Annotated in this window: 115 protein-coding genes and 1 tRNA gene (2 of these 116 cut by a window edge); 42 read left to right on the top strand and 74 right to left on the bottom strand. The window is 61.0% G+C overall.

What is annotated here, in order from left to right; translation table 11 throughout:
* Positions 1 to 249: the 5' end (the start) of a DNA-packaging protein gene (locus ACR1XV_RS02760; protein ID WP_480529286.1), read on the bottom strand. The gene continues 1,122 nt to the left of window position 1, outside the view; 249 of the gene's 1,371 nt are visible here — the first part of the coding sequence; the start codon lies at positions 247 to 249; its stop codon lies off the left edge, out of view.
* Positions 250 to 682: 433 nt separating this feature from the next.
* The gene (locus tag ACR1XV_RS02755; protein ID WP_480528758.1) at positions 683 to 1,057 is read right to left on the bottom strand and encodes a VOC family protein; all 375 of its coding nucleotides are present in this window, start codon (positions 1,055 to 1,057) and stop codon (positions 683 to 685) included.
* A 51-nt stretch (positions 1,058 to 1,108) separates the two neighbouring features.
* Here ACR1XV_RS02755 and ACR1XV_RS02750 point away from each other — a divergent pair, with 51 nt between their 5' ends.
* Both ACR1XV_RS02750 and ACR1XV_RS02745 read left to right on the top strand, forming a co-directional pair.
* On the top strand, positions 1,109 to 1,630 hold the full coding sequence (locus ACR1XV_RS02750; RefSeq protein WP_480528757.1) for a winged helix-turn-helix transcriptional regulator: 522 nt from the start codon (positions 1,109 to 1,111) through the stop codon (positions 1,628 to 1,630).
* A 297-nt stretch (positions 1,631 to 1,927) separates the two neighbouring features.
* Positions 1,928 to 3,187, top strand: coding sequence for a DEAD/DEAH box helicase (locus tag ACR1XV_RS02745; RefSeq protein WP_480528756.1), 1,260 nt, complete (start codon positions 1,928 to 1,930; stop codon positions 3,185 to 3,187).
* A 32-nt stretch (positions 3,188 to 3,219) separates the two neighbouring features.
* Here the strand turns inward: ACR1XV_RS02745 and ACR1XV_RS02740 are convergent, their stop codons facing one another.
* The 10 genes from ACR1XV_RS02740 to fabD form a co-directional block, all read right to left on the bottom strand.
* Complete coding sequence (locus ACR1XV_RS02740; RefSeq protein ID WP_480528755.1) at positions 3,220 to 4,071, bottom strand: CopD family protein; 852 nt, start codon at positions 4,069 to 4,071, stop codon at positions 3,220 to 3,222.
* 3 nt (positions 4,072 to 4,074) lie between these two features.
* On the bottom strand, positions 4,075 to 4,419 hold the full coding sequence (locus ACR1XV_RS02735) for a copper resistance CopC family protein (RefSeq protein ID WP_480528754.1): 345 nt from the start codon (positions 4,417 to 4,419) through the stop codon (positions 4,075 to 4,077).
* A 19-nt stretch (positions 4,420 to 4,438) separates the two neighbouring features.
* Entirely contained in the window at positions 4,439 to 4,864 is a 426-nt protein-coding gene (locus tag ACR1XV_RS02730; RefSeq protein ID WP_480528753.1) for a c-type cytochrome, read from the bottom strand.
* 216 nt (positions 4,865 to 5,080) lie between these two features.
* Positions 5,081 to 6,235 carry an endolytic transglycosylase MltG gene (gene mltG / locus ACR1XV_RS02725; RefSeq protein WP_480528751.1) on the bottom strand — a complete coding sequence of 385 codons (1,155 nt, stop codon included), beginning with the start codon at positions 6,233 to 6,235 and terminating at the stop codon, positions 5,081 to 5,083.
* Positions 6,236 to 7,501, bottom strand: coding sequence for a beta-ketoacyl-ACP synthase II (gene fabF, locus ACR1XV_RS02720; protein ID WP_480528750.1), 1,266 nt, complete (start codon positions 7,499 to 7,501; stop codon positions 6,236 to 6,238).
* A gap of 209 nt (positions 7,502 to 7,710) precedes the next feature.
* Positions 7,711 to 8,454, bottom strand: coding sequence for a 1-(5-phosphoribosyl)-5-[(5-phosphoribosylamino)methylideneamino]imidazole-4-carboxamide isomerase (locus ACR1XV_RS02715; RefSeq protein ID WP_480528749.1), 744 nt, complete (start codon positions 8,452 to 8,454; stop codon positions 7,711 to 7,713).
* A 123-nt stretch (positions 8,455 to 8,577) separates the two neighbouring features.
* On the bottom strand, positions 8,578 to 9,117 hold the full coding sequence (locus tag ACR1XV_RS02710) for a GNAT family N-acetyltransferase (RefSeq protein WP_480528748.1): 540 nt from the start codon (positions 9,115 to 9,117) through the stop codon (positions 8,578 to 8,580).
* Positions 9,118 to 9,259: 142 nt separating this feature from the next.
* On the bottom strand, positions 9,260 to 9,493 hold the full coding sequence (locus ACR1XV_RS02705) for an acyl carrier protein (protein ID WP_008756330.1): 234 nt from the start codon (positions 9,491 to 9,493) through the stop codon (positions 9,260 to 9,262).
* A gap of 208 nt (positions 9,494 to 9,701) precedes the next feature.
* Positions 9,702 to 10,439: a 3-oxoacyl-[acyl-carrier-protein] reductase gene (fabG, locus tag ACR1XV_RS02700; RefSeq protein WP_480528747.1), complete on the bottom strand. Its 738-nt coding sequence runs from the start codon at positions 10,437 to 10,439 to the stop codon at positions 9,702 to 9,704.
* A gap of 41 nt (positions 10,440 to 10,480) precedes the next feature.
* Positions 10,481 to 11,419 (bottom strand): ACP S-malonyltransferase, encoded by a 939-nt coding sequence (fabD, locus tag ACR1XV_RS02695; RefSeq protein WP_480528745.1) that lies wholly within the window; start codon positions 11,417 to 11,419, stop codon positions 10,481 to 10,483.
* 173 nt (positions 11,420 to 11,592) lie between these two features.
* On the opposite strand from fabD, the gene ACR1XV_RS02690 reads away from it, so the two are divergent.
* Entirely contained in the window at positions 11,593 to 12,819 is a 1,227-nt protein-coding gene (locus tag ACR1XV_RS02690; RefSeq protein ID WP_480528744.1) for a cytochrome b/b6 domain-containing protein, read from the top strand.
* Between the two features lie 53 nt (positions 12,820 to 12,872).
* On the opposite strand, the gene ACR1XV_RS02685 is transcribed toward ACR1XV_RS02690, so the two are convergent.
* Positions 12,873 to 13,445, bottom strand: coding sequence for a YceI family protein (locus ACR1XV_RS02685; protein ID WP_480528743.1), 573 nt, complete (start codon positions 13,443 to 13,445; stop codon positions 12,873 to 12,875).
* A 126-nt stretch (positions 13,446 to 13,571) separates the two neighbouring features.
* Positions 13,572 to 14,081 carry a hypothetical protein gene (locus ACR1XV_RS02680; RefSeq protein ID WP_480528742.1) on the bottom strand — a complete coding sequence of 170 codons (510 nt, stop codon included), beginning with the start codon at positions 14,079 to 14,081 and terminating at the stop codon, positions 13,572 to 13,574.
* Positions 14,082 to 14,360: 279 nt separating this feature from the next.
* Between ACR1XV_RS02680 and rpsF the strand changes: the two genes are divergently transcribed.
* The 6 genes from rpsF to ACR1XV_RS02650 all read left to right on the top strand — a co-directional run bounded on the left by rpsF (position 14,361) and on the right by ACR1XV_RS02650 (position 18,131).
* Positions 14,361 to 14,714 (top strand): 30S ribosomal protein S6, encoded by a 354-nt coding sequence (rpsF, locus tag ACR1XV_RS02675; RefSeq protein ID WP_039529890.1) that lies wholly within the window; start codon positions 14,361 to 14,363, stop codon positions 14,712 to 14,714.
* A gap of 27 nt (positions 14,715 to 14,741) precedes the next feature.
* Complete coding sequence (gene rpsR / locus ACR1XV_RS02670) at positions 14,742 to 14,969, top strand: 30S ribosomal protein S18 (RefSeq protein ID WP_005608650.1); 228 nt, start codon at positions 14,742 to 14,744, stop codon at positions 14,967 to 14,969.
* Positions 14,970 to 14,981: 12 nt separating this feature from the next.
* A complete protein-coding gene (gene rplI / locus ACR1XV_RS02665) occupies positions 14,982 to 15,602 on the top strand; it encodes a 50S ribosomal protein L9 (protein ID WP_480528741.1) in 621 nt (206 codons plus the stop codon).
* A gap of 151 nt (positions 15,603 to 15,753) precedes the next feature.
* Positions 15,754 to 16,236 carry a transglycosylase SLT domain-containing protein gene (locus ACR1XV_RS02660; RefSeq protein ID WP_480528740.1) on the top strand — a complete coding sequence of 161 codons (483 nt, stop codon included), beginning with the start codon at positions 15,754 to 15,756 and terminating at the stop codon, positions 16,234 to 16,236.
* A gap of 232 nt (positions 16,237 to 16,468) precedes the next feature.
* Positions 16,469 to 17,170 carry an autoinducer binding domain-containing protein gene (locus ACR1XV_RS02655; protein WP_480528739.1) on the top strand — a complete coding sequence of 234 codons (702 nt, stop codon included), beginning with the start codon at positions 16,469 to 16,471 and terminating at the stop codon, positions 17,168 to 17,170.
* A 106-nt stretch (positions 17,171 to 17,276) separates the two neighbouring features.
* Complete coding sequence (locus tag ACR1XV_RS02650) at positions 17,277 to 18,131, top strand: acyl-homoserine-lactone synthase (RefSeq protein ID WP_480528738.1); 855 nt, start codon at positions 17,277 to 17,279, stop codon at positions 18,129 to 18,131.
* A 93-nt stretch (positions 18,132 to 18,224) separates the two neighbouring features.
* Here the strand turns inward: ACR1XV_RS02650 and tig are convergent, their stop codons facing one another.
* The 3 genes from tig to ACR1XV_RS02635 form a co-directional block, all read right to left on the bottom strand.
* Positions 18,225 to 19,556, bottom strand: a complete 1,332-nt coding sequence (tig, locus tag ACR1XV_RS02645) for a trigger factor (RefSeq protein WP_480528737.1) — start codon at positions 19,554 to 19,556, stop codon at positions 18,225 to 18,227.
* A gap of 185 nt (positions 19,557 to 19,741) precedes the next feature.
* Complete coding sequence (locus ACR1XV_RS02640; RefSeq protein WP_480528736.1) at positions 19,742 to 20,866, bottom strand: porin; 1,125 nt, start codon at positions 20,864 to 20,866, stop codon at positions 19,742 to 19,744.
* 307 nt (positions 20,867 to 21,173) lie between these two features.
* The gene (locus ACR1XV_RS02635; RefSeq protein WP_480528735.1) at positions 21,174 to 22,760 is read right to left on the bottom strand and encodes an NAD(P)H-hydrate dehydratase; all 1,587 of its coding nucleotides are present in this window, start codon (positions 22,758 to 22,760) and stop codon (positions 21,174 to 21,176) included.
* 168 nt (positions 22,761 to 22,928) lie between these two features.
* Here ACR1XV_RS02635 and ACR1XV_RS02630 point away from each other — a divergent pair, with 168 nt between their 5' ends.
* The 5 genes from ACR1XV_RS02630 (at position 22,929) to ACR1XV_RS02610 (ending at position 27,394) form a co-directional block, all read left to right on the top strand.
* Positions 22,929 to 23,267 (top strand): P-II family nitrogen regulator, encoded by a 339-nt coding sequence (locus tag ACR1XV_RS02630; RefSeq protein WP_074734010.1) that lies wholly within the window; start codon positions 22,929 to 22,931, stop codon positions 23,265 to 23,267.
* 34 nt (positions 23,268 to 23,301) lie between these two features.
* On the top strand, positions 23,302 to 24,708 hold the full coding sequence (gene glnA / locus ACR1XV_RS02625; protein ID WP_170325302.1) for a type I glutamate--ammonia ligase: 1,407 nt from the start codon (positions 23,302 to 23,304) through the stop codon (positions 24,706 to 24,708).
* A 105-nt stretch (positions 24,709 to 24,813) separates the two neighbouring features.
* Positions 24,814 to 25,458: an MSMEG_1061 family FMN-dependent PPOX-type flavoprotein gene (locus ACR1XV_RS02620; RefSeq protein ID WP_480528733.1), complete on the top strand. Its 645-nt coding sequence runs from the start codon at positions 24,814 to 24,816 to the stop codon at positions 25,456 to 25,458.
* 38 nt (positions 25,459 to 25,496) lie between these two features.
* A complete protein-coding gene (locus tag ACR1XV_RS02615) occupies positions 25,497 to 26,288 on the top strand; it encodes a lytic murein transglycosylase (RefSeq protein ID WP_480528732.1) in 792 nt (263 codons plus the stop codon).
* Positions 26,289 to 26,485: 197 nt separating this feature from the next.
* Positions 26,486 to 27,394, top strand: a complete 909-nt coding sequence (locus ACR1XV_RS02610; protein ID WP_480528731.1) for a hypothetical protein — start codon at positions 26,486 to 26,488, stop codon at positions 27,392 to 27,394.
* 36 nt (positions 27,395 to 27,430) lie between these two features.
* On the opposite strand, the gene ACR1XV_RS02605 is transcribed toward ACR1XV_RS02610, so the two are convergent.
* Positions 27,431 to 28,174, bottom strand: coding sequence for a heme-dependent oxidative N-demethylase family protein (locus ACR1XV_RS02605; protein ID WP_480528730.1), 744 nt, complete (start codon positions 28,172 to 28,174; stop codon positions 27,431 to 27,433).
* Between the two features lie 124 nt (positions 28,175 to 28,298).
* Between ACR1XV_RS02605 and dddP the strand changes: the two genes are divergently transcribed.
* A complete protein-coding gene (gene dddP, locus ACR1XV_RS02600; RefSeq protein ID WP_480529284.1) occupies positions 28,299 to 29,642 on the top strand; it encodes a dimethylsulfonioproprionate lyase DddP in 1,344 nt (447 codons plus the stop codon).
* A gap of 187 nt (positions 29,643 to 29,829) precedes the next feature.
* Positions 29,830 to 31,044: a bifunctional alpha/beta hydrolase/OsmC family protein gene (locus ACR1XV_RS02595; RefSeq protein WP_480528728.1), complete on the top strand. Its 1,215-nt coding sequence runs from the start codon at positions 29,830 to 29,832 to the stop codon at positions 31,042 to 31,044.
* A gap of 9 nt (positions 31,045 to 31,053) precedes the next feature.
* Here ACR1XV_RS02595 and ACR1XV_RS02590 read toward each other — a convergent pair whose 3' ends face one another.
* From ACR1XV_RS02590 to ACR1XV_RS02565, 6 genes are all read right to left on the bottom strand, one after another.
* Entirely contained in the window at positions 31,054 to 31,389 is a 336-nt protein-coding gene (locus tag ACR1XV_RS02590; protein WP_480528727.1) for a hypothetical protein, read from the bottom strand.
* A 177-nt stretch (positions 31,390 to 31,566) separates the two neighbouring features.
* The gene (locus ACR1XV_RS02585) at positions 31,567 to 31,908 is read right to left on the bottom strand and encodes a hypothetical protein (protein ID WP_480528726.1); all 342 of its coding nucleotides are present in this window, start codon (positions 31,906 to 31,908) and stop codon (positions 31,567 to 31,569) included.
* Between the two features lie 11 nt (positions 31,909 to 31,919).
* Entirely contained in the window at positions 31,920 to 32,474 is a 555-nt protein-coding gene (locus ACR1XV_RS02580; RefSeq protein ID WP_480528725.1) for a hypothetical protein, read from the bottom strand.
* A 142-nt stretch (positions 32,475 to 32,616) separates the two neighbouring features.
* Complete coding sequence (locus tag ACR1XV_RS02575) at positions 32,617 to 33,204, bottom strand: biotin transporter BioY (RefSeq protein WP_480528724.1); 588 nt, start codon at positions 33,202 to 33,204, stop codon at positions 32,617 to 32,619.
* 76 nt (positions 33,205 to 33,280) lie between these two features.
* Positions 33,281 to 33,703, bottom strand: a complete 423-nt coding sequence (locus ACR1XV_RS02570; protein ID WP_480528723.1) for a DUF6314 family protein — start codon at positions 33,701 to 33,703, stop codon at positions 33,281 to 33,283.
* Positions 33,700 to 34,032, bottom strand: coding sequence for a hypothetical protein (locus ACR1XV_RS02565; RefSeq protein ID WP_480528722.1), 333 nt, complete (start codon positions 34,030 to 34,032; stop codon positions 33,700 to 33,702). Before ACR1XV_RS02565 ends, ACR1XV_RS02570 begins: the two co-directional genes overlap by 4 nt.
* 88 nt (positions 34,033 to 34,120) lie before the next feature.
* On the opposite strand from ACR1XV_RS02565, the gene purB reads away from it, so the two are divergent.
* The 4 genes from purB to ACR1XV_RS02545 all read left to right on the top strand — a co-directional run bounded on the left by purB (position 34,121) and on the right by ACR1XV_RS02545 (position 38,304).
* Positions 34,121 to 35,425 carry an adenylosuccinate lyase gene (gene purB, locus ACR1XV_RS02560; RefSeq protein WP_480528721.1) on the top strand — a complete coding sequence of 435 codons (1,305 nt, stop codon included), beginning with the start codon at positions 34,121 to 34,123 and terminating at the stop codon, positions 35,423 to 35,425.
* Between the two features lie 183 nt (positions 35,426 to 35,608).
* Positions 35,609 to 36,151, top strand: coding sequence for a tetratricopeptide repeat protein (locus tag ACR1XV_RS02555; RefSeq protein WP_480528720.1), 543 nt, complete (start codon positions 35,609 to 35,611; stop codon positions 36,149 to 36,151).
* Between the two features lie 65 nt (positions 36,152 to 36,216).
* On the top strand, positions 36,217 to 37,308 hold the full coding sequence (locus ACR1XV_RS02550; protein WP_480528719.1) for a flagellar motor switch protein FliG: 1,092 nt from the start codon (positions 36,217 to 36,219) through the stop codon (positions 37,306 to 37,308).
* A gap of 72 nt (positions 37,309 to 37,380) precedes the next feature.
* Complete coding sequence (locus ACR1XV_RS02545; protein WP_480528718.1) at positions 37,381 to 38,304, top strand: lysophospholipid acyltransferase family protein; 924 nt, start codon at positions 37,381 to 37,383, stop codon at positions 38,302 to 38,304.
* Here the strand turns inward: ACR1XV_RS02545 and ACR1XV_RS02540 are convergent, their stop codons facing one another.
* The gene (locus tag ACR1XV_RS02540) at positions 38,305 to 39,006 is read right to left on the bottom strand and encodes a DUF1223 domain-containing protein (protein ID WP_480528717.1); all 702 of its coding nucleotides are present in this window, start codon (positions 39,004 to 39,006) and stop codon (positions 38,305 to 38,307) included. It abuts the gene before it with no gap.
* Positions 39,007 to 39,231: 225 nt separating this feature from the next.
* Here ACR1XV_RS02540 and acnA point away from each other — a divergent pair, with 225 nt between their 5' ends.
* On the top strand, positions 39,232 to 41,922 hold the full coding sequence (gene acnA / locus ACR1XV_RS02535) for an aconitate hydratase AcnA (RefSeq protein WP_480528716.1): 2,691 nt from the start codon (positions 39,232 to 39,234) through the stop codon (positions 41,920 to 41,922).
* Positions 41,923 to 42,067: 145 nt separating this feature from the next.
* The gene (locus tag ACR1XV_RS02530) at positions 42,068 to 42,769 is read left to right on the top strand and encodes an SDR family NAD(P)-dependent oxidoreductase (RefSeq protein WP_480528714.1); all 702 of its coding nucleotides are present in this window, start codon (positions 42,068 to 42,070) and stop codon (positions 42,767 to 42,769) included.
* Here ACR1XV_RS02530 and ACR1XV_RS02525 read toward each other — a convergent pair.
* The 10 genes from ACR1XV_RS02525 to yajC form a co-directional block, all read right to left on the bottom strand.
* Positions 42,764 to 43,306, bottom strand: coding sequence for a DsbE family thiol:disulfide interchange protein (locus ACR1XV_RS02525; RefSeq protein WP_480528713.1), 543 nt, complete (start codon positions 43,304 to 43,306; stop codon positions 42,764 to 42,766). The genes ACR1XV_RS02530 and ACR1XV_RS02525 overlap by 6 nt on opposite strands.
* Positions 43,299 to 43,457 carry a heme exporter protein CcmD gene (ccmD, locus tag ACR1XV_RS02520; RefSeq protein ID WP_480528712.1) on the bottom strand — a complete coding sequence of 53 codons (159 nt, stop codon included), beginning with the start codon at positions 43,455 to 43,457 and terminating at the stop codon, positions 43,299 to 43,301. The genes ACR1XV_RS02525 and ccmD overlap by 8 nt, the downstream gene beginning before the upstream one ends.
* Positions 43,454 to 44,227 carry a heme ABC transporter permease gene (locus tag ACR1XV_RS02515; RefSeq protein WP_480528711.1) on the bottom strand — a complete coding sequence of 258 codons (774 nt, stop codon included), beginning with the start codon at positions 44,225 to 44,227 and terminating at the stop codon, positions 43,454 to 43,456. Before ACR1XV_RS02515 ends, ccmD begins: the two co-directional genes overlap by 4 nt.
* A gap of 62 nt (positions 44,228 to 44,289) precedes the next feature.
* The gene (gene ccmB, locus ACR1XV_RS02510; protein ID WP_480528710.1) at positions 44,290 to 44,946 is read right to left on the bottom strand and encodes a heme exporter protein CcmB; all 657 of its coding nucleotides are present in this window, start codon (positions 44,944 to 44,946) and stop codon (positions 44,290 to 44,292) included.
* Entirely contained in the window at positions 44,943 to 45,557 is a 615-nt protein-coding gene (ccmA, locus tag ACR1XV_RS02505) for a heme ABC exporter ATP-binding protein CcmA (protein ID WP_480528709.1), read from the bottom strand. The genes ccmB and ccmA overlap by 4 nt, the downstream gene beginning before the upstream one ends.
* Positions 45,558 to 45,701: 144 nt before the next feature.
* Complete coding sequence (locus tag ACR1XV_RS02500; RefSeq protein WP_480528708.1) at positions 45,702 to 46,055, bottom strand: Mth938-like domain-containing protein; 354 nt, start codon at positions 46,053 to 46,055, stop codon at positions 45,702 to 45,704.
* Positions 46,056 to 46,064: 9 nt separating this feature from the next.
* Entirely contained in the window at positions 46,065 to 46,811 is a 747-nt protein-coding gene (locus tag ACR1XV_RS02495) for a sulfite exporter TauE/SafE family protein (protein WP_480528707.1), read from the bottom strand.
* Positions 46,804 to 47,772 carry a protein translocase subunit SecF gene (secF, locus tag ACR1XV_RS02490; protein ID WP_480528706.1) on the bottom strand — a complete coding sequence of 323 codons (969 nt, stop codon included), beginning with the start codon at positions 47,770 to 47,772 and terminating at the stop codon, positions 46,804 to 46,806. The genes ACR1XV_RS02495 and secF overlap by 8 nt, the downstream gene beginning before the upstream one ends.
* A gap of 1 nt (position 47,773) precedes the next feature.
* Complete coding sequence (secD, locus tag ACR1XV_RS02485) at positions 47,774 to 49,435, bottom strand: protein translocase subunit SecD (protein WP_480528705.1); 1,662 nt, start codon at positions 49,433 to 49,435, stop codon at positions 47,774 to 47,776.
* A gap of 33 nt (positions 49,436 to 49,468) precedes the next feature.
* Positions 49,469 to 49,753 (bottom strand): preprotein translocase subunit YajC, encoded by a 285-nt coding sequence (gene yajC / locus ACR1XV_RS02480; RefSeq protein WP_480528704.1) that lies wholly within the window; start codon positions 49,751 to 49,753, stop codon positions 49,469 to 49,471.
* A 202-nt stretch (positions 49,754 to 49,955) separates the two neighbouring features.
* Between yajC and ACR1XV_RS02475 the strand changes: the two genes are divergently transcribed.
* The gene (locus tag ACR1XV_RS02475) at positions 49,956 to 51,620 is read left to right on the top strand and encodes a mechanosensitive ion channel family protein (protein WP_480528703.1); all 1,665 of its coding nucleotides are present in this window, start codon (positions 49,956 to 49,958) and stop codon (positions 51,618 to 51,620) included.
* Between the two features lie 72 nt (positions 51,621 to 51,692).
* Complete coding sequence (gene serS, locus ACR1XV_RS02470; RefSeq protein ID WP_480528702.1) at positions 51,693 to 52,985, top strand: serine--tRNA ligase; 1,293 nt, start codon at positions 51,693 to 51,695, stop codon at positions 52,983 to 52,985.
* 51 nt (positions 52,986 to 53,036) lie between these two features.
* On the opposite strand, the gene ACR1XV_RS02465 is transcribed toward serS, so the two are convergent.
* The 5 genes from ACR1XV_RS02465 to ACR1XV_RS02445 all read right to left on the bottom strand — a co-directional run bounded on the left by ACR1XV_RS02465 (position 53,037) and on the right by ACR1XV_RS02445 (position 58,397).
* Entirely contained in the window at positions 53,037 to 53,615 is a 579-nt protein-coding gene (locus tag ACR1XV_RS02465; RefSeq protein WP_480528701.1) for a helix-hairpin-helix domain-containing protein, read from the bottom strand.
* Between the two features lie 82 nt (positions 53,616 to 53,697).
* Positions 53,698 to 54,684 (bottom strand): fatty acid desaturase, encoded by a 987-nt coding sequence (locus tag ACR1XV_RS02460; protein WP_480528700.1) that lies wholly within the window; start codon positions 54,682 to 54,684, stop codon positions 53,698 to 53,700.
* 163 nt (positions 54,685 to 54,847) lie between these two features.
* Complete coding sequence (gene der / locus ACR1XV_RS02455) at positions 54,848 to 56,311, bottom strand: ribosome biogenesis GTPase Der (protein WP_480528699.1); 1,464 nt, start codon at positions 56,309 to 56,311, stop codon at positions 54,848 to 54,850.
* 49 nt (positions 56,312 to 56,360) lie between these two features.
* Positions 56,361 to 57,683: a PQQ-like beta-propeller repeat protein gene (locus ACR1XV_RS02450; RefSeq protein ID WP_480528698.1), complete on the bottom strand. Its 1,323-nt coding sequence runs from the start codon at positions 57,681 to 57,683 to the stop codon at positions 56,361 to 56,363.
* Between the two features lie 42 nt (positions 57,684 to 57,725).
* Positions 57,726 to 58,397 carry a hypothetical protein gene (locus ACR1XV_RS02445; protein ID WP_480528697.1) on the bottom strand — a complete coding sequence of 224 codons (672 nt, stop codon included), beginning with the start codon at positions 58,395 to 58,397 and terminating at the stop codon, positions 57,726 to 57,728.
* A 225-nt stretch (positions 58,398 to 58,622) separates the two neighbouring features.
* On the opposite strand from ACR1XV_RS02445, the gene ACR1XV_RS02440 reads away from it, so the two are divergent.
* Positions 58,623 to 59,852: an efflux RND transporter periplasmic adaptor subunit gene (locus ACR1XV_RS02440; protein ID WP_480528696.1), complete on the top strand. Its 1,230-nt coding sequence runs from the start codon at positions 58,623 to 58,625 to the stop codon at positions 59,850 to 59,852.
* Positions 59,849 to 63,613, top strand: coding sequence for an efflux RND transporter permease subunit (locus tag ACR1XV_RS02435; protein WP_480528695.1), 3,765 nt, complete (start codon positions 59,849 to 59,851; stop codon positions 63,611 to 63,613). The genes ACR1XV_RS02440 and ACR1XV_RS02435 overlap by 4 nt, the downstream gene beginning before the upstream one ends.
* A 33-nt stretch (positions 63,614 to 63,646) precedes the next feature.
* Here ACR1XV_RS02435 and ACR1XV_RS02430 read toward each other — a convergent pair whose 3' ends face one another.
* The 3 genes from ACR1XV_RS02430 to ACR1XV_RS02420 are packed head-to-tail and all read right to left on the bottom strand — an operon-like array spanning position 63,647 to position 67,334.
* Complete coding sequence (locus tag ACR1XV_RS02430; RefSeq protein ID WP_480528694.1) at positions 63,647 to 64,039, bottom strand: DUF2147 domain-containing protein; 393 nt, start codon at positions 64,037 to 64,039, stop codon at positions 63,647 to 63,649.
* A gap of 52 nt (positions 64,040 to 64,091) precedes the next feature.
* Positions 64,092 to 65,903, bottom strand: coding sequence for an ABCB family ABC transporter ATP-binding protein/permease (locus ACR1XV_RS02425; protein ID WP_480528693.1), 1,812 nt, complete (start codon positions 65,901 to 65,903; stop codon positions 64,092 to 64,094).
* Positions 65,904 to 65,960: 57 nt separating this feature from the next.
* Positions 65,961 to 67,334: a LysM peptidoglycan-binding domain-containing protein gene (locus tag ACR1XV_RS02420; RefSeq protein WP_480528692.1), complete on the bottom strand. Its 1,374-nt coding sequence runs from the start codon at positions 67,332 to 67,334 to the stop codon at positions 65,961 to 65,963.
* A gap of 126 nt (positions 67,335 to 67,460) precedes the next feature.
* On the opposite strand from ACR1XV_RS02420, the gene ACR1XV_RS02415 reads away from it, so the two are divergent.
* A complete protein-coding gene (locus ACR1XV_RS02415) occupies positions 67,461 to 68,012 on the top strand; it encodes an LOG family protein (protein WP_480528691.1) in 552 nt (183 codons plus the stop codon).
* Positions 68,013 to 68,029: 17 nt separating this feature from the next.
* On the opposite strand, the gene ACR1XV_RS02410 is transcribed toward ACR1XV_RS02415, so the two are convergent.
* The gene (locus ACR1XV_RS02410; protein ID WP_480528690.1) at positions 68,030 to 68,515 is read right to left on the bottom strand and encodes a hypothetical protein; all 486 of its coding nucleotides are present in this window, start codon (positions 68,513 to 68,515) and stop codon (positions 68,030 to 68,032) included.
* Between the two features lie 159 nt (positions 68,516 to 68,674).
* Positions 68,675 to 69,127 carry a host attachment family protein gene (locus ACR1XV_RS02405; protein ID WP_480528689.1) on the bottom strand — a complete coding sequence of 151 codons (453 nt, stop codon included), beginning with the start codon at positions 69,125 to 69,127 and terminating at the stop codon, positions 68,675 to 68,677.
* A gap of 332 nt (positions 69,128 to 69,459) precedes the next feature.
* Between ACR1XV_RS02405 and ACR1XV_RS02400 the strand changes: the two genes are divergently transcribed.
* Positions 69,460 to 70,107 (top strand): glutathione S-transferase family protein, encoded by a 648-nt coding sequence (locus ACR1XV_RS02400; protein WP_480528687.1) that lies wholly within the window; start codon positions 69,460 to 69,462, stop codon positions 70,105 to 70,107.
* A 179-nt stretch (positions 70,108 to 70,286) separates the two neighbouring features.
* On the opposite strand, the gene ACR1XV_RS02395 is transcribed toward ACR1XV_RS02400, so the two are convergent.
* Positions 70,287 to 70,886 carry a superoxide dismutase gene (locus ACR1XV_RS02395; protein ID WP_480528686.1) on the bottom strand — a complete coding sequence of 200 codons (600 nt, stop codon included), beginning with the start codon at positions 70,884 to 70,886 and terminating at the stop codon, positions 70,287 to 70,289.
* 101 nt (positions 70,887 to 70,987) lie between these two features.
* On the opposite strand from ACR1XV_RS02395, the gene ACR1XV_RS02390 reads away from it, so the two are divergent.
* Positions 70,988 to 71,755 carry an FkbM family methyltransferase gene (locus ACR1XV_RS02390; protein ID WP_480528684.1) on the top strand — a complete coding sequence of 256 codons (768 nt, stop codon included), beginning with the start codon at positions 70,988 to 70,990 and terminating at the stop codon, positions 71,753 to 71,755.
* Between the two features lie 107 nt (positions 71,756 to 71,862).
* Here ACR1XV_RS02390 and ACR1XV_RS02385 read toward each other — a convergent pair whose 3' ends face one another.
* The 4 genes from ACR1XV_RS02385 to ACR1XV_RS02370 form a co-directional block, all read right to left on the bottom strand.
* On the bottom strand, positions 71,863 to 72,429 hold the full coding sequence (locus tag ACR1XV_RS02385) for a sarcosine oxidase subunit gamma (RefSeq protein ID WP_480528683.1): 567 nt from the start codon (positions 72,427 to 72,429) through the stop codon (positions 71,863 to 71,865).
* Positions 72,422 to 75,451, bottom strand: coding sequence for a sarcosine oxidase subunit alpha family protein (locus ACR1XV_RS02380; protein WP_480528682.1), 3,030 nt, complete (start codon positions 75,449 to 75,451; stop codon positions 72,422 to 72,424). Before ACR1XV_RS02380 ends, ACR1XV_RS02385 begins: the two co-directional genes overlap by 8 nt.
* A 67-nt stretch (positions 75,452 to 75,518) precedes the next feature.
* A complete protein-coding gene (locus ACR1XV_RS02375; protein ID WP_480528681.1) occupies positions 75,519 to 75,848 on the bottom strand; it encodes a sarcosine oxidase subunit delta in 330 nt (109 codons plus the stop codon).
* Positions 75,849 to 75,932: 84 nt separating this feature from the next.
* Complete coding sequence (locus ACR1XV_RS02370) at positions 75,933 to 77,177, bottom strand: sarcosine oxidase subunit beta family protein (protein ID WP_480528680.1); 1,245 nt, start codon at positions 77,175 to 77,177, stop codon at positions 75,933 to 75,935.
* Positions 77,178 to 77,353: 176 nt separating this feature from the next.
* Between ACR1XV_RS02370 and ccmI the strand changes: the two genes are divergently transcribed.
* Genes ccmI through ACR1XV_RS02355 form a run of 3 tightly spaced genes read left to right on the top strand, consistent with a single transcriptional unit; the run spans position 77,354 to position 79,304 of the window.
* A complete protein-coding gene (gene ccmI / locus ACR1XV_RS02365; RefSeq protein WP_480528678.1) occupies positions 77,354 to 78,592 on the top strand; it encodes a c-type cytochrome biogenesis protein CcmI in 1,239 nt (412 codons plus the stop codon).
* Complete coding sequence (ruvX, locus tag ACR1XV_RS02360; protein ID WP_480528677.1) at positions 78,589 to 79,053, top strand: Holliday junction resolvase RuvX; 465 nt, start codon at positions 78,589 to 78,591, stop codon at positions 79,051 to 79,053. The genes ccmI and ruvX overlap by 4 nt, the downstream gene beginning before the upstream one ends.
* Before the next feature lie 17 nt (positions 79,054 to 79,070).
* Entirely contained in the window at positions 79,071 to 79,304 is a 234-nt protein-coding gene (locus ACR1XV_RS02355; protein ID WP_480528676.1) for a DUF1289 domain-containing protein, read from the top strand.
* On the opposite strand, the gene ACR1XV_RS02350 is transcribed toward ACR1XV_RS02355, so the two are convergent.
* The 6 genes from ACR1XV_RS02350 to ACR1XV_RS02325 all read right to left on the bottom strand — a co-directional run bounded on the left by ACR1XV_RS02350 (position 79,301) and on the right by ACR1XV_RS02325 (position 82,971).
* A complete protein-coding gene (locus ACR1XV_RS02350) occupies positions 79,301 to 79,648 on the bottom strand; it encodes a YybH family protein (RefSeq protein WP_480528675.1) in 348 nt (115 codons plus the stop codon). The genes ACR1XV_RS02355 and ACR1XV_RS02350 overlap by 4 nt on opposite strands.
* Positions 79,649 to 79,655: 7 nt before the next feature.
* Positions 79,656 to 80,384: a SpoIIAA family protein gene (locus ACR1XV_RS02345; protein ID WP_480528674.1), complete on the bottom strand. Its 729-nt coding sequence runs from the start codon at positions 80,382 to 80,384 to the stop codon at positions 79,656 to 79,658.
* 36 nt (positions 80,385 to 80,420) lie between these two features.
* On the bottom strand, positions 80,421 to 81,206 hold the full coding sequence (locus tag ACR1XV_RS02340) for a hypothetical protein (RefSeq protein WP_480528673.1): 786 nt from the start codon (positions 81,204 to 81,206) through the stop codon (positions 80,421 to 80,423).
* Positions 81,207 to 81,252: 46 nt separating this feature from the next.
* Complete coding sequence (dusA, locus tag ACR1XV_RS02335) at positions 81,253 to 82,272, bottom strand: tRNA dihydrouridine(20/20a) synthase DusA (RefSeq protein WP_480528672.1); 1,020 nt, start codon at positions 82,270 to 82,272, stop codon at positions 81,253 to 81,255.
* A 92-nt stretch (positions 82,273 to 82,364) separates the two neighbouring features.
* Positions 82,365 to 82,441, bottom strand: a tRNA-His gene (locus ACR1XV_RS02330).
* Positions 82,442 to 82,488: 47 nt separating this feature from the next.
* Positions 82,489 to 82,971 (bottom strand): N-acetyltransferase family protein, encoded by a 483-nt coding sequence (locus tag ACR1XV_RS02325; RefSeq protein ID WP_480528671.1) that lies wholly within the window; start codon positions 82,969 to 82,971, stop codon positions 82,489 to 82,491.
* A gap of 78 nt (positions 82,972 to 83,049) precedes the next feature.
* Between ACR1XV_RS02325 and ACR1XV_RS02320 the strand changes: the two genes are divergently transcribed.
* Positions 83,050 to 83,238 carry a DUF6324 family protein gene (locus tag ACR1XV_RS02320; RefSeq protein ID WP_480528670.1) on the top strand — a complete coding sequence of 63 codons (189 nt, stop codon included), beginning with the start codon at positions 83,050 to 83,052 and terminating at the stop codon, positions 83,236 to 83,238.
* Here ACR1XV_RS02320 and ACR1XV_RS02315 read toward each other — a convergent pair.
* Entirely contained in the window at positions 83,235 to 83,666 is a 432-nt protein-coding gene (locus ACR1XV_RS02315; protein WP_480528669.1) for an MmcB family DNA repair protein, read from the bottom strand. The two genes, ACR1XV_RS02320 and ACR1XV_RS02315, sit on opposite strands and share 4 nt — an antisense overlap.
* 105 nt (positions 83,667 to 83,771) lie before the next feature.
* On the opposite strand from ACR1XV_RS02315, the gene ACR1XV_RS02310 reads away from it, so the two are divergent.
* Together ACR1XV_RS02310 and ACR1XV_RS02305 are read left to right on the top strand one after the other, a co-directional pair.
* Positions 83,772 to 84,092 (top strand): ArsR/SmtB family transcription factor, encoded by a 321-nt coding sequence (locus ACR1XV_RS02310; protein ID WP_480528668.1) that lies wholly within the window; start codon positions 83,772 to 83,774, stop codon positions 84,090 to 84,092.
* The gene (locus tag ACR1XV_RS02305; protein ID WP_480528667.1) at positions 84,089 to 84,514 is read left to right on the top strand and encodes an SRPBCC family protein; all 426 of its coding nucleotides are present in this window, start codon (positions 84,089 to 84,091) and stop codon (positions 84,512 to 84,514) included. Before ACR1XV_RS02310 ends, ACR1XV_RS02305 begins: the two co-directional genes overlap by 4 nt.
* 214 nt (positions 84,515 to 84,728) lie before the next feature.
* Here the strand turns inward: ACR1XV_RS02305 and ACR1XV_RS02300 are convergent, their stop codons facing one another.
* From ACR1XV_RS02300 to ACR1XV_RS02280, 5 genes are all read right to left on the bottom strand, one after another.
* Entirely contained in the window at positions 84,729 to 85,034 is a 306-nt protein-coding gene (locus ACR1XV_RS02300) for a hypothetical protein (protein WP_480528666.1), read from the bottom strand.
* Positions 85,035 to 85,092: 58 nt separating this feature from the next.
* Positions 85,093 to 85,575, bottom strand: a complete 483-nt coding sequence (gene nusB / locus ACR1XV_RS02295) for a transcription antitermination factor NusB (protein ID WP_480528665.1) — start codon at positions 85,573 to 85,575, stop codon at positions 85,093 to 85,095.
* The gene (locus ACR1XV_RS02290) at positions 85,572 to 86,123 is read right to left on the bottom strand and encodes a 6,7-dimethyl-8-ribityllumazine synthase (RefSeq protein ID WP_480528664.1); all 552 of its coding nucleotides are present in this window, start codon (positions 86,121 to 86,123) and stop codon (positions 85,572 to 85,574) included. Before ACR1XV_RS02290 ends, nusB begins: the two co-directional genes overlap by 4 nt.
* A 2-nt stretch (positions 86,124 to 86,125) precedes the next feature.
* Positions 86,126 to 87,247, bottom strand: a complete 1,122-nt coding sequence (gene ribB, locus ACR1XV_RS02285) for a 3,4-dihydroxy-2-butanone-4-phosphate synthase (protein WP_480528663.1) — start codon at positions 87,245 to 87,247, stop codon at positions 86,126 to 86,128.
* Between the two features lie 73 nt (positions 87,248 to 87,320).
* The gene (locus ACR1XV_RS02280; protein WP_480528662.1) at positions 87,321 to 87,908 is read right to left on the bottom strand and encodes a riboflavin synthase; all 588 of its coding nucleotides are present in this window, start codon (positions 87,906 to 87,908) and stop codon (positions 87,321 to 87,323) included.
* 132 nt (positions 87,909 to 88,040) lie between these two features.
* On the opposite strand from ACR1XV_RS02280, the gene ACR1XV_RS02275 reads away from it, so the two are divergent.
* The 3 genes from ACR1XV_RS02275 to ACR1XV_RS02265 all read left to right on the top strand — a co-directional run bounded on the left by ACR1XV_RS02275 (position 88,041) and on the right by ACR1XV_RS02265 (position 92,562).
* On the top strand, positions 88,041 to 89,339 hold the full coding sequence (locus tag ACR1XV_RS02275; RefSeq protein WP_480528661.1) for a capsule biosynthesis protein: 1,299 nt from the start codon (positions 88,041 to 88,043) through the stop codon (positions 89,337 to 89,339).
* An 82-nt stretch (positions 89,340 to 89,421) separates the two neighbouring features.
* Positions 89,422 to 90,555 carry a polysaccharide biosynthesis/export family protein gene (locus tag ACR1XV_RS02270; RefSeq protein WP_480528660.1) on the top strand — a complete coding sequence of 378 codons (1,134 nt, stop codon included), beginning with the start codon at positions 89,422 to 89,424 and terminating at the stop codon, positions 90,553 to 90,555.
* A gap of 3 nt (positions 90,556 to 90,558) precedes the next feature.
* Positions 90,559 to 92,562 (top strand): capsular polysaccharide biosynthesis protein, encoded by a 2,004-nt coding sequence (locus ACR1XV_RS02265; protein WP_480528659.1) that lies wholly within the window; start codon positions 90,559 to 90,561, stop codon positions 92,560 to 92,562.
* A gap of 3 nt (positions 92,563 to 92,565) precedes the next feature.
* Here the strand turns inward: ACR1XV_RS02265 and ribD are convergent, their stop codons facing one another.
* The 4 genes from ribD to ACR1XV_RS02245 form a co-directional block, all read right to left on the bottom strand.
* Complete coding sequence (gene ribD, locus ACR1XV_RS02260; protein ID WP_480528658.1) at positions 92,566 to 93,666, bottom strand: bifunctional diaminohydroxyphosphoribosylaminopyrimidine deaminase/5-amino-6-(5-phosphoribosylamino)uracil reductase RibD; 1,101 nt, start codon at positions 93,664 to 93,666, stop codon at positions 92,566 to 92,568.
* Positions 93,663 to 94,133: a transcriptional regulator NrdR gene (gene nrdR / locus ACR1XV_RS02255; protein ID WP_480469369.1), complete on the bottom strand. Its 471-nt coding sequence runs from the start codon at positions 94,131 to 94,133 to the stop codon at positions 93,663 to 93,665. Before nrdR ends, ribD begins: the two co-directional genes overlap by 4 nt.
* 120 nt (positions 94,134 to 94,253) lie before the next feature.
* Entirely contained in the window at positions 94,254 to 94,667 is a 414-nt protein-coding gene (locus ACR1XV_RS02250) for a secondary thiamine-phosphate synthase enzyme YjbQ (RefSeq protein ID WP_480528657.1), read from the bottom strand.
* A 3-nt stretch (positions 94,668 to 94,670) separates the two neighbouring features.
* Positions 94,671 to 95,066: a hypothetical protein gene (locus ACR1XV_RS02245; protein ID WP_480528656.1), complete on the bottom strand. Its 396-nt coding sequence runs from the start codon at positions 95,064 to 95,066 to the stop codon at positions 94,671 to 94,673.
* 396 nt (positions 95,067 to 95,462) lie between these two features.
* Between ACR1XV_RS02245 and ACR1XV_RS02240 the strand changes: the two genes are divergently transcribed.
* Positions 95,463 to 96,482, top strand: coding sequence for a helix-turn-helix domain-containing protein (locus ACR1XV_RS02240; protein ID WP_480528655.1), 1,020 nt, complete (start codon positions 95,463 to 95,465; stop codon positions 96,480 to 96,482).
* Positions 96,483 to 96,669: 187 nt separating this feature from the next.
* Here the strand turns inward: ACR1XV_RS02240 and rpoD are convergent, their stop codons facing one another.
* The 8 genes from rpoD to ACR1XV_RS02200 all read right to left on the bottom strand — a co-directional run bounded on the left by rpoD (position 96,670) and on the right by ACR1XV_RS02200 (position 107,782).
* Positions 96,670 to 98,658 carry an RNA polymerase sigma factor RpoD gene (gene rpoD, locus ACR1XV_RS02235; protein WP_480528654.1) on the bottom strand — a complete coding sequence of 663 codons (1,989 nt, stop codon included), beginning with the start codon at positions 98,656 to 98,658 and terminating at the stop codon, positions 96,670 to 96,672.
* A 114-nt stretch (positions 98,659 to 98,772) separates the two neighbouring features.
* Complete coding sequence (gene dnaG / locus ACR1XV_RS02230) at positions 98,773 to 100,725, bottom strand: DNA primase (protein ID WP_480528653.1); 1,953 nt, start codon at positions 100,723 to 100,725, stop codon at positions 98,773 to 98,775.
* Between the two features lie 80 nt (positions 100,726 to 100,805).
* A complete protein-coding gene (locus ACR1XV_RS02225; protein ID WP_480528652.1) occupies positions 100,806 to 101,102 on the bottom strand; it encodes a hypothetical protein in 297 nt (98 codons plus the stop codon).
* Between the two features lie 35 nt (positions 101,103 to 101,137).
* Positions 101,138 to 101,683: a sarcosine oxidase subunit gamma gene (locus tag ACR1XV_RS02220; RefSeq protein ID WP_480528651.1), complete on the bottom strand. Its 546-nt coding sequence runs from the start codon at positions 101,681 to 101,683 to the stop codon at positions 101,138 to 101,140.
* Positions 101,676 to 104,609, bottom strand: coding sequence for a sarcosine oxidase subunit alpha family protein (locus tag ACR1XV_RS02215; RefSeq protein ID WP_480528650.1), 2,934 nt, complete (start codon positions 104,607 to 104,609; stop codon positions 101,676 to 101,678). The genes ACR1XV_RS02220 and ACR1XV_RS02215 overlap by 8 nt, the downstream gene beginning before the upstream one ends.
* On the bottom strand, positions 104,606 to 104,869 hold the full coding sequence (locus ACR1XV_RS02210; protein WP_480528649.1) for a sarcosine oxidase subunit delta: 264 nt from the start codon (positions 104,867 to 104,869) through the stop codon (positions 104,606 to 104,608). Before ACR1XV_RS02210 ends, ACR1XV_RS02215 begins: the two co-directional genes overlap by 4 nt.
* Before the next feature lie 55 nt (positions 104,870 to 104,924).
* Positions 104,925 to 106,178, bottom strand: a complete 1,254-nt coding sequence (locus ACR1XV_RS02205) for a sarcosine oxidase subunit beta family protein (RefSeq protein WP_480528648.1) — start codon at positions 106,176 to 106,178, stop codon at positions 104,925 to 104,927.
* 173 nt (positions 106,179 to 106,351) lie between these two features.
* Positions 106,352 to 107,782, bottom strand: a complete 1,431-nt coding sequence (locus tag ACR1XV_RS02200) for a Glu/Leu/Phe/Val family dehydrogenase (protein WP_480528647.1) — start codon at positions 107,780 to 107,782, stop codon at positions 106,352 to 106,354.
* A gap of 330 nt (positions 107,783 to 108,112) precedes the next feature.
* Between ACR1XV_RS02200 and ACR1XV_RS02195 the strand changes: the two genes are divergently transcribed.
* The 3 genes in view from ACR1XV_RS02195 to ACR1XV_RS02185 are tightly spaced (at most 3 nt apart) and all read left to right on the top strand, a layout consistent with a single transcriptional unit that may run on beyond the window.
* Positions 108,113 to 109,813 (top strand): TadE/TadG family type IV pilus assembly protein, encoded by a 1,701-nt coding sequence (locus tag ACR1XV_RS02195; protein ID WP_480528645.1) that lies wholly within the window; start codon positions 108,113 to 108,115, stop codon positions 109,811 to 109,813.
* Entirely contained in the window at positions 109,810 to 110,343 is a 534-nt protein-coding gene (locus ACR1XV_RS02190) for a TadE/TadG family type IV pilus assembly protein (protein WP_480528644.1), read from the top strand. The genes ACR1XV_RS02195 and ACR1XV_RS02190 overlap by 4 nt, the downstream gene beginning before the upstream one ends.
* 3 nt (positions 110,344 to 110,346) lie before the next feature.
* Positions 110,347 to 110,485, top strand: partial view of a TadE/TadG family type IV pilus assembly protein gene (locus ACR1XV_RS02185; protein WP_480528643.1) — the 5' portion only. 488 nt of this gene lie beyond the right edge of the window; only the first 139 of its 627 coding nucleotides appear in the window; the start codon lies at positions 110,347 to 110,349; its stop codon lies off the right edge, out of view.

Genomic DNA, 110,485 nt, shown 5'->3' with positions numbered 1-110,485 from the left:
CATCGACCGCACCCACTCGGCCCCGGCGCGCGTCTTGCCAGCCCCACGGCCCCCCATGATCACCCATGAACGCCAGTCGCCTTCGGGCGGCAACTGATGCGGCAGCGCCCAGAACTCGAACAGAAAAGGGAGGGCGCACAGCCCTCCCTCCCCGATCTCACTCAGAAACCTGTCCTGCACCGCAGCAGGCGCGGAGGCGAGCCAGCCTGCACCCGATCTCAGATCGTGCCCGATCAAGGTCGAGCGCATAACCCCCTTGGGCAATTCCGGCTTGTCTGTGATGTTGTTCGACAAAGCTTGTCTCCACTTTCTGGCAACTGCGGATCAGCCCCTCTAGCTGACCCAGTTGCTTGCCTGTTCCGGCAAGGTCTGCATCCTCCCCGGCACCGATCTGTTTTCGCAGTTCTTCCGCTGCCTGGCGCAGATCGCGAATGGACCGTTCAAGCGACTGCAACAAATCAGCCGTCTGAGAAATCCGCTCTTCCGGGGTAATCAAAGTCATGTTTGGCTATTGACCTCATGCGTGAGTTTTTCCGCACGAGAGAAACGAAAAACGGCCACCGGGTCGCCCCGGGGCCGTTGCCCACTTCTTCTAGCATGACATAAGGGATACGTGATTAAGTCCGCAAAGTCAATGTGTTACGCAACAGGTGCGCAACAGGCACAGTACGGTATGTTAATATCAACCGCCGGTCAAATCCTGCGCCAGCATCATCGCGTTCTTGTCGGGGTCATAGAAGGTGGCGGTGCTGACCATACCTTCGACCGTCGCCGTCGGGCCATCAAACGCCACCCCTGCGGCCTCCAACGCGCCCCGCGCCGTGGCGATATCTCCAACCTCGTAAACCGGAACGCAGTTGCCCGGCGTCGGTTCTGCCTGCTCTCCCAAACCCAAGGTCACGCCGTCGACATTGGTGCGCATCTCGCTCCACCCCGCTTCGTCGATGTGGTGGACAAGCTCGAACCCGAGCATGTCGCGATACCAATCCGCGCTGGCGTGACGGTCCCGAACCGAAATCGCGAATGTGATCGTGTTTTTCAATGAAACGAGCGGCATCGATCTTCCCTTCATATTAAAATATAGTTACTATACTTTATGGACATTAACTTGCTTGTCAAGCTGACTGCACGCGCATGGTCACTGAACATCCTGGCCCTGATGCACGCGGGCGTTCCCGGCCGTCAGGCGCCCTTGCTCGCCCGGACCAGCGCCAGCCGAACGGCCTTCGCGGCAAGCCTCGACCATCTCGTCCAACTCGGCCTGATCGAAAGAAACCCCGGACATGGCCACCCCCTGCGCCCCGAATTCCGCCTCACCGCCACCGGGACCCAAGCCGCACGGATCGCCCACGCGGTCGTCAAAGTCGCGCCCGCAGACGCCAACAAGCTTCTCCGCAAATCCTGGACCGTACCTATCCTGGCCCTGACCGGCACCCCGCACCGCTTTTCAGCCATCAAATCGGATCTGACCACCATCACTGACCGCGCCCTGTCCTCGTCCCTGCATCAGCTCGAGGATCACAACTGGATCAGGCGCGATATCGAGACCTCGGGGCGGATGCCCTTCCCCACTTATTGCGCAGTGAACACCGGGCTTGCGGTCCATCAGGCGGTCGGACTGAGGCACTAGGCGCTGCAGCGTCCTGAAGACAGCACTCAGAAAACACCACCCGACAGCTTGACAAATCCCCGCCCAACCCGCATGTGCCCTGTCAAGCAGCGCTGCCGCGTGAGCATTCGGGCCGTCGATATGGCCCCACAGCGCCCGATTCACCCACAGTTCCCCATCACGCAGGGTTCTTGACGCGACGACCGGATGCAGCAGGAGCCGCCTGCCCGTCCCGAGGTCTCGCACAACCCCTGCCGGTCGCGGATGCGGTCGTTTTGCCCCCTGCGCCGACGCAAGGGGGCCACAAAGGATAGTTATTTGTTCGACTTCGACATGCTGGGCCTCGCGCCCGCACTCAACGACGCGCTGAAACGCGCCAATTTCACCCAACCCACCCCGATCCAGAACCAGGCGATCCCGCTGGCGCTGAACGGGCATGACATCATGGGCCTCGCCCAGACGGGCACCGGCAAGACGCTGGCCTTTGGGCTGCCGCTGATCGACCACCTGCTGGCACAGCCCGGCAAGCCCGATCCCAAAACCGCCAAGGCGCTGATCCTTGCGCCGACCCGAGAACTGGTCAACCAGATCGCCGACAGCCTGCGCAACCTGACCAAGGGCACCAAACTGCGCGTCGCGACCGTGGTCGGTGGCCAGTCGATCAACAAGCAGATCATGTTCCTGTCGCGCGGCACCGACATTCTGGTCGCCACGCCGGGCCGTCTGATCGACCTTATGGATCGCAAGGCCGTCGACCTCAGCGCGGTCCGCCATCTGGTGCTGGATGAGGCTGACCAGATGCTCGACATGGGCTTCATCCACGCCCTGCGCCGCATCGCGCCGGAACTGGGCACGCCGCGCCAGACCATGCTGTTCTCGGCCACCATGCCCAAGCAGATGGAAGAACTCAGCCGCGCCTATCTGACCAACCCGCAGCGGGTTCAGGTCTCGCCTCCCGGCAAGGCCGCCGACAAGATCACCCAATCGATCCACTTTGTCGAAAAGCCCGCGAAACCCGCCAAACTGCGCGAGATCCTCTCGGCTGATCCCGACGCCCTGACACTGGTCTTTTCGCGCACCAAACACGGGGCGGAAAAGCTGATGAAGGGCCTTGTCGCAGATGGCTTCAACGCGGCCTCGATCCACGGCAACAAAAGCCAGGGCCAGCGCGATCGCGCGATCAAGGCCTTCCGCGCGGGTGAGGTCACCATCCTCGTCGCAACCGATGTCGCCGCGCGTGGCATCGACATTCCCGGCGTGGCTTATGTGATCAACTATGACCTGCCCGAGGTGCCCGATAACTATGTCCACCGCATCGGCCGCACCGCCCGCGCCGGGCGCGAGGGCGAGGCCATCGCCTTCTGCTCGGCGGAAGAAGTCGATCTGCTGATTCAGATTCAGAAGCTGATGAAGATCGAAATCCCCGTGGCCAGCGGTACCCAGCCCGAGGCGATCACGCCCAAGAAAACCGCCCGCCGTCCGCAAAACCGCCGCCGTGGCCCCAAGCCCCAGAACGGCGGCGCAGCCAAACCCGCGGGCCAGAAACGCCGCCGTCCCCGTCGCCCCAAAGCGGCCTGACGGATTGGATCAGAGGGGGGCGCCCCCTCTGATCAATGCACATTCGGCAGCGTCAGAGCGGTGGTCAGCATCGCCGTCGCCAGCAAAATCAAAGCGATCATGGCTCCCTCGGCCCTGATCACCCGCGCCAGATCCCGCGCCGCCGTGCGGTTCCCCGCGCGCAATCCGGGCACAAAGATCAGCTTGTTCAGCGCCGCCAGCGCCAGCAGAACAGCGACCAAAGCCACCTTGAGCAACAACATCTGCCCATAGCCCGTCGTCAACAGCGCCGTCAGCGATCCGGTCAGAGCATAAGCCATATAGCCGCCAACCAGCAGCAGCAGCGGTACAAACACCATGGCAACCCTTCCAAACCGCTCACCCAGATCCGCCGCCTGCGCCACGTCAGGACCAGCCGCCCGCTGATGCAAAGGCACCAGAATGCCAAACCATAGCGCCGCGCAGATCAGATGCAGAAGAAGGCCATAGAACAGCGTGGAACTGCCCCGGTCATATACATGACCGATAACCGCCAGACCGGTGATGGCGCAGACCCCGCCCACGATCTGCAGCCCCCGGGCAAGACGCGCTTGCAACAGCCCAAGCATCAGCAGCACCAGCCCGCCGACCTGCCATCGCAGCGCAGCACCGCTTTGCGTTTGCCACAAAAGACCCAGCATCTCAGGGTCGGTCATGCCGGACACATCCCCCGTCAGCACGCTGCCCTTCAGCGCAAACGACATCACCGCGCCCAGCATCCCCAATCCCGTCAGCCCAGCGGCCCACCGACGCGGAACCTCAAACCGGAACAGCGCCGCGCAGAATACCAGCCCGGCGCCGCCCAGCACCCCGGCATACAGCCCCCATTTGGCCAGAACCGAGGCTATGCTGATCGGATCATCCACCCGTCACTCGACCACAAAACCAAAACTGCCCGTCTGAGGGTGCCCATCATCCCCCAGTCCGCGCCATTCGATCCGGTACTCCCCCGAACCCGCCCCGTCGAAGGGCAGCGTGAACTCGGTCGCAAAGCCGCTTGTCGCGCTCAGGTCAATTGACCCGGACTGATCGTCATCCAACGTCCACTCCACACGGGTCAAACGAATATCCCGCGCAAAAACCAGCGCGACCTCGGCTGGAACGTCCGCAAGGCCCGTACCATCAGCAGGCACCGTCCGCTCCAGCGGCGAATGGGCCAGGGCCATGTTGGCGGTCAACAGAAATGCCAGCGCCGCTGTGATTTTACCCATCATACCAGACCCTTCTGTCCTGCTAGTTAATACCATTGGCTTGCTGAACCTCCCGAATATAGCGGACAATCATCGTCACATCGCCTCGGGTCAGACCTTCGACCGGGGGCATGTCGCCAAACGGCCAATGGTGCGCCTGTACGCCATGAGCGACCGCACGCTGAAAGCTCTCATCGCCGTGATGGCCCGGCTCATAGATCTTGTGAATCAGCGGCGGCGCGATCCCGTTCTGGCCCACCGCATCTGCACCATGACACACGGCGCACACGGCATCGTAAGCCTTCTTTCCCAACACGGCCTGTTCAGACAGGTCCCCAGGCACCGTAATCTCAACAAGCGCCTCCCCCGCAGCCAGGTCGCCCGGCCCGTCAAGGTCCGTCCCCGTCATCATCCAATATCCGACACCCAAAGCGGCAGCGACAGCAACCGTGATCACAACTATCTTCATGCGAACCTCATTCATCTTGCCAACCCCCGATAGGGTTTCCAGCAGATGGAAGGTCAAGACGATCCGACAACCCGTCCGCAGATTTCTGAGATGCCGCGCATTGAGCAGGCGCAGAGCTGCTGTTCAAGCGTCGTCAGGACAGCAGATACAGGTTGTACGAACCGAACAAATCACCGTCCGGCGCATGTACAAAACGAAAGAAACGGGCCGCGCGGTTCAGTTGCCTGAATTCCGCTCGGCCTCGATCTCGCGCCACTTGGCGACGTTGCGATTATGCTCTTGCAGCGTCTCGGCGAAAGCATGACCTCCGGTGCCATCGGCGACGAAGAACACGAAATTCGTATCGTCCGGTGCCACAGCAGCCTCAAGGCTGGCCAGCCCCGGATTCGCAATCGGGGTCGGCGGCAGACCGTCGATCACATAAGTGTTCCAAGGCGTTACACGGCGAAGCTCACTCCGCCGCAAGCCGCGACCCAGCGTGCCTTGACCCTTGGTGACACCGTAGATCACGGTCGGGTCCGTCTGCAATTTCATGCCTTGATTCAAGCGGTTAACGAAAACGCTGGCCACCTGACCGCGCTCTCCGGGTACGCCTGTCTCTTTTTCGATGATCGAAGCCAGGATCAGCATCTCTTCGGGGCTGTTCAGAGGCAGCCCTTCCCGACGCCCCTCCCATGCAGCATTGATCCTAAGCTGCTGTTTTTGCTGCATATCCGTTAGAATTTCGTTCCGATCCTCACCGGGCGTGACCTCATAACTGTCCGGTGCCAACATCCCTTCGGCGGGCAGTTCAGCAACCTCTCCGGTCAGCAGGTCCATCGCCTTCAGCGCCTCAACAACCTGCCAGCTGGTCACACCCTCGGCCAGAGAAATACGATAACGGGTATCCGCCGCACCGCGTTTTTCTCCATATATTTCAGGCGCTTCTTCGCTGACATCGAAAGACGCAACTTCGATGAAATCCAGCGTCGCCGGGTCCAGCTCGCGCACGCGGGTCTGCATCCGGGTCACACCGATGCGGTATTCGATCTCGGTTCCGCAGGTGCTGGCGCCGCTGTGGGTAATCTCGTCGATGATCTGCTCCATCGACGAGCCCTCGCGCACCAGAAAGCTGCCCGCTTTCAACTGCTGAGATTTATCAGTGTAATCAGAGGCTAAGCGGAAAATCAGACCGCTGCTGATCGCGCCCTGATCCTCGAGATCGCGGCTGACCCGGGTCATGTTCGAGCCCGGTTTCACCTGCAGACAGATCGCAGTTTCTAGCGGGCCGTCAGACTTGTATTGCGACTGCCCCCACAGGACGACACCGCCCAACAGGAAAAGGCCGACCACCAGAATGGTCAGCGCATTCGACGCCAGGGCCCGCCACATTTAGTTGACCTTTCCGAAGATCACACTAGCGTTAGTGCCGCCGAACCCGAATGAATTCGACAGGGCCACGTTGATCTCACGCTCGCGCTTGGCATTCGGGGCCAGATCAATCGGTGTTTCAACCGCCGGATTGTCCAGGTTGATCGTCGGCGGTGCCACCTGATCGCGGATCGCAAGGATCGAGAAAATCGCCTCAATCGCGCCAGCAGCCCCCAGCAGGTGACCGGTGGCCGACTTGGTCGAGGTCATGGTCGCGTTGCTGGCATGATCGCCCAGCAGACGCTCAACCGCGCCCAGTTCAATCGTGTCCGCCATGGTCGAGGTGCCATGCGCGTTGATATAATCCAGATCCTTCGGCTCAAGCCCTGCGCTGCGCAGCGCGGCTTTCATCGACCGCTCGGCCCCGTCGCCATCCTCGGACGGCGCAGTAATGTGGTAAGCATCGCCCGACATGCCATAGCCCAGCACCTCGGCGTAAATCTTCGCACCGCGCGCCTTGGCGTGTTCGTAATCCTCAAGCACCACGATGCCCGAGCCCTCGCCCATGACAAAGCCGTCACGGTCAATGTCATAAGGGCGACTGGCCTTTTTCGGGTCGTCAGCATATTTCGTAGACAGCGCCTTGCACGAGTTGAAACCGGCAATGCCGATCTCGCAGATGCAGCCCTCGCCGCCGCCCGCGATCATGACATCCGCATCGCCCGAACGGATGATCCGGCTGGCATCGCCAATCGCATGGGCGCCGGTCGAACAGGCCGTCACGACCGAATGGTTCGGCCCCTTGAAGCCAAACCGGATCGAGACCTGGCCCGAGGCCAGGTTGATCAGCGCGCCGGGAATAAAGAACGGCGATACGCGGCGCGGGCCCTTGTCGCGGATCAGGTTCGCAGTCTCGGCAATCGAACCCAGACCACCGATTCCCGAACCGATCAGTACGCCCGTGCGCAGACGGTCTTCTTCGTCCTCAGGCAGCCAGTTCGCGTCCTTGCAGGCCATCTCGGCCGCCGCGATAGAATAAAGAATGAAATCCTCGATCTTGCGCTGCTCTTTCGGCGGCATCCAGTCATCGGGGTTGAAGGTCCCGTTGGTGCCATCGCCGCGCGGGACTTCGCAGGCATAGGTCGTGGTGACGCCGCTTGCTTCGGCATCAAACAGCGTGATGGGGCCTGCGCCGGACTCACCGTCCAACAGACGCGACCATGTTTCCTCGACCCCGCTGGCCAAAGGAGTGACCAATCCCAGACCGGTTACAACGACTCTGCGCATGAAAATGCCTCTTGCCTGCTTCCTGTTATGAGAACCGCTCATACCCCGGCCCGGGGTCCGGGGGCAAGAGCTACGGCGGATTCTGACCGGGCATCATATCGCTCATGAGGCACTGTCGGCCCTGTGGGTTTGTTCGCATCCACTCACTGAGCTCAAAAAAAGCCCCTGCTGCAAAGCGGCAGGGGCGGATCTTCTTTGCTTTCGCAGGCTTACTGAAATTCGGCAATCGGCTCGTGAGCGGATTTTGCAACCTCCAGCGCCTCGCTCAGGTCCACGGTCTTGCGGAACAGCGCACGGCCAACGATTGCACCCGAGATGTTCGAGACATAAGCCAGACGCGAGATATCGTCGGTTGTCCGCACGACACCGCTGGCTATGATCGGCGTGCGTGATTTCTCGGCCAGACCCGAGATCAGACCCAGCTGCGCCTCGACATCCTCCATGTCGCTGTCGATATCGGTGACCAGAATGGCGGCGAACGGCGTATCTGCAAACGCTTCGATGAACGCGTCCGGCGTAAAGGCACTCTGGCTGCGCCAGCCTTCGGTCATCACCTGCCCCTGCCATACATCCACGGCCAGCACGATCTGGTCGGGATACAGTTTGGCCAGTTCCTTGACCAGCTGAGGATCCCAGGCCGCCAGCGTCCCGATCACGATTCGGCCCGCGCCCTTGTTGATCCAGTATTCGACATGTTCGCGGGTGCGCATACCGCCGGCCAGTTGTACCGGCATTTCGGCTGACCGAATGATCTCTTCAACCAGTTCGGAGTTGGTATCGCGCCCTTCGATGGCGTCAAAATCTGTCAGATGCATCCACTCGGCACCCGCCGCGGACCAGCTGCGCGCGGTTTCCACCGGGTTCACATGCCAGATCATCGCCTCGTCCAGACGGCCTTTGTCCAGCGTCACGCACCGGCCGTTCTGCAACTCCATCGTGGGGTAAATCCTCATGAGCCAACTCCTCCGCTCAATCCTTTGGCAATTCCACGATAGCATATCGCCGCCCCATACCCCATCCTTTCACAGGATCGGCACAGTAAATGCTGTTTGCGGCATTGCAGCGCTGGATGCGTTTCACGCCCGTGCCGGAGGGCCATCCCGGCGAAACAGATGAACCGCTGTGTCGTGGTATTCCGCCTCGCGCAACAGCTTGTATCCAAGCTTTTCGGCCAATCGGCGCGAGGCAGCGTGATCGACATCGATCAGCGCAACCAGCGGACCGGGAATAACTCTGTCGAACCAGTCATGTGCGGCCTGCGCGGCCTCGTGCCCATAACCTTGCCCCTGCATTTCCGGGGCCAGAACCCACCCGGCCTCGGGGAAGCCGTCGAAATCCTCGCCCAGCGACCGGTTGCCGTAAAAGAACCCGGCCTGCCCGATCAAAGAGCGATTCGACTGCAGCATCACGCCCCATTGCCCGAATCCGGTCATCTGCCAGTGCCCAGCATTGCGCAGAAACGAATCCCATGCCTCGCCGCGTGTTTTTGGGGTGCCGCCGATATGGCGCACAACATCCGGGTCGCGCCAGATCTCGGCGAACCGGTTGAAATCTTCGGGTCGCATCGCACACAGGGTCAGACGCGCCGTGTTGATCATCGGGGTGGATCTTATCATGCCCTTGCCCGCTCAGAATTTTTGCCTCGGGGCTCAGAGTGCGGAGCGTAACCCCCTTGGGGCAAGTGCGAATTGCGGCAAGGCACAAAAAAACGGCGCCTCCGTTGCCCGGAAGCGCCGCTTTTGTCTCAGAACGATAAGCTTAGGAAGCTTCGCTGATGAATTTGACGGCGTCGCCAAAGGTCTGGATGGTCTCGGCTGCGTCATCAGGGATTTCGATGCCGAACTCTTCTTCGAACGCCATTACCAGCTCAACGGTGTCCAGGCTGTCTGCGCCCAGATCGTCGATGAACGAGGCGTTTTCAGCAACCTTGTCCTCTTCCACACCCAGATGCTCAACAACGATCTTCTTAACGCGATCTGCGACGTCGCTCATGTCTATTCCTCATTTCAATTTCAGGGCGATCCGCCCGGTTCTGCCCTTGCCCGATGGGGTTGGCCTTGATGTGCCCGTTCGGGCGGTTTGCGTCCCGGGACCCGGGAAAGTAGAAGGCCGACCTAAACGACCGGCCTTGGATTCATGCGCCGCCTATAACACAGACAACGCGCAAGGCAAACGCTTTCGCATCTGCCCTGACTCGCGCTCACAACATGGCCATGCCGCCGTTCACATGCAAGGTGGCTCCGGTAACATAACCGGCCTCGGGGCTTGCAAGATACAGAACGGCTGCGGCAATTTCCAACGGATCGCCCATGCGCCCTGCCGGCACCTGCGTCAGGAGGCCCGACTTCTGATCGTCGGTCAGCTTGTCGGTCATGGCCGTGGTGATAAAGCCCGGTGCGACGGCATTTGCCGTAATCCCGCGGCTTGCCACCTCACAGGCTATCGATTTGGTCATCCCGACCATACCCGCCTTTGAGGCCGCATAGTTCACCTGCCCCGGATTGCCCGTCGCGCCCACGATGGAAGAGATATTGATGATCCGCCCCCAGCGCGCCTTCATCATGCCCCGCAGCACACCCCTGCACAGCATGGCGGTGGCGGTCAGGTTCACGTCGATCACGCTCTGCCATTCCTCGTCCGACATGCGCATGAACAGGTTGTCGCGCGTGATGCCGGCGTTGTTGACCAGAATATCAACCGATCCCATCGCCTCGGTCGCCTGTTTTGGCAGCTCTGCAACGGCCTCCATATCGCCGAGATTGCACGGCAGAACATGCGCACGTTCGCCCAGTTCCGCCGCCAGCGCCTGCAGCGGCTCGACCCGTGTGCCCGACAAACCGACCGTAGCCCCAGCACCATGCAGCGCCCGCGCAATGTCGCCACCGATACCACCAGAGGCCCCGGTGATCAGGGCATTCTTTCCCGTCAAATCAAACATTTCCAGTCCTTCCCTCGCCCCAGAGCTGGGCGGTTTATCCGTTATGCGCCGTCACCGGTCACTTTTTTCACGTCGTCCGGCGAGCCGACCGCCTGGCATGCAAGGGCGCGATCAATCTTGCGGATCATGCCGGACAAAGCCTTGCCCGCACCAATCTCCCACGCCTCGGTCACGCCTTGTGCGACCATGTACTGAACGCTTTCGCGCCACCGCACCGAGCCCGTGACCTGCTCGACCAGCAACTGACGGATCACATCCGGGTCGGTCACCGCCTCGGCGCGCACATTCGCGACCAGCGGCACGGCAGGAGCCTTGATTTCAACAGCAGACAAAGCCTCTGCCATTACATCTGCAGCAGGTTGCATCAGCGCACAGTGAAATGGAGCACTTACCGGCAACATAACCGCGCGTTTGGCGCCTTTTTCTTTCGCGATCTCAGCCGCACGCTCGACGGCGGCCTTCGCTCCCGACACCACGACCTGCGTCGGGTCGTTATCATTGGCGGCCTGACAGACCTCGCCCTGCGCGGCTTCTTCGGCAACGGCGCGCACCGCTTCGAGGTCCAGCCCCAGAATCGCAGCCATCGCGCCCTGGCCTACCGGCACGGCGCTTTGCATCGCCTGCCCACGGGTGCGCAGCAGGCGCGCGGTATCGGCCAAGGACAGTGCCCCGGCCGCGGCCAGTGCGGAATATTCACCCAGCGAGTGCCCCGCCACAAAAGACGCCATCGAGATCGAGGCCCCCTCGGCCTCGAGCGCGCGCATCGCCGCCATCGAGGTCGCCATCAGCGCGGGCTGCGCATTCTGCGTCAGGGTCAGATCGGCAATATCACCGTCCCAGATCAGATCGCTCAGCTTTTCGCCCAGGGCTTCGTCGACCTCATCAAATACGGCGCGGGCAGCGGGATATGCCTCGGCCAAGGCCTTGCCCATGCCGATGGTCTGGGCGCCCTGCCCGGGGAAAACAAACGCGCGTGTCATTGGTGCCTCTTGCGTGATGTCAGGTTGCGGCGGGGTGTAAACCGACTGACGTCGCGGCACAAGCATTGCCTGCGTTCTGCGCTAGGACACCTTTGCTGTGCATTTCTCTGCCTTGTGTCCGCAGGCCATCCCTTTAACCTGTCGCCAGCGCAGCAAAAACAGAGAGCCCGCCCATGCCCCTGACGAACACCCCTGCCAGCTATGGCGGCGTCACCAAGACGTTTCACTGGCTGACCGCCCTGCTTATCCTGACCGCGCTGCCGCTGGGCTGGTTCGCCAACGATCTGGCCCACGCGATCTATGATCCGAACATCGCTACGACCGAGGATGACATCGCCCGCGCCGCCCGCCTGTTTTCGCTGCACAAAACCGTCGGGGTTACCGTGTTCTTCGTAGCCCTTGCCCGAATCCTCTGGGCGCTGACGCAGACCAAGCCCGGCCTGCTGAACGCCGACAACAAGCCCGAGGCTTTTGCCGCCGAGACCGTGCACTGGCTGCTTTACGGCTCGCTGGTTCTGGTGCCGCTTACGGGTTGGATACACCACGCCGCAGCCGAAGGCTTTGCCCCGATCCTGTGGCCCTTTGGTCAGAACCTGCCTCTGGTGCCGAAATCCGCAGCCGTTGCCGAGTTCACCGCCAGCCTGCATTGGCTGTTCGTCTGGATACTGGGCGGGTCGCTGGTGCTGCATATCATGGGCGCGCTGAAACACCATGTCGTCGACAAAGACAGCACCCTGCGCCGGATGCTGCCCGGAGACGCACATGCCCCCGAGCCCCCCGCGCAGCATCACTCGGCCGCCCCCGCACTCGCGGCGCTGGCAGTCTGGATGGCGGTATTGGGCGGCGGCTGGTCTATCGGCATCTTCTCGCACCATTCGGACGCGGCCACCGACACCGCCGAACTGACCGAGGTGCAATCAGACTGGCAGGTTCAGGACGGATCGCTGTCGATCACCATCACCCAGCTGGGCAGCCCCGTCACCGGCAGCTTTGCCGACTGGACCGCCGCGATTGCGTTTGACGAACCCGCAGAGCCCGGGCTGGCGGGGTCGGCGGATGTGACCATCGCTATCGGCTCGCTCAGCCTCGGCACCGTTGCGGAACAGGCGATGGGGGCGGATTTCTTCGACAACACCCAGTTTCCAACCGCGCAGTTCAAAGCGGATCTCTTCAAGACTGAAACCGGGTACGAGGCGCGTGGGCCGCTGACCATCAAGGGTACAGCGCTGGACATCGTGCTGCCGTTTACGCTTGAGGTCGAAGGCAACACCGCCCGCGCGGCGGGGTCGGTCGACCTGAACCGGCTGGATTTCAACGTCGGCACATCCCAACCCAAAGAGGATTCGCTGGGTTTTGCCGTCACGGTCGCCATCGACCTCACCGCGACCCGCGGCGAATAAAAAACCGCCGGAGGGGATGCCTCCGGCGGTCTGACTCACCTGTCGGCGATGCCTTAGTCGGCTTTCTGCGCCTCGACCGAGATACGCACTTCGACCTCATCGCCGACGAACGGTGCGAACTGGCCCAGATCGAAATCGCTGCGCACCAGCGTGGTGGTGGCGTCAAAACCGGCCCAGGGCTTGCCCGCCATCGGGTGCTCGCCCACCTGGTTCAGCTTGGCGTCCAGAACCACCGACTTGGTGACGCCGTTCATGGTCAGATCACCAGTGATGTTGGCCGTGTTCTCGCCCGTCACCTCGATACCGGTCGAGGTGAAGGTGACCAGATCGCCCTCGGCTGCGCCAAAGAAATCCTCGGTCATGAAGTGATCTTCGCGCGGCTTCCAGCCTGTGATCATTTCGATCACCGGCATCGACACATTCACGCTTGAGGCGGCGGGATCTTCCTGATCGAACAGAATTTCGCCCTCAAAACCCGAGAACATGCCGGTGGTGGTCGAAAAACCAAGGTGGTTATAGCTGAAGATGACCTGGCTGTGGCTGGGGTCCAGAACGTATTTTTCGGCGCTCGCAAAGGCTGTGGTCGCCGAAACGGCCAGTGCAGCAGCAAGAAGGGTGGATTTCATGACAATCTCCGCAATGTTGGTGTTGCAAACCGTGTGGGTTGCTCACCAACAAAAATGTGCCGCCCAAGGGCGGCACACAAGTTTTTTTGATTCACAAACTCTGTTCCTTTTTGAACAGAATAGAATTCAGGCGAAAATTGTTACGTTTTGGCTAAGTTGGCCTTTCAGCGCTGAGCCGACATCCGCCGATTCCAGCGGCAGCTTCATCAGCAGGCTGCCGTCGACGTCAAACAGTTCGACCTGATCATCGGCAAACCGTGCGCCACCCAGCGACTCGTAGCTGCGGCGCAGAACCGTTTGCGGGCGACCGTTTTCGTTCTTTTGCAGAATGCGAACCTCGCGGCGGATGGGGTCGAAATAGGCATCGGGGCGGGCATCCATCACATCGATGGTCAGCAGGCTGACACCAACGATCAGGAACATCAGCGACGCCACCAGCTTGATCGGCCAGACCTCGGCCCCCATGACCGAACCGGGCATCAGCCACATCGAGAAGGCGGACAGGATGACAAAGGCTCCGACGACACGCAAAAGCACCATGCGGGCACGCCAGTTCGGGGCGAAAGTAATCAGAACCGGAACGGATTTTTCAAAGACCGCGGCGGGCGCTGCTTTTTCAAAGGTATTTGTGTTCATGACGGCCATTGTCCTGCCCTGTCTGTGGTTTTCCAAATGCCCGGGTGTCGCCGGGGTTGAGAACAACCTCGGCTTGAAAAGCGTCAGGAATTGGGCGCGCCAGTGGAAATTGGGCGACTTCACAGGGGCATATGTGGCAGGGCTTGCCCCGCCGTCATAAACGTGTATACGGGGCCATCCTTCGCAAGAGTTATGAATCGCGCAGCCTCTCGTGGCAGGGTCGCGAAGGACCATATGGCCCCGCCTTTGAAATGCGCCTTGATATAAACAGGAGTGCACATGCCACTGTATGAGCATGTAATGATCGCGCGTCAGGATCTGTCCAACGCGCAGGCAGAAAGCCTTGTCGAACATTTCGGCACCGTTCTAGCTGACAACGGCGGCAACGTCGTCGACAGCGAGTACTGGGGCGTCAAGACGATGGCTTACAAAATCAACAAAAACCGCAAAGGTCACTATTCCTTCCTGAAGACCGACGCCCCCGCTGGCGCCGTTCAGGAAATGGAGCGCCTGATGCGCCTGCATGAAGACGTCATGCGCGTTCTGACCATCAAGGTCGACGAGCATGCCGAGGGCCCCTCGGTCCAGATGCAGAAGCGCGATGAGCGCGAAGGCCGCCGCGAGCGCCGTTGATCAACGCCTGACGAAAGGACTTAAACCATGGCCGCAAAACCATTTTTCCGCCGCCGCAAGGTCTGCCCGTTCTCGGGTGAGAACGCGCCGAAAATCGACTACAAAGACACCCGTCTGCTGCAGCGCTACATCTCTGAGCGTGGCAAGATCGTACCTTCGCGCATCACCGCCGTTTCGGCGAAAAAGCAGCGTGAACTGGCCCGTGCTATCAAGCGCGCCCGCTTCCTCGCCCTGCTGCCCTACGCCGTGAAGTAAGGAGAGACTGACATGCAAGTTATCCTGCTGGAACGCGTTGCGAAACTGGGTCAGATGGGCGACGTCGTTGACGTCAAGCCCGGCTATGCCCGCAACTTCCTGCTGCCTCAGGGCAAAGCGCTGAGCGCGTCCGAGTCGAACATCGCCTCGTTCGAAGCCCAGAAAGCGCAGCTTGAGGCCCGCAACCTGGAAACCAAGAAAGAAGCTGAAGCCCTGGCTGAAAAGCTGGACGGTCAGCAGTTCATCGTGATTCGCTCAGCATCGGATGCCGGCGCGCTGTATGGTTCGGTCACCCCGCGTGACGCCGCAGACGCCGCAACCGAGGCTGGTTTCACCGTCGACAAGAAACAGATTGCCCTGATCGCACCAATCAAGGAACTGGGTCTGCACTCGCTGGCAGTCAAACTGCACCCCGAAGTCGAAGTCGAGATCAAGATGAACGTCGCCCGTTCGGAAGAAGAAGCCGAACTGCAGGCATCGGGCAAATCGATTCAGGAACTGGCTGCTGAAGAAGAAGCCGCTGCTGAATTCGAAATCGCCGAACTGTTCGACGATATCGGTTCGGCCGCGTCGGAAGACGAAGATCTGGTTGTCGAGGACGCTCCGGCTGAGGAAGACGAAGCCAAAGCCTGATCGGCGACGCCTTGAACGTATAGGGGGCCGCGCGGTTGCGTGGCCCTTTTTCTTTCGCGATGAAACCGGCAGATTTCAGCCGAACGCCGCGCCGCCCTTGTGATCGGGCAGGCGATCAATATCATCGGCCTTCGCAATCAGGAGCATTTTCATGACCCCTCTCCTTCGCCGTACCGTATTGACTTGGTTGATTATTGCGCCGCTCGCCGCCTGTGGTGGCCCCGACACAGCCAGCCGGGGGGATACGTTCGATCCGCCGCTCTATCCCAATGAAACGCCCGAGTTGCGCGCCTCGATCAATAAATGGGCAGACCACTACGAATTGCCGCGCGAACTGGTGCACAAGCTGGCCATCCGCGAAAGCACCCACCGTCCCTGGGCCGTGAGCCGGCCCTACTACGGACTGCTGCAGATCCTGCCCGCCACCGCCCGCTCGATGGGATATACCGGCAATGCGCAGGGGCTGCTGGATGCTGACACCAATCTGGAATTTGCAGGCAAATACCTGCGTGGCGCATGGCTGCTGTCGGACGGTGATCAGCAACGCGCGATCTTCCTCTATGCCAAGGGCTACTACCCCGAGGCGAAAAAGCGCGGGATGCTGGTTGAGACCGGTTTGGTTCCGGCTGAATGATCCCACATTTGTGGGCTTCATCTTGGCACCAGAGCACAAAAACAGTGACAATTTTGCTGTATTGTCTAAAGCTCAGCCTAAAAGCATAGACGAATGCCCCTATATCTTGTGATACGCTTGAAAATGTGCTGTCGTAATCTTCGCTAGATAAAAGTTGGGTTCACTCTAGGTTAAGTTGCGGGTTCGAAAGCACCACCGGACCATAGTACACACCACAGTCTGTAGGCGAAGAATGGAGATAATCGATCTAAGTACGCTGCCAGGCATCGAAACTCGGTACACCGAGTTTTTGAAACAGGTATGCGACAAGTTTGAAATGGACCATGCAGCCTATGCCGGTATGAACCCGTCAGAGGGCAAAGTTGCTGGCCACGTTACCTACAACGACGATTGGAAAGAGCATTACCAGAAACACGATCTGGTAATGATCGACCCGACCCTGCACGTGGCAAAACGCAGCATTGCGCCGGTTGACTGGAGCCGACTGGAACGCAATCCCAACTTCCAACGCGTCTTTCGGGACGCGCATGATTTTGGCCTTCCCAGTCAAGGGGTTACCATTCCGGTTCGCGGACCCTATGGCGATATCGGCTTTCTGAGCGTAACCCGCGATTGTTCAAAGGAAGAGTGGGCCAAGCTCTATGCTCATGTCATTGGTGACCTTCAGTCCATGGCGGTACATATTCACGACAACGTGATTACATCCGATGAGTTCACCGGAACGCTGTATCATCCGAACCTGTCCACCCGTGAAGCCGAGATTCTTCAGTGGGTCGCAGCAGGGAAGTCGCAGCAGGACATCGGCGATATCCTGTCGATTTCGCACCGCACCGTTGAGGTCCATCTGCGATCCAGTCGCGAAAAGCTTTGCGCTCTGACCACGCCGCAGGCGGTAGGACGCGCCATCGCCGTCGGCCTGATCGGTACGGGTTAGGCCAAAAACAACACAATCTGAACAAAATACGGGAAACCCCCAATAGAATTTCTTCCCCGTCGAGGTAACCTTCTACTTACCGAATGACCACTCGAAGGGGGATGACATGATCATCGTAGTAGATGGGCTGAACAGACACGTGTTCGGCGAAATTCTTGACGAGATGTTCGAGTTAAGAGCACGCGTATTTGGCGAACGTCTTGGCTGGGAAGTAAAAATCGAAGACGGCAAAGAGATCGACGAGTTCGATCATTTGGATCCAACATACGTAATCGGGCTCGACGACGGGGGGAATGTCGTCGCCGCGGTACGTGCCTTGCAGACCACCGGCCCTCATATGCTGGCGGACGTATTCTCGGCCATTTTGGATGGTGAGCCGCCGATCCGAAGTGCGACGCTGTGGGAATCGACCCGCTTCTGCGTCGATACCCAGCGGTTGAAGCGCGGCGTCGGCGAAAACTCGCTGTCTTACGCCACCTGCGAGCTGATGATTGGCTCGCTGGAATATGCGATCAAGGCAGGTGTTCAGGACATCGTGACGGTGATCGACCCCGTGATGGATCGGGTGCTCAAGCGCTCGAACTGTGCCCCGTATGACTATGTCGGGAAGACCGTGCCGATGGGCAAAGTCTCTGCCCTCGCAGCTCTGGTAGACTGCACCCAGGAACGCATCGACAGCCTGCGTGAGTTTGCCGGCATCCACGAGGATGTTTTCCTTGAAGAAGAACAAGCACTTGCTTTGTTCAACAAAAAGAAATCGGCAGAATCCAGTGTTGCAAACCGCAACCATCAGCCGCTGTCCGAGCTTGAGAAGTACTTTGTCGAACAGATGCACGCGGCCCGGTCAGAGGCCGAAGTCAAAGATGTTCTGAAATTGATCGAAGCGCTTTCGGATCGGTTCACCCCCGAACAGAAAACCGCTTTGCTGCGAACCCCCCGTGCTTTAGCTCATGAGGCCTGACCCCCTCACCTCATAGCATAAAGCCACCCAAGCGGAGCCGTCCTTTCCAGACGGCTCCGTATTTTTGTGCCCCCAGTGTTGGGGGAAAGAGGATTACTCCTCTTCCAGCGCCTCAACGGCTTTTTGCAGGTCGTCCTTGCTGACTTCCTTGTCCGCGACCTGAGCCAGCTCGAATACGTAGTCGACGACCTTGTCCTCGAACAGCGGCGCGCGCAGTTGCTGCTGCATCTGGGCGTTCTGCTGGACGAACTCGAAGAACTGGCGTTCCTGACCCGGGTACTGACGCGCCTGGTTCATGATCGCCTGGGTCATCTCGGCATCGGTGACCTCAACCTCGGCCTTCTGACCCAGCTCGGCCAGCAGCAGGCCCAGACGTACGCGGCGTTCGGCCAGCTTGGTGTGCTCTTCGGTGGGCTCGATCGGATCGTGGTCGTGGCCTTCAACGTCGGGGTTTTCCTCGTGCCACAGCTGATGCGCGATCTGCTTGGCCTCGGCCTCGACCAGCGACGGCGGCAGGTCGAACGAAACCTTCTCGTCCAGCGCGTCCAGCAGAGCGCGCTTCATAACCGCGCGCGAGGCACCGGCGTATTCGGCTTCCAGACGCTCGGCGATCTGTTCTTTCAGCGCGGCCAGATCTTCGGCGCCGAATTTCTTGGCCAGCTCATCGTCGACCTCGGCCGCGACGGGTTCCTTCACCTCTTTGATGGTGCAGGTGAAGACCGCGTCCTTACCAGCCAGATGCTCGGCACCGTATTCCTCGGGGAAGGTGACGTTGACGTCTTTCTCTTCCTCGGCCTTCACGCCGACCAGCTGCTCTTCAAAGCCGGGGATGAAGCTGTTCGAGCCCAGAACCAGCGGATAGTCTTCTGCCGAACCGCCTTCGAACTCTTCGCCGTCAACCTTGCCGACAAAGTCGAATACGATCTGGTCGCCGTCCTTGGCCTTGGATCCTTTGCGGCGCGCTTTGAAGTTCTGCGCGGTCTCGGCCAGATTGTTCAGCGCCTCTTCGACGGCGGCGTCATCGGCTTTGACAACCAGCTTCTCCAGTTCGACCGATTTCAGGTCGACCTCGGGGATCGCGGGCAGCGCTTCATAGGACATCTCGACATGCACGTCGTCGCCTTCTTTCCAGTCCTCATTGGTCATCTTGACCTCGGGCTGCAGCGCAGGGCGGTCGCCGCTGTCTTCAAAGTGCTTGTTCATCGCACCGTCGATGGTTTCCTGCATCGCTTCGCCCAGCAGGCGCTGGCCGAACTGCTTTTTCAGCAGCGCCATCGGCACCTTGCCTTTGCGGAAACCCTTCATTTCAACTTCGGGCTGCGCCTCGGTCAGCTTTTCGTTGACCTTGTCGTCCAGCTCGGCTGCGGTCACAACGATGTTGTAGCCGCGTTTCAGACCTTCGTTCAGCGTCTCGGTAACCTGCATTATGGTAGTCCCCATAGGATTCGGGGCGCGCAAAACGGGCGCGCCGGGCAAATTTGACGCCTTCTATTTGCCCAGCCGCCTGCGCGCAAGAGGCAAAGCCCGGATCAGCCCGGTTTTGCCTGCGCCACAGGTGAAAAAACGCCCCGGAACAGACCGGGGCGTTTGATCCTCGTGACGGTTTGCGATCAGAAGCGCCAGCGCGCGCCCAGAACCCACGCCTCGTTGTTGTCGAACGAGGTGCCGTCATCAAAGTCGTGGTTGCGATATTTCAGATAGGCATCGGTATTGATGCTATCGATCCGCTGCACGACGGCGATGCCCCAAGCCTTGGTGTCCGAACCATCGGTGACGAAATCGGAGCCGTCATAATAGTCGATGCCAATACCGGTCTGGCCCCAGGACACCCAATCGGCCTGATAGGCAATCTTGCCGTACCAGTAGTTCGGGTCAGACGCACCTTCGGCATCATCATCCCGCGTCCCGGCGGCAATGGTAAAGCTCAGCCCGTTCTGCAGCAGAACCGAGGCCGAGCCCAGCGTATCCTTCCGGTCTCCGCCGCCGCCATCACGCGAACGCACCGCATAGGCCAGCGCTGCGGCGAATTCGACGCCCCCGGCAAAGGTGTTGCGATAGTTCACGCCGATGTCGAAATAGTCGTCATCATCGCTGCTGGACAGGATGTTCTGACCATAGGCGATCCCGGCGGTGAACCCGCTGAAGCTGGGCGTGTCATAGCGAATGCGCCCCCGGCGCGGGCCGTCAAAGTTGCTGCTGGAATCCCCGACGGTAATATCGCTCAGCACGCCGTCGGTGGCACGATAGAAAAAGGCACCATTCTCGTCATTGGTAAAGGAATAGAGGGCGGTTCCAACATAGGACAGATCGACCTCGGCCGCGCCATCGGCAACCATGCTGCCCTGCCCGGCTGAAAACTTGCCGTAGGACCCTTCTAGCGAGAAATCGACATGCCGGATGTCCTCGCGGCTCCAACCGTCGTTGTTTGTCCCGTCCTGATTGGCCGTGCCGGTGCTGGGCAGTCCAAGACCGGTTTCAAAACGGAACATGAATTCACTGTTGCCATAGGGCTGCATCAGCCGAAGGCCAACGCGGCTGTTGGACAGGTCATTGTCCAGCAGTCGGGTTTCGGTCTCCTGCCCATCATCGACCGATACGATGGCCGGGTGTAGCTGCCCATACAGCAGCACATATCCGCCGGTGTTGTTTTCGTATTTCAACTCGGCGGCTGCGGGGATCGCGGTTGTTGCGACCAGCGCTGCAGTTATCGAAGTCAGCTTAATATTCACTGTCATATCATTCACCATGAATGGTTTTGTTTCAGGTCCTGCTCAAACGCCCCCGAAACACGAAATGGTTTCAATATCCCGCTGCCCTTATCCGGGCGGCATCGCCTATCCGCTACACAAAACGCCGGGAACTGCAGGGAATAATTTATTATCAATAATTTACATCCACGCGTGAGAGACCCCCGGCCGGTCTCTCTGATGAAGAGTGACGCTGCGCTCTGCCTGAAGCAAACACCCGTCACGTCCAACTTCGCCGCCAACCGGCGAACATTGCAGCTTTGACCTCCTGCCAGTCATTCTGGGCTTATAATAACTAAATATCAAGTTCTCTGAATATTGAAGGTAACTGCTCAGGCAGGTCTTCGGCGATCAGGCCCGGTCCGAATTGCCGTGCGCATTCGACATGCAACCAGGCGGCAGTTTCAGCGGCCTGCATAGGTTCAAACCCACGCGCCAGCAGCCCGGTGATGAACCCGGCAAGCACATCGCCCGACCCGGCTGTTGCCAGCCACGGCGCGGAACGCTCATACACCGCCGCATTGATCGAGCATCGCCCATCCGGCGCGGCAATCACCGTATCGGCTCCCTTGAACAGAACCACGCATCCCACCCGCTCTGCAGCCGCGCGCGTGGCGTCAACCTTTGAACAGGCCAGTCCGCCGGTGCGAGTTGCCGACAACCTCTCTGCAATATCCGGGAACAGGCGGGTAAACTCGCCCTCGTGCGGGGTTAAGATGCACTGGTCGTGCAACTGGTCGAACAACACCTGAGGGTCATCGGTAAAGGCCGTCAGCGCATCGGCATCCAGCACCGTTGCTCGCCGCGCCGCCAGCGCCGAACTTGCCACATCACGCGCACGCTGCACTCCCAGCCCCGGACCCAGACACAAGGCGTTCAGGCGCTCATCCTGCAGAATGCCCGACAACCCTTCTGCATCCTCGACGCGGCGCATCATCAAGGCGGTGATCTGCCCCGCCACCTCAAGCTGCGCCGAAGGCGGCACGCCCAGCGTCACCAACCCGGCCCCGATCCGCAGCGCCCCCCGCGCCGCCAATCGGGCCGCGCCGGTCTTGCCAAGACCGCCCGACAGAACCAACGCATGGCCGTGAGAGTATTTATGCTCACCACCGCCCTTCAAAAGCAGATCGCCATGAACCTGATCAACCAGCCTCACATCGCTGCCGCCTGCATCGTCCAGCCCGATATCGACGACCCGCAACGCCCCGCAATAATGCGGCCCGTCCGCAAGAAACTGTCCCACGCGCCCACGATGAAACGTAACCGTCAAAAACCCGTAAACCGCCCCGAACTCGGCGCTCAACGCCCGTCCGCTATCCATGCACAACCCGGTCGGAGCGTCCACACACACCATCCGGCCAAAGGTTTCCCCCGCCGCATAGAGCTGCACCAGCGGCTCCAGCACCTCAGCCTCGGGCGCGCGCGTCAGACCCGCCCCGAATAGCGCGTCCACATAAAGATCATAGCCGGGCAAACCTGCTACCGCCGTCGCTGACCAAGCCTCAACCTCTCCGCCCGCACACCACCGGTCGTAGTTCACCCGAGCATCCGGCGGCAGTTTCTGGGGATCACCATAAAGGAACACATCCACATCCCATCCCCGCTCCCGCAACAGGCGCGCGACGACAAACCCATCCCCACCGTTATTCCCCGGCCCGCACATCACCACCGCGCGCAAGGGATCCCCTTCATCTGGCCCCAAATATCCCGGGGAGTGCGAGGGGCTGGCCCCTCGCTTGCGCAGCGCTGGCCACTCAGCAAGAACCGCCTCGACAACGCCCTGCCCGGCCCGCTCCATCAACTCCAGACCGGAAACCTTGCCGGACGAAATCGCCGCCTGTTCGATCAGCCGCATCTGCGCCGCGGTCAGTAATTCCGCCATCACACCCCTCCAGCGATTCAATTCTGGTCATTTTTTACGCAATAAGATCAAAATTTAATCCATTGCTCAATTTCGCCGCACTGCAGACTAGGCAAACCCGCAACCTTATTGCCGCCCGATCTTAGACGTGATCATTGCGTCCCTGACAACCATGCAAGGTGAGCCGGAATGAAAAAGATCGAAGCGATCATCAAGCCGTTCAAACTGGACGAAGTGAAAGAGGCGCTGCAGGACGTGGGCGTCCAGGGCCTCAGCGTGATCGAGGTTAAGGGCTTTGGCCGCCAGAAGGGCCATACCGAGCTGTATCGCGGCGCGGAATATGTCGTCGACTTCCTGCCCAAGGTGAAGGTCGAGGTCGTTCTGGACGACGATCAGGTCGATGCCGCGATCGAAGCCATCGTCGGCGCTGCGAAGACCGACAAGATCGGCGACGGCAAAATCTTTGTCTCGCCCGTTGAGCAAGCCATTCGCATCCGTACCGGCGAGACCGGTTCGGACGCCCTGTAATCTTACCCAATTCTCCAAGCAGAGGACCAAGAGAATGAGCAAGGACGCAGTTCTTCAGCTGATCAAGGACGAAGGCGCCGAATATGTCGACGTTCGTTTTACCGACCCGCGCGGCAAGCTTCAGCACGTGACCCTTATGGCCGATCAGGTCGATGAAGACTTCCTCGAAGAAGGCTTCATGTTCGACGGCTCGTCCATCGCGGGCTGGAAGTCGATTGAAGCCTCCGACATGAAACTGATGGTCGATACCGACAGCGCCTATGTCGATCCTTTCTATGCGGAAAAAACCATCTGCGTACATTGCTCGGTGGTCGAGCCAGACACCGGCGAAGCCTATGAGCGCGACCCGCGCGGCACCGCCCAGAAGGCCGAAGCCTACCTGAAAGCCTCTGGCATCGGCGACGTCGCCTATATGGGCCCCGAGGCCGAGTTCTTCCTGTTCGACGACGTGCGTTTCTCGAACAGCATCAACAAGGTATCCTACGAAGTTGATGCGACTGATGCGTCGTGGAACACCGACACCGAGTATGAGATGGGCAACATGGGCCATCGTCCGGGCGTCAAAGGTGGCTACTTCCCGGTCAACCCCATCGACGAAGCGCAGGACCTGCGGTCGGAAATGCTGTCGACCATGAAGCGTCTGGGCATGAAGGTCGACAAGCACCACCACGAGGTTGCGTCCTGCCAGCACGAGTTGGGCCTGATCTTCGACAGCCTGACCAAACAGGCCGACGAGCTGCAGAAGTACAAATACGTCATCCACAACGTGGCCCACGCCTATGGCAAATCGGCCACCTTCATGCCGAAGCCGATCGCGGGCGACAACGGCACCGGGATGCACGTGAATATGTCGATCTGGAAAGACGGCAAGCCGCTGTTCGCTGGCGACAAATACGCCGATCTGTCGGACGAAGCACTGTACTTCATCGGTGGCATCCTGAAGCACGCCAAAACGCTGAACGCCTTCACCAACCCGGCGACCAACAGCTACAAGCGCCTGATCCCGGGCTTTGAAGCGCCTGTTCTGCGCGCTTACTCGGCCCGTAACCGTTCGGGTTGTGTCCGTATCCCGTGGACCGAAAGCCCGAAAGCCAAGCGCGTCGAGGCTCGCTTCCCCGATCCGGCCGCAAACCCCTATCTGGCGTTCGCCGCCTTGTTGATGGCCGGTCTGGACGGCATCAAGAACAAGATCGACCCGGGCGAAGCCATGGACAAGAACCTGTACGATCTGCCTGCCGAGGAACTGGCCGACATCCCGACCGTCTGCGGCTCGCTGCGCGAAGCGCTGGAGGCTCTGGCATCCGATCACGACTTCCTGCTGCAGGGCGACGTGTTCACCAAAGACCAGATCGACGGCTACATCGCGCTGAAGATGGAAGAGGTCGAAACCTACGAGCACACTCCGCACCCTGTAGAATACGGCATGTACTACAGCTGCTGACCAAGAATTTTCGACGAAAATTCTCGCAAGGGCGTCCGAACGGACGCCCTTGTTTCATCTGGCACGATCTTTCAAACTCGGATGACCCGAAACAGGAGAGATCGAATGCCCTCAGATGCCGCTTTCTCACAGTTTTCAGATTTCATCACCTCGACCGAACAGCTGGAACAGGTCGTCGGAACCCCGCTGCCCCAGATCGTTGCCAAGGAACTGCCGACGCTGGATCAGATGTGCCGCGACTTCATCGCCACCTCTCCCTTTTGCCTGATCGCCTCGGCCAACCCGTCCGGGCATCTCGACATCTCGCCACGCGGCGATCCGGCGGGTTTTGTGCGGGTGATCTCGGACAATCTGATCGCAATCCCGGACCGGCCCGGCAACAAGCGGGTGGATACGTTTCACAACATCCTGCAAGACCCACGTGCCAGCGTGATTTTCCTTGTCCCCGGCAAGATGGAAACCCTGCGCCTGCGCGGCACCGCCCGTCTTTGCGCAGATCCCGATCTGCTGCAAACCATGGCTGTGAACGCACATCCGCCCAAGCTGGCGCTACTGATCCATGTCCAGACGGTCTTTGCCCATTGCCCCAAATGCGTCATCCGCGGGAATCTGTGGCAGCCCGAGGCATGGCCGGACTCGTCCCATCTGCCGAACATGAACGCGATGATGGTCAAACACGCCAAAATCGACAAAACTCCGGATGAATGGTTCGAAAGCCTGAAAGCCGCCGGAGAACTGGATTTGTACTAGCAGCCCCATACCTTCATTTCAGCCGTTTGGATTTGCCCATGCTCCGCCTTTTCCTTCTGACACTCGCCCTGACGGTTCCCGGCCTCGCCCTCTCGGCCCCTTGCGGCAACACCAGCGCGGGGTTCGAGGATTGGAAGCGGGATTTTGCAAAACAGGCCAAACGCGCCGGTGTCAAAAAGAAGGGGCTGCAGGCCCTGGCCCAAACTCGGTACGAGACGCGGACAATCGCGGCCGACCGGAACCAGAAAAGCTTCAAATACTCGCTGGACAAGTTCATGCAGGTGCGCGGCGCGGACACCATCGTCGCACAAGGGCGCAAACGCAAAGCGCGCAACCCGCAATTCTATGCCGCGTTCGAGCGTCAGTACGGCGTACCCGCCGGTGTGCTGATTGCCATCCACGGGATGGAAACCGGGTTCGGCGGCTTTATGGGGGACAGCCCGGTTGTGTCAGCAATCACCACGCTGGCCTATGATTGTCGCCGATCCGAATTCTTCATCCCTCACGCCATCGGTGCACTGAAACTGGTGGATCAGGGCAGCCTCACCATGGCGACAAAAGGGGCAAAACATGGCGAGTTGGGCCATACGCAATTCCTGCCCGGCAACGCGCTGACCTATGGCGTCGACGCCACCGGGGACCGTCAGGTCGACTTTTACAACATGACCGACGCACTGGCCTCGACCGCAAATTTTCTGCGTAAGAAAGGGTGGAAACCGGGAAAAGGCTATCAACCCGGCGAGCCGAATTTCGCGGTCATTCAGCAGTGGAACGCGGCCTCGGTCTATCAGCAATCCATCGCGATCATGGCGTGGCGAATCGATAACTGAGCCGGCCCCGCCTTCGACATGGCGCAACCCAGATTTGGCCACATTCCCGCCACATAGATTAACACCGCCCTTTAATTTCTTGGTTTCCAAAGCGTAATCAATACCGAAGATTTCTGACTTTTTTCCCTTTCCGTCAAAATTTCCGCCAGATCGGCGGTTAACCTGTCGTGAGAATTATTACGGCGAAGGAACATGCTGTGACCTCAAAGCATAGCTATCACGGTGGTCTTCAGTTCAACGGCGCGGCGGACGGCGCGCTCAAGCGGTTCTGCGATGTGGTGACGGCCACGCTTGAGGATTATGGGCATCTGGTCGAGCGCAAGACGCTGCTGAGCCCGTCCGAGGCCAGTATCGTCACCAGCCAGTATCTTGTCCGCCTGACGCTGGACCCCTCCTCCGAGCAAACGGATCGGTCACACCACGAACGGATGGACCGGGCCGCAGGCTTGCGGACGTTGGCCCGGCCTGCTGTATCGATGCCCGACAACCGTCTGGCGATCTCGATCAGCCCGGTGTCCAGCCTGCTTGATGACAGCGAGCTTTCCGAGCTGATGCTTGTCGTGATCCTCTATCGCATGGTCGATATCTGTTCGACCCAACGGGTCGAATGGCTGTCACCCAAAACGGTGCTGACGCTCGAGCAGTTCATGAGCGCATTCGATTCAATTGCGCCGCGCAAGCCCCGGAACCGCAAGCAGATTTTCGAATCTGTCAGCGGGCCCTTTGCGGGCCTTGATCTGTCCGAAGCAGATGAGGCCTTCGCCGAACCCAGCAAGCCGAACCCGCGCCCGATCCAGCTGAGCGACGAGCAACTGCTGAGCATCGCCTTTCGGACCGAAACCGAGACCACCCAGTCCCCCGAGGCCCCGGAACAAGCGCCCGATGACCCCGAGCGCCCCAGCGATATCCTGCGGCTGACAAGCTGGGGAATGACCGGCGCGGTGGCCAGTGTGTCTGCCCCCATCGCCATTTCCATGGCCGCCGTCAACCTGATCCGGGGCGAGGATTTCCGCCTGAACACTCAGGTTCTGGCCTTCACCACCGCCATCTTTGGCTTGAATAGCACAAATGCCTTTGCCGAGGTCGCCAGCGTCCTGGGCATGTAAACGAATAACCGAAGACCCTCCTTGGAGGCCCCGCCGTCAGGCGGGGTTTTCCATTTGGGGCAAGCGTTCCGCCGCCATGACATAGGTGTGGATGGCGAACACCACGGCTTTGCTCTGCAGCAGTCGCAGCAGGGTCTGGCGTTCGCTGCGCAGATAGCGGGCCGTGCCCCTGTCACGCGGGTCGCGGCGCTGATGTATGCTGCGGGGCTGGAACAGTTCGGCCTCCTCATACCACAGCGCATTGAACCGCCACAGCGGGCGTCCGGGTTGAATGCCGTCGAACAGGCGCTGGACCCGGCGGGCGATGTTCTGGTCATAGGCGTCGACCGGCGCATGGATCGCAAGCAGGGGCCGCATGAATTTCTCGGACAGCCGCCAACTGGCCGGAAAGCACAGGATCGCCCCGGTCAGGACGTGCTCGTCGCCCTGTTTCTGCAGGATACAGAAATCCTCCTGCACCAGATGGCACAGCGTTTCGAGCGGGCAAGCCCGGTCAATTTGGACCTGAACTCCGTCAGGGCGGGTGACATGGGCGGACTGGCCCGGGTAGGCCTGCGCCAGAACGAGATCCAGCAGTTCCTGCGCCGGGGCCAGCGCTTGCGCGCTTTGGGCCAGAACCTCGGCCCCGTGCTGCGCCAACAGGTCGGCCCGCCGCTGCATCTGCGCTGCAAAGGCATCGTCGCGGTGCAACCAGTCGTCCGGATCGGCCGGCCGCATCCCCGGCAAGGGGTTCGGGGCCAGCGGATCATAGGGAATATCTTGCTGCAAAATCACCGTCATGCCGCAGCCATAACATCCCGCCCCCGCCCTGTCGGTCAAAAAGCGACGCTTGTTCCGTCGCAAATCTCAAAGACGCAGCGTCAGGAGCTTTGCAGGCTGAATGGGCAAGCAGAGAGGTCCGCCCGTGAACGAGCACCACCGCGACAACCGCAAGATCGACCCGACTAAAGGGGCGGCGCTGGGTGACGGCAGTCCCAACGACAATGACCGGATTGAGATCGGGCCCACGCAGCTTGCCTTTGACGAATGGGCCGCTGCAGGCCTGCGCCTGCCCGATCTTGAGCGGATGCGTGAATACCGCTGGCGGCGGCTGACCCAAGGCATTGTCGCGCGGGGCTGGGGCGGTGTGCTGCTGTTTGATCCGCTCAACATCCGCTATGCGACTGACAGCACAAATATGCAGCTGTGGAATACGCATAATCCGTTCCGGGCCGTGCTGGTCTGCGCTGACGGATACATGGTGATCTGGGACTACAAGAACTCTCCGTTTCTGTCGAAGTTCAACCCGCTGGTACGCGAGCAGCGCTCGGGCGCGGACCTGTTCTATTTCGACCGGGGTGACAAGGTGGATGTGGCGGCGGATGTGTTTGCAAACGAGGTACGGGTGCTGATCGACGCCCATGGCGGCCGCAACCGGCGGTTGGGTGTCGACAAGATCATGCTGCACGGGCTGCGCGCACTTGAGGCGCAGGGGTTCGAGGTCATGGAAGGAGAGGAACTGACCGAGAAGACTCGCGCCGTGAAAGGGCCGGATGAAATCCTCGCCATGCGCTGCGCCAGCCATGCCTGCGAAACCGCCGTGGCCGAAATGGAGCGGTTCGCGCGGGCCAATGTGGGCGATGGCAGGACGTCCGAGGATGATATCTGGGCAGTTCTGCACGCCGAGAACATTCGCCGGGGCGGCGAGTGGATCGAGACCCGTCTGCTGGCCTCGGGGCCGCGCACGAACCCGTGGTTTCAGGAATGCGGCCCCCGGATCACGCGGCGGAACGAGATCATCGCCTTCGATACGGACCTGATCGGGTCCTATGGCATTTGCGTCGATATCTCGCGGACCTGGTGGATCGGGGATGAGAAACCGCGCCCTGACATGATCTATGCCATGCAGCACGCGCATGAGCACATCATGACCAATATGGAGATGCTGAAACCCGGCGTCATGATCCCCGAGCTAACCGCGAACACGCATCGGCTGGACGACAAGTTTCAGGCGCAGAAATACGGCTGCCTGATGCATGGGGTCGGTCTGTGCGACGAGTGGCCCTTGGTGGCCTATCCGGACAAGGCGGTTGAGGGGGCCTATGACTATCCGCTGGAACCGGGCATGGTGCTGTGCGTCGAGGCCGCGGTGGGTGAGGTTGGCGGCGATTTCTCGATCAAGCTGGAAGATCAGGTGCTTATCACCGAGGAAGGTTATGAGAATCTGACCACCTATCCGTTTGACGCGCAGTTGATGGGCGCGCGCTAGGGGCCGGATCACCGCGCCTTTCGCGCGGCGATCCGGGCGAGAGGCGCTGCCTCTCGCGCTCTCCGAAGTATTTTGAACAGAAGAAGGATTGGGGCCGGTAGTCACCTCCGCGTGAGCGGGCGGCCTTGCGGGTTGAGATGTGGCGATGGGCGGCACACTCTGTAAGGGAAGATACAGGAGTTTTTCCATGCCCACCGAACGCATCACTTTTGCCGGTCACGACGGCAGCCAATTGGCCGCGCGCCTTGATCTGCCGGATGGGCCGGTTCTGGCGACGGCGCTGTTTGCGCATTGCTTTACATGCTCGAAGGATATTCCGGCGGCGCGGCGTATTTCGGCGCGGCTGGCGGCGATGGGAATCGCCGTGCTGCGGTTCGACTTTACCGGGCTGGGCCATTCGGGCGGCGAGTTTGCCAATACCACTTTCACCTCGAATGTGTCGGACCTGATCGCGGCGGCGCAGTATCTGGCGGGGCGCGACATGGCTCCGGCTTTGCTGATCGGGCATTCTCTGGGCGGGGCGGCGGTTTTGCGGGCGCGGGCGGGCATCCCCTCGGTCAAGGCGGTCGTGACGCTGGGTGCCCCTGCCGATCCCGGCCATGTGTGGCATCATTTCGAGGCCGCTCTGCCCGAGATCGAGGCCGAAGGGAGTGCCGAGGTGTCGCTGGGCGGACGGCCGTTCCGGATCGGCAAAGCCTTTGTGGATGACATTTCAGAAGCTGCGCTGACCCCGTCCATCGCCGATCTGAAGGCTGCGCTGCTGATCTTGCACGCACCACGCGATGAAACCGTCAGCATCGACAATGCCAGCGCCATCTTTCTGGCCGCGAAACATCCCAAGAGCTTTGTTACGCTCGATGATGCGGACCATCTGATCACCCGCGCGGTGGATGCCGAATATGCCGCCGATGTCATCGCCGCCTGGGTGTCGCGCTATGTCAAGCTGTGCCCGCCTGCCCCGCCGCCCGGTGCGCCCGAAGGCGTCGTGCGCGTGACCGAAGCCGATCCTGCGGGCTTCTTGCAGGACATCCAGTCGGGGCCACGCCATCATGCGGTGGCGGATGAGCCGGCCTCGTATGGTGGGACGGATCGGGGGATGTCGCCTTATGGGTTTGTATCCTCGGGCCTTGGGGCCTGCACCTCAATGACGATCCGGATGTATGCCCGGCGCAAGCGGTGGCCGCTGACTGGGGTCACCGTGGATGTTTGCCACAACAAGGTGCACGCTCAGGATGCCGGTCTTGCCAGCGAGGGCAAGGTCGACCAGTTCCGTCGCAAGATCCGGCTGGACGGGCCGCTGGATGCAGATCAGAGGGCCAGGCTGCTGGAGATTGCGGACAAGTGCCCTGTCCATCGCACCCTTGAGGGCAGCGCCCAGATCACCACCGAGTTGATCGCCTGAAGCCCGAGATCACAGTGTTTTCCATTCGGTCGTCTTGGCCGTGCGGGTTCGGGTCGCACCGCTCCCCTCGATGACCCCGCCAACCACGGTCACGGAATAGGCGCAACCGCGCTGGTCACGCGAAATCTCCATAAAGGCCTCGCGGATGTCTTTTCCGCGCGGCCCGGGCGGGTAAGCGGCAAAGCGGAAGGTTCCCATACCGTCCTCGATCTCATCGATGAAGTGGTCAGGCACCGCCTTGGGCGTAAGGTTGATGCGGAACGGATTTGGCAGCCCGATATCGGGAACTGCCAGGATGCCACAGATCGCGGCGGCGATGGCGCGGAGTTGGTCTTCGGTCAGCATGGTCGGCTCCTGTTTGCAGAAATTGGGCAGGGCCGGAATGATGCGCGTGGGCTTGGGGCATGCGCGGCACCGGTCGGACCCGCCCCTGCCCCATCCTATCACAGACCGAGGAAACCCCCGAACCACGCAGGTGATTTATCTGAACGCGAAAGGGGCCGCCCATGCAGCCCCCTTTATCTAACGCCGCCGCGGTGCCGGTCGGTGGATCGGAGGCCGCGCCGCCGGAGGGCGCGCCACAGGCGGGCGCGGACGGGTGGGTGGTTTGGCGACCGGCGGTTTCGGGCGCGCGGGCGGCTTCGAAACCGGAGGCTTGGGACGGTCCGGACGATCAGGACGGTTGATGTCGACGTCTATGTCCACGTCGTGATCATGGTAGTAATCATTCCACAACAGCGAGTCATAGAACGGATCATACCCGTAGCCGACGCCAACCGTGACCCCGTCGCAGGCCGAGAGGGTCAGCGTCGCCACACCAAGGCCCAGAGCCAGAGCGGATCGTTTGAGCAGTTTGCGTGTCATCCGGGCCTCCGTCAGTTCAGGGACCGGAACGACGCGAAGACATCGTTCAGATCGTCCACATAGGCCGGATCGGCCCCATCCCGCAGGATCGCCACTGCAATGGCCACACGGCCCTTTGGCAGGTCGATCAGTGTCACGGTAAAGCTCACCCCGCGTCCGTTCCGCCTGCCCGTGCCCCGGATCACCCGGGCGGGCTGACCGCCGATCCTTGTGTCGCTGGTGCCGCTGACGACCGGCTCTTTGACCAGGAACTTGTCGATATCTTCCAGATACCGGATGCCACCCTGAATGTCGCGGACGCCTGCGGGCGAGACAAAGCCCATCCAGACCGTGTCATCCGTAAACGGCCTGATCCCCATGACCCTTGCGACGGCGCGCGCATCGCCCAGCTGGGTATCCTCGATCTCGCGTGGGCCTCCGGTGCGGACGGTCCAGAAATCGGGGACCTCAAAGCTGAACAGAGCCTGCCCTGCGTCCGTGTAGGTCACAGGTGTGTCGGCCCCGGCAGTGCCCGCAAGCCACAACGTCCCGCACAGGGCGAGCGCTGATGTCAATGGAATACGCATATCTCAATAACCTGATGATTTCTCAGGTCTCAGATTGAACTGCCGTTGCCGCCTTTGTCCAGTATGACCTTGGAGGCACAACGAAAAACCCGCACCCGAGGCTCTCGGATGCGGGTTCGGAATTTGCCAGAACGGCGTTGGATCAGGTGCGGGCGTCGCCCACCAGCTTCCACAGGCCGGGGATCAGCAGCGCGGCCAGCGCCAGCTTGATCACATCACCGACCAGGAAGGGTGTCAGGCCCCATTCCAGGATCGGCTTGTCCCAGCCGTAAAGCTGACCCAGCCACAGCAGGCCGGGCACATAGATCAGCACGTTGGCCAGAACCAGCGCCAGCGCCAGCTTGCCAACCGAACGGTCCCAGCCGCGCGCAGCCAGAGCACCCAGCGTCAGTACCGCCAGAACATAGCCGACCAGATAGCCGCCGGTGCCGCCCATCATGTAGGTCAGGCCAAATTTCTCAGCCGAGGACCCTGCGAAAACGTCAAAGCCCAGTGCGCCGACCAGCAGGTAGCCCAGCATGGTGATCAGGCCCAGACGCGCGCCATAGGCGGTACCGATGGTCAGCACGGCAAAGGTGCCCATGGTGATCGGAACCGGCCACATCGGCACTTTGATCTTGGCGGCCACGGCCAGCGCTACGATGCCCAGAGCAACCAGAACCACCTGTTTGACGCGCAGCGCCGTCCCCTCACGCGGGCCAAAGGCATTGGCCAGAACGTTTGCATTCATGTTGTTTTCTCCACTTGTGGACCTATTTGCAGGTGCAGCAATGCCCGTTCCGGGGCGGTGCTGCAAGATGATTACGCTATCGCCGCGTATATTTGGTCTCCATCTCATAGGATTTTCGCGGCCCCGACACGGTCCAGCGCACCGTCCAGCGCGGCCATCCCGTGAAATCGTATAATGCATCATAGCTGTCGGGCGGGCAATCGTGATGGTCCTCGGGCCGGTCCTGTCCTAGTTGCAGCATGTGAAAATACCGGTCGTCGTCGAAATGAATGGCGATCCGGTCACCCGAGGCGCGCCACAGATACCGGCGTGTCCCGGTCATCTCGGGCTGCCCGGGAATGCGCAGGGTGACGGTTTCGTCATAGATCAACCCATCGCCCTCGGGCCGCAGGACCGCGCTGCCATCGGCCTGAATCACCTGCCCTGCCCGGGCATCGCGGATCAACCGCTCAAGGCTCCAGCTGCCTTCGAAATCGGACAGGGTTTCAGGTAGGCTCACCGGGCATACACCCCGTCCGTCGTACCACCGGCCTGATCCACAAACCGGATCGTGTCGCCGCTTTGCCGGACATCATAGCAGGCCCACAGCGCTGACGGCGGCCAGAGCGAGCAATATTGATCACCCCGCACCGTCCACCGCCCTGCGCTGGGGCGGCCCGAGAAATACTGGGTCAGCATCGACCCATCAAAACGCTGCCAGATACCCCCACCATAGTCGAGCTTTCGGTCGGTCAGTGCCTGCAGGATTTCATCTCCGCTCAACGCGCGGAACTCTTCTGCGGCCAGAATACCCGGCCAGAGCAATAAAATCAGGGCAAACCGTCTCATACCAGCACTCGCGCCTTGTTCCCGCAGACCTGCGCGGCTAAACCCCGCGCCAACGCCTCATCCCAATCACAAAAAGGTGCTGCCGCCAATGATTCCCCGCTATTCCCGCCCTGACATGGTCGCCATCTGGTCGCCCGAGACCAAGTTCCGCATCTGGTACGAGATCGAGGCCCATGCCTGCGACGCCATGGCCGATCTGGGTGTGATCCCGCGCGAAAACGCTGACGCCGTGTGGAAAGCCAAGGACGTGGAATTCGACGTGGCCCGCATCGACGAGATCGAGGCCGTCACCAAACACGACGTCATCGCCTTCCTCACCCATCTGGCCGAGCATGTGGGCAGTGACGAGGCACGCTTTGTGCATCAGGGCATGACCAGCTCGGACGTGCTGGATACCTGTTTCAACGTCCAGCTGACCCGCGCCGCCGACATTCTGATTGACGATCTCGAAGGTCTGCTGGCCGCCCTGAAGCGCCGCGCGTATGAGCATAAGGAAACCGTTCGCATCGGTCGCAGCCACGGCATCCACGCCGAGCCGACCACAATGGGCCTGACCTTCGCGCGGTTCTACGCCGAGATGGACCGTAACCTGTCCCGGATGCGCGACGCCCGTGCCGAGATCGCCACCGGCGCGATCAGCGGCGCGGTTGGCACCTTCGCCAATATCGACCCTCAGGTCGAGGAACACGTCTGTGACAAGCTGGGGCTGGTGCCCGAGCCGATCAGCACGCAAGTCATCCCCCGCGACCGCCATGCTGCCTTCTTTGCCACGTTGGGCGTGATCGCCAGCAGCATCGAAAACATCGCCATCGAGGTGCGGCACATGCAGCGGACCGAGGTGCTGGAGGCCGAGGAGTTCTTCTCGAAAGGCCAAAAGGGCTCGTCGGCGATGCCGCACAAACGCAACCCGGTTCTGACCGAGAACCTGACCGGTCTGGCCCGCCTTGTCCGCATGGCCGTCGTGCCCGCGATGGAGAATGTGGCCCTGTGGCACGAGCGTGACATCTCGCACTCTTCGGTCGAACGCAACATCGGCCCCGACGCCACGATCACGCTGGACTTCGCGCTGGCGCGCCTGACCAGCGTGGTCGACAAGCTGGTCGTCTACCCCGAAAACATGCTGGCCAACATGAACAAGTTCCGCGGTCTGGTGATGAGCCAGCGCGTGCTGCTGGCCCTGACACAGGCTGGTGTCAGCCGCGAGGATGCCTATCGTCTGGTCCAGCGCAACGCGATGAAGGTCTGGGAAGAAGGCAAAGATTTCAAAACCGAGCTTCTGGCTGACGCAGATGTGACCGCCGCGCTGAGCGCCGAAGAGATCGAGGAAAAGTTCGATCTGGGCTATCACACCAAGCATGTCGACACGATTTTTGCGCGTGTTTTCGGCGAATAACACCTGAAATATCCGCCAAAGGCCCGTGCGGACACCTCCGCGCGGGCCCTTGTTTTTGGGCGGGCGGGTGCCCCACGATCTCGGGTTTGCCCCGGTCGTGAATAAAAGCGAGCCACAAGTTGTTAGCTTTTACACAGAACACGCTATGATTTAACCAAGCAGTCCAATGATCGGAGACCCGTTATGCGCCTCGTATTTGCCTCGGCCATCGCCCTTCAGGCCTTTACCTTTGCCCCCATGGCCCTTGCGGCGGGCGGTGGCGACAGCAGCCCGCCCAAGCCGACCAACACCACCAAGAAATGCCTGTTCGGGCGCGTCTATGACGCGGATCGCGGGCGCTGCGTGAAGCCGAACCAATCCAATCTGACCGAAGATCAACTGTACGATGCCGTGCGCGAACTGGCCTATGACGGGCAGTTTGAGAATGCTCAGGGCATTCTGCGCATCATGGATCAGGAAGACGACCGGGTTCAGACCTACTGGGGCTTCACCTATCGCAAGATGGGCGAGATTGAGCTGGCCAATGCCTTCTATCAGAAAGCCATCGACAGCAACCCCGACAACATTCTGGCCCGCAGCTATATGGGTCAGGGCTTTGTTGCCGAAGGCAAGACCGAGCTGGCCATCGCCCAATGGCGCGAGATCAAGGCGCGTGGCGGTGAAGGCACTTGGGCCGAGGCATCGCTGCGCGAGGCGATCCGCACCGGGCTGACCTACAGCTACTGAGTTTCAGGGTTTCTTTACCCGACTCGCCCTAATCTGCCCGCAACGCGAATTGGCATTGCAGGCAGATGCAGGACACACACGCATTGGTACAGATGGCACCGGGGGCGCAGGCCCCTGTCACCGATCACGATGACGGGGCACCCCGGGTGGTGGCCCGGCGACTCAGCAGCCGCGAAAAGGCGGCTGTCGTGGTTCGGCTGCTGCTGAACGAGGGCGCAGACATCCCGCTTGAGGAATTGCCCGACCCTTTACAAGAAAAGCTGACCCATCAGCTGGGGCAGATGGGCCTTGTTGACCGGGTCACCCTGGCCTCTGTCGCGCAGGAGTTCGCGGACGCTCTGGACGGTGTGGGACTGTCTTTCCCGCACGGGCTGGCCGGGGCGCTGGATGCGGTCAACGGCAAGATCGCCCCTGCGACCGCCGCGCGGCTGCGCAAGGTGGCGGGTGTGCGCCAGATCGGCGACCCTTGGCAACGTCTACGCGAGGTGCCGCCCGAAGAACTGGCCGAAATGGCCAGGGCCGAAAGCACCGAGGTGGCGGCGGTGATGCTGTCAAAGCTGGAAACCGCAACGGCGGCGCAAGTGCTGGGCCACCTGCCCGGCCCCACGGCGCGGCAGATCACCTATGCAGTCTCGAAAACGGCAAATGTGACGCCCGAAGCGGTCGAGCGGATCGGCTGGTCGCTGGCCGCACAGTTGGACCAGCGCCCGACGCTGGCTTTTCCCGATGGTCCCGGCGCGCGGGTCGGGGCGATCCTCAACCAGTCCGCCGCGGCGACGCGCGACGGACTGCTGACCGCTCTGGACGAAGAAGATGCCGAATTTGCCAGCGCAGTCCGGCAGTCGATCTTCATCTTCGCCCATATCCCTGCCCGCATTCAGCCGCGTGATGTTCCCGTCATCCTGCGCGGGGTGGATCAGCCGGTTCTTGTAACCGCTCTGGCCGGGGCGGCGACCGAAGAGGATGCGGCGGCGGTTGAATTCATGCTGGCCAATATGTCCTCGCGCATGGCCGACAATCTGCGCGAAGAGATGGCAGATCGCGGCAGGGTCAGGCAATCCGAGGCCGAAGACGCGATGGCGCAGATCGTGGGCGTTATCCGGGCCCTGCTGGATGACGGCACCATCGCGCTGGTCGAGATGGATGAGGAGGGCTAGCCCCACTTGTGATCAAAGAACGGGGCCTGTATGTCTGTCCGCGCAGTTCACAACACCCAGGTGTCCTTCCCCATGCCCGTCGAAAAGTCGGAACTGAGCCGATTTGAGCTTGGAAAATACTACCTCGCCAACCTGTTCCTGAAAGGGGTGATCGGCGGTATGCGCCTGCTGCCCTATGAACGGCGCATCGGTGCGATGGGCGCTGTGACCCGTTGGCTGGCCCCGGTCGTCGGGTTCCGCTCGCGAGTGCGACGCAACCTGAAACTCACTTGCCCCGAGTTGCCCGAGGACGAAGTCAAACGTATCTGCCGGGCCGTGCCCGACAACGCCGGGCGCGCGATTATGGAGCACTTCTCGGCTGATGGGTTCATCGACCGGCAGAGCAAGGCCAAAGTGTCAGGCTCGGGGGTTGAGGCGTTTGACAAGGCCGTGGCCGAAGGCAAGCCCGTGATGATGATCACCGCGCATTTCGGGCACTATCTGGCCGCCCGCGTCGCGCTGCAGGCGCGCAGCGGCCAGCCGATCGGCTGCCTCTATCGCCGCATGGCCAACCCTTATTTCAACGATATGTATGTTGACGCCTTCTACCAGACCGGCGCGCCGATGTTCGAACAGGGCCGCCGCGGCATGGTCGAGATGGTGCGTGCGCTTAAAAACGGCGGCATCATCGCGATTGTATCAGACCTGCACGCCCATGGCGGCGAAGAACTGACGTTCTTCGGCAAACCCGCCGTGACCTCGGTGCTGAATGCCGAACTGGCGATCAAGTACAAGGCGGTCCTGATTCCCTGCTACGCGGTGCGCCAGCCCAACGGTATTGATTTTGAAATCGTACTGCACGACCCGGTGCCGCATACCGACGCCAAAACCATGACGCAGTTCACCAATGACGACCTCGAGGCGATGGTGCGACAGCACATGGGACAATGGTTCTGGATTCACCGCCGCTGGAAAGCGTGGAAGAAACTGGGTGTTCAGCCGCAGGACATGCCCTGATCACTTAACCCGCGCAGCCGCCACGATCGGCCCGTGGCCAACCCGCTGGATCAGGACCACGGCAGGCAGATCTCCGGTCAAAGACGCCGTGAACTCCTGCGGCGCAACGCCGTCCCAATGCCCCGCGATCTGCCAGTTTTCAACCACGTTGGCATAGTCCAACTCGTGCCCCGCCAGTTCTCCGCGCCGGATCGAGGCGTGGCGCATCGGTGAATATTGCACCACCCGCACCTCATAAGTCTGACCGGCAGGCAGTTCGACCGGGGCGACATCCACGACCAGATCGTCACCGGTGCGCTTTGCGGTGACCTCGGCCTCGGGCGCGGCGGTCAGATGGGCGTTGATCAGACGATCCAACTCACCCGCCTTGGCCCCCACCACATCCTGCTGACCGTTAACCACCATCTGCGGAGTATAGATCATCGTGCGCCCGCCCTCTCGGGCATAGGCGCGCTGACGCAGGGTATGGTCCGGCTTGGCGTATTCGTCCTTCCAGCCGATGTAGTCCCAGTAGTCCACGTGCAACGCCAAACCGATGACGTCCTCGCGCTGCGCCAACTGTTCCATGATCCGATCCGCAGGCGGACAGGATGAACAGCCCTGCGAGGTAAACAGTTCGACCACGACCGGGTCGGTCTCGGCAGTGGCGGCGGCGGTCAGAAAGAGTGAAGCAATCGCGGTCAGGGTGGCTGATCTGAGCATGAAATCTCTCGGCTTGGGTGGCGTTCCAAAGGTCTAATCGGGAATCACATAAACCACCAATCAAGGTTTCTTGAGAGCCGGGCAGCGGAATTTCGCAAAAATGTGTGCAATGGTATACAAAAATTGACGCAGGGGGCCTGTTGGACCTTGAACCAGCGTCGCTGGTGATGCAGATACCCCTCAGCGAATCCCATATTCCACGTCATTTGAGAGGGAGGCCATAAGATGCCCATCAAAGTCGGACAGGATACCGCCAAGACACGCCGCAGCCTGAGCGTGAATGGCAAGTCCATTTCCTATTACTCGATCCCCGCCGCGCAAGAGGCCGGTCTGGGTGATTTCTCGAAACTGCCCGCCGCGCTGAAAGTGGTGCTGGAAAATATGCTGCGGTTCGAGGATGACGGATTCTCGGTCTCGGTCGACGACATCAAGGCTTTTGCCGAATGGGGCGCGAACGGCGGTAAGAACCCGCGCGAAATTGCGTATCGCCCTGCCCGCGTGCTGATGCAGGATTTCACCGGTGTTCCGGCGGTTGTTGACCTCGCCGCGATGCGTGACGGCATCAAAGGGCTGGGTGGTGACGCCCAGAAGATCAACCCGCTGAACCCGGTTGATCTGGTCATCGACCATTCGGTCATGATCGACGAATTCGGCAACCCGCGCGCGTTCCAGATGAATGTGGACCGCGAATATGAGCGGAACATGGAACGCTACCAGTTCCTGAAATGGGGCCAGAACGCGTTCAACAACTTCCGCGTTGTGCCCCCCGGCACCGGCATCTGCCACCAGGTGAACCTTGAATATCTGGCCCAGACCGTCTGGACCGACACCGACCAGAGCGGTGAAGAGGTCGCCTATCCCGACACGCTGGTCGGCACCGACAGCCACACCACCATGGTCAACGGCATGGCCGTTCTGGGCTGGGGTGTTGGCGGGATCGAGGCCGAGGCCGCGATGCTGGGTCAGCCGATCTCGATGCTGATCCCCGAGGTTGTCGGTTTTGAGCTGACCGGCGATCTGGTCGAAGGCACCACTGGCACCGACCTTGTTCTGAAGGTTGTCGAGATGCTGCGCGAAAAGGGCGTTGTCGGCAAGTTCGTCGAGTTCTACGGCGAAGGTCTGGACCGTCTGCCGCTGGCCGACCGTGCCACCATCGCTAACATGGCCCCCGAATACGGCGCGACCTGCGGCTTCTTCCCGATCGACGGCGAGACCCTGCGCTACCTGCGCAATACCGGTCGGGACGAGGATCGTATCGCCTTGGTCGAAGCTTATGCCAAGGAAAACGGCTTCTGGCGCGATGCGGATTATGCGCCGATCTACACCGACACGCTCTCGCTGGATATGGGCACCATCGTCCCCGCGATCTCGGGCCCGAAACGCCCGCAGGATTACGTTGCGCTGACCAATGCCAAGGCCGCTTTCACCAAAGAGATGGAAGAGACCTTCAAACGTCCCATGGGCAAGGAAGTCGCCGTCAAGGGCGAGGAATATACCATGGAATCGGGCAAGGTCGTGATCGCCTCGATCACATCCTGCACCAACACGTCGAACCCCTATGTGATGATCGGTGCCGGTCTGGTGGCACGCAAGGCCGCGGCGTTGGGCCTGAACCGACAGCCTTGGGTCAAGACCTCGCTGGCACCGGGCTCGCAGGTTGTGAGCGCCTACTTGGAAGCCGCAGGCCTGCAAGAGGATCTGGACAAGGTTGGCTTTAACCTTGTGGGGTATGGCTGCACCACCTGCATCGGTAACTCCGGCCCCATTCAGGCTGAACTGTCCGAGGCGATTGCCGAGGGCGATCTGGTCGCCACGTCGGTTCTGTCGGGCAACCGTAACTTTGAAGGCCGGATTTCGCCGGATGTGCGCGCCAACTATCTGGCCTCACCGCCGCTGGTTGTCGTTTATGCGCTGGCAGGTACGATGGATATTGATCTGACGTCTGAGCCGATTGGTCAGGACAAGGACGGTAACGACGTCTACATGAAAGACATCTGGCCGACCCAGCAAGAGGTTGCGGAACTGGTCGAACAGACCGTGACGCGTGAAGCGTTCCAGTCGAAATATGCCGATGTCTTCAAGGGCGACGAGAAATGGCAATCGGTTGAAACCACCGACGCCGAAACCTATGACTGGCCGCCGACCTCGACCTATATCCAGAACCCGCCCTATTTCCAGGGCATGGGGACCGAGCCCGGCACGATCTCGAATATCGACGGCGCCAAGGTTCTGCTGATCCTGGGCGACATGATCACGACCGACCATATCTCGCCCGCAGGCTCATTTGCGACGACCACTCCGGCCGGCAAGTATCTGGTTGACCGTCAGGTGCAACCGCGCGAGTTCAACTCGTATGGCTCGCGCCGTGGCAATCACGAGATCATGATGCGCGGCACCTTCGCCAACATCCGCGTCAAGAACGAGATGCTGGACGGTGTCGAAGGCGGCTACACCAAGGGCCCCGATGGCGCGCAGTCCTCGGTCTATGAGGCGTCGATGGCCTATCAGGAACAGGGCACCCCGCTGGTCGTCTTTGGTGGCGAACAGTATGGCGCGGGGTCTTCGCGTGACTGGGCCGCCAAAGGAACCGCTCTGCTGGGCGTCAAGGCGGTGATCGCCGAGAGCTTTGAGCGTATTCACCGGTCGAACCTGGTTGGCATGGGTGTGATCCCGTTCGAATTCACCAGTGGGGATACCCGAAAGTCGCTGGGTCTGACGGGGGACGAGACCGTCTCGATCCACGGGCTGGATACGATCCAGCCGCTGCAGGAGGTACCCTGCACCATCGTCTATGGCGACGGGACCGAGAAGACCATCACCTTGAAATGCCGCATCGATACCGCGCCCGAGATCGAATATATCGAAAACGGTGGCGTGCTGCATTACGTGCTGCGGAATCTGGCCAAGGCAGGCTAACGCCGCATTGGTTGAGAGGTTTGAAAGGACGCCTTCGGGCGTCCTTTCTTTTTTGCGAGGCTCTGCCTCGCGCTCCGAAGTATTTTTGAACAGAAGAAGTTGAAGCTGTGCGGTTTTCCGGGTCTGGTGAAACTGGGAGGCGCTCATGGACAAGGTGGCATTGGTGACAGGTGGGGCGCGGGGTATTGGCCGCGCCATTGTCGAGGATTTGAGCCGCGATCATCTGGTTGCATTTACGTGGCTTTCGACCGAGCCCGTGCCCGAACTGCTGCGTGGCGAGAATTTGGCGATCCGCTCGGATCTGGCTGCGCCGGGTCAGGCAGAGGCGGTGATCGCGCAAGTGATAGAGCGGTTTGCACGGCTTGATGTGATCGTCAACAATGCCGGGTTGGTGCGGGCGACGCCGAAAGAGGCGTTTCAGGCAGATGCGCATCGCGCCATTCTGGACCTGAACTTGCTGGTGCCTGCGGCCCTGCTGGCGGCCGCCTTGCCGTATCTGCAGAGAGAAGCCGCGATTGTCAGCATCTCGTCGATGAATGCGGTGTTGCCGCCCCGCGACGCGGTCACCTATGGGGCCAGCAAAGCGGCGTTGAACCTGTGGACCCGCGCCATGGCCAAGGAGTTGGGGCCGGAGGGGATACGCGTCAATGCGGTGGCCCCGGGCGCAATCAACATTCCAGAAGCGCCGCGATCGGACGAGCTGACAGAACTGTTCGTAAAGGACACGGCCCTGGGCCGGGCGGGACGGCCCGAGGATATCGCCAAGGCGGTCAGGTTTCTGGCGTCCGATGCGGCGTCATTTGTCACCGGTGAGGTTCTGGCTGTCACCGGTGGCTATCGCTTATGAACCGCCCGCAGCTTTCTCGAGCGCGGGGCGGATCGTGTTCTCGATGACGCGCTGGGTGATCGGCCCGGCGAAGCGCAGGAGGATCGTGCCCTCTCCGTCGATCACATAGGTTTCGGGCACGCCGTAAACGCCCCAATCGAGGCCCATGCGGCCTTGTTCGTCCCGCCCGATGCCAGTGTAGGGATCGCCGAGCTCGGTTAAGAAGGCCTCGGCATTGTTCAGCTTATCTTTGTAGTTGATGCCGTAGACGGGTATGCCTTCGTCCGACAGGGCCTGCAGATTGGGGTGTTCGACGCGGCAGGGCGCGCACCAGCTGGCCCAGTAATTGACCAGCTTGACCTGACCATCGCGCAGGGTGGCATCGTCAAAGCCCGGTTTGCCGGCGAATTCGGTCAGAACCACGGGCGGCGCGGGTTGTCCTTCGCGCGCCGAGGGCAGCGCGTTGGGGTCATCGCGGAACATGCCGATCCCGGCCAATACCGCAAAGGCTCCGAAGATCAGAGGCGGTGCGATCATGAGGGGTGATATCTTAGCCATGGCGTGACATCCGTTGTTCGACCTTCTCCATCTCGGCCCGCACTTTGCGCCCGCGCAGGATACTGAACGCGACCAGAGCCACTAGCAAGACGATCGAGGCCGCGTAGGACGACAAGACGGTATCGGCGTATTTTCCAAGATCGGGGATCATCCGTTAACCCTTTCCCGCGCCAGCAGGGCCTTGATCCGGCGGGCACGGATTTCCGTGCCGGTGCGGTAGAAGACAAGCGCGATGAACAGAAGCACGAAGCCGATGATGCACAGAAACAGCGGGTAGAAGTAGATATTGCTGACCTTTTCTTCGGTATCCGTACCGGTGACCGCAGCGGCGCGCATCACCGATGCGCCCTGATGCAGGCCTTGGTTCCAGAAATTCACCGCATAGCGGCTGAGCAGCGCAAAGACCGAGCCCACGAGGCAGAGGACCGCGGTCAGATCGGCCGCCGTGTCGGGGTCTTCGATAGCCTCCCACAGCGCGACATAGCCCAGATAGAACAGGAACAGGATCAGGAACGAGGTCAGGCGCGGATCCCAGGCCCACCAGGTGCCCCACATGGGCTGACCCCAGATTGCGCCGGTTGCCAGCGCAATCAGCGTCATGACGATGCCGATCGGCGCAGCCGCGCGGGCAGCGAGCGCGCTTACATGGTGACGGCGGACCAGCCAGACCAGCGAGGTGGCCAGCATCATCAGCCAGCAGTTGATCGCCATCAACGCTGCAGGCACATGCAGGTAGATGATTTTGACGGTCGAGCCCTGTTTGTAGTCATCGGGGGTGAAGAAGAATCCCCAGATCAACCCGACCACCAGACAGATCGCCGAAGTGATCCAGAAAAACGGCAAGGCCCGCTCGGTCGTGGCGAGGAATTTGCGCGGATTGGCGTATTCCCAGAGGGCGTTGGCTTTGGCTGCGATTGACATGGGCCCTATCTAGTCCGAGTCGGTGTGGTTCTCAATTGACCTCGGTCAATCTTTGTTCCCCGTCACCTAAGATTGATACGCAGAACGGCGGCGCTGGCGAAAGGCAACAGCGCGACCGTGGCGGCGGTGATCCCGGCCAGCATCAGCAGCGGGGTTTGCGTCTCCATCCCTGTGGCGCCGCGGCGGGCGACCTCGGCCCCGAAGATCAGGGTTGGGACATAAAGCGGCAGGACCAGCAGCGACAGCAGCAGGCCGCCGCGTTTCAAGCCCACGGTCAGGGCTGCGCCGAAGGTGCCGATGACGCTCATGGCCGGGGTGCCGATCAGCAGCGAGATGACCAACCAAGAGAAGCCGGGAACGGGCAGGTTCAGCAGAACTCCCAGAAACGGAGCTGCCAGCACCAGCGGCAGGCCGGTGGTCAGCCAATGGGCCAGTGCCTTGATCGTCACCACCGCCTCGAGCGGCAAGGGCGCGGTGGCGAGCAGGTCGAGCGAGCCGTCCTCCCAGTCCAGCGCCAGCAGGCGGTCGAGCGACAGCAGGCAGGCCAGCAGCGCGCCTAACCACAGCACGCCGGGGGCGATGGTCGACAGCAACGAGGATTGCGGACCGACCGAAAAGGGCACCAGCACGGTCACGATCAGGAAGAACGCGAGGCCAAGGCCGAACCCTCCGCCCGCGCGGAGGGCCAGTTTCAGGTCACGCAGCAGCAGGGCGATCACAGGAAACCTCCGTCGAAATCGTCGATGGGTTTGGGTTTGGCCTTGTTGGGGCCGACGTCCAGAACCTCTCCGTCAAGGCCCAGGTCGATATGGGTGGCGATCAGGGCGGACCCGCCCTGCCCCAGATGCGCGCGGACGGAATCGGCGAACATCTGCACGGCGTTCTTGTCCAGCGAAACGGTCGGCTCGTCCAGCATCCAGACGGGGCGGCCCGTCACCAGCATCCGCGCCAGCCCGAGGCGGCGCTTTTGCCCGGCCGAGAGGTTCCCCGCGTGGCGATCCACCAGTTCGTTCAGGGCAAATGCGTCAAGCGCGGATTGGATATCGTGGGTCCCGAAAACCGAGGCCCAGAAGTTGAGGTTCTCGACCACGGTGAGCGTGGGTTTCAGCCCGTCGGAATGCGAGGCATAGGCGATCTGATCCTCGGCCCCATCGATCTGCCCGGCCAACGGTGGCTGCAGCCCGGCCAGCGTGCGCAGCAGGGTTGTCTTGCCAATGCCATTGGGGCCACGCAGGATCAGCGCGCGCCCGGGTTCGAGCGAGAAGCTTAGCCCTTCGAGCACGGGAACGCCGCCGCGGGCGATGGCCAGATCGGTTACTTTCAATGTCATGCTGCCCGCTTAGCGGATTGTGGGTGTCGGCAAAAGGTCGGAAATGCCGCAGAGTGGCGGTGTTGGTTTTTGTGGCGAGGTTGGAGCGAGGGGCCAGCCCCTCGCGCTCCCCGGGATATTTTTAGCCAGATGAAGATTGGATCCTTAGGCGGGGATCAGGGCGAGCGCGACGCGGCGGCCTTCGGAGAGCAGCACGTTATAGGTGCGGCAGGCGGCGGGGGAGTTCATGATTTCAACGCCGATGCCCGCCTCGTCCAGCTTTGTGCGCAGGGTGGCTGGGATATGAGTAAGATCTTTGCCGGTGCCGATGAAGAGGACGTCGATGTGATCGGACAAAGCGAGCAGCGGGCTTTCGTCGGTGTAGCCGCCCCAAACAGTGGTTCCTGTGGGGCCGGTCAGCACCGAGCCTTGGTGGACCTGGCCACCGATGCGAAAAAATCCGGGTCCGTAGCCGTCGATGGGTTGGGCGTTTGTGTAGGTGATCTCGTTCAGGCGCATGGTGGGGTTTTAACCCCAAAGCGGAAGGCCGGACAAGGCTGCGGATGCGATCACCAGATAGGCGGTTGCGCGATAGAGTTTCTCGCGCTCGGGGCGGAACATCCAGCCGCCCAGCCCGTTGCCTGCCATGTTGGGGATGGCAAGCATCAGCCCGATCCCGACAGCTGGCAGGGTGACGCGCCCCATGCCAGCGAGATAGCCGAGGATCAGGAAGTCGAAGGCGAACAGGAACAGCAGGATCGTGGCGCGAATGACAGCGACTGGAAGTGGGCGGGACATATAGAACAGGATCACCGCTGGGCCCGGTATTCCGGCGACGCCTCCGAGGAAGCCCGCGGCCCCGCCGATGGCTGTGACCATGCCCCGGCGAACCGCGCCGCGATACCGCAGCCCCAGGATCAACGCCGCCAGCATCGACAGCGAGATCAGGCTGACGAGATAGCGAAACAGCACCGGGTCCGAGCGGGTGAGCAGCCAAAGGCCGACAGGCAGGACCAGGGCGCATCCCCACAAAAGGCGCGCGAGATCGCCCTTTTCAACCACGGCCCATGCGCGGCGCAGGTTCGGCAGCGGGCCAAAGATGTCCATGATGGTCAGCGCGATGATTGCCCCGAAGGGGCCTAGGTGGGGGCTGGCGAGCGGTAGGAAGATCAGAGCCGTGCCAAAGCCGGAAAACCCGCGCACAAGGCCGCCGACAAAAGCGGCCAGAATGATTACGGCCAGACCGGTTGGGGTCTGGCCGAAAAGATCAGGCATCAATATTGGCGAACTGGTTGCCCGCCGTGTTCGACGGTTTGGACCAGTCGCGTTTGACTCCCAGCCACAGCAGGATGGTCGAGGCCACGAAGACCGACGAATAGGTTCCGACGATCACACCCCAGATCATCGCGAAGACGAAGCCTCGGATGACGTCTCCGCCCAGCACATAGAGCGAGATCAGCGCCAGCAGCGTGGTGACCGAGGTCATGACCGTTCGACTGAGCGTTTCGTTGATCGAGATGTTCAGGACCTCTTTGAGGTCTTTCTTTTTGTATTTGCGCAAGTTCTCACGGACCCGGTCAAAGACGACCACGGTATCGTTCAGCGAATAGCCCACGATGGTCAGAAGCGCCGCGATGATGGCCAGATCGAAACGGATCTGCAGTTCCGAGAAGATGCCGATCGTCAGGATCACGTCATGCACCAGCGCAGCCACAGCCCCCAGGGCAAACTGCCATTCGAAGCGCAGCCAGATGTAGACAAGGACGGCTCCGATAGCCAAGGCCACGGCGATGACGGCGGTTTGGATCAACTCGCCCGACACCTTGGGGCCAACGGATTCGACGGACACGAACTGGATATCGGGGGCGGCGGTGCTGAGCGCATCTTCGACGGCGGTGATGGTGCTGGCGGCAACGGCCTCGGCGTCGTCCTGCGCCTGAATGCGGATCATGGCGACATTTTCATCAGGTCCGAAGGTCGGGTCGAAGATCTCGGTGATGGTGATGTCGCCCAGCTCCAGCGGCGCAATGGCGTCGCGGTAGGCACCGACGTCGATCTGTTGGGTGCTTTGGGTGCGGATCGTGGTGCCGCCGCGGAAGTCGATGCCGAAGTTCAGCCCCTGCAGCAGGAACGAAGTGAAGGCGATCACCATCATAAGGCCAGAGATGCCCAGCCAGACTTTCCAGCGGCTGAAGAAGTCGAACGAGGTGTTTTGCGGTACGAGTTTCAGTCTCATGTCAAACCTCGATCATTTTCGGACGACGGCGTTCGAACCACATCACGATCATCAGGCGCGTCACGAAGATCGCGGTGAAGACCGAGGTCAGAATGCCCAGACCCAGAGTGATGGCGAACCCGCGTACCGGGCCGCTGCCCATGGCAAACAGGATCGTTGCGGTGATGAATGTGGTCACGTTGGCGTCCAGAATGGCCGACAGCGCCTTTTCATAGCCCAGTTCGATGGCCCGTGCGGGACCTTTGGCGGATTTCAGTTCCTCGCGGATACGTTCAAAGATCAGCACGTTGGCGTCCACGGCCATTCCGACCGTCAGAACGATGCCAGCGATGCCCGGCAGGGTCAGCGTCGCACCGATCAGCGACAGCAGGCCGAACAGTAGCCCGACGTTCAGGATCAGCGCAATATTGGCAAAAAGACCAAACAGGCCATAGCTAAGCGCCATGAAGACCAGCACGGCGGCGAAGGCCACCATGGTTGCGACTTTGCCCGCGTCGATGCTGTCCTGTCCCAGTTCGGGGCCGATGGTGCGTTCTTCGAGGAAGTCCAGGCCCGCCGGCAGCGCACCCGCACGCAGCAGAACGGCCAGATTGGTGCTTTCCTCGACGGTGAAATTGCCGGTGATGATGCCCGACCCGCCAGGGATATGGCTTTGGATCACGGGGGCCGAGATGACCTCGGCATCTAGCACGATGGCAAACGGTGCGCCGATGTTTTCCAGCGTATAGTCGCCAAACTTGCGCGCGCCGGAGGTGTTGAACCGAAAACTAACCGCCGGGCGGCCATTCTGGTCGAACGAGGGCTGGGCGTCCACCAGTTCCTCGCCGGTGACGACGGGGGCCGATTCCAGCGTGTAATACACGCCGCTTTCGTCAATCGAAGGTACGATCTTTTCACCCACGCCCGGCACCGCGTCCGGGTCAGAGCCACGGCCCACCACCGGGTTGAAGGTCAGCTGAGCGGTGGTGCCGATGATCTCTTTCAACTCACCCGCGCTGCCGATACCGGGGACCTGAATCAGAATACGGTCTGCACCCTGACGCTGAATGGTGGGTTCGCGGGTGCCGACCTCGTCGATCCGGCGCCGGATGATTTCAAGAGACTGACGCACGGTGCGGTCGTCTGAGGCCAGCTTTTCGGCCTCGGACAGTTGCACCACGATCTCGTCGCCATCGGCGCGGGCCTCGATATCGGTGGCGCCCACTCCGGTCAGGGTCTGCACCTGACGGGCCAGACCGCGGACGACCTCCAGCGCGCGGGACATGCCGTCGGGCTGGCTGATCTTCACGCGAATCTCGTCCGGGGCCGAGGGTTGTTTGCGAATGGTGCCGACCGTGGCGCGCTCATCCCGCAGGGCGTCGCGGATTTCGGGCCACATCGCCTCCATCCGGGATTCGTAGACGTCGCCGACCTTGACCTCAGCCAGCAGATGCGCGCCGCCGCGCAGGTCAAGGCCCAGATTGACCAGCGAAGATGGCAGCCAGTTGGGCCATTGCCCGGCCTCGGCCTGCATTTCGGGGGTGTCGATGCCAAGCTCGATCGCGGCCTTGGCATCGTTGGATTGTTCGACGCGCGTATAAAACGCATTTGGCAGGGCCAAGAGCAGGCCGATCACGCAGACCGACCAGATCAGAACCCGCTTCCAGGTATCAATTTGCAGCATTACCCTGCCTTTTCAAGGGATTGTCGCGCGAGGTTACTTCGCCGGTTCAGTCTTGTTCAGAACCTGTGCGATGGTGGCCTGCACCACACGCACCTTGACGCCTTCGGCGATCTCGACCTCGACCTCGCCGTCGTCCTTGACCTTGGCGACCTTGCCGATCAGGCCACCTTGGGTGACCACCTGATCCCCGCGGCGCAGCGCCTCGACCATCGCCTTGTGTTCTTTCATCTTTTTCTGCTGCGGACGGATCAGCAGGAAATACATGATCGCAAAGATCAGGATGAGGGGGAGAAACTGGGCGAATGCGCCACCTTCCATGGGATATTCCTTTGTTCTGATGCTGCAGAGGGCTCTCTGCAAATTTGGCGGGAACCTATGCCCTGAACCGGGCGTTTGCAAGCAAAGGCGGCACGGGAATCTCCACTGGACCGGCATCGGCACCCACGGATGCCGTCAAGCGTTGCAGATATGCCCTAGGAACCAGCCCCAAAGCGGATATAGTCAACAGACAGGAGGACCTATGACGCCGATCTTCAAGCCCTTCCGTTTGCTGCCTTATTTGCTTTGGGCCGTGGTCTTGATCTGCGGGTTTTCCCCGCTGGCCGTCGCGCAGGACACCGCGGGTGAAGCCGTCGAAACTCCAGCCGAAGACAGCGATATTTTCAAGGCCCCCGTGATTGTCGACGGGGATACCCTGTTCCATCTGCGCGGCTCAAGCGCCCTGCCGGCGTCCGAGCGTGCCGAAGGGGTTCAGGACAAGATCATCGAGATTGCCGAGTCGTCGGACGACCCCACGGTCGATATCAGTTTCGAGGAAACCGAGTTCGGCACCTGGGTCATGGCTGATGGTGAACGGGTGTCGATCGTCACCGATGCGGATGCCGATCTAGATCAGATGGACCGCAGCGTCGTCAGTGTCCTGCACGGCAACGCGATCCGCGACTCCATCGAGTCCTACCGCGCCAATCGCACCGAGCAGGCGCGCGTCTCCGGCGCCATCGAGGCCGCAGGCTGGACCATCGGGTTCGGCCTGTTCATCCTGATCATCCTCTGGTTGCACCGCCGGGTCCGCCGGCGGACGTTGCGGTTTGTCCAGCGCCACCTGAAAGAGGTCGAAACCGCCACCGCCAAGAGCGTACAAGCCGAAGCCATCGCCGCGCTGGTGCGTTATGGGCTGAATCTGGTTCTGCTGGTCGTCTTTTTCCTGGGCTTTTACTATTATCTGTCCTTCGTCCTGCTGGCCTTTGCCGAAACCCGCTATTTCGCGCAGCTTCTGCTGACTTATCTGACCGAGCCGGTGCTGCTGATCTTTCGGGGCGTCATCAGCTATATCCCAAACCTGATCATGCTGGGGCTGATCACCTGGATCACGCTTTATATCATCAAGGGGATGCGCGTGTTCTTCGACGCGGTCGAGGCCGGCACGTTCGAGATGCGCGATTTCGAAAGCCACTGGGTCAACCCCACCTTCAACATCGCCCGCGTCGTGGTCATCCTGATCGCGCTGGTCTTTGCGGTACCCTACATTCCGGGCTCGGATTCGGCGGCGTTTCAAGGGCTGACCATTCTAGTGGGCGCAATGCTGTCGCTGGGCGCGAACTCGGTCGTGTCGAACATGCTGGCGGGGCTGTTCGTGATCTATCGCCGGTCTACCTCGATAGGGGATCGTATCCAGATCGGCGACCATATCGGCGACGTGGTGCAGATAAAGCTGATGGAGACGCATCTGAAATCGATCAAGAACGAGCTAATCTCGATCCCGAACGCGCAGTTGATGAATTCGGATGTGGTGAACTTCTCGAAGAAAACCGATGGCAGCGGGTTGCTGCTGCACACCACCGTGGGCATCGGCTATGAGGAACCGCCCGAGAAGGTCGAGGCAATGCTGATCGAGGCGGCCCATCGCACCAAGGGCATCAAGGCCAAGCCGGAACCCTTTGTTCTGTGGACCGCTTTGGCAGACTACGCCATCAACTATCAGATCAATGGCTACACCACGCGGGGCAGCATCATTCCGAAAATCCGATCAGACCTGCATCGCAATATCGTGGCGGTCTTCAACGAGAACAACGTGCAGATCATGACGCCCTCGTATATCGCCGACCCGCCCGAGCCGAAGATCCCGGCAGAGGGTTGGGATGGCCATCTGGCGCATGAAACGCACGAGGGCGACGATAAGTCGTAACCGGTGCTACACCCTGACATTAAGATGGTGCATAAGCGGTTTCAGTGATTCACGCATTCAAGGATCTGAGACATGCACGACATCCGCGCCATTCGCGAAAACCCTGCCGCCTTCGACGCCGCCCTCGCGCGCCGTGGGGACGCGCCGGTGTCGTCAGACCTGCTACGGCTGGACGAAAGCCGCCGCGCCAAGATTCTGGCCGCCGAAACCGCGCAGGCCGAACAGAACAAAGCCTCGAAAGAAGTAGGTGCTGCCAAGGGCCGCGGCGACGAGGCTGAGTTCGAGCGCCTGCGCGCTCTGGTCGCCGAGAAAAAGGCCGAGATCGCGCAGATGCAGAATGAGGCCAAGGATCTGGACGCTCTGCTGACCGACCAGCTGATCCGCATCGCTAACCTGCCTGCTGACGACGTGCCCGAAGGTGCGGATGAGGAAGACAATGTCGAGGTTTCGCGCTGGGGCACCCCGCGCGCACTGGATTTTGCACCGAAAGAGCATTTCGAGATCGAAGCCGTTCAAAACGGTATGGATTTCGAAACGGCTGCCAAGCTCTCTGGCTCGCGGTTTGTGCTGCTGTCCGGCGGTGTGGCGCGCATTCACCGCGCGCTGGCGCAGTTCATGCTGGACACCCACATCAACGAGAACGAACTGACCGAGGTGAACGGCCCGGTTCTGGTTCTGTCGGAAATGATGCAGGGCACCGGCCAATTACCGAAATTCGGCGAAGACAGCTATCAGACCCGCGAAGGCTGGTGGCTGATCCCGACCTCCGAGGTTTCGCTGACCAATATCGTCAACGACACGATGATCGACGAAAGCTACCTGCCCCGCCGCTATACCGCGCATTCGCTCTGCTTCCGGTCCGAGGCTGGATCGGCCGGTAAAGACACCCGTGGGATGCTGCGTCAGCACCAGTTCGAAAAGGTCGAGATGGTCTCGGTAACCCACCCGGACAAATCCGACGACGAACAGAAGCGTATGCTCCGCTGCGCCGAAGGTATACTGGAAAAGCTGGGCATCCCCTATCGCACCGTGATCCTGTGCACTGGCGACATGGGCTTTGGCGCGCGTCGGACTTTCGACATCGAGGCATGGCTGCCCGGTCAGGACACGTACCGCGAGATCAGCTCGGTCTCGACCTGTGGTGATTTTCAGGCCCGCCGCATGAACGCCCGATTCCGCCCCGAAGGTGGCGGCAAGCCGGAATATGTGCATACGCTGAACGGCTCGGGGCTTGCGGTCGGGCGTTGCCTGATTGCTGTGCTGGAAAACGGTCAGAATGCGGATGGCACGGTTACCCTGCCCGACGTTCTGGCCCCCTATCTGGGCGGCAAGCTGACGCTGCAGACCGACGGCACCTTGGCATAAGAAGACCGGCACCTGCGGGTGCCGGTCGGATTGAACGAGGCGGAGAAGGTGTTACTTCTTCGCCTTTTTCTTATCCTTCTTCTTGGCGGATTTCTTGTCAGACTTTTTGTCCGACTTCTTGTCTGCCTTCTTCTTTTCGGCCTTTTTCTTGCCGCCAGATTTGGACTTTTTGTCCTTCTTGGCTTTCTCTTTGACCTTTTCCTTGGCCTTCGAGAAAACGGCCTCCATCTCGGATTTCTTGCGGGCCGCTTTCTCGGCCTTCGCCTTGGCCTTGGCTTTTTTCTTCGCCTTTGCCTCAGCCGCCGCCAGCTCTGCCGCAGCGCGTTCTTCGGCAGCCTTGCGCTCGGCCTCGGCCTTTTTCGCGGCGGCAGACTTGCGCGCAGGCGTCCGGCGCGCCGGGGGCTTCCGGGCCGGCGCACGGCGCGCAGGAGCCTTGGCCGGGGTCGGCTTGACCACAGCCTCGTTCGCGGCGGCAATCAGAATAGCGGCCCGGGCAACACCGATACGCGGCACTTTCACCAGATCTTCGGGTTTGGCCTTCGCAACAGCCTCGGCGGTTTTGAAGCCGTTCGCGCTCAGCGCCTGTGCCAGCGCCTGTCCTACGCCACGCACATCGGTAACTGCTGTCATCACGGGTCCTTTCCTGTCATCTCGCATATACGCATATACGCGGCATATACGCCCTGACAAGAGCGTCAGCCGCGCGGCCCGATCAGCCGCTCTGTGCCAAACCTTGCTCTTGCGGGCGCTTGGGGAACGGGACCAGACGTTTCGCCTCTTCATCCCACAGCTTTAGGTTCAGCGCCGCAACCGCCTCGGGGAACTTGATCCGACGCGGCGTGTATTCGGGCGGCAGGTCATAGTGGCACGCGCGCAGCCGGTAGGACGGGATACGCGCGTTGAAATGGTGGATGTCGTGCAATGTGATGCAGGCCACCGCATTATCGAACCACCACCCAAAATCCAGCGCCGAGGACCCCTGCAGCGCGGCCAGCTGCGGATCGAGATCGGGACGGCGATCCCAATAGGTGTCCTCGAAATTATGCTGCAGATAGACAAGGAACACGCCCAGCATCCCGCCCAGCAACGAGAAGACCAGCCAGACCAGAATGCCCGTGGACCCCGCGATCAGATAGAGCAGCCCCAGAAACACAATGATCGACAGATTATGCAGCAACACGCCCTTCACGCCGAAGCGAATGGTGTTCTTGGGCCAGCGATAACGGATGAAATAGGTAAACAGCGCGCCCACAGGCACAAGGATGAACGGGTTCCGGTAAAGACGGTAAAACAGGCGCTTTTTCCAATCCGCCTCATTCCATTCGCGCAGCGTCATGGTGTGGATTTCACCGGTCTCGCGGTGTTCGAGGTTGCCGATGCCCCCATGGTGCAGATTATGGTTCTGCTTCATCACCTCGAACGGTGCAAAGGTGAACGGAGACAGGCCGTGGCCTGCCCATTCATTCTGCGCCCGCGTCTCAAACAGCGAGTGATGCCCGCAATCATGTTGCAGCACATAGAGACGCACGGCAGAGAAGGCAAAAACGACCCCCGCCGGGATCATGATATACCAGCGATCCACATAGACGATCGCCAGCGTCAGCGATGCGAAATACACCGCAAAGGTCCCGAAATAGCTGAGTGCGGCCAGCCGGTTATCCTGCACCGCGTATTGCCTTGTGTATTCCCTCAGATCCATCGCGCCCGCTCCCCAGGGTGGTCCGGTTATGTACTGTTGCAAAATGATATGCGGGCAACCCGCAAACAAGCCGCGTGCGAAAACAAATGCACGCAGTTGAATGCTAGCGCGGGGAACGGGGGCTGTCACGCCCCCTGTCTGAAAATGCTGAAAATTAGCGCAGTTACGCGCGTCCCTTGAGATGTTTGGCCAAGGCACCGGCGTTTTTCTTGCGCCGCCCTTTATAGGGGTTCTTGTCGCCCTGCCCACGCAACGTCAGCCGGATCGGGGTGCCCGGCATGTCAAAATCCTCACGCAGACCATTGACCAGATAGCGGTTATAGCTCTCGGGCATCTTGTCGGGATGCGAGCACATCACCACGAATCCCGGCGGGCGGGTCTTGGCTTGGGTCATATAACGCAGCTTGATCCGGCGGCCCTGTGGTGCGGGCGGCGGGTGCTGTTCCAGCATGGCCGTCAGCCAGCGGTTCAACGCCGCCGTCGGCACACGGCGGTTCCAGACGTCATGGGCGCGCAGGATCGCGGCGCGCAGACGTTCCAAACCCCGGCCTGTCTTCGCCGAAACGGTGATCAGCGGAGCGCCGCGTAATTGCGGCAGCAGCCGTTCAAAGGACTCTTTCAGATCGCGCAGCTTTTCCTGTTTGTTGTCCTCGACGTCCCACTTGTTCACGGCGACCACGACGGCGCGGCCCTCACGCTCGGCCAGATCGGCGATGCGCAGGTCCTGTTGTTCAAACGGAATCGCAGCATCCAGCAGGACCACCACAACCTCGGCAAATTTCACCGCGCGCAGACCATCCGAGACCGAGAGTTTTTCCAGCTTCTCCTGCACCTTGGCCTTTTTGCGCATCCCGGCGGTATCAAAGATCCGCATCGGAGTGCTGTCGCCATCGGGATCAGCCCAATCGATGCGCAGGCTGATCGCATCGCGGGTGATCCCGGCCTCAGGCCCGGTCAGCAGGCGATCTTCGCCCATGATCTTGTTGATCAGCGTGGATTTCCCTGCGTTCGGACGACCCACCACAGCGACCTGCAAGGGCTTGGCGGCGGTTATCAGAGGCGCTTCGCCCTCGCCATCCTCATCCAGTTCAATATCTGTTTGTGGGGTGTCATCGACGGCCTGCTCTTCAGCCGCATCCGCCAAAGGCATCAATTGCGCATAGAGGTCCGTCATCCCCTCGCCATGCTCACCCGACAAGCGCACGGGTTCACCAAGGCCCAGATTATAGGCTTCAAGCACACCCGCATCCGCCGCGTTGCCCTCGGCCTTGTTGGCGGCCAAAATCACATGCTTCGAGCGTTTCCGCAGAATTTCGGCGAACATCTCATCGGTCGGCGTCAGCCCAACCCGCGCGTCGATCATGAACAGGCAGACATCGGCCATATCCACCGCCCGCTCGGTCAGACGGCGCATCCGGCCCTGCAAACTGTCATCGGTTGCGTCCTCAAGACCCGCCGTGTCGATCACGGTAAAACGCAGATCGCCCAGACGCCCTTCGCCTTCGCGCAGGTCGCGCGTCACACCGGGCTGGTCGTCGACCAGGGCCAGGCGTTTGCCCACAAGGCGGTTGAACAGGGTGGATTTGCCCACATTCGGGCGCCCCACGATGGCGAGGGTCAGCGACATGATACCAATCTTTCAAGACTCAAGATGCGCCCTTTAACGCATCTTTTCGTCAACGGAAAGCGTGCAGTTCACCCTTGGTGGACACGACATACAGCGTCTGCCCCGCCACGACCGGGGCCGTGGTCGCGCCACCGGGCACTTCGACCTGATGCACCAGCGCCCCGTCCACGGGGTTGAAGAACCGCAGGAAGCCGTCATTTGAGGCCACAACCGCCCGCCCCCCGGCCATGATCGGGCCGTAATGGGCAAAGATCGGGCCACGGCGACCCGGCTTGTCTTTCACAAAGCCCGGCAGGTCGATCGCCCAGACGATCGCGCCATCTGCCGCGTTCAACCGCACCAGCTGGCTGCGGTCGCTGATCAGGAAAATGCTGTTCCCGGCAGGCCACACGGTATCCACCGCCCCTTCGGGGGCTGTCCAGTTGCGCTCTCCCGTTCCTGCGTTGAAAGACACCGTCCGGCCCGAGTGGTTGCCGATCAGGATTGCATCGCCCGACACCATCGGCCCCGCCGTGACATCCACGATCTGCGCGGCGGCGCGCCCCCGGCGCCCGCCCGCGGCCGAGGCGTTCCAGCGGCGGATGCCGCCCTGCCGGAATGCGGCGGCGACATCGCCTGATCCAAAGGCAAAAACAGCCAGATCCGAGGCGATGACCGGCGCTGGCGCGCCCAGAACGTTGCCGACGCTGGGCGTGCCTTCAAGCTGCCATGCGATACGTCCGTCCTTGATGTTCACGGCCCATCCGGTCTCGTCCCCGGCGACCAGATACAGCAATCCGCCACTGACCAGAGGCGCGCCGCTGCCCGTCGCGTTCAGACGTTTCTGCCATCGCTGCGCTCCGGTCTTTGCATCGATCGCCGTCAGGCGGCCAAACCCGGACGAGACGTAAAGCACCCCGTCGGCATAGGCGAGGCCCCCGCCGGTGGCGTCGCCCTCTTTCTCGTTGGACGGAATCAGGTTCGTCGTCCACGCGACCTGCCCCTGCGGTGTCACCGCCGAGACATTGGCACCAGAATCGAGCGTATAGATCAGCCCGCCACCCACGACCGGATCGGCGGTGATCCGCTGCTTGCGGCTGTCGCCGCTGCCGATATTCGTCGACCAAATTCGCTGCGGCGTCTTGCCAAGGGCGGCATTGGTGGTGCGAAAGGCCGGCGTGCCGGGGCTTTGCGACCAGCTTGCATTCCGGCTTTGCGCCGGCAGGCTGATGGGCTTGGCACCGCGCGTCTCGACGGTTTCATTGTCGATGGCGGCGCGGATGTCCTCGCGCTCGCCGGGCAGAATGACCTCAGGTTCCCGACAGGCGCTCAGGGTGGTCAGGGCAATCGCCGCAACGGGCAAAGCAAAGCGTGAGAAATAACGTGCTACCATGATCTTACGAACTCGCCTGTGAAATTCCGTTTTGCCGCCGGGTCAACCTTGTTGTGCCGCGACGGGCTCGGGCTCACCGCCCAGCGCCACGATCAGCTGCGCGGCCCGCTGCTGGATATCAAGGCTGGCCTCGGCGTCCTGACGCAGCGCCTGCAACCGGTCCAGCGCGGCTTGCGTGTCACCTTCGGCCACGTCGATCAGGGCCAGTTGCTCTTGGGCCAGCAGGCGCAGCGGCGCGCCAGGGATGGCCAGCGCCTCGAACTGTTGGCGGCGGTCGGCTGCGGGCAGCGTATCGGTCTGCAGCAACAGCGCCTTAAAGCTTGCGATGGCTCGATAGATCTCGGGCAGCTCACCCTGCGTGGCGATGGCGTTCAGGCTGTTGATGGCGTCCTGCTCGGATCCGGCTTCGACCTGTGCGGCCGACAGCAGCATGTTCAGCACCGCATCGCCGCCCACGGATTGCGCGTCAACCCCCTGCAGGCTGGCGGCGCGTTCGGCAGACCCGTTTTCGGCCAGCGCGGTTAGAATCGCATCGCCCAGCGCCTCGGCCTGACCGGTGTCGCGCGCCTTGCGGTATTCGTTGAACGCCGCCCCGCCGACGATGGCAATGACAGCTACAACACCAACCCAGCCCCAGCGGCGCAAAAGCAGGTACATGCGGTCGCGGCGCACCTCTTCGGTGACCTCATCAATAAAACTGTCGGCGTCGCTCATCCCTGCCCCCGGGCTCGTGTGTCGAATTCTCTGGCGCCATGTCTTACCCCGCCACCGGGGCCAAGCCAAGTGCCCGAATCCACACATTTGGCCGGATGCACCGGGGTCTTGCGTAAAAAAGTGAACCGAACTATTCAGTTTAGTATGGACAAGGCCTGAACCCGGCCCCATTTCAAGGCAACACGCCACAGCCGGGTGGGCGATCAGATCTGGAGAACGCATCGAATGCGATTGATTTCATTCGTCAACGCCATTTTGGTCATCATTGCGTTGTATTTTCTTGTATTCGAACGCGACGCGTTGTTCGCCTTCGCCGGTCGCGGCGAGGATCAGACAGAAACGGCAGCGCAGACAGCCGAAGCCGAAACCGAACAGGTCGCCGAGGCGGTGGGCGTGGTCGCCCTGCGCTCAACCGCGCGCGAGATCGGAAGTGCGGTGCAACTGCGCGGCCAGACCAAAGCCAACCGTCAGGTCGAAGTGCTGGCCGAGACGACCTCGACCGTGCTGTCCGAGCCGAAACGCAAAGGTGCCTTTGTCGAGGCCGGAGACCTTCTGTGCGAACTTGATCCCGGCACCCGCCCCGCCAGCCTGGCCGAAGCGATGGCAGGCAAGCTCGAGGCTGAAAGCCGCGTACCCGAGGCCGAGGCCCGCCTGGCCGAGTCGCATGCCCGTCTGGCCGAGGCCGAGATCAACCTGAAAGCGGCGCGCAAGCTGTCGGAAACCGGGTTCGGTTCGGAAACCCGCCGGATTTCCAGCGAGGCCGAGATGAGCACCGCGCAGGCCGGGATCAAATCCGCCGAGGCCGGGCTTGAGGCCACGCAAGCGGGCATCGAAGCTGCCACCGCCGAGGTCGCTGCCGCCCGCCGCGAAATGGACCGTCTGACCATTGAGGCCCCCTTCAAGGGCCTTCTGGAAAGCGATACCGCCGAGCTGGGCAGCCTGATGCAGCCCGGATCGCTGTGTGCCACGGTGATCCAGCTTGACCCGATCAAACTTGTGGGCTTTGTCCCCGAGACCGAGGTGAACCGCGTGGTTGTCGGCTCGACCGCGTCGGCGCAACTGGCGACCGGTTTGCAGGTCGAAGGCCGCGTGACCTTCCTCAGCCGGTCGGCGGATGAAACCACCCGCACCTTCGAGGTCGAGATCACCGTGCCCAATCCCGAGCTGCTGATCCGCGACGGCCAGACCGCGACGATCCAGATCGCTGCCGAAGGCGTCAAGGCGCATCTGCTGCCGCAATCGGCGCTGACCCTGAACAACGAAGGGCAGCTGGGTGTCCGCACCATCGCCGCAGGCAATGTGGTGGATTTCATGCCGGTACAGCTGCTGCGCGACACCTCGGACGGTGTCTGGATCGGCGGGCTGCCCGAAACCACTGACATCATCGTGGTCGGGCAGGAGTTTGTCACGCGCGGCGTCGCCGTCGCGCCCACATATCGGGACGCCTTGCAATGACCGGCATCGTCAGTTGGGCCGCCGACCGCGCCCGCATGGTCCTGGCGTTCATCGCCATCTCGCTGGTGATCGGCGGGTTCGCCTATGTCGGCCTGCCGAAAGAGGGCGAGCCGGATATCGAAATCCCGGCGCTGTTCGTGTCGGTCTCGTTCCCCGGCATCTCGGCCGAGGATTCCGAGAACCTGCTGATCAAGCCAATGGAGACCGAACTGGCGGATCTGGATGGTCTGAAAGAGATGACCTCGACCGCCGCCGAGAACTATGCCGGTATCGCGCTCGAGTTCGATTTCGGCTGGGACAAGACTGCCATCATGGCCGATGTGCGCGACGCGATGAACAGCGCGCAGGCCGAATTCCCCGAAGGGGCCGAGCAATACGCCCTGCACGAGATCAATTTCTCGGAATTCCCCATCGTCATCGTCAACCTCTCGGGCGCGGTGCCCGAACGGACCATGGCGCGCATCGCCAAGGACCTGCAGGACGAGCTTGAGGCGCTGGATTCGGTGCTGGAGGCCGGGATCGCTGGCAACCGGGACGAGATGCTCGAGGTGGTGATCGACCCGCTGCGGCTTGAGGCGTATAACGTCACCGCCGCCGAGCTGATCAGCGTGGTTCAGAACAACAATCAGCTGATCGCCGCAGGTGAGGTGGAAACCGCACAGGGCACGTTCTCGGTCAAGATTCCGTCGTCGTTCAAGACGGCGCAGGATGTCTATGGCCTGCCGATCAAGGTCAATGGCGACCGCGTGGTGACATTGGGCGAGCTGGCGCAGATCAACTATACCTTTGAAGACCGCGAAGGCACCGCCCGCTTTGACGGAGAGCCGACCGTGGCGCTGCAGGTGGTCAAGCGCAAGGGGTTCAACCTGATCGACACGGTCGCGCAGGTCAAGGAAACCATCGCCGCGGCACAGGCCAAATGGCCGCCCGAGTTGCAGGCCGCCGTCGATCTGGGCACCTCGAACGACCAGAGCCGCATCGTGGGGTCCATGGTCAGCCAGCTTGAGGGCTCGGTGCTGACGGCGATTGCGCTGGTGATGATCGTGGTGCTGGCCTCGCTGGGTACGCGCGCGGCGCTGCTGGTGGGTTTTGCGATTCCCACGTCATTCCTGCTGTGTTTTGCCTTCCTGGCGGTGATGGGCGTCAGCATCTCGAACATCGTGATGTTTGGTCTGATCCTCGCGGTGGGGATGCTGGTCGATGGGGCCATCGTGGTGGTTGAATATGCCGACAAGCGCATCAAGGAAGGCGTTGGCCCGATGCATGCCTATGTCGAGGCGGCGCAGCGGATGTTCTGGCCCATTGTCTCGTCAACCGCGACAACGCTGTGTGCCTTCTTGCCGATGCTGTTCTGGCCCGGCATTCCCGGCGAATTCATGGGGATGCTGCCGGTCACGCTGATCTTCGTCCTGTCGGCCTCGCTGATCGTGGCGCTGATCTACCTGCCCGTTATGGGCGGTGTCTCGGGCCGGATGAGCCGGACATTCGACCGCAGCTCGACCTGGCTGCGGGCGCGGACGCCGTGGTGGCTGCGCGCGCTGATGGTGCCACCATCGCTCTATATGATCTTCCTTGGGGCGATGCAGGTGCTGAACCCCGACTACCTGCTGCCCGGAGGTGCCCTTGCCGGGGCGCTGCTGTTCCTGTTCGGCGCCTTTGCCGGGTCGGTCACGCTCAGCGCCGCGCGGATTGAGCGCGCGCCCGATGATCACGTGCACACGGCCAGGGAACACACGCGTTTCGGCTATGTCATCCGCTTCCTTGTCGGCAATCCGATCATGCCTGTCGTGTCGATCCTTCTGGTCGGTTTCGCGGTTTTCAGCGTCATGTCCGCCTACGGCCAGAATAATCGCGGCGTCGAGTTCTTTGTCGAGAGCGAACCCGAACAGGCCACCGCCTATGTCCGGGCGCGCGGCAACCTGTCCCTGGTCGAAAAGGACAGGATGGTTCAGGAGGCCGAACAGGTCATCAGCGCCCATCCGGCGGTGATCAACGTGTTCTCGTTTGCGGGCGAAGGCGGGTTGAACCAGAATAACGGTGGCGCGACCGCCCCGGCAGATACCGTGGGGCGCGTACAGTTCGAAATCATCCCATGGGAAGATCGCCCCAATGTCTCGGAACCGATACTGGGTGGCCTGTTTGACCGGCAGATCATCGCGCCGGATTATGACGGTGACTATGTTTTGGACGAACTGAACGCGCAACTGGCTGAAATTCCCGGTTTCGTGGTCGAGATTCTGCCGCTGGAACAGGGCCCTGCCTCGGCCAAACCTGTGCATTTGCGCATCAAGGGCGAAGGTTGGGAAGAACTGAACGCCGCCGCCCTGACCGCGCGCGAGACGTTCGAGAGCACCCCGGGCCTGATCAAGATCGAGGACACCCTTCCCCTGCCCGGCATCGACTGGCAGATCGATGTGGATGTCGCCAAGGCGGGCCGTTTCGGGGCCGATGTGGCGACCGTGGGCGCAATGGTGCAGCTTGTCACCCGCGGCATCCTGCTGGGTGAGATGCGCCCCGACACCACCGATGAAGAGATCGAAATCCGCGTACGCCTGCCCGAGCAGGACCGCGTTCTGTCGACACTCGATACGCTTAAGGTCCGCACGCCGGACGGGCTGGTGCCGCTGTCGAACTTTGTGACCCGCAAGCCCGTGGCCAAGCTGGCCGAGATCAACCGGGTGGATCAGCAACGGTATTACGACGTGAAGGCCGATGTCGAACCCGGTCTCAGCAAGGTCGTCATCGACGGACCGGACGGGGCCGAGCAACGGCTGGCCGTGGTCCGCCCGGTGCGTGAAGAGACCGCGCCGACCGGTACGGTCCTCAGCACTCCTGAAGGGACCGAGTTCGAGCTGGTGCAACTAACCGGTGCGGACAGCGTTGGCGACCTGCGCGCCGCGATTGACAATGGCGACGCCCGGTTTTCGTTGATCAATCCCAATGAACGGATTGCGGTCCTGACCGAATGGCTGCAGACCGACCCGTTCGGAAGAACCATCGCATGGGAATGGACCGGCGATCAGGAGGATCAGGCTGAAAGCCAGGCTTTCCTGTCCAGCGCATTCCTCGCGGCTTTGGGGCTGATGTTCGTGATCCTGCTGGCGCAGTTCAACTCGTTCTACAACTCGGTGCTGGTGCTGCTGGCGGTTGTGCTGTCGACCACCGGGGTTCTGATCGGGATGATGGTGATGCAACAGCCCTTCTCGATCATCATGACCGGGACGGGCATTGTGGCGCTGGCGGGGATCGTGGTGAACAACAACATTGTTCTGATCGACACCTATCAGGAATACAGCCGCTACATGCCCCGGATCGAGGCCATCGTCCGCACCGCCGAGGCGCGTATCCGCCCCGTTCTACTGACCACGCTGACCACCATGGCGGGCCTGACTCCGATGATGTTCGGCCTGTCGCTGGATTTCATCAATGGCGGCTATTCCATCGACAGCCCCACCGCGCTGTGGTGGAAGCAGCTGGCGACGGCGGTGGTGTTCGGTCTGGGCATCGCCACGGTGCTGACGCTGATCGTGACGCCCTCGTTCCTGGCGCTGCGGGTCTGGGTGACGACCTACCTTGTCTGGGGTGGAAGGGCGCTGGCGCGGGCCACGCAAGGACGATCCAGCAAGATCGCGCAGGACATGGCGATTGACCAAAGCGCGCGCGACATGCAGTCGACCGAGATTGTCTGGAACGACGGCACATCCGAGGCCAAGCAGGACCCCGATCACCCGCCGGGGCCACCGCTTAAAGCCGCCGAATAGCAGGATCAGGGCCGGTCGTTCCGGCCCTTTTTCTTAGCCCTTCAACCGCGACCACGTCTGATGCGCGCAGACCAGATGCTCGCATCCTTTGACCTTCAGACTGTCCCCCTGCAACGTCATCTGCGGCACCGCATCCACGTCGATCAGGGGTACCCAGAACTCTCCGCCGCCGTATTTACCGCCGCCTTCGCTGGCCACATCCCAGAACAGCTTCTTGCCGATATTCGGCGTCTGTACCTCTTTGCCCGATGGATCATAGGCCGACATGATCTGGCCGCAGAACTTATCGCCGCAGGCCGTGATCTTGATGTGAGAGGTCAGGTTCTTGCGATCCGGTTCGGTCTTCCAGATCCCTTCAATCGGGTCCGCCGCAGCCAAGGCGGGGGCAAAAAGCAAGGCTGCGACAAGGGGCAATCGTCTGTGCATCTGAAATCCTCCGACTATCAATGCCCCATCATAGCATACCGGGCGCGCCGGATCAGGCGGCCTGCGCGTCCGATTGCTGACGGCTCCACAGCTGGGCATAGCGGCCTTCGCGCGCCAGCAGCTCGTCATGGGTGCCCTGCTCGATGATCTCACCGCTTTCCAGAACCACGATCCGGTCGGCCTCGGCGATGGTGCTGAGGCGGTGGGCGATGGTGATCACCGTACGGCCCTCACCCGCGCGGGCCAGCGCATCCTTGATGTCCTGTTCAGTGTCCGTGTCCAGTGCCGAGGTCGCCTCGTCCAGCAGCAGGATCGGCGGGTTCTTGAGCAGCGTGCGCGCGATGCCCACGCGCTGCTTTTCACCGCCCGAGAGTTTCAGACCGCGTTCGCCGACCTTGGTGTCATATCCCTCGGGGAGGCTGGCAATGAAGTCATGGATCTGGGCGGCGCGCGCGGCGGCCTCGACATCCTGCTGCGTGGCCCCTTCGCGGCCATAGGCAATGTTGTAGCGGATCGTGTCGTTGAACAGCACCGTGTCCTGCGGCACCACGCCAATGGAGGCGTGCAGGCTGGTCTGGCTGACATCGCGCACGTCCTGCCCGTCGATTTTCAACGCGCCACCGGTGACATCATAGAACCGGAACAACAGCCGCCCGATGGTGGACTTGCCCGATCCGGTCGCCCCGACGATGGCTACGGTCTGCCCCGCAGGAACAGTCAGCGACACGCCCTTGAGGATTTCGCGATCCGCGTCATAGCCAAAGTGTACATTGTCCAGCGTGACCTCGCCCCCGCTGACCTTCAGGTTCGGTGCACAGGGTTTGTCGGTGACCTCGGCAGGCTGTTCAAGCAGGTCGAACATCTGCCCCATATCCACCAGCGATTGGCGAATTTCGCGATAGACCGTGCCCAGAAAGTTCAACGGCACGGTGATCTGGATCATGTAGGCGTTGACCATCACGAAATCACCGACGGTCAGCTGCCCCTGCTGTACCCCGATGGCGGCCAGAACCATTACGCCGATCAGGCCGCAGGTGATCAGGAAGGACTGACCAAAGTTCAGGAAGGCCAGCGAGTACGCCGTCTTGAGCGCGGCCTTGGCATAGGCTTTCATCGACACGTCATAGCGTTCAGCTTCGCGGGTTTCAGCATTGAAATACTTGACGGTTTCGAAATTCAGCAGGCTGTCAATGGCACGCTGATTGGCCTCGGTGTCCTGATCGTTCATCTCGCGACGCAGCTTCACGCGCCACTCGGTCACGGCGAAGGTGAACCAGATGTACAGCGCGATGGTCGCGGCCACGACCACCAGATACCAGACATCGAACAACCACATCAGGATGATCGCGACCAGCAGCAGTTCCAGTATCAGCGGCCCGATGGAAAACAGCAGGAAGCGCAGCAAAAATTCGACACCTTTGACGCCGCGCTCGATGATCCGGCTCAGCCCGCCGGTGCGCCGGGTGACGTGGTAGCGCATCGAAAGCTGGTGGATATGCTGAAACGTCTCAAGCGCCAGCGCCCGCAGCGCGCGCTGCCCCACAGGCGCGAAAAACGCGTCGCGCAATTGCTGAAAGCCCACGGTCATCATCCGGGCCACGCCATAGGCCACGGTTAACCCAATCGCGCCCAGCGCCAGCGGTGGCACGCCTTCGCCCGCCAGGCCGTCGACTGCTCCCTTATACAGGATCGGCGTATAGACCGCGATCAGCTTGGCCACCACCAGCATCACCAGCGCCAACACGACGCGGCGTTTCACCCATGGCTCATCATCGGGCCACAGGTAAGGCGCGGCCTTGCGGATCGTGCGCCAGCCTGAGCGATGTTCGTCAGTGTCCACTTGCAGGGCTGAGGATCGTCTCATCACGTACCTTAACTGCGGTCAGAGAATACGCCCGGCCCGTAGGGCCGAAGCGTTGTGTTATTCAGGAATGGTGAAAATCTGCCCCGGGAAAATCAGGTCAGGATCGCGAATGGATTCCCGATTGGCCTCGAACAGCCGAACGTAAAGGATGCCATCCCCAAACCGTTCCCGAGAGATCGCCCAGAGCGTATCGCCCTGCTGCACGGTCACCGACCGGATCGGCGGCGTTTCGGTCGGGGTGTCGCCCAGCCCGGCGTCTTCGGCGGCGCGCAGAACCTCGACCGGTTCGCGTTTGAACGGGGTTTCAAGCCGGCTGACCACAGTGCCATCCGGCGCGACCTCATCCACGCGCAGAGTATAGACGCCGGGATCGATGCCCTCGACCTCGCCCCGCCACTGGCCATCCGCAGCGGGCGGCAGGTCGGCGATCAGACGATTGTTCAGATAAAGGCGCACAGCCGACCCATCCTGCGCCCGCCCGGTCAGTTGCACATCGCCAGTGTCCGAATAGCCGATCGTATCCAGAGCGATCTGCTTGGGCGGCACATCCCTAACGGTTGGAGGTTGAACCAGTTCCACGCCCTGCTCACCCGACCGCAGGATCGCAACCTGCTGGTCCTGCTCTGCTTGGGGCGTTTCCGCCTCGGGCTCGGATGTCGGGGCGGTCTGTTCCGTCTCCTGCGGCTCGGCGCTGGCGACGTCAGTCGCATCCGCCGTCTCAGTAGCGGGGGTCTCAGGTTCCGGCGTCGCTTGGCCCGCGGCTGTTTCTGACGCGGGAAGCTCGGGCTCTGACGTTTCTTCCAGCGCGGCGGTCTCCACAGTCGGTTCTTCGGGTTCGGGCGCGGCTTCGGTTGCGACGACATCCTCGTCCGGGCCGTCCTCCGCCTGGGCGGATGGCTCAGGTTCTGGCGGTTTCGGTAACGCCGCGATCAGGTAGTCGTCCGACCGCGTGGTTTCGCCTTCACCCTGCGTCTCCAACACCAATCCACGCGCGGCATCGGCAAAGGGGATCGTCACGAACTCGGCAAACTGACCGCTGTCATCGACGGTGAACCTGTGCACGGACTCTCCGTCCAGCAGCACGTTGACCTCGGACCCCGGCTCGGCATTGCCAGAGAGCAGCGCATTGCCATCGGCCTCGACGAAAATCTGATCAAGAACCGGGGCCTGCGCTGCGGGGGCTTCGACCTCCTCGTTTTCGGCCTCGGCGGTCTCGGTCGGTGTTTCTTCCACTGGGGTCGCCTCGGGCTCCAGTGTAGCCTCGGAGGGTGACGCCTCGGTGGTCACAACCTCGTCTGGTGCGGTCGGCTCGGGCGTTCCGCCAAAGAACCCCGACAGGTACAACCCGCCTGCAGCCGCTACTGCGACGATCCCGGCAACCAGCCCCCAGATGAAGGTGCCCGAGCTTCCGCTTCCCGAATTGGCGTTCATTCTTTTCCTTTCACTCCGCCCGGTAAATGCCTTGACAGACACGTATTCCACCAAGCGGTTGAGCCAACCTATCAATCCCGCTATCAGGGGTCAAAACCCCGAACACAAGAGCAGAGAGACCGACTTATGCCCCAGAAATCCGTCTGTGTGTATTGCGGGTCACGCAATGGTGCAACCGCTGCCTATGCCGAGGCCGCCCGATCCTTTGGCACCCTGCTGGCCCATGAAGGCTGGCGGCTGGTCTATGGCGCAGGAGATGTGGGCCTGATGGGCGAAGTCGCCCGCGCCGCCCAGGCCGCCGGAGGAGACACGTTCGGCGTTATCCCCGTGCACCTGCTGCAGCGCGAGGTGGGCAAGACCGACCTGACGCGTTTTGTGGTGACCGAGACGATGCACGAGCGCAAGAAGGTCATGATCATGAACGCCGACGCGGTGATCGTGCTGCCCGGCGGCCCCGGCTCGCTGGACGAGCTGTTCGAGGCGCTCACATGGCGGCAGTTGGGCCTGCATGACAAGCCCATTCTGGTGCTGAATGTGGATGGGTATTGGGACGGGCTGCGCGCATTGCTGGATCAGGTGATCGATCAGGGTTTTGCCGATGCGTCGCTGGCCGAATTCGTCACATGGGTAGATACACCGCAAGGCGCGATGGAAAAGCTGCGCGCGTTTCTAAATTAACGCGCGCAATCAATTTCCTAGCCGCCGATGTCACCCCAATTTCCAGTCATCAGGCAATAAGACGTCCCATCGATGCAGATGTCGTCAATGATCAGAGAGACATTCTGCAATTGCGACACTTCGGGGCCTGCAAGCTGCTTGATCGAAAAGCTGAGCTGCTCACCTGTCTGTTTCGGGCCGCTCAACTCAAGCACCAGCCCCACTTCTTCGCCATCCACGACGCCGGACAAAGCGGCGTTGGGCGGGTCAGAGGCCAGATCGTTCGCGCCTTTCGACCAGTTTTCCAGCATAGACGCGACCGGCAGCGTCTTGGTGTCGCGATAGGGACGGTCAGCGAAGGCAATCACCGAGCCATCGATGCCGTCCAAGGTCAGCACGCCATCGGCAATCTGAGCCGAATCCGCAAGTTCAACGATCAGAAAGCTTTCGTGGGTTGTGCTGTCGGCCCATGTGGCCCCTGCGGCCACAACGCTCAGCACCGCTGCGGTTAGCGCTGTCTTCATTTTCTGCAATCCTCCACTGCGAAACGGTCGCCGCGTTGGTGCGGCGACCTTATGATTGAAAAGCCTGTCAGGAACAAACGCCTCAGTTGAGGGGAAATTACATTACCCCACGTCAATTTTCCATGAAGCGCTCATTAAATCCGCAATTTCACAGCGATGTCACGCCGGGCGGGCCAGCCGATTCCTGAGCAATTTCTCGACCTTGTGAATCGGATGGTTGGTCAGCGTTTTGTCGACTTCCGCCACAACCTTGGCCAGCACCTCGCTGTGCAAACGACGGCGCAGCAGGCCCAGAACATGCGGGCTGGCGACCAGGACCAGCCTGTCATAGGCCCCCTTCAACCCTTTCCGGTTCAACAGGTTCGCCACATCCTGCACGAACAGAGATCTGGCGTGGGTCTTCCAGTTATCCTCTTCCACAGCAGATTTCTGGTTCGGCCCCGTATCGGTCCTGCGCCCTGCCCGATCGGTGGGCTTGGCCGGGGCGGCCTCCAACTCCTCGACGGATACGACAACCAGATTGGGGTCCTGTGCGTCCGTGATGTTCTCCATCACCAGAGCCTTTTCCCCGTCGGCGATGATAACCCAAGTTCCCTGTTCAAGTGCGGCCATTACGGTCTCCTGCAAAGATTGACGTGGATTTCCCCGTCCCTCGGGCACACTTTCCTTCCGACGCGACCGAGGTGTTTCGGCGCGCTGAAGGGTCTGTTTTCAATTGGTTGGCGGCTCTCTCCCTCCGCATACTATAGCTAGGGGTTGCGGGGGCCGGTACAATAGGTCCGCGACCGAAAGTTGACGTTCCGGCAGGTTTTCACCGGCGGGGACGGTTTGGGCAGCGAGGCGCGCAATTAGATCGGGTTACCCTATCCTCGTTCAGATACAAGGATTGGAGTGTCACCCGAAATGGGCTTCTTTCCAGCGGCTAAAATCCATATCCTTCGGGCATGGCAAATTCTGTCCTGCTTCGTGGGTATAAATACAGCGTTTATAACTGGATCGCGCGTGTTGCGCTTCACGAAAAAGGCGTTTCGTATGAAACGATCGAGGTTGATCCATTTGCCGAAAGTACCTCAGAAAACGATCTGGGGCATCACCCCTTCGGACGAGTACCCGTCCTGAGCCACGGTGCTTTCGAAATCTTTGAGACAGCCGCCATCGTCCGATATATCGATTCCGCCTTTGACGGTCCGATACTGACGCCAGCAGAAGCCCGGGCACACGCCCGCGCGACGCAAGTTGTTTCCATAATCGACAGCTACGGCTATCAGCCGTTGGTCAGAAAGGTCTTTACTAATCCGGTTTTTCGCCCAGCACTGGGCGAAACCGGGGACGAAGCCGAGGTCATCGAAGGTTTGGCCGGTTCGGTCCAGGTATTGGCCGCGCTGAATACCATAGCGTCAGAAGGGCTTGTCCTTGACGGCCAAAGCTTCACAATCGCGGATTGTCACCTTGCACCGATGCTTGCTTACTTCGTTCAAGCGCCCGAAGGATCTGACGCCCTACGCCATTATCCAACTCTCGCAAACTGGTGGTCGCACGTATCCCGGCGATACAGCCTGACTGAGACCTATCCCGGACGTCCCGAGAGCTAACTCAGCGCATACGCAAGAGCTTTGGAAAGCTTAGGACAGCACTGCTCGATTTCACGGCAGGCCTGCCAATGGCCCCAAAGGTCTGCCCCCAGAGCAGACCAAGTTGATAGCCTTCAAGAATATAAAAAGGCCTGCCAGCATCGCTGCCGACAGGCCCTTGATACCCCGTTCGGGTAAAATCACATCCGCGAGGCAACGTTTTCCCAGTTCACCAGATTGTCGAGAAAGTTCGACAGGTAAGCCGGGCGCTTGTTGCGGAAATCGATGTAGTAGGAATGCTCCCAGACATCACAGCCCAGCAAGGCGGTCTGACCAAAGCACAGCGGGTTCACACCGTTCTCGGTCTTGGTCACGGCCAGCGAGCCATCAGCATTCTTGACCAGCCAAGCCCAGCCCGAGCCGAACTGACCAGCACCAGCCGCGCTGAACTGCGATTTGAATTCGTCAACCGAGCCGAAGCTTTCGGTCAGAGCCTTCTCCAGTTCGCCCGGCATCCCCGCATCACCGGGGCCCATCATCTCCCAGAACTGATTGTGGTTCCACAACTGGCTGATGTTGTTGAAGATACCGTTCTGCGCGACAGCACCGGCGTCATAGGTGCCGGTGATGATCTCTTCCAGCGACTTGCCATCCCACTCGGTCCCGGCGATCAGCTTGTTGCCGTTGTCGACATAGGCCTTGTGGTGCAGATCGTGGTGATATTCCAGCGTTTCTGCGGACATGCCCTTGGCTGCCAGCGCGTCATGTGCATAAGGAAGATCAGGAAGTTCAAAAGCCATCTCGGCCCCCTGTTGAAAATGATTGTTGTGGTTCCAAAGGTTAAATGCTTTGGCAACGGCCATAGGTCAAGGGCAGAGACAAGAAAACCCGGAGGTCCGCGATGCTGACGCAGGCGCGCAAGATGTTTTACCGCGCCCGCGGATATTATGCGGGCTCTTTGAACAAAGAGCCCTTTCGCCTCGATCCCTACCATTCGAAATTCTGGCGCAAGGCCTCGGCAGGCGATTGGGAACCCGAGACCTTCGCTGTGCTCGACCAGTACCTTTCGCCCGAGAAAGACTATCTGGACATCGGCGCCTGGATCGGACCCACCGTCCTCTACGCCGCACGCCGCGCCCGCCATGTCTGGTGCTTTGAACCCGATCCTGTGGCCTACCGCCATCTGGTATGGAACCTCGAACTCAACAACATCCGCAATGTCTCCGCCTTCAGCATCGCCTTATCGGACGGTTTTGGCGTTACCCGAATGGCCTCTGCCCACGGCGAAGCAGGCGATTCCACCTCATCGTTACTCAATGACGGCAACCACGGCACCGACGCCCTGACCATAGGCTGGGATCAATTCGCAGCATCGGTCGATCTATCCGACGTGTCTCTGGTAAAAATGGACATCGAAGGGGCCGAATACGCGGTTCTGCCTTCGCTGGTCCCCTGGTTGCAAAAGGCAGGCCCTGCCCTCTTTCTTTCAACGCACGCGCCATATCTCGAGGCGGGAAACCGGGAAACCGCAATGGAGGAACTCGCGAACGAACTCGCCTTCTACCCCCGGTGCCGAGACCCGTTCACAGGTGAAACCGGAAGAAAAGCCCTGACCGGTCAACGCGCCCTCACCCAATTCCCTACATTCCTGTTCAGCGCGAACGCCTAAAACCCACCGCACCTGATCCAAACTTCATCTGGCTAAAAATATCCTGGGGGTGAGGCCGCAGGCCGAGGGGGCAACGCCCCCTCTCCCAGTTTTCCTTAAGCACACGCTTAGTAGTAACCGACTTCACTACCCGGCTGTGCCGCAGCCTTCAAAAGCTTGAAGACATAGTCGGCGGCCGAGCGGAAGCAGACCACCCGAAAGCTATCGGCGTCGTCCATCCAGAACGCACCCGCTACCTGCGCCAGACGCGACCGGCGAATCTGCCCCGGTTGAAACGCGTCCGCCGACAACTCGACCGGGGCAACCTTTCCAAGCACCTCCCGGGCGCTGCCACCCGAGACACGGAACACCGCACGCGCGTCCGACACATTCACGGCCAGCGCATGCGTACCGCTCAGCGCGTTGACCATTGCTGCCAGTTTCTCATTCACCTCGGCATAAGGCACCAGCACCAGTAACTCGTCCGAGGACATCCAGCAGACGCCGGTATCGCCGTTGACCAAAGCCTCGCGCTGGCCGGGCACTTTCTGCCCGGTGGCGTCCTTGACCGCCTTGGCCAGCACCCTGTCCGACAGATCGCCGCGCAGGGTGATCATGCCCTGCAGGCCGCATTCCTCGACCTTGGCGATGCCCTCATAGCTGGCGTGGTTCAGTGCGCTGATGGGTTCAGACATTCTGCTTCTCCCCGTCCTTGTCGTAGAAGATCGGGTCCACGATCTTGGCTTTGTAGGTTTTGCCGTCCGTGCCGGGGAATTCGACAATCTCGCCCATCCGGTCCGGCCCGTGCTTGATCAGGCCCATGGCGATGCCCTTGCCCAGATTGGCCGAGTAATAGGTCGAGGTCACACGCCCGATCATGTTGCGCTGACCGTTGGCATTGACACCCTCGCCCACCGCATAGGCCCCGTCGGGGATGACAGAACCATCCACAGTCTCAAGACCCACCAGTTTCCAGCGGTCCGGATCGGCCATGTGCGTGCGCGTATGGGCGCGTTTGCCAAGGTAGTCCTCTTTCTTTTTCGACAGCGCCCAGTGCAGCCCCAGATCCTGCGGGATCACGGTGCCGTCGGTCTCGTCGCCGATCATGATAAAGCCCTTCTCGGCCCGCAGGATGTGCAGACATTCGGTGCCGTAAGGCATCACGCCGAACTCTTTGCCTGCGTCCATCAGAGCGTCCCAGAACGCCTGACCCTGCGAGGCCGGGACGGCGATCTCGTAAGACAGCTCACCCGAGAACGAGATGCGATAGGCGCGCGCATCGAACTCACCGATCTTGCCGTCACGCCATTCCATGAATGGCAGCGCCTCTTTCGACAGGTCCATGCCGCCGCCTGCTTGGGCGTTCAGCTTGTCCAGCACCTTGCGCGCATTCGGACCCACGACAGCGACCTGAGCATATTGCTCGGTCACGTTGGCGACATAGACTTTCCAGTCCCACCATTCGGTTTGCAGCCATTCTTCCATGTGGCCGTGGATACGCTCGGCCCCGCCGGTGGTGGTGTGGCACAGCCACGTGTCGTCATCGATACGAGCGACAACGCCGTCATCAATCAGGAAGCCGTTTTCCGAACACATCAGGCCATAGCGGCATTTGCCAACTTTCAGCGTGGACATCATGTTGGTGTACAGCATGTCCAGGAATTTGCCCGCATCCGGGCCCTTGACGATCAGCTTACCCAGCGTCGAGGCGTCCAGCAGGCCGAGGTTCTCGCGGGTGTTCTTCACCTCACGGTTCACCGCGTCGTGCACGGATTCACCGGCTCGGACATAAGCATAAGTCCGGCGCCAGTGACCGACCGGCTCCCAATCAGCGCCGTTCTTGTCGTGCCAGTTGTGCATCGGAGTCTGCCGGATCGGTTGGAACACCTCACCGCGCGCCTCGCCGCCAATCGCACCCATCGAGATGGGGGTATAAGGCGGGCGGAACGTGGTGGTGCCGACCTTCGGAATCTCCGAATCCAAGGCATCAGCCAAGATCGCCAAACCATTGATATTACTTAACTTACCCTGATCAGTCGCCATACCCAGCGTGGTATAGCGCTTTGTGTGCTCAACGCTTTCATACCCTTCGCGGGCAGCCAATTGCACGTCGGACACTTTGACGTCGTTCTGGAAATCCAGCCAGGATTTCATCCGCAACTGAACGTCGGCATCGGCGGGCATCAGCCAGACGGCCTCCATCGGGGCCTCATCCGTCGTTTCGCCCACCGGGGCCTTCGCAGTCTTGGGCTTGAAGCCCGCCGCCTTGGCCGCAGCCTTGCCCGCTGCATGTGCATCGGTCAGGACTTGGCCCAGCGCCAACGGGCCGTTCGAAGACCCTGCCGCCAGAACAAACCCTTCACCATTGGCCCCCAACGGAGGACGCGAGGCATCGGGGCGGAAATGGGCGTTCGTTTCATCCCAGATCAGCTTGCCGCCGCAATGGGACCACATATGGACGACCGGAGACCAGCCACCCGACATGGCGACCGCATCGCATTCGACCTCTTCCCGCGCGCCGCCGATGCCGTCTTGGTTACACAGTTCGACCTTCTTGACCCGCTTGCCGCCTTTGACCTTGGCAATCGCCTTGCCCGGATCGACGCGGATGCCCAACTGGCGCGCCTCTTCCGCCAGCGGACCAGCAGCGGCCCTCGCGTCAATAACGCGTAAAACATCCACACCCGCCTGTTTCAGGATAATCGCGGTGCGATAGGCGTCGTCGTTATTGGTGGCGACAATGACCCGTTCCCCGGGCGTCACGCCCCAGTTCACGACATAGTCCCGCATGGCCGAGGCCAGCATCACGCCAGGCACATCATTGCCCGCAAAGGACAACGGCCGCTCAATAGCGCCCGTTGCGGTAACGACCTGTTTCGCCCGGATGCGCCACAGACGGTGACGGGGTCCTTGCACACCCGGAGTATGGTCCGTCAGACGCTCGTAACCCAGCACGTAACCGTGGTCATAGACACCCGCGCCCATGCAGCGATTGCGCATGGTCACGTTGCTCATTGTTTCGAGTTCGGAAACTAATTGTTCCACGAACTTATCCACAGGTTCATCGTTGACCGTGCCACCATCAACCGGCGCACGACCGCCCCAATGCGCGGCCTGCTCGATCAGCAGCACTTTGGCCCCCGACTGAGCCGCCGTTTTGGCCGCCTGCAGACCCGCCACTCCGCCACCGATGATCAGAACATCGGTGAAGGCATAGAAGTGTTCATACGTGTCGGCATCCTTCGTCTCTTTGTCAGGCGCTTTGCCCAGACCCGCCGATTGCCGGATGAACGGCTCATAGACGTGTTTCCAGAACGGTTTGGGGTGAATGAACGTCTTGTAATAGAACCCGGCAGGCAGGAACCGTGCGAAGGCGGTGTTCACGGCGCCGATATCGTGTTCAAGGCTCGGCCAGTGGTTCTGCGAGATCGAGGTCAGGCCGTCGAACAGCTCGGTCGTGGTGGCGCGCTGGTTAGGCTCGAACCGGGCACCCTGCCCCAAACCGACCAACGCGTTGGGTTCCTCTGCGCCGCTGGCAACCACGCCGCGTGGGCGGTGGTATTTGAACGAGCGGCCCATCATCATCTGATCATTGGCCAGCAGCGCCGAGGCGAGCGTATCGCCCGCATAGCCCTGCATCGAGGTGCCATTAAAGATGAACGTGACCTGTTTCGACCGATCGATCAGGCGGCCTTGTTTCGCGAGGCGGGTGCTCATGGTGCGGACCTTTCGCATGTGGAGGCGCAGGGGCCTCCGGCGGGAGTATTTTTGAAAAGGTGAAACATCAGGAGAATTCTCTCCACGTCCAGCCCGGGCGCTTGGCAGAGATGGCATCCTTAATCTCTTGCGGCGGCTCGGTGGTTTGCGCCGAATAGGTGCCAAAGATTTCCAGCGTTTGTGTGCAGCGCGCCGCGTGGAACCACTTGCCGCAGCCATTGGCGTGGCGCCAGCGTTCGAAATGCACGCCTTTGGGGTTTTCGCGCATGAACAGGTAATCGTGGAAGTCATCATCCGACGAGCCGGGGCCATAGCGCTTCAGATGCGCCTCGCCACCGGCGGCCAGTTCGGTTTCTTCGGCATCGACGCCGCAATAGGGGCAATTCAGGATCAGCATATGGTCATCCTTTCGGCAGGCGCGACGGGGCGGCCCGCAAAATTACGTAGAAGGCGCGCGAGATTTTTCGACGAAAAATCTTCATCAGTGCGCCACCCCGGCGGCGACGCTTTCATCGATGAAGCGGCCTTCTTTGAAACGGTCCAGCGTAAAGGCCTCGGTCAGCGGCGAATGGCCCGTGGCCATCAGTTGCGCCATACCCCAGCCCGAACCCGGAATGGCCTTGAAACCGCCGGTCCCCCAGCCCGCATTGATGAAGCACCCGCCCAGAGGCGTTTTCGACAGGATCGGAGACCGGTCGCCGGTCATATCCACGATCCCGCCCCACTGGCGCAGCATCTTCAGGCGCGAGATCATCGGGAAGGTCTCGACCAGCGCCCGCACGGTTTCCTCGATATGATGGAACGATCCGCGCTGGGTGTAGTTGTTGAACCCGTCGGTACCGCCCCCGATCACCATCTCACCCTTGTCGGACTGAGACATATAACCATGCACGGTGTTGGCCATCACAACCACGTCCATGCAGGGCTTGATCGGCTCAGACACCAGCGCCTGCAGCGCAACGGCCTCCAGCGGCAATCGGAAGCCCGCCATCTCGGCCAGCTGGCCCGAGTGGCCCGCAACGACGATGCCCAGCTTGTCACAGTCGATGGCACCTTTGGTGGTGTCGACGCCGATGACACGGCCATTTTCGGACCGCACGCCGGTAACTTCGCATTGCTGGATGATGTCCATCCCCATCGCCGAACAGGCGCGGGCATAGCCCCACGCCACCGCATCATGACGCGCGGTGCCGCCGCGTTCTTGCCAAAGGCCACCCAGAACCGGATAGCGCGGACCTTCGAGATTGATAATTGGAACCAGCTCTTTGACGCGCTCGGGGCCGATCCACTCGGTCTTCACGCCCTGCAGCGCGTTGGCGTGTGCCGTACGCTGATAGCCGCGAATCTCATGCTGGGTCTGCGCCAGCATGATCACACCGCGGGGGCTGAACATGATGTTATAGTTCAGGTCCTGGCTCAGGTCCTCATAGAGGCCCCGCGCCTTCTCATACAGCGCCGCCGACGGATCCTGCAGATAGTTCGACCGGATGATCGTGGTGTTCCGTCCGGTGTTACCACCGCCCAGCCAGCCTTTCTCGATCACGGCGACATTCTGGATGCCATAGTTCTTGCCAAGGTAATACGCAGTCGCCAGACCATGCCCGCCCGCACCAACAATGATGACATCATAGCGTTTCTTGGGCTGGGGCGAACGCCATGCGCGTTCCCATCCGGTGTGATAGCGCAGCGCCTCGCGGGCCACAGCAAAGGCAGAATAGTGTCTCATGAGCGAATCCATTCGGTTCCGTGATTGGGCGCAGATATGCCGTGCGGCGCCATTTTACCCGTGCCAAGCAACGCCGCAATAATGCACTATTGCGACATGAACGTCATTCGCGGCCATTTGTCCCTTTTTTCGCGCCGCCGACAGGTCTAAGTCAGGGCAGTCATTTCGGAGGCACCATGACGTTCTGGGTTCTGATCTTTCTCATTGCGCTGCTGATCGTGGTGTTTCTGGGGTATTCCATGCTGCGCGGGCGCCGTGGCGGCGAACCAGCAGCAGCCTATGACCTGCGCGTCTACCGCGAACAGCTGGCCAGCGTCGACCGCGATCTGGCCCGTGGCGTAATTGCCGAGGCCGACGCCGAACGGGTACGCACCGAAATCTCTCGTCGCATTCTGGCGGCTGATGCGCAGATCAGGGGCGAGACCAAGGGGGCGGGTCCCTCGCGCGTCGTATCAGCGGTGGCGCTACTGATAATGGCAGCGCTGCTGATCGGTGGAGGTATGTGGATGTACCGCCAGATGGGCGCGGCGGGATTTCCCGATATGCCGCTGACCGCCCGCATCGAGATGGCCGATGAGCTACGCGAAAACCGCCCCAGCCAGGCCGACGCCGAGGACATGGCCACCCCGTTCGAGCCCCCCGCGCTGGAAGAAAGCTATGCCACTCTGCTGGCCCGCCTGCGTGAAACCGTAGCTGAACGTCCCGATGACCTTCAGGGGCATCTTCTGCTGGCACAGCATGAAACCAATGCGGGGAACTTCAAGGCGGGTTATCAGGCGCAGACGCGCTTGATCGAACTGTCGGACGGCAACGCCCCAGCCGAAGCGTATTACGATTTGGCCGAGATGATGATCCTGGCCGCGGGTGGCTACGTGTCACCCGAGGCCGAGGACGCCTTGCGGCAGGCGCTGGACCGCGATCCCACGCTGGGGCCCGCGCGCTATTACTGGGGGCAGATGCTGGCGCAGACCGGGCGGCCTGACATGGCCTATCGCGTCTGGGTGGACACGCTGCGCGACGCCCCTGCCGGTGCGCCCTGGGCCGAGGCCATTCGCGGGCAGATCGACGAACTGGCCTTTCGCGCGGGCGTATTCAACGCCCCCGACCTGAGCGCAGTCCCCGGCCCGAGCGCGACCCCCGGCCCCAGCCAACAGGACATGGAGGCCGCCGCTGCACTGACCCCCGAAGAACGGCAAGAGATGATCCGCGGCATGGTCGATCAGTTGTCCGACCGGCTGGCGACCGAGGGCGGTTCACCTGAGGAGTGGGGACGACTGATCGCGGCCCTCGGCGTGCTGGGCGACGCCGACCGGGCCGTCGCCATCCGGGACGAAGCACAGGCCGTCTTTGCCGGAAACGATGCCGCGCTTTCAGTGATCGCTGCAGCGGCCGCGCAGGCCGGCATCGCGCAATGATCTTTGATGCATTCGAAGATTTCGCCGCAGCGCTGACCCCGATGCGGGCTCTGATGGGGCTTGATCTGGGTGAGAAGACCATCGGTGTGGCGGTCTCGGACCGGATGCGTGGGGTTGCCAGCCCGCTGGAAACGGTGCGGCGCAAGAAATTCACGCTGGATTCAGCCCGCCTGATCGAGATCGTGACCGAGCGTGAGATCGGCGGAATCGTTCTGGGCCTGCCCCGGAACATGGACGGCAGCGAAGGCCCGCGGTGCCAGTCCACGCGCGCTTTTGCCCGTAATCTGTCACGCTTGACGGATATCCCCATCGGGTTCTGGGACGAACGGCTGAGTACCGTGGCCGCCGAAAAGGCGCTGCTGGAGGCGGATACGACACGAAAACGTCGCGGACAGGTTATTGATCACGTCGCCGCAGGTTATATCCTGCAAGGAGCGCTGGACAGGTTGCGCTTTCTGTGACGGATCGGGAAACGCCAATGACGAACATGGTTTGGAAACGGGATGAGGTCGAAAGCCCTTGTATCCAGATTTGCGTCGTCCACCCGAGCGAACGCATCTGTACAGGCTGCTACCGCACCATCGACGAAATCTCGCGCTGGTCCAAAATGCACAGTGCCGAGCGGGCCGAAATCATGCAGGCCCTGCCGGATCGCAAACCCCAGCTGGCCAAACGCCGCGGCGGACGGGCCGCACGGATGAACCGCGACTAACGCGCGTTCAGACTGCACATTTCAATAAGCCAGCTGCCATCAGCCTGCTGTCTGCAGATATTCAGCGACATGCCTGCATCATCGCCCTCCGAGTAGTGCGCAAGACACCACGCCATATCGCCGGACTGCCCGGCGTCGACGACTTCCAACTGCTTGTCTTCGCCACCTTCAGCGACCCATTCTTCGTGCAGCGCAGCGATAGCCTGCCGCCCATGCGCCGAGCCATAGGGGGAAAACAGCCGGGCATCTTCGGCAAACACCGAAGCACATCCTTTTGCGTCTCCGTCACGATAGGCTATCAGATAGGTCTTATAGAACGCGTTGAGTTCCTCTCTGATCGACATGGCCGTCTCACCCCGCCGCCAGCCAGGTCTTGGCGTTTTCGTACTCGGCAGCCGGGAAATACTGCGTGCGCGTCCCCAGAACGTGGCTGGCCATGCGCTGTGCCATCTTCTGCCAGTTCTTGTCCCCTACAATCGCCGCCCGGTCCAACAAACCGATATGACCCGCCGCCAGCCGGAAATGCGCCCCCATCGCCGTGAGGCCCTGCCAACCGTCAAACTCACGCAGATCAATCAACAGGCGAAACCCGTCGCGGTCTTGCAGCAGCGCGTCCAGATCCGTTTGCGCCTGCTGGTACTCATTCGAATCGAGCTTGCCCATCAGGCTGATCTGAATGCAGGGGCCACCCAGATCGGTCACATGAATCGCGCCCAGAGATTCCCGCATCCAGCGGCGGGCGGTTTCCAGTTCGGCCATCTCAAATACCTGCACCGGACAGGGCAGGATCGGCGCGGCCAGACGGATGCTGGTCTGCACCCAGCCCTGATCCGCCACAACACCGATCCGGTCGAAGCCGCGCCAATGGCTCAGCCCCAACTTGGTGTCCGACCACGCAGCCCCCAGATCATACCCCTTGAAATCGGCATCCACGATGGCCAGCAGGCGCACCGAGTCATGTTCTTCCAAGGCAGCCTCGATCGCGGGTACAAGCGTCGTCGCGTAATCGGCGCTTGTAACCTGCCCCGACAGTTCCACTTCAATCAAAGCGCCATCGGAATTTGTGCGAACCGTAATCATTGAACCAACTCTCCAAAGCCAAACAATGGCAGAAGGTTACGGAGATTCGATCCATTGCGCCACACCGCCGGGCAGCTCGGGGCGGAAATAAGCGATCATTCGGCCGTCCGGCCCCGCGCTGGCCTCAGCCCCCCAAGGTGCGACCCCGTGCAGACAGTGGCGATGCAGCAGATAGGCCTCGCCCGGACGCGCTGGAAGTTCGATCCGGGGGCAGGTCTCAAAGGCCTCGCGGCGCGCGGTCTGGTAGATATCGGTGATATCGGTGCTGGCCAGTTCTTCGGGCGGCAGGTCCTGAAGCGCCTTGCGGAACGCGGCCCCCAATATCCTGTGGCTGCCGTCCCACACCACCATCGGCGATGCGTCCGCGCTGGCCGTAGTCAGCGGGATGCCCAGTATCCAGGCATGAGGTTCATCGACCCGCCGCCGCCGATCAGGCCCCGCAGGCTTGAGGCCGTCCACATGGGCGGCGTCGCGGTTGGCCCGATACCGCGCAGCCGCTGCGCTTTCGCCGCGCCGCGGCTGCGGGTAGCCGGGATAAATCACCGAGACCTGCCCTTTGTGCAAATCAATCGGACCGAACTGCCGCCGGGCAAATTCGACGGCCGTCCCCGGCAAGACAGACGACCCGCCGACCCTGCCCTCTGCGTCGTTGTTCAGTGCATCGACACCGATGAACCAAGTGCCCGCGCAATCGTGCCACTCCGAATGGGCCGGATCCGAAACCGAGGCCCGGGCGGCGGGCATTATCTGATCTACCCATCGCGCCAACGCAGCGTCATGAGGAAATTTGATCCACCCCCGGGTCTGATAGGCCCCGGTCATTCTGGTCTCCTCGGCGCAAACTCCAGGTGTCGGGCGCAGCTTTGCATCAGACCGCCTGTTCCACCTGAGGCTGCGACGCGACTGAGTCCAGCGCCTGCAGGATCACCTCGGGCCCCGCATGGTCACGCACCGCTCCTTCCGACAATATCCGCCGCCAGCCGCGCGCGCCGGGACGCCCGGCAAACAGGCCGAGCATATGCCGGGTGATCTGGTGCAAGCGCCCGCCGTGGGCAAGATGCGCCTCGACATAGGGCAGCATCCTATGCACCACGTCTATGGGGTCGGCGATCTCTCCAGCTCCGAAAATCAGCGAGTCAGCTGCAGCCAGAATATCGGTGGGCTGATGATAAGCCGCGCGCCCGATCATGACACCGTCCAGCCCCGCCTGCAGATGCTGTTGTGCCTGCGCAAGCGAGGTGATGCCGCCGTTGATCGAGATATGCATGTCCGGGAAACCCACCTTCATTTGGTGCACCAGATCATAATCCAGCGGCGGAATATCCCTGTTTTCCTTGGGGCTTAGCCCCTGCAGCCACGCCTTGCGCGCATGAATTGTGACGCGCGTGCACCCCGCCGCGCGGAGCTGGTCGAGGAACGTGGGCAGAACCTCGGCAGGCTCCTGCTCGTCGACCCCGATACGGCATTTCACTGTAACCTCGACATCTACAGCCTCGCGCATCGCGGCAACACAATCGGCGACCTTCTCGGGCGACCGCATGAGCACCGCACCAAAAGTCCCCGACTGTACCCGGTCCGATGGGCAGCCGCAGTTCAGATTGATCTCATCATACCCTGCCTCGGCCCCCAATTTGGCCGCCCGCGCCAGTTCCCGCGGGTCCGAGCCCCCCAGTTGCAGGGCAACGGGATGTTCCTGCGGGCTGTAGTCCAACAGATGCAACGCCCCGCCGCGCACCAGCGCGGGTGCTGTGACCATCTCGGTGTAAAGCAGCGTTTCCGAGCTGAGCAGCCGGTGCAGATAACGGCAATGCCTGTCGGTCCAATCCATCATGGGTGCCACGCTCAGGCGGGCGCTTCTGCGGATATCACTGGGGGTTTCTTCCGGCATGTCTCGACTATTTTATCAGGATGCGGCTTATGGCAAGCATCGGATATACCGAAAGGCACGTATTCGGCAAACCGTTCTCAAGGTTGGGAAGATGGTACCGCCTCCCTGGCTTGAACAGGGGACCTCTGGATCCACAATCCAGCGCTCTAACCAACTGAGCTAAGGCGGCACTCGTGAGGGGCGATTTAGCGAACGCGTGCAGGGATTGCAAGAGGATTAAAGCCGAATTTGCCAGCTTTGTTCGACCAGATCGACGCCAAAAGAATGCACCGGCTTGCTCTCCGTCAGCTGCCATCCAAACGACCGGTACAACCCGCACGCCGCGGCATGACTTTCATGGGTCCACAGCACCATCTGACAGTATCCGGCATCGCGCGCGAAGCTCATGCAGGTCGTCAGGAGGCGCTTGCCCACCCCCTGCCCGCGCGCCTCGGGCAGCAGCAGAAACAGGCGCAGCTTGGCGGTCGTTTGGTCCTGCCGAACACAAAAGATGCTGCCCAGCCGCTCACCTGCCTGTTCGGCGATCCAGCCCCGCTCGCATGTCGGATCGTGATCGGCGGTGAAATCCTCCAGAATGCGGGCCACCAGCGGGCCGAAACTGTCGTCGAACCCTTCGTCGCGGGTATAAAGCCGGTCATGCTGTTCGACCAGCCACGGCGCATCTTCCGCCCTGAAAGACCTGAGGGAGATCTGTTTCATGCCCCATCTGACCGCATAGGCCGCTTGATTCTCAACCCTTTGCACGATAGCACCAAGGCACAATTCCCGGAGGCGTATATGGGCATCAACACCGAACGCGACATCGAAGCGAACCTGCAGATCGGTCCGACCGATCAGGGCATGGTGCGCCTGTTCATCGAAGGTGCCGGGATCGAGGTTCCGATGGATTTCGACCCCGAAGAGGCCGAAGAAATCGCCGAGGAAATCCGCGCCGCCGCCCAGGCTGCGCGCGCCGTCAAAGGCTAAAGTCGCGGATCACGCAGGGCCTGCAACCGGCGGGCCGCATCCACGGCAAATTTCTGGATCATCTTTTTGCGCCGCGCCGGGGCCAGCTTGCTTTCCGGGCTCATACGAATGATTTCGGCATCATAGGCATCTGCGATGATCAAACCGGTTTCCGGTGGCAGCAACTCGGTCGGAAAGTCGGTATCAACTGCCCAGAAGAATCGATCGCACCACTCCAGATAGCCCTGCCATTTGGCATCCGACTGATAATCAGCGCGACTGGATTTGCATTCGACCACCCATAGCTCGCCCTTCGGGCCTAGTCCCATCACATCGACCCGCAACCCTCGGGCGGGCACGAATTCCTCAATTGAAACATAGCCATGGGTCAACAGGTGGCGTGAAACGCCGCGCGCCAGCTTCTGTCCGGGTTGCAGGTCCAGTGTCATTCCTGAAATGTGAACAATTCATGAACAAAAATCAAGTCGCTTGACATGATACCAAAAGGTATCTCGTATAAATGATACCAGATGGTACTCCATTCGAGGTATCCCATGACGCCCCAAACCCAAAACGCGTTTCGTGCGCTGGCTGACCCGACCCGCAGGGACATCGTTCAGATGCTGGCGGCGCAGGACATGACGATTGCACAACTGACCGAGCAATTCGACATGACCCGCGCCGCGGTCAAAAAACACCTGACTGTGCTGTCCGATGGCGGGCTGATTACGGTCGAGGCCAGAGGCCGGGAACGCATCAACCGGCTTGAACCCCAAGGGATGGCCCCCGTTCTGGACTGGCTCAGCTTTTTCGACCGGTTTTGGGATGACCGCCTTGCCAATCTGAAAGACGCTATTGAAAGGAAACAGAAATGACGAATGCCATTCTGCAAAAGACCATCTTCCTGCGCGCCGATCCCGAAACCGTCTGGGCCTATCTGACCGAGTCCGATCGGCTGGCCGAATGGTTCCACAAGCCCGAGCGCCCTCTGACCTCAGGACAGAAACTTGAAATGTTCGGCACCACCAGCGGCGATCTTCTGATCTGGGGAGAGGTCCGCGAAGCGCGCAAACCTCATTATCTGGAATATACGTTCACGATAAAGCCGATGGGCGATGCCGTTAGCGTGGTCAAATGGACGCTCGATCCCGTTGCGGGCGGCACCCGGCTGGCCTTGCAGCACGAAGGTCTGCCGCAGGGTGCTGACGCCTTTGGCCTGATCCTTGCGCTGGATAACGGCTGGGACGAGCATTTCGGCAAGATGCGCACCGCGCTGCACGAAACTGTTGATGCCTGACCTCTTGTGCGAACCCGCTTTACGCCCTACTTAGGCCCGTGGCGGGTTCTGCCCTTCTTGTGACAGGTAGCATTCTGGTGGCCTTAAGCAATTCCGAGGGGGCTGGCTCTGTTCAGGTCCTGGCCTGATTACCCGGCGCCCACCTGTACATACAGGTCCTCGGGAATCAAACCGCACGGTTGACTGGTGGTCCCGCCACATTTTCCAAGATATTTCAGCGCCCTGCGCGGGCTTCCTGCTTCACGGGCGCGGGTTTCAAGCCATGCGCAACCGGCGTGCCGCCGCGCGGTTTGTTGGGCTTTTCTGCCATGCTCATGATGGCATAGGCGAATTGCACACCGGCAAAGACGATGCCGTTCATGAACCAGATCATCAGCAGCGCGATCAGGCCGATTTCCGAACTGGTGATCAGGTGGCGCAAATTGGCGACGTTCAGCGCCAGCAGCACCCCGACAAACACTGCCGAGATGACAAAACCCCATGCAACCTGCGTGATATAGAGACGGACCAGCTTGGGCATCGCGAACCTCCTTGCGCTCTGACTTCAGTCTAGCGCAGGTCTGGTCGCGGTAAAGGCGTCAGAACGCCTCGGGCTGGGCCTCGCGCGCCATGTGATCCAGCACGGCGTTAACGAATTTCGGCTCTTTGCCCTCGGGGAAGAAGGCGCGAGCCACATCGACGAATTCGGTGATGACGACCTTGGGCGGCGTGTCGCTTTGGGTCAGTTCAGCGCCCGCGGCACGGAAGACGGCGCGCAGCGTCGGGTCGATGCGGGCAATGGGCCATTTGGCGACCAGCGCCCGGTCGGTCATCTGGTCGATCGGGGCCTGATAGTTCACCGCATCATCAACCAGCTTGCGGAAGACGCTGATATCGCCATCCAGCATCTCCTCGCCCTCATAGACCGCGCCAAACCGGTGATCCAGAAACTCAAGCACAACCTGTTCGGTCGTCTGGCCTGACTGCTCCATCTGGAACAGCGCCTGCACGGCATAGAGGCGCGCGGCGGATTTCATCAGGCGTTTCTGGTTGGCCGGTTTCGGCGCGTCGGTCTTTGTCATGCTGTCGAGGGTCCGTTGCTGTCGCCCGCCACAAGGATGGACTCGGACGGCGGCTTGAAACCGACGCCCTTTTTGGAAGAGCCCCACTTACGGCTGAGCGCGATCAGATGCAAGGCCGCAGCGGCCGCCCCGCCGCCTTTATTCATCTTTTCGGGGTTGGCACGCACCTCGGCCTGATCGTCATTCTCGACGGTCAGAATACCGTTGCCGATACACAGGCCCTGAAGACCCATCAGTTGAATGGCACGGCTCGAGTCATTACAGACGGTCTCATAATGTGTGGTCTCGCCGCGGATCACACAGCCCAGCGCAACATAGCCGTCATAGTTGCACTGACGGTCGGCCATGGCGATAGCAGTCGGGATTTCCAGCGCGCCGGGCACTTCAACCACATCGCATGTGCCGCCTGCGGCCTCGATCTCGCCCTTGGCACCGGCGACCATGTTGTCGGCGATGGCGCGATAGAACGGGGCCACCACCAGTAGCAGTTTCACCGGTTTATCGAATGTCGGGGTCGGCAGGACGCCGTGTTTGTCTTGTTCAGCCACGATCAGCCCTCCTTGAGAATGGAACGGGTGCCGACGATGGACAGGCCAAATGCGTCGAGCCCCAGATATACGGTTTCGGGCGAGTCGGTCAGCAGCACCAGTTCCTGAATACCCATCTTGGACAGCATCTGCGCGCCCAGACCGGTTTGCTTGATCGTGCGTGGGCCATCGTCATCCACCGCATAAAGCGAGTTGCGCGGCTGCCGGAACAGGCACACCACGCCGCGGCCTTCCTCGGCGATGATCTGCATCGCGCGGGGCAGCTCTTGCGGCGATTTCGGGCCGAGGCCCAGAATGTCGGGCGCTTCGTGCAGGGCGTGGGTCCGGGTCAGAACCGGCTCGGGGGTGGTGATGTCGCCTTTGACCATGACGACGTGCTCGATGCCGTGGGTCTGATCGGTGAAAATCCTCATCTCCCAATCGCCGCCATATTCCGATGTCACCGTATCGCGCGAGGTTTCTACAACCAGATTGTCATTGCGCGAGCGGTAGGTGATCAGGTCGCTGATGGTGCCGATCTTCATGCCGTGTTCGCGGGCGAAGGCCACCAGATCGGGCAGACGTGCCATGGTGCCGTCGGGTTTCATGATTTCACAGATCACACCTGCCGGATTCAGACCCGCAAGGCGCGAGATATCTACCGCAGCCTCGGTATGGCCCGCGCGCACCAGCACCCCGCCCCGCTTGGCACGCAGCGGAAAGACATGCCCCGGCGTTGCGATATGCGCCATCGTGTTTTGTTCATTAATCGCCGTCGCTACGGTCAGCGCACGATCAGCAGCAGAGATCCCGGTCGAGACCCCTTCGCGCGCCTCAATGGAGACCGTGAACGCCGTCTCATGCCGGGAAGAGTTGTTCACGGCCATCATCGGCAGGCCCAGCGCCTCGATCCGTTCCGCCGTCATCGGCAGGCAGATCAAACCGCGCCCATGGGTAGCCATGAAGTTGATCGCCTCGGCATCGGCGAATTCGGCGGGGATGACCAGATCGCCCTCATTCTCGCGATCTTCATGATCGACCAGAATATACATCCGGCCTTTGCGGGCCTCTTCGATGATCTCTTCGATCGGGCTGATCGCCTCGCGCAACTGGGCCTCGACCGGTCCGGGGGTTTCAAAGCTCATGGGGCAGCCTTTCGCATGGCATGTGTTGCAGGCGAGATAGACCAGAGCGCGCGCAAAGACCAGACCGCAAACGTCAGGTCATCTCGGCCAGCCGGGCCACGTAACGGGCCAGCGTGTCGATCTCGAGGTTAACGCGGTCGCCCACGGCGACGTCACCCCAAGTCGTGACCTCTTTGGTGTGCGGGATGAAATTGATGCCGAAATCGCAGCCTTCGACATCGTTCACCGTCAGGGACGTGCCGTTCAGCGCGACCGAACCCTTGGGCGCAATGAACCGCGCAAGATCGGCGGGCGCGCGCAGGGTGACACGGGTACTGTCGCCCTCGTCCGCGACCGCCACAACCTCGGCCACGCCGTCGACATGGCCCGAGACGATATGACCGCCCAACTCGTCGCCCACTTTCAGCGCGCGTTCCAGATTGACCCGTTTGCCCACGCGCCACGTGTCCAGATTGGTTTTTGACACGGTCTCGGCGCTGATCTGCACATCGTACCAGTCCTCGCCCAGCGCGATGACCGTCAGGCACACACCGTCGCTGGCAATCGACGCGCCGATGTCGATTGAGGCGGTATCATACCCGGTGGCGATCCGCGCCCGCAGATCACCCTGCTGATCCAGTTCGGTGACAGTGCCGATATCGGTGACGATCCCTGTGAACATTTCCTTTACCCTCTGAACCTAGCTTCAACAGCCGAGGTAAAGGCCCAATGCCCCACGGGCAAGCCCCGCCTTGCCGGGAAAACGGGAAACGGGCATAATTTGACGACACGCACCACCGCACGAGCAGACAGCATGACACCTTCCCCACCCCGCCCCGACCGGCGTGTGTTCCTGTTCTTGCAGGGACCCCATGGCCCTTTCTTCAACGCTTTGGGCCGCAAGCTGCGGGCCACCGGCGCGAAGGTCTGGCGGGTTGGCTTTAACGCGGGCGATCAAGCGTTCTGGCGCGATGCGAACAGCTATATCCCCTATCGGGGCAACCCGGACGACTGGCCCGCAAGATTCAGTGGCCTGATCCGCGACCTAGGCGTGACCGACATTGTGCTTTACGGCGACACCCGCCCCATCCATGCCCACGCCATCCGTATCGCGCAGGCACGCGGGTTGACCGTGCATGTGTTCGAAGAAGGCTATCTGCGCCCCTGGTGGGTCACCTATGAGCGGGGCGGGTCCAACGGAAACTCGCGCCTGATGGATCTGGACGTCGATGGGATGCAGGCCGCACTGGAGCGGTCCGAACGGCCTACGCCGCCGCCGCCATCCCATTGGGGCGACATGCGCCAACACATCTTTTACGGCGCGCTTTATCACTGGTTCGTGCTGTTCCTGAACCACCGCTACCGCAACTTCCGCCCGCACCGAGACCTGCCGGTATCAAAGGAATTCCGCTTGTATTTCAAACGGCTGGCGCTGATGCCGTTTCACCGCATTCAACGCGGCTGGGCCAGCGCCCGGGTCCGGTGGAGCGGTTCGCCCTATCATCTGGTGCTGTTGCAGCTTGGCCATGACAGCTCGGTCCAGTGCCATTCGAACTACACCTGCATGAGCGAGTTTCTGGAACAAGTCGTCGCCGGATTTGCCGCTGGCGCACCCGCCCATCACCACCTTGTCATCAAGGAACACCCGCTGGAAAACCATCGCGAACCGCTGCGGCGGCAGGCCAGACAGGCTGCACGCAGGCACGACCTCGCAGGCCGTGTGCATTACGTCCCCGGGGGCAAGCTTGCCCGGTTGCTGGACGAGGCGCGCTCGGCGATCACCGTGAATTCGACCGCAGGGCAGCAGGTGTTGTGGCGCGGCATCCCGCTGCGGATTTTTGGACGATCCGTCTATGACAAGCCGGAATTCGTATCCCGGCAACCACTGGAGGCGTTCTTTGCCCGACCCGACGCCCCCGACAGCGCTGCCTATCGCGCTTATCGGCAGTTTCTGCTGGCAACCAGCCAAGTGCCGGGCGGCTTCTATTCGCGCAGAGGCCGACGTCAGCTGCTGCGGCGCGCGGTCGACATGATGTTGCATCCCGCAGACCCCTATCAGAGCCTTCCCGCAACCAACGCGGCGTCGACGCCACAGTTGCGTCTTGTTCGCTAGATCCAAGGCAACTGTCGCTGGAAGTTTTGCCATCAACCAGCTACCTTGCCCCAAACAAAAAAACGACTGAGGAAAATCGGCAGTGCAGCGCTTTCCAACCCGATGGATACGGGGGGCTTCCTTTGTGGCGGCCCTTGGCCTGCTGGCGGCGTGCCAGCTTCCGAAATCCGGCCCGAACAAGACCGAAATCCTGGCCGGATCGGTCCAGAACGGCGGCAACGCCTTTGTGGTCGAGGTTGACGACCGCGTCGCCCGCGCCACCGCTGCCGTCCCTCAATACGGCTTCTCGCAATCCTTCCGCAGCGCCCAAAGCGTTGCATCCGACACCGTCCGGCCCGGCGACACCCTCAGCCTGACCGTATGGGAGAACGTCGAAGATGGCCTGCTGACCTCGGCCGCCGGAGGGGCCACCAATCTGACCGAAGTGCAAGTGGACAGCGACGGCTATATCTTCGTGCCCTATGCCGGACGCCTGCGCGCGGCGGGCAACACGCCCGAGCAGCTGCGCGCTCTGATCTCCTCCAAGCTGGAAGAGCAGACACCGGACCCGCAGGTTCAGGTCAGCCGCACGCCCGGCGATGGCTCGACCGTTTCGCTGACCGGCACCATCGGCGCGCCGGGGATTTATCCGATTGAACGGCCCACAGGCACCTTGTCCACCATGCTGGCAAGCGCCGGTGGCGTGGCCGTGGCCTCGGACATCGCGCTGGTCACCGTCATCCGTGGCAATCAGCGCGGGACGATCTGGTATGACGACCTGTTCCATAAGCCCGAGACAGACATCGCTCTGCGTGGCGGTGACCGGATCTTGGTGGAACAGGACAGCCGGTCTTACATCGCGCTTGGCTCGACGGGCGGGCAATCCCGCGTGGCTTTCGAAAGCCAGGACCTCTCGGCGCTGGAAGCGCTGGCGCAGGTCGGCGGGCTGCAGTCGCTGTCCTCGGACCCGACCGGCATCTTCGTGCTGCGCAAGGAACGTCAGGACATCGCCCGCAACGTCATGGGCCGCGCCGATCTGCAGGGTGATCAGCGCATGATCTACCTGCTGAACCTGACCGCGCCCAACGGGCTTTTCGTGGCCCGCGATTTCGTCATCCGCGACGACGATACGATCTATGTGACCGAGGCCCCATACGCGCAATGGACCAAGTCCATCTCGCTGATCGCAGGGGGGCTGACGCCGATTGCGAATGTGGCAACCCTGACGGGCGGCTGATACATGCTGCCTGAAACGGAACACGATGCCGGGGGCGAACGCCCTCGGCTTTTTGTTTACAATGGCGGGTTTCTGACACAGCGGCGGGTGCGGCGTATTCTGTCGCTGGCGGGGTATGATATCCGGCTGGGCCTGCCGCAGGACGGCGATCTGGTCGGCGTCTGGGGCAACAGCCCGACCGCCCATCGCGGGCTGACCATCGCCGCAAAGCGCGGCGCGCCGGTGCTGCGGGTCGAGGATGCCTTTCTACGCTCGCTGCATCCCGGGCGCGCGGGTGAGCCGCCGCTGGGCCTGCTGCTGGACCGCGCGGGCGTCCATTTCGACCCCGACACCCCGTCCGATCTTGAGGTGCTGCTGGCCACCCATCCGCTGGATGACACCGCGCTGCTGAACCGCGCGCGCGGCGCGATGGACCGCATTCGGGAACTGCATCTGAGCAAATACTCGGCTTTCGACCTTGATCTGACACCCCCCGATCCCGGCTATGTACTGGTGATCGACCAGACGCAGGGCGATGCGTCCGTGATCGCCAGCCGGGGCGACCGCGCCCGGTTTCTCGAGATGCTATTCATCGCGCAAGAGGAAAACCCCGGCGCGCGCGTGATCATCAAAACGCACCCCGAAACCGTCGCCGGTCACCGACCCGGACACTACACCGCCGACGACCAGAACGACCGGGTTTCGATGCTGGACGCTCCGGTCAGCCCCTGGGCTTTGCTGGACGGCGCGGTTGCGGTCTATACCCTGTCCTCGCAAATGGGTTTCGAAGCCATTCTCGCCGGTCATAAACCGCGCGTTTTTGGCCAGCCCTTCTATGCCGGATGGGGCCTGACGCAGGAAGAGATTCCCCTGCCCCGCCGCCTGCAACGCAACCTGACACGCGCGCAGCTTTTTGCAGCGGCCATGATCCTGTACCCGGTCTGGTACGACCCCTATCGCGATCAGTTGTGCGAGCTGGAAACCGTCCTGAACACGCTTGAGGCGCAAAGCCGCGCTTGGCGGCAGGATCACAAGGGCTGGACGGCCTCGGGAATGCGCGTGTGGAAACGTCGGCATCTGCAACAGATGTTCGGGCAACATGGCAAGATGCGCTTTACCTCTGAGCCGCCAGGGCGCAGCCAGACGCCCCATATGGCCTGGGCCAGCCGGGCCGGAGACACCGGGGATGTGGTCCGAGTCGAGGACGGGTTCCTGCGCTCACGCGGGTTGGGGGCCGAGCTGGTGCCTCCGCTGTCGCTGGTGACCGATGATCTGGGCATCTACTATGATCCCACCCGACCAAGTCGCCTTGAGGAATGGATCGCGGCGCGCGAAACTCTGCGCCCGGATCAGCAGCAACGGGCCGAGCAACTGGTGGCGCAGCTGCTGTCCGAGGGCCTGAGCAAATACAATACCGGCGATCCGGCACCACAGCTTCCCGAAGGCCACCGCATTCTGGTGCCCGGGCAGGTCGAAGACGATGCCTCGATCCGGTTGGGGACCAACACGGTCTGCACCAACCTCGACCTGCTGCGTGCCGCGCGCGAGGCCAATCCGGATGCGCTTCTGATCTACAAACCCCACCCCGATGTCGAGGCCGGACTGCGCGAGGGACGGATCGACGCCGAGGGTCTGGCGGATATAATCGCAGATCACACCGATCCGGCGATGTTGCTGACACAGGTGGACGAGCTGTGGACCATGACCTCGCTGATGGGGTTCGAGGCGTTATTGCGCGGCGTGCGGGTCACCACTCTGGGCGCGCCCTTTTACGCGGGCTGGGGGCTGACAACCGATCTGGGTGCGGTTCCAGCGCGGCGGGGGGCTCGGCCCACGTTACCCGGGTTGGTACACGCGGTCCTGATCGACTATCCGCGCTATTTCGATCCGGTCACCGGTCACCCCTGCCCGGTGGAGGTCGCTGTTGACCGGCTGGTCCACAAAGGTGCCTCGGCAACAGGGCCGATCAACCGAATCCTGTCGAAACTTCAGGGCGCGCTGGCCACCCACGCGCATCTGTGGCGCTAAAGCTCAGCCCGCAGCGCGTGACCAGCGGTGCAGGATGTCGCCGCCCAGAACCCGCGTTTCACTCAGATCGAACCGAGGCGCGGCCCCCAGCGTGTCGAGGCCCAGCGCCCCGATCGCGGGCAGGCCCTCTGCGCCGATGGCCAGACCTGCGGTAAAGCCCACAAGTTCATCCACCAGATCAGCCTTCAGCAAAGACGCCGCAAGGGCCGATCCCCCTTCACAGAACACGCGGGTCAGCCCCGCCTGCCCAAGCTGTTGCAGCAGGTCAGCGGCATCGACGTGGTGCCCTTGCAGCGCGCAGGGGATCAGGCGCGCGCCAAGCCCCTCCCACGCGCGGACGCGTTCGGGGTCGGGATGCGGACCATGGCAGAACCAGACCGGAACCTCAGCCGCGGTACGGGCCAACTGCCCCATCAGCGGCAGGTCCAGATGGCGCGAGACGACCACGCGCACCGGTTGCCGTGCAATGCCCAGATCGCGCACGGTCAGCGACGGATCGTCCGCACGGGCCGTCCCTGCCCCGACCATCACCGCGTCATGGCGGGCGCGCATGGCATGTACCGCGCGGCGCGCTTCGGGGCCGGTGATCCATTGGCTGTGGCCGGTCTCTGTCGCGATCCGACCGTCAAAGCTGTTGGCGAGTTTGAGCGTTACGAAAGGGCGGCCCTGTTCGGTCTTCAGGAAGAACCCCGCATGATCTTGCTCGGCTTCATAAGCCAAAATGCCGGTCTGCACCTCGATCCCGGCGGATCGCAGCATGTCAAAGCCCTGCCCGGCCACACGCGGATCGCTGTCCTCGACAGCGCAGACAACGCGCACGACGTCTGCGTCGATCAAAGCCTGCGCACAGGGCGGGGTTTTTCCGTGATGCGCGCAGGGTTCCAGCGACACATAAGCGGTCGCCCCCTTTGCAGCCGCTCCGGCCTGGGCCAAGGCCTCGGTTTCGGCATGGGGACGTCCGCCGGGCTGGGTCCAGCCACACCCGACAATCCTGCCCTCGCGCACGATGACGCAGCCGACGGCAGGGTTGGGCCAGCATTGCCCCTGGCCGCGCCGCCCCAGGGACAGGGCCAGCGCCATATATCGCTTATCTGTTTCGCTCACTCATCCGTTGTGGGCTGCGGCGGGCGCAACTCGTGGACGAACTCCTCGAAATCATCGGCCGCCTGGAAATTCTTGTAGACACTTGCAAAGCGAACATATGCAACCGTGTCAATCCGGGCCAGCGCCTCCATGACGATTTCACCGATTTTGTTGGACGGTATATCCGTCTCACCCATGCTTTCCAGACGGCGTACGATGCCCGAGATCATCTGGTCGATCCGATCCGGTTCAATCGGGCGTTTCTGCATCGAAATGCGGATCGAGCGTTCCAGCTTGTCGCGGTCGAAATCCTCGCGCTTGCCGTTGGTTTTGATGACCACCAGATCGCGCAGTTGCACCCGCTCATATGTGGTAAAGCGACCGCCGCAAGCGGGGCAGAACCGACGTCTGCGGATCGCGACATGATCCTCTGCCGGGCGTGAGTCTTTGACCTGAGTGTCGATATTTCCGCAAAACGGGCAGCGCATCCGCCGTCTCCTCGTCCCTAGTTCCGCCTCTGTTTGTAAGCGCTACGGCTTACTTATCCACAACTATAGGACAGCCGCTAGAGTTTGGGTAGTCGGAATTTTCGACCCCAAGATAAAGGGTCAGGCGAAATGCGCTGCAACCTTGCGCCGATGCGGCGCGTTGCGGTGTTCGAACAGGTAGATGCCCTGCCAGGTGCCCAACACCGGCTGGCCACCCACGACCGGGATCGACAGCGATACGGGCATCACCACGGCCTTGATATGCGCGGGCATATCGTCGGGTCCCTCATAGGTGTGGCGCAGATAAGACATCGACGGATGATCCGAAGGCGGCACAAGCCGGTCGAAGAATGCTTGCAAGTCCGTCTGAACCTCGGGGTCGGCGTTTTCCTGTATCAACAGCGAGCATGAGGTATGCCGCACAAACAGCGTCAGCAGCCCGTCCGAAAACGGCTGCACCCAAGATCGCACGGGGGCGGTGAACTCATAAAGCCCCGCCCCTTGCGTCTGAATCGTGAATTCGGTTTGCGCCACCGATCACTCGAAAATCTGACGGCGGTTACAGCGCCCATTCGCGCCCTGAACCGACATGCTCTCGCCGGGTTTGAAGCCGACCGAGATACTGCCGCTCTGGGCAGTATTGGCAGGCATCTTCAACGAGAACTGAACCGCGGTCTTACGCCCCGTCGTTACGCTTGGGCCATAGCCGCGCAGCACATAGATCCGCTGCTGCCAGCCCGCGCCCAACGTCCGACGCGCAAAATCGGCGGCGGCGCACCAATAGCCGTCAATGTCGCGCCGAGCGCGCGGGATCACCTCGAACTCGGTGTTGCTGATCGCCTCGGTCTGATAACCGCCGCGCCCGGCGGCAGCGACGGCCGGTGAGCTGAGCACCGTCAAAGCCACGAAAGTACCTGAGATAAACTGTTTCATCGTTACCATCTTCCTGTTTCCACCTGAAGTATAGTTTAGGACGACGCGTTCTTCAGAACAGTGTGCCTCACAATCATTTCAGGCGACACCCCGTTTTTCGTTATCGAGCGGCGGACGCGGTCCGCTGGTGCCCATGGGGCGTAGACTATCGCAAGGTAGAATGTGCCGGGGAACCCGTCGAAACGGCTTGGTGGACCGTCCGCTCAGGCTCTGACCTCATCCCCGAAGGTGCTGACCCGACAACACGCCCACTTTATGCCCGACAAGCGCGCCGGTCTTTGCAATTCCGGTCAAATACTTGCGAGACGCGGACAAACCCGGCAGCATGGGGACAACTGCTCCGGGGGGCTGCGGCTTGGCCCGGCGGGGCGATCAAAACGGGTTTCAGACACGGCCATGGACGTCGATATTGCAAGAATACAGCTGCTGTCGCGGTCTTTGGACCAGCACGCGGGAGCCGACATCGTCGATCAGGTTCTCAGCGACAGCGGGCTAACTCGTCCTGACATCACACCGCCCGCCACCAGCTATAGCGCCCACAAAGAGGCGCTTTTCGTTCGCCATGCCTGCGACGCGCTTGGTGATATCACCTTCGGCGCGCAGGCCGGGCTTGGGTTCACGTCGTCCTCAAGCGTCACCGCCTACATCAGTAAGTATTCGCGCGACCTCAAGCAGGTGCTGGAAAACACCGCCCGGTTTCACGGCATCATTGACCCGGCGCTGGCATTCAATCTGCGTGTGTCGGGCAATTCCGCCTCGCTGGAGGCGAACTGGAAAGACCCCGGGTTCTCCCGCTATCATCGGCGCACTGAATTCCTGCTGTTTGCCGCCATCGCCCGGATGCGCGCCCTGACGCAGGTACACCTGCACCCGATCGAGATGCGGTTTCAGCATGAGGTAGGCAGCCAAGCCGATGCATTCGCCAGGATCGGCGGCTTCCCTGTCACCTTTGGAACCGAGCGACTTGAGATCATCCTGTCTCTGCCCGCGCTCGAGATCCCGGTCCCCACCTACGACCCCAGCCTGCGCGCGCATCTTCTGGAATATGGCGAACGATTGCTGGCCGAGCACCGCTTACCCCGGCAAAAGACCCGGGCGCAGGTCGAAGGGCTGATCACCCGGTCGATGCCAGGCACGATCATCCAGGCCGAAAACGCCGCCGCGCAGCTGGGCCTGAGCCCCCGCACATTAGCCCGTCGGCTGGCCGATGAAGGCACAAGCTATCGCGAAATCGTCGAGGATCTTCGCTGTGATCTGGCGCAGACCTTCATCAAGAACGGCATGAGCCTGGCCGAGATTTCCTATTCGCTGGGCTATTCCGATCAGGCCGGTTTTTCCACCGCCTTCAAGCGTTGGACCGGGCAGGCCCCCAGCGCCTTTCGCAAGCGCGTGGAACATCCGCTGTCCCCGGGGTAAGGTGGCCGGGGGTCATCGGCGTTGCCGCCTCGCCCCGGCCTGTCCATGAGTGGACACCGGGGATATAGAGAGGCACCCCGCCCCGTCCTTGTGCGTTCTCGCCAATTTGAAGTGAAGTTCGGACATCGTGAGCGGACACAAAAAAGGCGCCTCGGGATTGAGGCGCCTTTGGTCTTGATGATCCGGCTTATTGGTCCAGGAAAGACCGCAACTTCCGCGACCGGCTGGGATGCTTGAGCTTGCGCAGCGCCTTCGCCTCGATCTGACGGATACGTTCGCGGGTCACGCTGAACTGCTGGCCCACCTCTTCCAGCGTATGGTCGGTGTTCATGCCGATGCCAAAGCGCATCCGCAGCACCCGTTCCTCACGCGGGGTGAGCGAAGCCAGAACGCGGGTCGTGGTTTCCTTGAGGTTTTCCTGAATGGCGCTGTCCAGAGGCAGCACGGCATTCTTGTCCTCGATGAAGTCGCCCAGCTGGCTGTCTTCCTCGTCGCCAATCGGAGTCTCAAGGCTGATCGGCTCCTTGGCGATTTTCATCACCTTGCGCACCTTCTCAAGCGGCATCTGAAGCTTTTCGGCCAGTTCTTCCGGTGTCGGTTCGCGGCCGATTTCGTGCAGCATCTGACGACCGGTCCGAACCAGTTTGTTGATTGTCTCGATCATATGAACCGGGATACGGATCGTCCGCGCCTGATCCGCGATAGACCGCGTGATCGCCTGACGAATCCACCACGTCGCATAGGTCGAGAATTTATAACCACGACGATACTCGAACTTGTCCACCGCCTTCATCAGGCCAATGTTGCCTTCCTGAATAAGATCAAGGAATTGCAGGCCGCGGTTCGTGTATTTTTTGGCGATCGAGATCACCAGACGCAGGTTCGCTTCGACCATTTCCTTCTTGGCCTGCCGCGCCTCTTTCTCACCCTTCTGAACTTGCTGCACGATGCGGCGGAATTCGGGGATATCGAGGCCGACATATTGCCCGACCTGAGCCATATCGTTGCGCAATTCCTCAACCTTCTCGGTCGAGCGTTCGATGAACATCTGCCAACCCCGGCCCGGCTTTTCGGCCATCTCGGACAGCCAGTTCGGGTCAAGCTCACGGCCACGATAAGCATCAATGAACTCGCGCCGGTTGATGCGGGCCTGGTCGGCCAATTTCACCATAGAACTGTCCAGCGACATCACGCGACGGTTGATGCCATACAGCTGGTCGATCAGCGCCTCGATCCGGTTGTTGTGCAGGTGAAGGCCGTTCACCAACTCGACAATCTCGGCGCGCAGCTTCTGATAGGTGTCCTCATCCTTTTCGCTGAACGAGCCATCCTCGTTCAGCGTCGCCGAAATCCGACTGTCCTGCATCTCGGACAACATGGCAAAGTCGGTCGAGATCCGTTCCAATGTGGTCAGAACCTGATCCTTCAGCGCCGCTTCCATTGCGGCGAGGGACATATTGGCCTGATCGTCGTCATCATCGTCGTCATCGTTGGCAATCGGATTGCCATCGGCATCCAGCTCGGGGCCCTCATCCTTGGCAGGCTTCGCCGCTTGCACCGCCGAGGTGTCGACGACCGGCTCGGACACATCGCCATCTTCGTCCATCTGGTTGCCAAAGGTGGTTTCCAGATCGATGACGTCGCGCAGCAGAATGTCTTCGGACAGAAGTTCGTCATGCCAGATGGTGATCGCCTGGAAGGTCAGCGGGCTTTCGCACAGCCCGGCGATCATCGTATTCCGGCCTGCCTCGATCCGCTTGGCGATGGCAATCTCGCCCTCACGGCTCAGAAGTTCGACCGAGCCCATCTCGCGCAGATACATGCGCACGGGGTCGTCGGTGCGGTCCAGCTTTTCTGTCGCAGCACCCGCAAGCGCAACCTCGCGCGGGCCTTCGGTCGTGACCAGTTCGGTCGAGCCTTTGTTCTCTTCTTCTTCGGCCTCTTCATCTTCGATGATGTTGATGCCCATCTCGGACAGCATCGACATCACGTCTTCGATCTGTTCCGAGCTGACCTGATCAGGCGGCAGCACCTGATTAAGCTGGTCGTATGTGATGTAGCCTTTCTCGCGGGCCTCGGCGATCATCTTCTTGACCTGGGCCTGGCTCATGTCCAGCGAGATTTCCTGTTCCTGCTCGTCGGATTTGCGGTCTTCGTTCGTATCCTTGGCGGCCATTCAATGCTCCTGCAGGGATGGGTGATTCGTTAAAGCCGAATCATTAGCGCGTAGAAGTGATTCGGCCACCCGTTTACCTGTTTTTCTTTTCCAGTGCCTTACGAAAACACCAGTTTACCGGCGTTTCCGCTCGAAATTGATACCAGACATGATGGCCTCAAACGCGTCTTTCTCGTCGCGGTTGATTCGCGCACCATTGTCGGCGATGTCGAAAACGGCCCTGTCCTCATTCTGGCTGCGGCTTGTGCGGTTGCGCTCTTCGGCGGCTTGCGCCAGCCGGTATGTCAGCGCCTCATCGGCCAGATCAGACTGTTGTTCCTCCGCCGCTTCGGCAATCTCAGCATCCAACCCCCGGAGCGCTTTGATCTTTGCGAGTTCCTCGGCCAGCGTCATCTCGGCCTTTTCAACGTCGCCCGGTTTATACACACAGGGGATCACTGCCACATGGCGAAGGGCCAGCAGGTTTTCAAGGGGTTCAGGCCCCAAAGTTTGCATGATGTGGTCTTGCAGGTTTTCGGGATCGTCAATCGCGTGCCGCAGGATTGCACCGCGCAGCGCCGCGTGGTCGGGATCGTGGCACTCCATTTCTTCCAATTGGGTTTCGAATTGCACGACAACCTGCGGATTTAGAATGGCAATTGCCAGAATGGCCGCTTCACGCAATTGAATATCCGCATTCTCGGCCGACGCCAGAAACGAGGCCCGCGCGCCCGGTGTCGCGGGCTGCGCCTGCGGTTGCCACTTGCCACGCGGCTGCCATTGGCGATTTGACGATTGTCGCTGCGGGCGAAACAATTGCCAGCAAAGGTCTTTAATTTCTTTTTCGTAGTGAGAGCGAATGGCCCCATCCCGGATGGAAGCCGTTTTGATATTGAAAGCCTGCTCCAGTGCCGCCTTGCGCTCGGGGCTATCGAACACTTTGCCCTCGGTCTCACGTTGCCAGAGCAGCTTGACCATCGGTATCGCGCTTTCCAGTACGGCCTGCACCGCCCCCGGCCCATCGGCGCGCAGCAGGTCGTCCGGGTCTTTACCCTCGGGCATCAGGGCAAAGCGTAGGGACTTGCCCGCCTCCAGCAACGGCAAGGCCAGATCAACGGCTCGCATCGCTGCGCGCAGGCCAGCCGTGTCGCCATCCAGCGCAATGATCGGCTCATCGGAAATCCGCCAGAGCAGTTGCAACTGATGCTCGGTGATCGCGGTTCCCAAAGGCGCGACCGACGCGCCGAACCCGGCTTCGGCCAGCGCGATCACGTCCATATACCCTTCGGCCACGATCAGCGGCTGTCCCTTGCCCGCCGCCTGTCGCGCGGGGCCGTGGTTATAGAGGCTGCGGCCTTTATCGAACAATTCGGTCTCGGGCGAGTTCAGGTATTTCGCGTTGCCATTGGGGTCCATCGCCCGACCACCAAACGCGATACACCGCCCGCGCGGGTCGCGGATCGGGTACATGATCCGGTTGCGGAAGGTGTCATATGGCTTTTTGCCCTTGTTCGATGGCTTGGCCAGTCCGGCCCCGAGGATCAGATCCTCGGCCACGTTCTTGCCAGTCAGATGATCCCACAACGCCTGCCAGCCATCGGGGGCAAAGCCGATCTCCCACCGATCCAGCGCCTCAGCATCCAAACCACGCCGGGTCAGGTAATCTCGCGCTGCTGCCCCTGCCCCAGTCTTGAGCTGCAGGCGGAAGAACTGCACCGCCTGTTCCATCACCTCGGCCAATTGCGCGCGGCGGTCCTGTTTCTGCTGCGCCTTGGGATCGCGCGCGGGCATCGGCATCCCGGCCTCGCGCGCCAGAATCTCGACCGCTTCGATGAACGAGACATTCTCGGTCTCTTTCACGAAACTGATGGCGTCGCCTTTGGCATGGCAGCCGAAACAGTAATAGAACCCCTTCTGGTCATCGACGTGGAACGAGGCCGTTTTTTCGTGGTGGAACGGGCACGGCGCCCACATATCCCCCTTGCCCTGATTGGATTTGCGCTGATCCCACATGACCTTGCGCCCGACAACCTGAGACAGGCTGAGGCGCGTGCGCAGTTCATCCAGAAATCCGGGGGGCAAAGACATGGATCAAACCTGCCAGAAATGAAAACGCGCGCCAAGGGGAAGGCGCGCGGTTGTCCACAAGGAAATGCGCGCCTTGTGGATTACTGCTGCAGGCACAGCTCCAGCCACGCTGCACCAAGGTCCTTGTTTCGCACGTCGCGCATCTTTTGTTCATAAACCCACGGCGTGATCAGCGGGACCGCCGCGTTGTAATTCTCGGGCCATGTCGGGCCACTGTCAGCGACGGCCTGCGCCACGTCCCGTTCCTTGACCCGATCAAGGCGCGCCTTCTGGATCGCGGCCACAACCTCTGCCTGATACTTGCAGCTTTGCTCCTTGGTTTCCTGAGCAACTACCGGGGTGGCAAGCAGGGCCGCGACAATGGCGATACGCAACATGAAGTTCTCCGAGGATTCGTTTCGTTCCGGGCAGTTTACCGGCGTGTGGCGACGCCTTCCATCGCCCTTTTCAAATCGTGAACCAATGTCTCAGCCATGGACCGGAAGACCATGATCTGAAATGCGTTTTCTCCGACACGGGTGATCGAAGCTGTCATGTGAAACAGCAAAGTCCGGGCGGTGTGTCCCCGCTTGAACTGTGCGCTGCGCAGATCAACAGGTACCACGCGGGCCAGCACGTCCTCGACGCCAGCACCCTCTAACCGAACGACCGTCCACGCATCCGATTGATCCACAACGGCCGCGTGTTCACCAAGCACCGCATCGGGCACAGACCCCATCAGCATCGCATGGGACGGTCCGAACCAGATCACCCGCGCCCCTGTCTTTCCCGTCGCCCGATTGGCTGCCGGATAGGCCATCCCATGCGCGGCCTTCAACGCCTCGGACACCGTCTTTTGCTTGCCTTTGAAGGGCGAGATCGAATGGATCGCACCCGCATCTTCTTCGCTGACTGTCACAGATCCGACTGTCAACGGCAGCAGCCCGTCGCAGGGGGTTTCGGCGATCAGCTTATCCACGAACGCGCCCTCCTTCGGGGTCAAAGAAGACCGGATTCACCACTTCGCACAGGGTGGTCACACCGCGCAGGTGATCGACCATCTTCACGATTTCCCCGTACCTGTCCGGCCCGTCCGCAAGGAAACCCAGCCCCAGCATGGTCCCGAGCGTGGGCGAATAGCAGACAGAAGTCAGATAGCCCTGATCATTGGTGCGCACCGGCTCGGCCTCTTCGTCATACAGATGCGCCCCGGCCAGCAGTTCCTTGCTTTCCCCGATGGGTTTCAGCCCAACCAACCGTTCGCGTCCTGCCTCTTCCAGACCGGGACGTTCAGACATGGTCTTGCCGATACAGTCTTTCTTCTGCGACACCATCCGCCCCATGCCGATATCATATGCCGTTGTCCGACCATGGATTTCGGAATGCGTGATAAAGCCCTTTTCGATGCGCAGAACATTCAGTGCCTCCATTCCGTATAGACCTCCGCCCAGCGCTTCGGCCCGTTCAGTCAGAATGTCGAACAAGCTCGCGCCATAGCGCGCTGGCACGGCGACCTCATAGGCGTGCTCACCTGAGAACGAGATCCGGAACAGACGTCCCTGAACACCCAGCACCGAGACCGGCCCACAGGCCATGAACGGCCAGTTGTCATCATCCAGCGGGGTATCCAGCAAGCCGTTCAGCAATTCGCGCGATTTCGGCCCGGCCACTGCGAATTGGGCCCATTGCTCGGTCACCGAGGTGAACGAGACATCCAGATCGGGGCGCAGGCCCTGATGCACGAACTCCAGATGTTTCATCACCTCGCCCGCCGCAGCGGTGGTCGTGGTCATCAGGTAATGCGTCTCACCCAGCCGTGCCGTGGTGCCATCATCCATGACGAACCCATCCTCGCGCAGCATCAGGCCATACCGCGCGCGACCGACCTTGAGGGTTGAGAACATGTTCGTGTAGACGAAATCCAGAAATACCCCCGCATCCGGCCCCTGAATGTCGATCTTGCCAAGCGTCGAGACATCGCACACCCCAACCGCCTGACGCACCATGTTGACCTCACGATCACAGGATTGCCGCCAGTTGGTTTCTCCGTCCTGCGGGAAATAGCTGGGCCGATACCACAAACCCGCCTCAATCAAAGGCGCCTTCCGCGCGACGGTCGCCTTATGCGATGTGGTAAACCGCTGAGGTTTGAACCCCTTTCCTTCCGCACCAGCACCCAGCGCCGCAATGGCAATCGGGGAATATGGCGGACGGAAAGTGGTGGTCCCGGTTTCGGGTATCCCCCGCCCGGTGGCATCGGCCAGAATGGCCAGCGCCGCCACATTCGAGTTCTTGCCCTGATCGGTCGCCATACCTTGCGTGGTGTAACGCTTCATATGCTCGACGGACCGGAAGTTCTCGGTCGCGGCCTGTTTGACGTCTTTCACCGTCACATCGTTCTGAAAATCCAGCCACGCGCGCCCCTTGCCGGGAACGGCCCAAAGCTGAGTAATCTCATAGGGCGCATCCTCGGCCGGCGGCAGAACGGTTTTAGGTGCCTTCAACCCCAGATCATCCAGCACGCTTTCAGCCGCCTCAACCCCTTCGCGCAGGCAGGACGCGGTCGAGAACGCGCCGTTGCAGGCCCCTGCCGTCATCATGCCCGGAACAGCGCCAGGTGTGGGCACAAACCCTTCGATCTCCCGCTTCCATGTCGGACGACCGTTCATGTGACAGGTCAGGTGGACCGAGGGATTCCACCCGCCCGTCATCGCCAGACAATCCGATTGAATACGTTCTTCGCCGCTCGGACGCCGCACCGTGATCGATTCCAGCCCCTTGCGACCGGAACTGCCACAGACCTGAGCACCGCGCAGCACTTCGTACTCATCAGACAAAGGCGCATCATGACGGCTGTCGATCACTGCGGCGACATGTACTCCGGCGTCCAGCAAATCCCGGGCGGTTCGGTGGATGTCGTTGGTGTTGCCAAAGATGGTCACATTCTGCCCCGGGCTGACGCCCCAGCGGTTCAGATAGGCTCGCACAGCCCCGGCCGTCATGATCCCCGGACGGTCATTGTCGCGGAAGGCGACCGGGCGTTCCAGCGCGCCTGCGGCCAGAACAGATCGCTTCGCCACGATCCGCCAATATGTTTCCAGCGGTGCCCCATTCGGGCGGCGATCCGAATGATGCAGCACCCGCTCCAGCGCCGCGTAGGTGCCCTGATCATAGACACCAGCGACCGTGGTGCGGGCCATCAAGCGCACATTGTCCATGCTGCTGAGTTCGGCCAGAACCTCATCCGCCCAGACGGGGCCCGGCTTGCCATCGACCTCATAGGTCTCCGCCAACAACCGCCCGCCCATCCGCGCGTTTTCATCCGCCAGTATGACATCCACCCCGGCGCGCGCAGCTGTCAGCGCGGCCATCAACCCGGCAGGTCCGGCACCAATGACCAACAGATCGCAGAAGGCATAGGCGCTCTCGTACTTGTCCGCATTGTCCTCGCCGGACAACGCGCCCAGCCCGGCGGCGCGGCGGATCACCGGTTCGTATAGCTTTTCCCAAAAGCTTTTCGGCCACATGAAGGTCTTGTAGTAGAACCCCGCCCCTAGAAACGGCGCGGCCAGATCATTGACCGCCATCACATCGAACCCGAGGCTGGGCCAGCGGTTCTGACTGCGCGCCTCAAGCCCGGGGTAAATCTCCTGCATGGTGGCCCGCACGTTCGGTTCCTGTCCGCCTCCATGGCCGACCGTCACCAGCGCGTTGGGTTCTTCGCTGCCTGCTGTCAGAACACCGCGCGGGCGGTGATACTTGAACGACCGACCCACAAGCTTCACGCCATTGGCCAACAAAGCCGAGGCCAGCGTGTCGCCCTGAAACCCTTCATAGCCGACGCCGTCAAACACAAACGGCACCGTTTGCGCCCGATCGATCAGACCCTTGCCCGCGATCCTCATGCCTTCACCTCAGACGCCAGTTGAGAGCCCAACATCTCATGCGTGACCGTATCGCGCGTCACGACGATCCACGCGCCGCAACCGCCTTCGTGATACCAAAGCTCCGGTGTCATACCCGCCGGGTTATCGCGCAGATAGACAAAATCGTCCCAGACCTCATCCCCCGCATCCGGGGCCGGACGGTCCAGATCCACCGCCGCGCCACGATAGTAAAACTCGCGCCGATCACGCTCACCGCAATAGGGACAGGTAACCCTCATACCCACACCCGTTGCTTCATCTTTTCAAAAATACTCAAATCCAACATCGCCACCCTCAATGCAGATTGTGTTGAGAGCCCTTGCCCTCTTCATCAATAATCCCCCGCCCGGTGCGGAACCGATCAAGCCGGAACCCGGTGGCGTTCTCATGATAGCGATCCGTCGCGATCAGATGGGCAAACACATTGCCCGAGCCCGGCACCGCCTTGAACCCCCCATAGTTCCAGCCGCAATTCAGATAGAGCCCGTCGATATCCGTCCGGTCGATGATCGGAGAGCCATCCGGCGACATATCCATGATCCCGCCCCATGACCGCAGCACTCGCGCCTTGCCGATCATCGGCATCAGGGCGACCCCAGCCTCCATCACGCTTTCAACGGTCGGCAGGTTCCCCCGCGCCGCGTAAGAGGCATAGAAATCCAAATCGCCGCCAAACACCAACCCGCCCTTATCCGACTGGCTGATATAGAAATGCCCCATGCCAAAGGTCACCACATGGTCGATGCAGGGCTTCAAGCCTTCGGTTACAAAGGCCTGCAACACATGGCTTTCAATCGGCAGGCGCATGCCAGCCATAGCCGCCACCTGTCCGGATCGACCCGCGGCGACCATCGCAACCTTCTTGGCCCGGATCGCCCCGCGTGAGGTTTGCACACCACGCACGGCACCGTTTTCGATATCGATACCGGTGACTTCGCAATTCTGGATCAGATCCACCCCGCGCTGATCCGCGCCACGGGCATAACCCCACGCAACCGCGTCATGCCGCGCCGTGCCCCCTCGCGGGTGATACAGCCCGCCATATAGCGGAAACCGCAGATCGTCGTAGTTCAGATAGGGCAACATCCCGCGCAGCTGATCGCGGCTCAGCAGGATGGCGTCGTCGCCCTGGCTGATCATCATGTTCCCACGCCGCGCAGCCGCATCGCGCTGGCCGTCGGAGTGAAACAAGTTGATGATCCCGCGCTGCGAGTGCATCACGTTGTAGTTCAGGTCCTCCTCAAGACCTTCCCACAGTTTCAGCGAATGCGAATAGAACTCGGAATTGCCCTGCAGGAAATAATTGGCCCGCACAATCGTGGTGTTGCGCCCAACATTCCCCCCACCGATGTAACCTTTTTCCAGCACGGCAACATTGGTCAGACCATGTTCCTTGACCAGATAATAAGCCGTGCTCAACCCATGACCGCCGCCGCCGATGATGACGATGTCATATTCGGGCTTCGGCGCAGGATCGCGCCAATGAGGGGTCCATCCCTTGTTGCCGGTCAGTCCTTCTCTGAGAACCCGAAACCCGGAAAACCGCATTCGCCCCTCCTTGCGCTGCGCTGGAACCTGCTCCAGTCAGATCAGAGGTACCCGGACGCAAACCCGATGCCGCCTCTGATTTCGACAAGAACTTGCCACACAGCGACACATAAAGAAGGCGTGACGACATCGCCACGCCTTCCATTACTTCTCCTGCCATTCTGGCGCGGCGTTTACAGCCCCTTGGCGCGATAGCTTTTTGAGACGCGATCAATCGCCACGATATAGGCCGCGGTGCGCAGATCATCCACATCCGCACGGTCATGCCAGACCTCGCTCATCGACTGATAGGCGATCCGCATCGTATCATCGAGACCCGAGCGCACCAGCTCAAGCTCATCCGCACCCTTGAGATACTTGGCCTTGAAGTCCGGTGACATTGACCAGGCATCGCCCAGGTAGCGATCCAGACGCTCCAGTTCGCTGACGATCAACTCATGGCGCGCCTCTTCCTGACGGCGCTGCATCCGGCCAAAGCGGATGTGGCTGAGGTTCTTGACCCATTCGAAGTAAGACACCGTCACACCGCCCGCGTTAGCGTACATATCCGGAATGATCACGGTGCCCTTCTTGCGCAGCACCTCATCCGCGCCCGCCGTGACCGGCCCGTTCGCCGCCTCGATGATCAGCGGCGCCTGAATCCGATCAGCGTTCGAAAGGTTGATAACCCCCTCCAGCGCCGCCGGGATCAGGATATCGCAGTCTGATTCCAGCACCGCGCTGCCCTCGGCCGAGTGTGTCGCATCGGGATAGTCCTTCACGCCGCCATGCTTGACGATCCACTGGCGCACCGCCTCGACATCAATACCCTCGGGATTGAACAGCGCCCCATCCCATTCGATGACGCCAATGATACGCGACCCGTCTTCTTCGCTGAGGAACTTGGCCGCATGATAGCCCACATTACCCAGCCCCTGCACGACGACGCGCTTGCCGTCCAGTGTCCCGGTCATGCCAGCCTTCTTGACGTCATCCGGATTGCGGAAGAACTCGCGCAGCGCATATTGGATCCCGCGCCCGGTCGCCTCGACCCGACCTGCGATACCACCAGCGTTAAGCGGTTTGCCTGTCACACAGGCGCGCGCATTGATGTCGGTGGTGTTCATCCGCGCATATTGGTCGGCCATCCAGGCCATCTCACGCTCGCCGGTTCCCATGTCAGGGGCCGGGACGTTCTGAGACGGGTTGATCAGGTCCCGCTTGGCCAGCTCATAAGCGAACCGGCGGGTGATCTGCTCCATCTCGTGTTCTTCATATTTGCGCGGATCAATGCACAACCCGCCCTTCGAGCCCCCGAACGGAGCCTCGACCAGCGCGCATTTATAGGTCATCAACGCAGCCAGCGCCTCGACCTCATCCTGGTTCACCGCCAGCGCATAGCGGATGCCGCCTTTCACTGGTTCCATATGCTCGGAATGGACCGAGCGATATCCGGTAAAGGTATGAATCTGTCCCCGCAGGCGCACGCCGAACCGCACGGTATAAGTCGCGTTACAAACCCTTATCTTCTCCTCCAGCCCCGGCGGCAGGTCCATCAGGGACGCAGCCCTGTTGAACATCAGATCAACACTTTCACGAAAGCTGGGTTCCTTAATGCCGGCCATAGAATCCTCCGCGCAGACAGCTGACAAACACCTTGACGTTTTGTCGCACCCCGAACCACCAGCCGCAATCATCAACTGAATATTTCTTGATCATTTTGCATTTCCAGAACAACCGAACAGAACTGAGTCGCTGTTCCCCAAGCATCCGAGGCAAATTGTCCACAGCCTGACAACAGAACCCCGCACGCCCACCGGATTATCTTCGCGTTTATCGCAAACCAGCCAAAAGCAAGCCTTTTTCGCCCAATTCCCGCCATGTTTGAAAACTAATCTTATACAGTAAATTTTTCCTTGGGGGCTTTATCGGCCTGCTCAGCGGAGTCACCAAATATGAAAAACAACCTGTTGAAATTCGACACTGCCAAGTCAAAAAACAAATTCGGAACCATCCGGCAATTCCCCAAAAATGAGGAGGGGTCGTTTACCATCCTCGTGGTGTTCCTGTTTATGGCAATGCTCGCCGCCACTGGTATTGGCGTCGACATGATGAACTATGAACGCGACCGGGCAACGCTTCAGTCTACTCTGGACCGTGCGGTGCTTGCCGCCGCGGACCTTGATCAGACCGAGCCGCCAAAAGTCGTGGTCGAAGCCTACCTGGAAAAGGCAGGTCTTGGAGACAAGCTGAAGACCATCGACGTGCAGGAGAGCTTTGGCTCGCGTAGAGTTTCCGCGACTGCAGAAACCGTCGTGAAAACAAACTTCATGCGTCTTTCTGGCGTTGACACTATGATTGCACCAGCCGCAAGCACAGCTGAGGAGTCGATCGGGGCCGTAGAAATTTCGCTGATTCTGGATATCTCAGGATCGATGAGCGAATCCTCTGCCGATCGCCGCTACACCAAGATGGCCGTTCTGAGGGATGCGGCGTCCCAGTTTGTAAACCTGATGTTGGACAAACCCGGCGAAAACCAGATTTCAATTTCAATCATCCCGTATGCAACCCAAGTCAACGCCGGAGAGAACATTCTGGACAAGTTCACGAATGTCACGCAGGAGCACAGATATTCCCACTGCGTGAACTTCATTCCTGAGCAATATAGCGATTCGGACCTGGATCGTGACGATAGACTTGAGCGCACAGCGCATTTTGACCCGTTCACCTACTCTGAGAACGGCATCAGAATACCGGTTTGCCCAGTCCGGCAGGGCAGCGCGATCACCGCTGTGACAAACAACCGTGCCAAGCTGTTGAAGCAGATCAGTCAACTGACGCCTAACGGCAACACGTCGATCGACATCGGTATGAAATGGGGCGTCGCCCTACTGGATCCCAGTATGCGCGGTATCGTCAGCCAGTTGTCTGCGCAAACCGATCCGGATCCTCAGTTTGCATCGTCGACAATCGTTCCGAAGGATTTCGGCGTCCGCCCGTCTGACTACAACACCGATGTTCTGAAAATCGCCATCGTGATGACCGACGGAAAAAACACCGACCAATACATGCTGAACCCCTCGCTTCGTCAGGGATACTCGGATGTATGGTACAATCCGGATTCCGGCAACCTGACCAAATGGAGCCGAGGCACCGTCGAAGGCGACTACTCTATCTATCACTCCCAGGGTAATCCAAACTTCTTCTGGCCCCAGCGCAATCAGCGCGGCAAGCGCCCTTATGACTGGGCCGATCATCCTTATGGCACCCCCAAACCAGAAACCGCTGAGAATCAAGAGCCTGGTGAAGCTCGACGCCTAACCTATCCTGAACTCTTCAATCGCGTTTCGCTGGCTTGGAATGCACAGTATAACTACTACTGGCAGTCCAGCGCATGGGCCGAGTGGTACCAGAAGGCCTTCTCGAAAGTGAATTCGACCGCCAAGAACCAGCACACGAACCATGTTTGCACCGCGGCGAAGAAACAGGGCATCGTCGTTTATGGTATCGCGTTTGAAGCACCTCGGAGCGGGTATCAGCTGCTCGAGCGCTGCGCCAGTTCTGAGAGCCACGTCTACAATGTCAAAGGACTGGACCTTGAAGATGCATTTGCGTCGATCGCGTCCTCGATCCGCAAGCTGAGACTGACGCAATGATTGGTAAACGCGCTTCCTTCATGCGGCGGTTTTGCCGGTCAGAACGCGGGAATGTAACACTAGAGTTTGTCTTGCTCTTTCCCGCGTTCATGTTTTTCACCCTGTCTGGGGCTGAATTAGCTGTAGTGACGATGCAGCAGACCATGCTGGAAAGAGCCGTCGATCTGACTGTACGCGACATTCGCCTCGGAACGGGAACAGCCATGGAGCATGATGACATCAAAGATGTCATCTGTGAACGCTCTCTTTTCATCAAGAGTTGCTCGAACAATCTGCGCCTTGAGATGATTCAGCAGAGCGCTTTCGAGGGTATCGTTCTTCCTGAGCAGCCAGACTGCACCGACAATTCGGAAGAGGTGAAACCAGTAAGGAACTTCATCAATGGAGTTTCAAACGAGTTGATGATCCTGCGCGCCTGCGCCCGCATCGACCCGATTTTCCCAACGTCGAAACTCGCCAAAGGGATAACAGATGCGACTGGTCAGTATTCCCTAACTGCGACGACCGCGTTCGTTCAGGAGCCGATTTAAGCCATGAAACACGCAGTAAAATTCCTCAAACGTCTTAATTTTCTGAAGCGCGGCGAATCCGGGTCGATGACGGTCGAAGCCGTCTTGATGTTCCCGATGCTGCTGTGGACTGCGACCGCGACGTTCACGTGGTTTGATGGAT

It is taken from the genome of Ruegeria sp. AD2(2025), assembly GCF_056542385.1.
The sequence above is the reverse complement of the archived record's forward strand: the minus strand, read 5'-3'. Positions and strand labels throughout refer to the sequence as shown.

Excerpts from the sequence above, each read along its gene's own strand:
- yajC (WP_480528704.1), bottom strand. The coding sequence starts at position 49,753 with ATGGAAGGTGGCGCATTCGCCCAGTTTCTCCCCCTCATCCTGATCTTT.
- ACR1XV_RS02615 (WP_480528732.1), top strand. The coding sequence starts at position 25,497 with ATGCTCCGCCTTTTCCTTCTGACACTCGCCCTGACGGTTCCCGGCCTC.
- ACR1XV_RS02525 (WP_480528713.1), bottom strand. The coding sequence starts at position 43,306 with ATGGCTAAGATATCACCCCTCATGATCGCACCGCCTCTGATCTTCGGA.
- ACR1XV_RS02655 (WP_480528739.1), top strand. The coding sequence starts at position 16,469 with ATGGAGATAATCGATCTAAGTACGCTGCCAGGCATCGAAACTCGGTAC.
- ACR1XV_RS02680 (WP_480528742.1), bottom strand. The coding sequence starts at position 14,081 with ATGAACACAAATACCTTTGAAAAAGCAGCGCCCGCCGCGGTCTTTGAA.
- ACR1XV_RS02660 (WP_480528740.1), top strand. The coding sequence starts at position 15,754 with ATGACCCCTCTCCTTCGCCGTACCGTATTGACTTGGTTGATTATTGCG.
- acnA (WP_480528716.1), top strand. The coding sequence starts at position 39,232 with ATGCCCATCAAAGTCGGACAGGATACCGCCAAGACACGCCGCAGCCTG.
- secF (WP_480528706.1), bottom strand. The coding sequence starts at position 47,772 with ATGAGACTGAAACTCGTACCGCAAAACACCTCGTTCGACTTCTTCAGC.
- ACR1XV_RS02545 (WP_480528718.1), top strand. The coding sequence starts at position 37,381 with ATGCCCGTCGAAAAGTCGGAACTGAGCCGATTTGAGCTTGGAAAATAC.
- rpsR (WP_005608650.1), top strand. The coding sequence starts at position 14,742 with ATGGCCGCAAAACCATTTTTCCGCCGCCGCAAGGTCTGCCCGTTCTCG.
- ACR1XV_RS02390 (WP_480528684.1), top strand. The coding sequence starts at position 70,988 with ATGCTGACGCAGGCGCGCAAGATGTTTTACCGCGCCCGCGGATATTAT.
- ccmI (WP_480528678.1), top strand. The coding sequence starts at position 77,354 with ATGACGTTCTGGGTTCTGATCTTTCTCATTGCGCTGCTGATCGTGGTG.
- ACR1XV_RS02495 (WP_480528707.1), bottom strand. The coding sequence starts at position 46,811 with ATGCCTGATCTTTTCGGCCAGACCCCAACCGGTCTGGCCGTAATCATT.
- ACR1XV_RS02200 (WP_480528647.1), bottom strand. The coding sequence starts at position 107,782 with ATGGCCGGCATTAAGGAACCCAGCTTTCGTGAAAGTGTTGATCTGATG.
- rpoD (WP_480528654.1), bottom strand. The coding sequence starts at position 98,658 with ATGGCCGCCAAGGATACGAACGAAGACCGCAAATCCGACGAGCAGGAA.
- glnA (WP_170325302.1), top strand. The coding sequence starts at position 23,302 with ATGAGCAAGGACGCAGTTCTTCAGCTGATCAAGGACGAAGGCGCCGAA.
- fabG (WP_480528747.1), bottom strand. The coding sequence starts at position 10,439 with ATGTTTGATTTGACGGGAAAGAATGCCCTGATCACCGGGGCCTCTGGT.
- ACR1XV_RS02340 (WP_480528673.1), bottom strand. The coding sequence starts at position 81,206 with ATGACCGGGGCCTATCAGACCCGGGGGTGGATCAAATTTCCTCATGAC.
- ACR1XV_RS02440 (WP_480528696.1), top strand. The coding sequence starts at position 58,623 with ATGCGATTGATTTCATTCGTCAACGCCATTTTGGTCATCATTGCGTTG.
- ACR1XV_RS02370 (WP_480528680.1), bottom strand. The coding sequence starts at position 77,177 with ATGAGACACTATTCTGCCTTTGCTGTGGCCCGCGAGGCGCTGCGCTAT.
- rplI (WP_480528741.1), top strand. The coding sequence starts at position 14,982 with ATGCAAGTTATCCTGCTGGAACGCGTTGCGAAACTGGGTCAGATGGGC.
- ACR1XV_RS02630 (WP_074734010.1), top strand. The coding sequence starts at position 22,929 with ATGAAAAAGATCGAAGCGATCATCAAGCCGTTCAAACTGGACGAAGTG.
- ACR1XV_RS02690 (WP_480528744.1), top strand. The coding sequence starts at position 11,593 with ATGCCCCTGACGAACACCCCTGCCAGCTATGGCGGCGTCACCAAGACG.
- ACR1XV_RS02590 (WP_480528727.1), bottom strand. The coding sequence starts at position 31,389 with ATGCTGACCGAAGACCAACTCCGCGCCATCGCCGCCGCGATCTGTGGC.
- ACR1XV_RS02265 (WP_480528659.1), top strand. The coding sequence starts at position 90,559 with ATGCTGCCTGAAACGGAACACGATGCCGGGGGCGAACGCCCTCGGCTT.
- ribB (WP_480528663.1), bottom strand. The coding sequence starts at position 87,247 with ATGAGCTTTGAAACCCCCGGACCGGTCGAGGCCCAGTTGCGCGAGGCG.
- ACR1XV_RS02245 (WP_480528656.1), bottom strand. The coding sequence starts at position 95,066 with ATGAAACAGTTTATCTCAGGTACTTTCGTGGCTTTGACGGTGCTCAGC.
- ccmA (WP_480528709.1), bottom strand. The coding sequence starts at position 45,557 with ATGACATTGAAAGTAACCGATCTGGCCATCGCCCGCGGCGGCGTTCCC.
- ACR1XV_RS02275 (WP_480528661.1), top strand. The coding sequence starts at position 88,041 with ATGACACCTTCCCCACCCCGCCCCGACCGGCGTGTGTTCCTGTTCTTG.
- ACR1XV_RS02755 (WP_480528758.1), bottom strand. The coding sequence starts at position 1,057 with ATGCCGCTCGTTTCATTGAAAAACACGATCACATTCGCGATTTCGGTT.
- ACR1XV_RS02640 (WP_480528736.1), bottom strand. The coding sequence starts at position 20,866 with ATGACAGTGAATATTAAGCTGACTTCGATAACTGCAGCGCTGGTCGCA.
- ACR1XV_RS02555 (WP_480528720.1), top strand. The coding sequence starts at position 35,609 with ATGCGCCTCGTATTTGCCTCGGCCATCGCCCTTCAGGCCTTTACCTTT.
- ACR1XV_RS02375 (WP_480528681.1), bottom strand. The coding sequence starts at position 75,848 with ATGCTGATCCTGAATTGCCCCTATTGCGGCGTCGATGCCGAAGAAACC.
- ACR1XV_RS02225 (WP_480528652.1), bottom strand. The coding sequence starts at position 101,102 with ATGTTGCGTATCGCCATTGTCGCGGCCCTGCTTGCCACCCCGGTAGTT.
- rpsF (WP_039529890.1), top strand. The coding sequence starts at position 14,361 with ATGCCACTGTATGAGCATGTAATGATCGCGCGTCAGGATCTGTCCAAC.
- ACR1XV_RS02475 (WP_480528703.1), top strand. The coding sequence starts at position 49,956 with ATGACGCCGATCTTCAAGCCCTTCCGTTTGCTGCCTTATTTGCTTTGG.
- ACR1XV_RS02280 (WP_480528662.1), bottom strand. The coding sequence starts at position 87,908 with ATGTTCACAGGGATCGTCACCGATATCGGCACTGTCACCGAACTGGAT.
- ACR1XV_RS02710 (WP_480528748.1), bottom strand. The coding sequence starts at position 9,117 with ATGATAAGATCCACCCCGATGATCAACACGGCGCGTCTGACCCTGTGT.
- der (WP_480528699.1), bottom strand. The coding sequence starts at position 56,311 with ATGTCGCTGACCCTCGCCATCGTGGGGCGCCCGAATGTGGGCAAATCC.
- ACR1XV_RS02415 (WP_480528691.1), top strand. The coding sequence starts at position 67,461 with ATGCCCCAGAAATCCGTCTGTGTGTATTGCGGGTCACGCAATGGTGCA.
- ACR1XV_RS02385 (WP_480528683.1), bottom strand. The coding sequence starts at position 72,429 with ATGTCTGAACCCATCAGCGCACTGAACCACGCCAGCTATGAGGGCATC.
- ACR1XV_RS02305 (WP_480528667.1), top strand. The coding sequence starts at position 84,089 with ATGACGAATGCCATTCTGCAAAAGACCATCTTCCTGCGCGCCGATCCC.
- ACR1XV_RS02425 (WP_480528693.1), bottom strand. The coding sequence starts at position 65,903 with ATGAGACGATCCTCAGCCCTGCAAGTGGACACTGACGAACATCGCTCA.
- nrdR (WP_480469369.1), bottom strand. The coding sequence starts at position 94,133 with ATGCGCTGCCCGTTTTGCGGAAATATCGACACTCAGGTCAAAGACTCA.
- ACR1XV_RS02210 (WP_480528649.1), bottom strand. The coding sequence starts at position 104,869 with ATGAGGGTTACCTGTCCCTATTGCGGTGAGCGTGATCGGCGCGAGTTT.
- ACR1XV_RS02450 (WP_480528698.1), bottom strand. The coding sequence starts at position 57,683 with ATGGTAGCACGTTATTTCTCACGCTTTGCTTTGCCCGTTGCGGCGATT.
- ACR1XV_RS02685 (WP_480528743.1), bottom strand. The coding sequence starts at position 13,445 with ATGAAATCCACCCTTCTTGCTGCTGCACTGGCCGTTTCGGCGACCACA.
- ACR1XV_RS02240 (WP_480528655.1), top strand. The coding sequence starts at position 95,463 with ATGGACGTCGATATTGCAAGAATACAGCTGCTGTCGCGGTCTTTGGAC.
- ACR1XV_RS02465 (WP_480528701.1), bottom strand. The coding sequence starts at position 53,615 with ATGACAGCAGTTACCGATGTGCGTGGCGTAGGACAGGCGCTGGCACAG.
- serS (WP_480528702.1), top strand. The coding sequence starts at position 51,693 with ATGCACGACATCCGCGCCATTCGCGAAAACCCTGCCGCCTTCGACGCC.
- ACR1XV_RS02380 (WP_480528682.1), bottom strand. The coding sequence starts at position 75,451 with ATGAGCACCCGCCTCGCGAAACAAGGCCGCCTGATCGATCGGTCGAAA.
- ACR1XV_RS02595 (WP_480528728.1), top strand. The coding sequence starts at position 29,830 with ATGCCCACCGAACGCATCACTTTTGCCGGTCACGACGGCAGCCAATTG.
- fabF (WP_480528750.1), bottom strand. The coding sequence starts at position 7,501 with ATGCGCAGAGTCGTTGTAACCGGTCTGGGATTGGTCACTCCTTTGGCC.
- ACR1XV_RS02315 (WP_480528669.1), bottom strand. The coding sequence starts at position 83,666 with ATGACACTGGACCTGCAACCCGGACAGAAGCTGGCGCGCGGCGTTTCA.
- ACR1XV_RS02430 (WP_480528694.1), bottom strand. The coding sequence starts at position 64,039 with ATGCACAGACGATTGCCCCTTGTCGCAGCCTTGCTTTTTGCCCCCGCC.
- ACR1XV_RS02500 (WP_480528708.1), bottom strand. The coding sequence starts at position 46,055 with ATGCGCCTGAACGAGATCACCTACACAAACGCCCAACCCATCGACGGC.
- ACR1XV_RS02605 (WP_480528730.1), bottom strand. The coding sequence starts at position 28,174 with ATGACGGTGATTTTGCAGCAAGATATTCCCTATGATCCGCTGGCCCCG.
- ACR1XV_RS02730 (WP_480528753.1), bottom strand. The coding sequence starts at position 4,864 with ATGAAGATAGTTGTGATCACGGTTGCTGTCGCTGCCGCTTTGGGTGTC.
- ACR1XV_RS02215 (WP_480528650.1), bottom strand. The coding sequence starts at position 104,609 with ATGAGGATCGCGGGCAAGGGTCTGATCGATCGGGCGCAAACGGTGCCG.
- ACR1XV_RS02635 (WP_480528735.1), bottom strand. The coding sequence starts at position 22,760 with ATGGCGGAATTACTGACCGCGGCGCAGATGCGGCTGATCGAACAGGCG.
- dnaG (WP_480528653.1), bottom strand. The coding sequence starts at position 100,725 with ATGTCTTTGCCCCCCGGATTTCTGGATGAACTGCGCACGCGCCTCAGC.
- ACR1XV_RS02195 (WP_480528645.1), top strand. The coding sequence starts at position 108,113 with ATGAAAAACAACCTGTTGAAATTCGACACTGCCAAGTCAAAAAACAAA.
- dusA (WP_480528672.1), bottom strand. The coding sequence starts at position 82,272 with ATGCCGGAAGAAACCCCCAGTGATATCCGCAGAAGCGCCCGCCTGAGC.
- ACR1XV_RS02395 (WP_480528686.1), bottom strand. The coding sequence starts at position 70,886 with ATGGCTTTTGAACTTCCTGATCTTCCTTATGCACATGACGCGCTGGCA.
- ACR1XV_RS02620 (WP_480528733.1), top strand. The coding sequence starts at position 24,814 with ATGCCCTCAGATGCCGCTTTCTCACAGTTTTCAGATTTCATCACCTCG.
- ACR1XV_RS02355 (WP_480528676.1), top strand. The coding sequence starts at position 79,071 with ATGACGAACATGGTTTGGAAACGGGATGAGGTCGAAAGCCCTTGTATC.
- nusB (WP_480528665.1), bottom strand. The coding sequence starts at position 85,575 with ATGACAAAGACCGACGCGCCGAAACCGGCCAACCAGAAACGCCTGATG.
- ACR1XV_RS02515 (WP_480528711.1), bottom strand. The coding sequence starts at position 44,227 with ATGTCAATCGCAGCCAAAGCCAACGCCCTCTGGGAATACGCCAATCCG.
- ACR1XV_RS02345 (WP_480528674.1), bottom strand. The coding sequence starts at position 80,384 with ATGATTACGGTTCGCACAAATTCCGATGGCGCTTTGATTGAAGTGGAA.
- ACR1XV_RS02580 (WP_480528725.1), bottom strand. The coding sequence starts at position 32,474 with ATGCGTATTCCATTGACATCAGCGCTCGCCCTGTGCGGGACGTTGTGG.
- ACR1XV_RS02350 (WP_480528675.1), bottom strand. The coding sequence starts at position 79,648 with ATGTCGATCAGAGAGGAACTCAACGCGTTCTATAAGACCTATCTGATA.
- ACR1XV_RS02400 (WP_480528687.1), top strand. The coding sequence starts at position 69,460 with ATGGCAAATTCTGTCCTGCTTCGTGGGTATAAATACAGCGTTTATAAC.
- ACR1XV_RS02650 (WP_480528738.1), top strand. The coding sequence starts at position 17,277 with ATGATCATCGTAGTAGATGGGCTGAACAGACACGTGTTCGGCGAAATT.
- tig (WP_480528737.1), bottom strand. The coding sequence starts at position 19,556 with ATGCAGGTTACCGAGACGCTGAACGAAGGTCTGAAACGCGGCTACAAC.
- secD (WP_480528705.1), bottom strand. The coding sequence starts at position 49,435 with ATGCTGCAAATTGATACCTGGAAGCGGGTTCTGATCTGGTCGGTCTGC.
- ACR1XV_RS02410 (WP_480528690.1), bottom strand. The coding sequence starts at position 68,515 with ATGAAGACAGCGCTAACCGCAGCGGTGCTGAGCGTTGTGGCCGCAGGG.
- ruvX (WP_480528677.1), top strand. The coding sequence starts at position 78,589 with ATGATCTTTGATGCATTCGAAGATTTCGCCGCAGCGCTGACCCCGATG.
- ACR1XV_RS02190 (WP_480528644.1), top strand. The coding sequence starts at position 109,810 with ATGATTGGTAAACGCGCTTCCTTCATGCGGCGGTTTTGCCGGTCAGAA.
- ACR1XV_RS02705 (WP_008756330.1), bottom strand. The coding sequence starts at position 9,493 with ATGAGCGACGTCGCAGATCGCGTTAAGAAGATCGTTGTTGAGCATCTG.
- ACR1XV_RS02420 (WP_480528692.1), bottom strand. The coding sequence starts at position 67,334 with ATGAACGCCAATTCGGGAAGCGGAAGCTCGGGCACCTTCATCTGGGGG.
- fabD (WP_480528745.1), bottom strand. The coding sequence starts at position 11,419 with ATGACACGCGCGTTTGTTTTCCCCGGGCAGGGCGCCCAGACCATCGGC.
- purB (WP_480528721.1), top strand. The coding sequence starts at position 34,121 with ATGATTCCCCGCTATTCCCGCCCTGACATGGTCGCCATCTGGTCGCCC.
- ACR1XV_RS02575 (WP_480528724.1), bottom strand. The coding sequence starts at position 33,204 with ATGAATGCAAACGTTCTGGCCAATGCCTTTGGCCCGCGTGAGGGGACG.
- ACR1XV_RS02320 (WP_480528670.1), top strand. The coding sequence starts at position 83,050 with ATGGGCATCAACACCGAACGCGACATCGAAGCGAACCTGCAGATCGGT.
- ACR1XV_RS02735 (WP_480528754.1), bottom strand. The coding sequence starts at position 4,419 with ATGATGGGTAAAATCACAGCGGCGCTGGCATTTCTGTTGACCGCCAAC.
- mltG (WP_480528751.1), bottom strand. The coding sequence starts at position 6,235 with ATGTGGCGGGCCCTGGCGTCGAATGCGCTGACCATTCTGGTGGTCGGC.
- ACR1XV_RS02460 (WP_480528700.1), bottom strand. The coding sequence starts at position 54,684 with ATGGATCTGAGGGAATACACAAGGCAATACGCGGTGCAGGATAACCGG.
- ACR1XV_RS02445 (WP_480528697.1), bottom strand. The coding sequence starts at position 58,397 with ATGAGCGACGCCGACAGTTTTATTGATGAGGTCACCGAAGAGGTGCGC.
- ACR1XV_RS02300 (WP_480528666.1), bottom strand. The coding sequence starts at position 85,034 with ATGCCCAAGCTGGTCCGTCTCTATATCACGCAGGTTGCATGGGGTTTT.
- ACR1XV_RS02310 (WP_480528668.1), top strand. The coding sequence starts at position 83,772 with ATGACGCCCCAAACCCAAAACGCGTTTCGTGCGCTGGCTGACCCGACC.
- ACR1XV_RS02565 (WP_480528722.1), bottom strand. The coding sequence starts at position 34,032 with ATGAGACGGTTTGCCCTGATTTTATTGCTCTGGCCGGGTATTCTGGCC.
- ACR1XV_RS02325 (WP_480528671.1), bottom strand. The coding sequence starts at position 82,971 with ATGAAACAGATCTCCCTCAGGTCTTTCAGGGCGGAAGATGCGCCGTGG.
- ACR1XV_RS02205 (WP_480528648.1), bottom strand. The coding sequence starts at position 106,178 with ATGCGGTTTTCCGGGTTTCGGGTTCTCAGAGAAGGACTGACCGGCAAC.
- ccmD (WP_480528712.1), bottom strand. The coding sequence starts at position 43,457 with ATGATCCCCGATCTTGGAAAATACGCCGATACCGTCTTGTCGTCCTAC.
- ACR1XV_RS02585 (WP_480528726.1), bottom strand. The coding sequence starts at position 31,908 with ATGACACGCAAACTGCTCAAACGATCCGCTCTGGCTCTGGGCCTTGGT.
- ACR1XV_RS02715 (WP_480528749.1), bottom strand. The coding sequence starts at position 8,454 with ATGAGGATTTACCCCACGATGGAGTTGCAGAACGGCCGGTGCGTGACG.
- ACR1XV_RS02540 (WP_480528717.1), bottom strand. The coding sequence starts at position 39,006 with ATGCTCAGATCAGCCACCCTGACCGCGATTGCTTCACTCTTTCTGACC.
- ACR1XV_RS02435 (WP_480528695.1), top strand. The coding sequence starts at position 59,849 with ATGACCGGCATCGTCAGTTGGGCCGCCGACCGCGCCCGCATGGTCCTG.
- ACR1XV_RS02530 (WP_480528714.1), top strand. The coding sequence starts at position 42,068 with ATGGACAAGGTGGCATTGGTGACAGGTGGGGCGCGGGGTATTGGCCGC.
- ACR1XV_RS02550 (WP_480528719.1), top strand. The coding sequence starts at position 36,217 with ATGCAGGACACACACGCATTGGTACAGATGGCACCGGGGGCGCAGGCC.
- ACR1XV_RS02405 (WP_480528689.1), bottom strand. The coding sequence starts at position 69,127 with ATGGCCGCACTTGAACAGGGAACTTGGGTTATCATCGCCGACGGGGAA.